The sequence below is a fragment of the Streptomyces griseicoloratus genome (assembly GCF_014534645.1).
GTDB lineage: Bacteria > Actinomycetota > Actinomycetes > Streptomycetales > Streptomycetaceae > Streptomyces > Streptomyces griseicoloratus.
Map to the genome: position 1 here is coordinate 1 of NZ_JACVQF010000224.1, position 115343 is coordinate 115343.

General features: G+C 72.1%; 89 protein-coding genes and 3 pseudogenes. 53 read left to right on the forward strand and 39 right to left on the reverse strand.

Going from position 1 to position 115343, the window contains the following annotated elements; genetic code table 11:
- The first annotated feature begins 304 nt into the window (after positions 1-304).
- The 6 genes from H0H10_RS31840 (at position 305) to H0H10_RS31865 (ending at position 7694) form a co-directional block, all read left to right on the forward strand.
- Positions 305-1498: an AAA family ATPase gene (locus tag H0H10_RS31840; protein WP_188184631.1), complete on the forward strand. Its 1194-nt coding sequence runs from the start codon at positions 305-307 to the stop codon at positions 1496-1498.
- Positions 1495-1851, forward strand: a complete 357-nt coding sequence (locus H0H10_RS31845) for a nucleotide pyrophosphohydrolase (protein WP_188184632.1) — start codon at positions 1495-1497, stop codon at positions 1849-1851. Before H0H10_RS31840 ends, H0H10_RS31845 begins: the two co-directional genes overlap by 4 nt.
- 204 nt (positions 1852-2055) lie before the next feature.
- On the forward strand, positions 2056-2562 hold the full coding sequence (locus H0H10_RS31850) for a DUF6099 family protein (protein ID WP_188184633.1): 507 nt from the start codon (positions 2056-2058) through the stop codon (positions 2560-2562).
- A gap of 35 nt (positions 2563-2597) precedes the next feature.
- Positions 2598-3521 (forward strand): LLM class F420-dependent oxidoreductase, encoded by a 924-nt coding sequence (locus H0H10_RS31855; protein ID WP_188184634.1) that lies wholly within the window; start codon positions 2598-2600, stop codon positions 3519-3521.
- 151 nt (positions 3522-3672) lie between these two features.
- A complete protein-coding gene (locus H0H10_RS31860; RefSeq protein WP_188184635.1) occupies positions 3673-5148 on the forward strand; it encodes a 3' terminal RNA ribose 2'-O-methyltransferase Hen1 in 1476 nt (491 codons plus the stop codon).
- Entirely contained in the window at positions 5145-7694 is a 2550-nt protein-coding gene (locus H0H10_RS31865) for a polynucleotide kinase-phosphatase (protein ID WP_188184636.1), read from the forward strand. The genes H0H10_RS31860 and H0H10_RS31865 overlap by 4 nt, the downstream gene beginning before the upstream one ends.
- Before the next feature lie 247 nt (positions 7695-7941).
- On the opposite strand, the gene H0H10_RS31870 is transcribed toward H0H10_RS31865, so the two are convergent.
- Entirely contained in the window at positions 7942-9279 is a 1338-nt protein-coding gene (locus tag H0H10_RS31870; protein ID WP_188184637.1) for a cation:proton antiporter, read from the reverse strand.
- Positions 9280-9531: 252 nt separating this feature from the next.
- Positions 9532-9696, reverse strand: coding sequence for a hypothetical protein (locus H0H10_RS31875; RefSeq protein WP_188184638.1), 165 nt, complete (start codon positions 9694-9696; stop codon positions 9532-9534).
- Here H0H10_RS31875 and H0H10_RS31880 point away from each other — a divergent pair.
- The 3 genes from H0H10_RS31880 (at position 9685) to H0H10_RS31890 (ending at position 13530) form a co-directional block, all read left to right on the forward strand.
- Positions 9685-10908, forward strand: coding sequence for an arginine deiminase (locus tag H0H10_RS31880; protein WP_188184639.1), 1224 nt, complete (start codon positions 9685-9687; stop codon positions 10906-10908). The genes H0H10_RS31875 and H0H10_RS31880 overlap by 12 nt on opposite strands.
- A gap of 68 nt (positions 10909-10976) precedes the next feature.
- A complete protein-coding gene (gene argF, locus H0H10_RS31885) occupies positions 10977-11984 on the forward strand; it encodes an ornithine carbamoyltransferase (protein WP_188184640.1) in 1008 nt (335 codons plus the stop codon).
- A gap of 106 nt (positions 11985-12090) precedes the next feature.
- On the forward strand, positions 12091-13530 hold the full coding sequence (locus tag H0H10_RS31890; RefSeq protein ID WP_188184641.1) for an amino acid permease: 1440 nt from the start codon (positions 12091-12093) through the stop codon (positions 13528-13530).
- On the opposite strand, the gene H0H10_RS31895 is transcribed toward H0H10_RS31890, so the two are convergent.
- Positions 13490-13927 (reverse strand): ATP-binding protein, encoded by a 438-nt coding sequence (locus H0H10_RS31895; protein WP_309141938.1) that lies wholly within the window; start codon positions 13925-13927, stop codon positions 13490-13492. The genes H0H10_RS31890 and H0H10_RS31895 overlap by 41 nt on opposite strands.
- A gap of 323 nt (positions 13928-14250) precedes the next feature.
- Between H0H10_RS31895 and H0H10_RS31900 the strand changes: the two genes are divergently transcribed.
- A complete protein-coding gene (locus H0H10_RS31900; protein ID WP_188184643.1) occupies positions 14251-15078 on the forward strand; it encodes an enoyl-CoA hydratase family protein in 828 nt (275 codons plus the stop codon).
- Positions 15063-17450 carry a bifunctional salicylyl-CoA 5-hydroxylase/oxidoreductase gene (locus tag H0H10_RS31905; protein WP_188184644.1) on the forward strand — a complete coding sequence of 796 codons (2388 nt, stop codon included), beginning with the start codon at positions 15063-15065 and terminating at the stop codon, positions 17448-17450. Before H0H10_RS31900 ends, H0H10_RS31905 begins: the two co-directional genes overlap by 16 nt.
- A 7-nt stretch (positions 17451-17457) precedes the next feature.
- On the opposite strand, the gene H0H10_RS31910 is transcribed toward H0H10_RS31905, so the two are convergent.
- The 3 genes from H0H10_RS31910 to H0H10_RS31920 all read right to left on the reverse strand — a co-directional run bounded on the left by H0H10_RS31910 (position 17458) and on the right by H0H10_RS31920 (position 20907).
- Positions 17458-18351, reverse strand: coding sequence for a sulfotransferase family protein (locus tag H0H10_RS31910; protein ID WP_188184645.1), 894 nt, complete (start codon positions 18349-18351; stop codon positions 17458-17460).
- A 96-nt stretch (positions 18352-18447) separates the two neighbouring features.
- Positions 18448-19278 carry a PaaX family transcriptional regulator gene (locus tag H0H10_RS31915; RefSeq protein ID WP_188184646.1) on the reverse strand — a complete coding sequence of 277 codons (831 nt, stop codon included), beginning with the start codon at positions 19276-19278 and terminating at the stop codon, positions 18448-18450.
- 15 nt (positions 19279-19293) lie between these two features.
- Positions 19294-20907 carry an AMP-binding protein gene (locus H0H10_RS31920; protein ID WP_373566937.1) on the reverse strand — a complete coding sequence of 538 codons (1614 nt, stop codon included), beginning with the start codon at positions 20905-20907 and terminating at the stop codon, positions 19294-19296.
- A 117-nt stretch (positions 20908-21024) separates the two neighbouring features.
- Here H0H10_RS31920 and H0H10_RS41525 point away from each other — a divergent pair.
- The 5 genes and pseudogenes from H0H10_RS41525 to H0H10_RS31940 all read left to right on the forward strand — a co-directional run.
- Positions 21025-21438, forward strand: a pseudogene (locus H0H10_RS41525) (acyl-CoA dehydrogenase family protein); the annotation flags it as partial.
- Positions 21439-21840: 402 nt separating this feature from the next.
- Positions 21841-22614: pseudogene (locus H0H10_RS41330) on the forward strand (acyl-CoA dehydrogenase family protein); the annotation flags it as partial.
- Entirely contained in the window at positions 22611-23009 is a 399-nt protein-coding gene (locus H0H10_RS31930) for a RidA family protein (RefSeq protein WP_188184648.1), read from the forward strand. The pseudogene H0H10_RS41330 and the gene H0H10_RS31930, both read left to right, overlap by 4 nt.
- A 152-nt stretch (positions 23010-23161) precedes the next feature.
- Positions 23162-23602, forward strand: a complete 441-nt coding sequence (locus tag H0H10_RS31935) for a DUF6299 family protein (RefSeq protein WP_188184649.1) — start codon at positions 23162-23164, stop codon at positions 23600-23602.
- A 259-nt stretch (positions 23603-23861) separates the two neighbouring features.
- Complete coding sequence (locus H0H10_RS31940; protein WP_188184650.1) at positions 23862-25487, forward strand: cellulase family glycosylhydrolase; 1626 nt, start codon at positions 23862-23864, stop codon at positions 25485-25487.
- A 46-nt stretch (positions 25488-25533) separates the two neighbouring features.
- On the opposite strand, the gene H0H10_RS31945 is transcribed toward H0H10_RS31940, so the two are convergent.
- Positions 25534-26442, reverse strand: coding sequence for a DUF2637 domain-containing protein (locus H0H10_RS31945; protein ID WP_188184651.1), 909 nt, complete (start codon positions 26440-26442; stop codon positions 25534-25536).
- A 12-nt stretch (positions 26443-26454) separates the two neighbouring features.
- Positions 26455-26634: a hypothetical protein gene (locus H0H10_RS31950; protein WP_188184740.1), complete on the reverse strand. Its 180-nt coding sequence runs from the start codon at positions 26632-26634 to the stop codon at positions 26455-26457.
- A gap of 237 nt (positions 26635-26871) precedes the next feature.
- Between H0H10_RS31950 and H0H10_RS31955 the strand changes: the two genes are divergently transcribed.
- Complete coding sequence (locus H0H10_RS31955; RefSeq protein WP_188184652.1) at positions 26872-27669, forward strand: VOC family protein; 798 nt, start codon at positions 26872-26874, stop codon at positions 27667-27669.
- 70 nt (positions 27670-27739) lie between these two features.
- Here H0H10_RS31955 and H0H10_RS31960 read toward each other — a convergent pair whose 3' ends face one another.
- From H0H10_RS31960 to H0H10_RS31970, 3 genes are all read right to left on the reverse strand, one after another.
- Complete coding sequence (locus H0H10_RS31960) at positions 27740-29269, reverse strand: helix-turn-helix domain-containing protein (protein WP_188184653.1); 1530 nt, start codon at positions 29267-29269, stop codon at positions 27740-27742.
- A 221-nt stretch (positions 29270-29490) separates the two neighbouring features.
- A complete protein-coding gene (locus tag H0H10_RS31965) occupies positions 29491-30729 on the reverse strand; it encodes an MFS transporter (protein WP_188184654.1) in 1239 nt (412 codons plus the stop codon).
- Positions 30730-30845: 116 nt separating this feature from the next.
- The gene (locus H0H10_RS31970) at positions 30846-31442 is read right to left on the reverse strand and encodes a TetR/AcrR family transcriptional regulator (protein ID WP_188184655.1); all 597 of its coding nucleotides are present in this window, start codon (positions 31440-31442) and stop codon (positions 30846-30848) included.
- A gap of 266 nt (positions 31443-31708) precedes the next feature.
- Between H0H10_RS31970 and acnA the strand changes: the two genes are divergently transcribed.
- Positions 31709-34426: an aconitate hydratase AcnA gene (gene acnA, locus H0H10_RS31975; protein ID WP_309141939.1), complete on the forward strand. Its 2718-nt coding sequence runs from the start codon at positions 31709-31711 to the stop codon at positions 34424-34426.
- Positions 34427-34494: 68 nt separating this feature from the next.
- On the opposite strand, the gene H0H10_RS31980 is transcribed toward acnA, so the two are convergent.
- Positions 34495-35475: an acetylxylan esterase gene (locus H0H10_RS31980; protein ID WP_188184657.1), complete on the reverse strand. Its 981-nt coding sequence runs from the start codon at positions 35473-35475 to the stop codon at positions 34495-34497.
- Between the two features lie 249 nt (positions 35476-35724).
- Between H0H10_RS31980 and H0H10_RS31985 the strand changes: the two genes are divergently transcribed.
- The 6 genes and pseudogenes from H0H10_RS31985 to H0H10_RS32010 form a co-directional block, all read left to right on the forward strand.
- Positions 35725-36717 carry an ABC transporter permease gene (locus H0H10_RS31985; protein ID WP_188184658.1) on the forward strand — a complete coding sequence of 331 codons (993 nt, stop codon included), beginning with the start codon at positions 35725-35727 and terminating at the stop codon, positions 36715-36717.
- Complete coding sequence (locus tag H0H10_RS31990) at positions 36711-37592, forward strand: carbohydrate ABC transporter permease (RefSeq protein WP_188184659.1); 882 nt, start codon at positions 36711-36713, stop codon at positions 37590-37592. Before H0H10_RS31985 ends, H0H10_RS31990 begins: the two co-directional genes overlap by 7 nt.
- 53 nt (positions 37593-37645) lie before the next feature.
- Complete coding sequence (locus tag H0H10_RS31995) at positions 37646-39295, forward strand: ABC transporter substrate-binding protein (RefSeq protein ID WP_188184660.1); 1650 nt, start codon at positions 37646-37648, stop codon at positions 39293-39295.
- Entirely contained in the window at positions 39292-40806 is a 1515-nt protein-coding gene (locus tag H0H10_RS32000) for a GH39 family glycosyl hydrolase (RefSeq protein ID WP_188184661.1), read from the forward strand. Before H0H10_RS31995 ends, H0H10_RS32000 begins: the two co-directional genes overlap by 4 nt.
- Complete coding sequence (locus H0H10_RS32005) at positions 40803-41486, forward strand: hypothetical protein (protein WP_188184662.1); 684 nt, start codon at positions 40803-40805, stop codon at positions 41484-41486. The genes H0H10_RS32000 and H0H10_RS32005 overlap by 4 nt, the downstream gene beginning before the upstream one ends.
- Positions 41483-42870 (forward strand): annotated as a pseudogene (locus tag H0H10_RS32010) (beta-galactosidase); the annotation flags it as partial. The gene H0H10_RS32005 and the pseudogene H0H10_RS32010, both read left to right, overlap by 4 nt.
- 59 nt (positions 42871-42929) lie before the next feature.
- Here the strand turns inward: H0H10_RS32010 and H0H10_RS32015 are convergent.
- From H0H10_RS32015 to H0H10_RS32025, 3 genes are all read right to left on the reverse strand, one after another.
- Positions 42930-44882, reverse strand: a complete 1953-nt coding sequence (locus H0H10_RS32015; RefSeq protein WP_188184663.1) for an alpha-glucuronidase — start codon at positions 44880-44882, stop codon at positions 42930-42932.
- A gap of 4 nt (positions 44883-44886) precedes the next feature.
- On the reverse strand, positions 44887-45417 hold the full coding sequence (locus H0H10_RS32020) for a hypothetical protein (RefSeq protein WP_188184664.1): 531 nt from the start codon (positions 45415-45417) through the stop codon (positions 44887-44889).
- A gap of 147 nt (positions 45418-45564) precedes the next feature.
- Entirely contained in the window at positions 45565-49368 is a 3804-nt protein-coding gene (locus tag H0H10_RS32025) for a GH92 family glycosyl hydrolase (protein ID WP_188184665.1), read from the reverse strand.
- 400 nt (positions 49369-49768) lie between these two features.
- On the opposite strand from H0H10_RS32025, the gene ngcE reads away from it, so the two are divergent.
- From ngcE to H0H10_RS32075, 10 genes are all read left to right on the forward strand, one after another.
- Positions 49769-51217 carry an N-acetylglucosamine/diacetylchitobiose ABC transporter substrate-binding protein gene (ngcE, locus tag H0H10_RS32030; protein ID WP_188184666.1) on the forward strand — a complete coding sequence of 483 codons (1449 nt, stop codon included), beginning with the start codon at positions 49769-49771 and terminating at the stop codon, positions 51215-51217.
- 85 nt (positions 51218-51302) lie between these two features.
- Complete coding sequence (locus H0H10_RS32035; RefSeq protein WP_188184667.1) at positions 51303-52229, forward strand: carbohydrate ABC transporter permease; 927 nt, start codon at positions 51303-51305, stop codon at positions 52227-52229.
- Between the two features lie 4 nt (positions 52230-52233).
- The gene (locus H0H10_RS32040; protein WP_188184668.1) at positions 52234-53157 is read left to right on the forward strand and encodes a carbohydrate ABC transporter permease; all 924 of its coding nucleotides are present in this window, start codon (positions 52234-52236) and stop codon (positions 53155-53157) included.
- Between the two features lie 196 nt (positions 53158-53353).
- Entirely contained in the window at positions 53354-54565 is a 1212-nt protein-coding gene (locus H0H10_RS32045) for an ROK family transcriptional regulator (RefSeq protein WP_188184669.1), read from the forward strand.
- A gap of 133 nt (positions 54566-54698) precedes the next feature.
- The gene (locus H0H10_RS32050; protein ID WP_188184738.1) at positions 54699-55802 is read left to right on the forward strand and encodes a substrate-binding domain-containing protein; all 1104 of its coding nucleotides are present in this window, start codon (positions 54699-54701) and stop codon (positions 55800-55802) included.
- Between the two features lie 166 nt (positions 55803-55968).
- Positions 55969-56760, forward strand: a complete 792-nt coding sequence (locus tag H0H10_RS32055) for an ATP-binding cassette domain-containing protein (RefSeq protein WP_188184670.1) — start codon at positions 55969-55971, stop codon at positions 56758-56760.
- Positions 56757-58052, forward strand: coding sequence for a sugar ABC transporter permease (locus H0H10_RS32060; protein ID WP_188184671.1), 1296 nt, complete (start codon positions 56757-56759; stop codon positions 58050-58052). The genes H0H10_RS32055 and H0H10_RS32060 overlap by 4 nt, the downstream gene beginning before the upstream one ends.
- A 200-nt stretch (positions 58053-58252) precedes the next feature.
- Positions 58253-60184, forward strand: a complete 1932-nt coding sequence (gene dxs, locus H0H10_RS32065) for a 1-deoxy-D-xylulose-5-phosphate synthase (RefSeq protein ID WP_188184672.1) — start codon at positions 58253-58255, stop codon at positions 60182-60184.
- A gap of 135 nt (positions 60185-60319) precedes the next feature.
- Complete coding sequence (locus H0H10_RS32070; protein ID WP_188184673.1) at positions 60320-61843, forward strand: amino acid permease; 1524 nt, start codon at positions 60320-60322, stop codon at positions 61841-61843.
- 80 nt (positions 61844-61923) lie between these two features.
- Positions 61924-63393 (forward strand): glycosyltransferase family 39 protein, encoded by a 1470-nt coding sequence (locus H0H10_RS32075; protein ID WP_188184674.1) that lies wholly within the window; start codon positions 61924-61926, stop codon positions 63391-63393.
- 477 nt (positions 63394-63870) lie between these two features.
- Here H0H10_RS32075 and H0H10_RS32080 read toward each other — a convergent pair whose 3' ends face one another.
- Positions 63871-64245 carry a PIN domain-containing protein gene (locus tag H0H10_RS32080; RefSeq protein WP_188184675.1) on the reverse strand — a complete coding sequence of 125 codons (375 nt, stop codon included), beginning with the start codon at positions 64243-64245 and terminating at the stop codon, positions 63871-63873.
- 81 nt (positions 64246-64326) lie between these two features.
- On the opposite strand from H0H10_RS32080, the gene H0H10_RS32085 reads away from it, so the two are divergent.
- Together H0H10_RS32085 and H0H10_RS32090 are read left to right on the forward strand one after the other, a co-directional pair.
- On the forward strand, positions 64327-65346 hold the full coding sequence (locus H0H10_RS32085) for a PLL family lectin (RefSeq protein WP_188184676.1): 1020 nt from the start codon (positions 64327-64329) through the stop codon (positions 65344-65346).
- A gap of 132 nt (positions 65347-65478) precedes the next feature.
- Positions 65479-66597 (forward strand): PLL family lectin, encoded by a 1119-nt coding sequence (locus H0H10_RS32090; protein ID WP_188184677.1) that lies wholly within the window; start codon positions 65479-65481, stop codon positions 66595-66597.
- Positions 66598-66631: 34 nt separating this feature from the next.
- On the opposite strand, the gene H0H10_RS32095 is transcribed toward H0H10_RS32090, so the two are convergent.
- Positions 66632-67720: an LCP family protein gene (locus H0H10_RS32095; RefSeq protein WP_188184678.1), complete on the reverse strand. Its 1089-nt coding sequence runs from the start codon at positions 67718-67720 to the stop codon at positions 66632-66634.
- Between the two features lie 372 nt (positions 67721-68092).
- On the opposite strand from H0H10_RS32095, the gene H0H10_RS32100 reads away from it, so the two are divergent.
- Positions 68093-72055 carry a bifunctional glycosyltransferase/CDP-glycerol:glycerophosphate glycerophosphotransferase gene (locus tag H0H10_RS32100; protein ID WP_309141940.1) on the forward strand — a complete coding sequence of 1321 codons (3963 nt, stop codon included), beginning with the start codon at positions 68093-68095 and terminating at the stop codon, positions 72053-72055.
- Positions 72056-72206: 151 nt separating this feature from the next.
- Here the strand turns inward: H0H10_RS32100 and H0H10_RS32105 are convergent, their stop codons facing one another.
- Positions 72207-73118, reverse strand: a complete 912-nt coding sequence (locus tag H0H10_RS32105) for an endonuclease/exonuclease/phosphatase family protein (RefSeq protein ID WP_188184679.1) — start codon at positions 73116-73118, stop codon at positions 72207-72209.
- Between the two features lie 71 nt (positions 73119-73189).
- Between H0H10_RS32105 and H0H10_RS32110 the strand changes: the two genes are divergently transcribed.
- From H0H10_RS32110 to H0H10_RS32120, 3 genes are read left to right on the forward strand one after another with little or no spacing between them, the layout of a single operon-like run.
- Positions 73190-74686, forward strand: a complete 1497-nt coding sequence (locus tag H0H10_RS32110) for a hypothetical protein (RefSeq protein ID WP_188184680.1) — start codon at positions 73190-73192, stop codon at positions 74684-74686.
- A gap of 47 nt (positions 74687-74733) precedes the next feature.
- Positions 74734-76320, forward strand: a complete 1587-nt coding sequence (locus H0H10_RS32115) for a hypothetical protein (RefSeq protein ID WP_188184681.1) — start codon at positions 74734-74736, stop codon at positions 76318-76320.
- A 46-nt stretch (positions 76321-76366) separates the two neighbouring features.
- Positions 76367-77878: a hypothetical protein gene (locus H0H10_RS32120; protein ID WP_188184682.1), complete on the forward strand. Its 1512-nt coding sequence runs from the start codon at positions 76367-76369 to the stop codon at positions 77876-77878.
- A 64-nt stretch (positions 77879-77942) separates the two neighbouring features.
- On the opposite strand, the gene H0H10_RS32125 is transcribed toward H0H10_RS32120, so the two are convergent.
- The 5 genes from H0H10_RS32125 to H0H10_RS32145 all read right to left on the reverse strand — a co-directional run bounded on the left by H0H10_RS32125 (position 77943) and on the right by H0H10_RS32145 (position 84712).
- Entirely contained in the window at positions 77943-80072 is a 2130-nt protein-coding gene (locus tag H0H10_RS32125; protein WP_188184683.1) for a 3-hydroxyacyl-CoA dehydrogenase NAD-binding domain-containing protein, read from the reverse strand.
- Complete coding sequence (locus H0H10_RS32130; protein WP_188184684.1) at positions 80069-81286, reverse strand: thiolase family protein; 1218 nt, start codon at positions 81284-81286, stop codon at positions 80069-80071. The genes H0H10_RS32125 and H0H10_RS32130 overlap by 4 nt, the downstream gene beginning before the upstream one ends.
- 183 nt (positions 81287-81469) lie before the next feature.
- Positions 81470-82756 (reverse strand): HRDC domain-containing protein, encoded by a 1287-nt coding sequence (locus H0H10_RS32135; protein WP_188184685.1) that lies wholly within the window; start codon positions 82754-82756, stop codon positions 81470-81472.
- A 210-nt stretch (positions 82757-82966) separates the two neighbouring features.
- Positions 82967-83629: a response regulator transcription factor gene (locus H0H10_RS32140; RefSeq protein ID WP_003972894.1), complete on the reverse strand. Its 663-nt coding sequence runs from the start codon at positions 83627-83629 to the stop codon at positions 82967-82969.
- A 405-nt stretch (positions 83630-84034) separates the two neighbouring features.
- A complete protein-coding gene (locus tag H0H10_RS32145) occupies positions 84035-84712 on the reverse strand; it encodes a DUF3000 domain-containing protein (RefSeq protein ID WP_188184686.1) in 678 nt (225 codons plus the stop codon).
- 163 nt (positions 84713-84875) lie between these two features.
- Here H0H10_RS32145 and hemE point away from each other — a divergent pair, with 163 nt between their 5' ends.
- The 6 genes from hemE to H0H10_RS32175 all read left to right on the forward strand — a co-directional run bounded on the left by hemE (position 84876) and on the right by H0H10_RS32175 (position 92195).
- Positions 84876-85943, forward strand: coding sequence for a uroporphyrinogen decarboxylase (hemE, locus tag H0H10_RS32150; protein WP_188184687.1), 1068 nt, complete (start codon positions 84876-84878; stop codon positions 85941-85943).
- Positions 85944-86101: 158 nt separating this feature from the next.
- Positions 86102-87505 (forward strand): cellulase family glycosylhydrolase, encoded by a 1404-nt coding sequence (locus H0H10_RS32155; protein WP_188184688.1) that lies wholly within the window; start codon positions 86102-86104, stop codon positions 87503-87505.
- A 94-nt stretch (positions 87506-87599) separates the two neighbouring features.
- Positions 87600-89126: a ricin-type beta-trefoil lectin domain protein gene (locus H0H10_RS32160; protein WP_188184689.1), complete on the forward strand. Its 1527-nt coding sequence runs from the start codon at positions 87600-87602 to the stop codon at positions 89124-89126.
- Positions 89127-89269: 143 nt separating this feature from the next.
- On the forward strand, positions 89270-89875 hold the full coding sequence (locus H0H10_RS32165) for a GOLPH3/VPS74 family protein (protein WP_188184690.1): 606 nt from the start codon (positions 89270-89272) through the stop codon (positions 89873-89875).
- Positions 89876-89997: 122 nt separating this feature from the next.
- Positions 89998-91206 (forward strand): NAD(P)/FAD-dependent oxidoreductase, encoded by a 1209-nt coding sequence (locus H0H10_RS32170; protein ID WP_188184691.1) that lies wholly within the window; start codon positions 89998-90000, stop codon positions 91204-91206.
- Between the two features lie 92 nt (positions 91207-91298).
- Positions 91299-92195, forward strand: coding sequence for an RNA polymerase sigma-70 factor (locus H0H10_RS32175; RefSeq protein WP_188184692.1), 897 nt, complete (start codon positions 91299-91301; stop codon positions 92193-92195).
- Between the two features lie 120 nt (positions 92196-92315).
- Here H0H10_RS32175 and H0H10_RS32180 read toward each other — a convergent pair whose 3' ends face one another.
- Positions 92316-92987, reverse strand: a complete 672-nt coding sequence (locus H0H10_RS32180; RefSeq protein ID WP_188184693.1) for a hypothetical protein — start codon at positions 92985-92987, stop codon at positions 92316-92318.
- A gap of 239 nt (positions 92988-93226) precedes the next feature.
- On the opposite strand from H0H10_RS32180, the gene H0H10_RS32185 reads away from it, so the two are divergent.
- Entirely contained in the window at positions 93227-93610 is a 384-nt protein-coding gene (locus H0H10_RS32185) for a hypothetical protein (RefSeq protein WP_188184694.1), read from the forward strand.
- A gap of 94 nt (positions 93611-93704) precedes the next feature.
- On the opposite strand, the gene H0H10_RS32190 is transcribed toward H0H10_RS32185, so the two are convergent.
- From H0H10_RS32190 to H0H10_RS32200, 3 genes are all read right to left on the reverse strand, one after another.
- On the reverse strand, positions 93705-94523 hold the full coding sequence (locus H0H10_RS32190) for a rhomboid family intramembrane serine protease (RefSeq protein ID WP_188184695.1): 819 nt from the start codon (positions 94521-94523) through the stop codon (positions 93705-93707).
- A 110-nt stretch (positions 94524-94633) separates the two neighbouring features.
- Entirely contained in the window at positions 94634-96031 is a 1398-nt protein-coding gene (locus H0H10_RS32195; RefSeq protein WP_188184696.1) for an FAD-dependent oxidoreductase, read from the reverse strand.
- A gap of 27 nt (positions 96032-96058) precedes the next feature.
- A complete protein-coding gene (locus H0H10_RS32200) occupies positions 96059-97078 on the reverse strand; it encodes a DUF4349 domain-containing protein (protein WP_188184697.1) in 1020 nt (339 codons plus the stop codon).
- Between the two features lie 161 nt (positions 97079-97239).
- On the opposite strand from H0H10_RS32200, the gene hemG reads away from it, so the two are divergent.
- Positions 97240-98703, forward strand: a complete 1464-nt coding sequence (hemG, locus tag H0H10_RS32205; protein ID WP_188184698.1) for a protoporphyrinogen oxidase — start codon at positions 97240-97242, stop codon at positions 98701-98703.
- 4 nt (positions 98704-98707) lie between these two features.
- Positions 98708-99439 carry a hydrogen peroxide-dependent heme synthase gene (gene hemQ, locus H0H10_RS32210; RefSeq protein ID WP_188184699.1) on the forward strand — a complete coding sequence of 244 codons (732 nt, stop codon included), beginning with the start codon at positions 98708-98710 and terminating at the stop codon, positions 99437-99439.
- 106 nt (positions 99440-99545) lie between these two features.
- Here the strand turns inward: hemQ and H0H10_RS32215 are convergent, their stop codons facing one another.
- The 3 genes from H0H10_RS32215 to H0H10_RS32225 all read right to left on the reverse strand — a co-directional run bounded on the left by H0H10_RS32215 (position 99546) and on the right by H0H10_RS32225 (position 102599).
- The gene (locus tag H0H10_RS32215) at positions 99546-100334 is read right to left on the reverse strand and encodes a TIGR04222 domain-containing membrane protein (protein WP_188184700.1); all 789 of its coding nucleotides are present in this window, start codon (positions 100332-100334) and stop codon (positions 99546-99548) included.
- A 108-nt stretch (positions 100335-100442) separates the two neighbouring features.
- Positions 100443-101753 carry an MbnB/TglH/ChrH family RiPP precursor modification enzyme gene (locus H0H10_RS32220; protein ID WP_188184701.1) on the reverse strand — a complete coding sequence of 437 codons (1311 nt, stop codon included), beginning with the start codon at positions 101751-101753 and terminating at the stop codon, positions 100443-100445.
- A 129-nt stretch (positions 101754-101882) separates the two neighbouring features.
- Positions 101883-102599, reverse strand: a complete 717-nt coding sequence (locus H0H10_RS32225) for an aminoacyl-tRNA hydrolase (RefSeq protein ID WP_309141941.1) — start codon at positions 102597-102599, stop codon at positions 101883-101885.
- A gap of 91 nt (positions 102600-102690) precedes the next feature.
- On the opposite strand from H0H10_RS32225, the gene H0H10_RS32230 reads away from it, so the two are divergent.
- Both H0H10_RS32230 and H0H10_RS32235 read left to right on the forward strand, forming a co-directional pair.
- Positions 102691-103560, forward strand: coding sequence for an ABC transporter ATP-binding protein (locus tag H0H10_RS32230; RefSeq protein ID WP_188184703.1), 870 nt, complete (start codon positions 102691-102693; stop codon positions 103558-103560).
- Positions 103557-104228, forward strand: a complete 672-nt coding sequence (locus H0H10_RS32235) for an ABC transporter (protein WP_188184704.1) — start codon at positions 103557-103559, stop codon at positions 104226-104228. Before H0H10_RS32230 ends, H0H10_RS32235 begins: the two co-directional genes overlap by 4 nt.
- Here H0H10_RS32235 and H0H10_RS32240 read toward each other — a convergent pair.
- From H0H10_RS32240 to zapE, 9 genes are all read right to left on the reverse strand, one after another.
- Complete coding sequence (locus H0H10_RS32240) at positions 104220-104414, reverse strand: hypothetical protein (protein ID WP_188184705.1); 195 nt, start codon at positions 104412-104414, stop codon at positions 104220-104222. The two genes, H0H10_RS32235 and H0H10_RS32240, sit on opposite strands and share 9 nt — an antisense overlap.
- Before the next feature lie 30 nt (positions 104415-104444).
- Positions 104445-105299, reverse strand: a complete 855-nt coding sequence (locus H0H10_RS32245) for a polysaccharide deacetylase family protein (protein WP_188184706.1) — start codon at positions 105297-105299, stop codon at positions 104445-104447.
- A 76-nt stretch (positions 105300-105375) separates the two neighbouring features.
- Positions 105376-106902, reverse strand: coding sequence for an FAD-dependent oxidoreductase (locus H0H10_RS32250; protein ID WP_188184707.1), 1527 nt, complete (start codon positions 106900-106902; stop codon positions 105376-105378).
- A gap of 55 nt (positions 106903-106957) precedes the next feature.
- Positions 106958-108373 (reverse strand): PhoX family protein, encoded by a 1416-nt coding sequence (locus tag H0H10_RS32255; RefSeq protein ID WP_188184708.1) that lies wholly within the window; start codon positions 108371-108373, stop codon positions 106958-106960.
- 90 nt (positions 108374-108463) lie between these two features.
- Positions 108464-109264, reverse strand: a complete 801-nt coding sequence (locus H0H10_RS32260; RefSeq protein ID WP_188184709.1) for a slipin family protein — start codon at positions 109262-109264, stop codon at positions 108464-108466.
- A 137-nt stretch (positions 109265-109401) separates the two neighbouring features.
- On the reverse strand, positions 109402-110892 hold the full coding sequence (locus H0H10_RS32265; protein WP_188184710.1) for a SulP family inorganic anion transporter: 1491 nt from the start codon (positions 110890-110892) through the stop codon (positions 109402-109404).
- An 8-nt stretch (positions 110893-110900) separates the two neighbouring features.
- Entirely contained in the window at positions 110901-111482 is a 582-nt protein-coding gene (locus H0H10_RS32270) for a carbonic anhydrase (protein ID WP_188184711.1), read from the reverse strand.
- A gap of 76 nt (positions 111483-111558) precedes the next feature.
- Complete coding sequence (locus H0H10_RS32275) at positions 111559-111963, reverse strand: hypothetical protein (protein ID WP_188184712.1); 405 nt, start codon at positions 111961-111963, stop codon at positions 111559-111561.
- A gap of 177 nt (positions 111964-112140) precedes the next feature.
- A complete protein-coding gene (gene zapE, locus H0H10_RS32280) occupies positions 112141-113259 on the reverse strand; it encodes a cell division protein ZapE (protein WP_188184713.1) in 1119 nt (372 codons plus the stop codon).
- Between the two features lie 476 nt (positions 113260-113735).
- On the opposite strand from zapE, the gene H0H10_RS32285 reads away from it, so the two are divergent.
- On the forward strand, positions 113736-114530 hold the full coding sequence (locus tag H0H10_RS32285; RefSeq protein WP_188184714.1) for a pyrimidine reductase family protein: 795 nt from the start codon (positions 113736-113738) through the stop codon (positions 114528-114530).
- Positions 114531-114734: 204 nt separating this feature from the next.
- Positions 114735-115208 carry an indole-3-glycerol phosphate synthase gene (locus H0H10_RS32290; protein WP_188184715.1) on the forward strand — a complete coding sequence of 158 codons (474 nt, stop codon included), beginning with the start codon at positions 114735-114737 and terminating at the stop codon, positions 115206-115208.
- Positions 115209-115343: the final 135 nt, after the last annotated feature.

Below are 115343 nucleotides of genomic sequence, written 5' to 3' on the forward strand. Positions count from 1 at the left end.
CCCCGGCCCACCACGTTCGCGGGACGACGGCCGCCGGGCCCCTTCGTCCGCGAGCGGCCCCGGGTGCGGTGAGCGGGGGACCGTGGCCCCGCCTGACGGACCGCGCCCGCGAGCGGGTCGCCGTCGTCCCGGTGCGGTGCGCCGGTGTGAGGCGGCCGTGCCCTGCGCCTGCGGCCCCGCGAGGGGGAGCGTGGTCCCCGTGCGGCGGGGCCGGTCGCCCGAGCGTCCCCGATCGTCCCCCGATCGTAGGAACATCACTCGGGCGGAACGGTTCGGCGCGGGATCGGAGCCATACGGTCCGCATATGGCCGTGTCCATCCCGTCAACGGCGCCCACCCCTCCCGCCCGCCCGGCGTCGCCGCCGCCCCGGCACGACGGGGGACACCCGGACCGGCCGTGCGTCACCGAGCTGCGGTTGTCCGCGTTCGCCGCGCACCGCGGCGTCGCCGTCCGCCTCGGCCCGCTCACCCTCCTCACCGGTCCCAGCGGCTGCGGCAAGACCAGCGCGCTCCAGGCGTACGAGGCTCTCGCCCGGCTCGGCGGCGGCGCGGCACTCGGCACGGTGTTCCCGGACCCGGTCGCCTGCGTGCCCGAGCGGGCCCGGCCCGACGCCCAGCGCCGCCGCGGCTTCCGCATCGGCTGCACGGCCGACGGACCCGAGGGCCCGGTGCGGCTCGACATCGCCGTGCAGGCCGAGCCCGAGCTGCGCATCGTGGGGGAGCGGCTGACGGCGGACGGCGTCGTCCTGCTGGAGACCGCCCTGCGCGACCCCGGGCGCCGCGCCGTGCAGGCCGCCTGGCACACGGCCGGCTCGGCGCCCGTCACCCGTGCCCCGCTGCCGGACGACCGGCTCGGCACCGCGCTGCTGCCGCTGCGCGTCGCCGGAAAGACGGACGGACAGCGCCGCGTCCTCGCCGCCGCCGAGCAGATGGTGGTCGCCCTGCGCTCCGTCTACGCCTGCGATCCGCGGCCCGACCGGATGCGGGACCCCGTGCCGACCGGCTCGGGCCGGCTGCTCGGCGGCTGCGACAACCTCGCGGACGTGCTGTGGCGCACCCGCACCGAGTGCCGGCGCCGGCACGCGCAGTTCGTCGCCGCGGTGCGCGCCGGGTGCGCGGGGCCGGTCGCGGACGTGCTCGCCGAGCCGGCCGCGGGCGGAGTGGTCCGCGCGCTGCTGGACCGGGGCGACGGGATCCGTACCGCCCTGGCCCGGCTCGGCCACGGGGAACTCCGCTACCTCGCGCTTGCCCTGGTGCTGTTCACCGGTCCCGGGGTGCTGGAGGTCGACCCGGCCGGCGAGGTGCCCGCGGCGCTGCAGACCCTCACCGTCCTGGCGGACGGCTTCGACCGGGGTCTGGACCCTCGTCAGCGGGAGGAACTGCTCCGGCTGGCGGTCAGGATGTGCGAGCGGGGGCACATCCGCCTCGTCGGAGCGGTGAGCGAGGCATCGTGGGTGCCGGGGACGGAGGGCGCCACGGTGGTACACCTGGAGCCGTGACCGATCATCCTCCGGACCTCGCGGCCCTGCAGCGCAGACTGGCCGAGTTCGCCGCCGCGCGGAACTGGCAGCCGTACCACACCCCGAAGAACCTCGTCGCCGCGCTCAGCGTGGAGGCCTCCGAACTCGTCGAGATCTTCCAGTGGTTGACGCCCGAGCAGTCCGAGCGCGTCATGGCCGACCCCGGCACCGCACACCGCGTCCGGGACGAGGTCGCCGACGTCCTGGCGTACCTGCTCCAGCTGTGCGAAGTGCTCGGCGTCGACCCGCTGGCCGCGCTGGCGGCGAAGATCGAGCGGAACGAGCTGAGGTTCCCGGCACCGGGAGGGCGGGGCGACGCAACGCCGGGGTGACGCCGAGGGGGACGTACGTCGAACTGCGAGGAGTCACCTGCTCCGTTATTACTCTCCGCAGTCGAAATCCCGCCAGTAATCGATTTGTTGTCCCCAGATTTCCGCCTTCCTCTAGCTTTTCGCCCCAAGCGCCTTCACTCTGGGTAGTGGACAGTGTCGAGCGGGCGGACGTGCCGAGGGTGCGTCGGACGGACGGGGACAGCCATGGACGCGGTGCGGCTGATCGTGAGAAGCGGGCGTGCCCTCGCCGCCGCCGGCGAGGCGCCGCAGATCCTCACCGAGGTGTGGCAGGCGCAGGCCCTGGCACAGGCCATAGGCAGCCGTCTGGCGGTCTCCGGGCCGCCCGAACTGCGCGGCGAGGCCATCGGGTTGACCGAGCTGGCGGGCCGCGGCTGCGGGGTGCTGCACACACCCGATCTGGCCCCCGGTGAGCTGCGCGCCGCCCAGCTCACCGAACTGGGCGACGCCCGCCAGGCCCTGATGAGCCTCGGCACGCTGCTCGGCGAGATCGGCATCGCCCTCGTCGGCGTCGCCTGCGCCGCGGACGACGAGGGCACGTACTGGCAGTGCATGGAGGGCATCGACGCCGCCGACGAGTCCCGGGACCGTGTCCGGGAGCTGCTGCGCAAACTGGCCGACCGGGACGCGGCGTCACCGCAGCGGGAGGCCGGCCAGACCGTGGGACCCGCGGGTTCCGCCGGTTCCCGGTGACCAGCGCGCCCCGCCGGAGCGTGCAGGATGGAGGTATGGATCTCCGTATCTTCACCGAGCCCCAGCAGGGGGCCACCTACGACACCTTGCTCAGCGTGGCGAAGGCCACCGAGGATCTCGGCTTCGACGCGTTCTTCCGTTCCGACCACTATCTCCGCATGGGTTCCGTGGACGGTCTCCCCGGCCCCACCGACGCCTGGATCACCCTGGCCGGTCTCGCCCGCGAGACCAGGCGCATCCGGCTCGGCACCCTGATGACCGCCGGCACCTTCCGCCTCCCCGGCGTGCTCGCCATCCAGGTCGCGCAGGTCGACCAGATGTCCGGCGGCCGGGTCGAGCTGGGCCTCGGCGCCGGCTGGTTCGAGGAGGAGCACAAGGCGTACGGCATCCCGTTCCCGAAGGAGAAGTTCGGCCGCCTGGAGGAACAGCTCGCGATCGTCACCGGCCTGTGGGCGACGGAGGCCGGCAAGACCTTCGACTTCCACGGGAAGTACTACGACCTGACCGACTCGCCCGCGCTGCCCAAGCCCGCGCAGCGGAAGGTCCCCGTGCTCATCGGCGGCCACGGCGCCACCCGCACCCCGCGCCTCGCCGCGCAGTACGCCGACGAGTTCAACATCCCCTTCGCCTCGATCGAGGACACCGAGCGCCAGTTCGGCCGGGTCCGGGCCGCGGCCGAGCAGGCCGGCCGCCCGGCCGGTGCCCTGACCTACTCCAACGCCCTCGTCGTCTGCGTCGGCCGGGACGACGCCGAGGTCGCCCGCCGGGCCGCCGTGATCGGACGCGAGGTGGACGAGCTGAAGACCAACGGCCTGGCGGGCTCCCCGGCCGAGGTCGTCGACAAGATCGGCCGCTACGCCGAGGCCGGTTCGCAGCGGATCTACCTCCAGGTCCTCGACCTGCACGACCTGGACCACCTGGAACTGATCTCCTCCCAGGTCCAGTCGCAGCTCACCTGAGGCCGCACCCGGAATAAGCGAAGGCGCCGGTCACCCGCCCTGTGCGATGGTGTGGACGCCGGCCGAAGCCCCGCGGAGCCCCCGGCGCAGACCGGGGGCTCTCGCGCGCACGGCACCCTCCCACCGTCCACCAGCCGGAGAGGCCCTCCGCATGTTCCTGACCATCACCACCACCGGCACCCCCGAGCGCCCCGCGACCGACCTCGGCTTCCTGCTGCACAAGCATCCCGACCGGGCGCAGGCGTTCTCCACCTCCTTCGGCACGGCCCACGTGCTCTACCCCGAGGCGGAGGAGCAGCGCTGCACCGCGGCGCTGCTGCTGGAGGTCGACGCGGTGGCCCTGGTCCGGCGCGGCAAGGGCAAGGGCCGGGGCGGCGCGCCCGACGCGGCCCTCGCGAGTTACGTCAACGACCGCCCCTACGCCGCCTCCTCCCTGCTGGCCGTCGCGCTCGGCAACGTCTTCTCCAGCGCGATGCGCGGCGTGTGCAAGGCCAGGCCCGAGCGGGCCGCCGAACCGCTGCCGCTGCGCGTCGAGGTGCCCGCACTGCCCGCCCGCGGCGGCCCGGACCTCGTGCGCCGGCTCTTCGAACCGCTCGGCTGGACCGTCACCGCGGGCGCCGTCCCGCTGGACACCGAGTTCCCCGAGTGGGGCGAGTCCCGGTACGTGCGGCTGATACTGGAAGCGGACACCCTCACCCTGTCCGACGCGCTGCGCCACCTGTACGTGCTGCTGCCCGTGCTGGACGACGCCAAGCACTACTGGGTCTCCGCCGACGAGGTCGAGAAGCTGATGCGGGCCGGCGGGGCCTGGCTCCACCACCACCCCGAGGCCAAGTTGATCACAAACCGCTATCTGTCCCGCCGCTGGTCGCTGACGCGCCAGGCGATGGAGCGGCTGGAACTGGTGCGCCTCGCCGAGAGCGACGACAGCGAGGTCGAGGAGATCGACAACGCCGTCGCGGCGGAGACCGCGCCCGAGACCGAGGAGAGGCCGGCCCCGCTCGCCGTGCAGCGGCGCGAGGCGATCCTCGCCGCGCTCCGGGAGTCCGCCGCCGCCCGCGTCCTCGACCTCGGCTGCGGTGAGGGACACCTGGTGCGCGAGATGCTCAAGGAGCCGCGGTTCACCGAGATCGCCGGCGTGGACGTGTCGGTGCGCGCGCTCACCATCGCCGCCCGGCGGCTGAGGCTGGACCGCATGGCCGAGCGGCAGGCCGCTCGCGTCAGCCTCTTCCAGGGCTCCCTCGCCTACACCGACAACCGCCTCAAGGGCTACGACGCGGCGGTGCTCAGCGAGGTGATCGAGCACATCGACCTGCCCCGGCTGCCCGCCCTCGAGTACGCGGTGTTCGGCGCCGCCCGCCCCCGCACCGTCGTCGTGACCACGCCCAACGTGGAGTACAACGTGCGCTGGGAGAGCCTCCCGGCCGGCCACGTCCGCCACCGCGACCACCGCTTCGAGTGGACCCGCGAGGAGTTCCGCACCTGGGCGGAGGCGGCCGCCGGACGGCACGGCTACGGCGTCGAGTTCCGCCCCGTCGGCCCCGACGACCCCCAGGTGGGGCCGCCCACCCAGATGGCCGTGTTCACCCTGAAGACCGCCGGCGAGAAGGAGGCGAAGGCCGCATGACCACCACCGGCACCGGTGTCGGGGCCCGCGCCCTGCCCGTCACCGACCTCTCCCTCGTCGTGCTGATCGGCGCCTCCGGCTCCGGCAAGTCCACCTTCGCCCGGCGGCACTTCAAGCCCACCGAGGTCATCTCCTCCGACTTCTGCCGGGGACTGGTCGCCGACGACGAGAACGACCAGAGCGCGAGCCGGGACGCCTTCGACGTCCTGCACTACATAGCGGGCAAGCGGCTCGCCGCCGGCCGGCGCACCGTCGTGGACGCCACCAGCGTGCAGCCCGAGGCGCGCCGGCAGCTGATCGAACTGGCCAGGAAGCACGACGTCCTGCCGATCGCCATCGTCCTCGACGTCCCCGAGGAGGTGTGCGCCGAGCGCAACGCCGCCCGCACCGACCGGGCCGACATGCCACGCCGGGTCATCCAGCGCCACATCCGCGAACTGCGGCGCTCCCTGCGCCACCTGGAGCGCGAGGGCTTCCGCAAGGTGCACGTCCTGCGCGGAGCGGAGGAGGTCGAACACGCCACCGTCGTCACGGAGAAGCGGTTCAACGACCTGACGCACCTCACCGGCCCCTTCGACATCATCGGCGACGTCCATGGCTGCGCGTCCGAACTGGAGGCTCTGCTCGGCAAGCTGGGCTACGCCGACGGCGTGCACCCCGAGGGCCGCACCGCCGTGTTCGTCGGCGACCTGGTCGACCGCGGCCCGGACAGCCCCGGCGTGCTGCGCCGCGTGATGGCGATGGTCAAGTCGGGCAACGCGCTGTGCGTGCCCGGCAACCACGAGAACAAGTACGGCCGCCACCTGCGCGGCCGCAAGGTCCAGCACACCCACGGCCTCGCCGAGACCATCGAGCAGATGGAGGGCGAGAGCGAGGAGTTCCGGGCCGAGGTACGGGAGTTCATCGACTCACTCGTCAGCCACTACGTCCTCGACGGCGGCCGGCTCGTGGTCTGCCACGCCGGTCTGCCGGAGCGGTACCACGGCCGCACCTCCGGCCGGATCCGCAGCCACGCCCTGTACGGCGACACCACCGGCGAGACGGACGAGTTCGGGCTGCCGGTGCGCTACCCGTGGGCCGAGGACTACCGGGGCCGCGCGGCCGTCGTCTACGGACACACCCCCGTCCCGGAGGCGACCTGGCTCAACAACACCATCTGCCTGGACACCGGCGCCGTCTTCGGCGGCAAGCTCACCGCGCTGCGCTGGCCGGAGCGCGAGCTGGTGGACGTACCCGCCGAACGGGTCTGGTACGAGCCGGCGAAGCCGCTGCGCACCGAGGCGCCGGGCGGGCACGACGGCCGCCCGCTGGACCTGGCGGACGTGCACGGCCGCCGGGTGGTGGAGACCCGGCACGCCGGCCGGATCACCGTCCGGGAGGAGAACGCGGCGGCCGCGCTGGAGGTCATGAGCCGCTTCGCGACCGACCCCCGGCTGCTGCCGTACCTCCCGCCGACCATGGCGCCGACCGCCACCTCCGGCGTGGACGGCTACCTGGAGCACCCGAAGGAGGCGTTCGCCCAGTACGCGGCGGACGGCGTCGCCCGGGTCGTGTGCGAGGAGAAGCACATGGGCTCGCGGGCGGTGGCCCTGGTGTGCCGCGACACCGGGGCGGCCCGTGCCCGCTTCGGGGTGGACGGCCCCACCGGCTCCCTGTACACCCGTACCGGCCGCCCGTTCCTGGACGACGAGTCGGTCACCGAGGAGATCCTCGGCCGGCTGCGCACCGCGATCGGCGAGGCGGGCCTGTGGGACGAGCTGTCCACCGACTGGATGCTGCTCGACGCCGAGCTGATGCCGTGGTCGCTGAAGGCCGGCGGGCTGCTGCGCTCGCAGTACGCCGCCGTGGGCGCCGCCTCCGGCGCGGTGTTCCCCGGTGCGCTGGCCGCACTGGAGGGTGCCGCGGCCCGGGGCGTCGACGTCACCGAGCTGCTGGCCCGGCAGCGCGGACGGGCCGCCGACGCCGCCGCGTTCACGGACGCCTACCGGCGCTACTGCTGGACGACCGAGGGCCTGGACGGCGTCCGCCTGGCGCCCTTCCAGATCCTGGCCGTCCAGGGCCGCAGTCTCGCTGCCCTGCCGCACGACGAGCAGCTCGCCCTGATCGACCGGCTCGTCGAGCACGACGCCGGCGGCCTGCTGCAGACCACCCGGCGGCTGTACGTCGACACCGGCGACCCCGAGTCGGTCCGCGCCGGGATCGACTGGTGGCTGGAGATGACCGGCCGCGGCGGCGAGGGCATGGTCGTCAAGCCGGCCGGCGCGCTGGTGCGCGATGCCAAGGGCCGCCTGGTGCAGCCCGGCATCAAGTGCCGGGGCCGCGAGTACCTGCGGATCATCTACGGCCCCGAGTACACCCGCCCCGACAACCTCGCCCGGCTGCGGCAGCGGTTCCTGAACCACAAGCGGTCCCTGGCGATCCGCGAGTACGCCCTCGGCCTGGAGGCCCTGGACCGGCTGGCGGACGGCGAGCCGCTGTGGCGGGTGCACGAGGCGGTCTTCGGAGTACTGGCCCTGGAGTCGGAGCCGGTGGACCCCCGACTCTGACCACCCGCAGCCGCCCCACCCCCCGGCCCCCGACGCTGGTCACCGCCGGGGGCGGCGGGCCTCCGGCACCACGCCGGCGTGCCGGTCGTGGCACGCCACGTGAGCGCCCGCCTTCGGTGGCCGGCTCGGGCTGCCGGTCGCTTCGGGCGGCGGAGCGGTCTCGGTGGCGGTGGCCGGCGGACCGCCGTCGCTGTCCGGGGCCGGCGGGTTTCCCAGCCCGCCGGGCTTCCGGCAGCGCGGCGGTGTGTCAGCGGCCGGTCGGGTCGGGCGCGTCCCCCACCGGGGCCCTCGTCGTGCCGTCCTGGGGACGGGGCAGGGCGGCACCGTCGTGGGCCGGTGTCGTGGGGCGGTCGCGTGCGGCCAGGTGGCGGGTCAGGAGCAGGAGGGGCTGGGTGAGGAGCGTGGTGGCCAGGGCCATGAAGACCAGGACCGTGTAGAGGGGAGCGCTCAGCAGGCCCGCCTGGAGCCCCGCGTTGAGGGCGATGAGCTCGGTCAGGCCGCGGGCGCTGAGCAGGACGCCGACGATCCGCGCGTCGTGCCGGTCCAGTCCGCCCAGCCGGGCGGCGAGCGTCCCGCTGCCGGTCTTCGTGATGACCGCCAGCACCGTCACCACCAGCAGCACGGCCCAGCCCGTGCCGTCCATGCTGTGCAGGGCCACGGACTGCCCCGAGACCACGAAGAAGAACGGCAGCAGCAGCGAACTGACCTCGTGCAGCGGCCGCAGCAGATCCGGGTCGAGCGTGCCGCCCTCCTCACGCGGCACCACCACCCCGGCGAGCAGCGCCCCGAAGATCACATGCAGTCCGAGGGAGTGGGTGACCCAGGCCGACCCCAGGGCGAAGCCGATGAGGAGCGCCAGCCGCAGCGAGGGATCCAGCCGCGTCCGCCAGAGCAGCCGGCGCAGCACCGGCCGGGCCGCGAGCACCATCGCCGTGACGAAGCCGACGGCGATGGCCACCCGCCACGGCCAGCCGAGCGCCGCCTCGGCCGTACCGTTCTCCATCAGCGCCGCGGCCAGCACCGTCCAGCAGACCGCGTCCAGCACCCCGGCCGCGGAGACCGCCACCACACCCGGCACCGTGCGGGACAGTCCGTTCTCCCGCACGATGGCCGTCAGCACGGGCACCGCCGTTATCGTCAGGGCGATGCCGGCGAACACCACCATCGCGGGCGAGAGGTCCCGCGGCATGCCCAGCTCGTGCAGCTGGTCCCGGAACAGCAGCGCACCGCCGGAGCCCACGGCCATCGGCACCACGAACGACGCCAGCGCCACCGTCAGCGAGGTGCGCGCCCGGTCGCCCAGGACCTTCAGATCCAGCTCGTAGCCGACCGCGAACAGGAACACCACCAGCGCGAACTGCGCGAACCCGGTCAGGGCCGGACCGATCTGCGCCGGGAACAGCGCCGCGTACGCATCCGGGGCCGTACTGCCGAGCAGGGACGGGCCGAGGGCGATGCCCGCCGACAGCTGGCCCACGATGTACGGCTGTTTCAGCCGCCGGGCCAGCCACCCGCCCGCGTGGGCGGCCACCAGGATCAGCGCGGAGGCACCCACGAAGTGCGTGATCATCGCGTCAGCGCTCAAGGCCGTCTCCCCGCAGTTGGCTCGCCGTCGTCCGCCGATCGGTGCCGACCTGCCCAGGATGAGAGCCGTTCACCGCCGCGTCGGAGGTCGCAGGCGAGCCTTCGCCGGAGCACGGGGAGCACACGGGGCCGGCCGTCCGCGTCGGCTGCCGCGACTGTGCGCACACGGGCCCCTCTGCGCCCGAGGGGCGCTGCGCGGCCGGTCCACCCGTCCCGTGCGACCGCGTGTGCCGAACCCGCAGTGCCGGCGCGCTCAGTCCGCCGCGGTGCCGAAGATCATGGCGCTGCGGTAGTTCACCCGGTGCTCGAAGACCGGGCGGGGCCCGCCCTGCCAGGTGCCGCCCCGGCGCACACGCGTCCGCGCAAACAGGGGGTGAACAGCCCCCCGGATGGTCAGGATGGAGGCATGGGATTCCACGTCGACTCCGAGGCCGGGACGCTCACCCGCGTGATCCTGCACCGGCCGGATCTCGAGCTCAAAAGGCTCACCCCCAGCAACAAGGACGCCCTTCTCTTCGACGACGTGCTGTGGGTGCGCCGGGCGCGCGCCGAGCACGACGGGTTCGCCGACGTGCTGCGCGACCGCGGGGTCGCCGTGCACCTCTTCGGCGACCTGCTCACCGAGACCCTGGACCTCCCGGAGGCCAGACGGCTCGTCCTGGACCGGGTCTTCGACGAGAAGGAGTACGGAGTGCTGGCCACGGACCACCTCCGGGCCGCCTTCGAGACCCTGCCCGCCCGCGACCTCGCCGAGGCCCTGGTCGGCGGCATGACCAAGCGGGAGTTCCTGGAAGCGCACCCCGAGCCCATCTCCGTGCGGTTCCACGCCATGGAGCTGGACGACTTCCTGCTCGGCCCGCTGCCCAACCACCTCTTCACCCGGGACACCTCCGCCTGGATCTACGACGGCGTGTCCATCAACGCCATGAGGTGGCCCGCCCGGCAGCGCGAGACCGTCCACTTCGAGGCGATCTACCAGCACCATCCGCTGTTCCGCGACGAGACGTTCCACCTCTGGTCCGAGGGCCAGGCCGACTACCCCTCCACCATCGAGGGCGGGGACGTGCTCGTCATCGGCAACGGCGCGGTCCTCATCGGCATGAGCGAGCGGACCACCCCCCAGGCCGTGGAGATGCTCGCGCACAAGCTGTTCGCCGCCGGCTCCGCCCGCACGATCGTGGCCCTCGACATGCCCAAGCGGCGGGCCTTCATGCACCTCGACACCGTGATGACGATGGTCGACGGCGACACCTTCACCCAGTACGCCGGACTCGGCATGCTCCGCTCGTACACCATCGAGCCGGGCGTGGCCGACAAGGAGCTGAAGGTCACCGACCACCCGCCGGAGCACATGCACCGCGCGATCGCCGCCGCGCTCGGCCTCAGCGAGATCCGCGTCCTGACCGCGACCCAGGACGTCCACGCGGCCGAGCGCGAGCAGTGGGACGACGGCTGCAACGTGCTGGCCGTGGAGCCGGGCGTCGTCGTCGCCTACGAACGCAACTCCACCACCAACACCCACCTGCGCAAACAGGGCATCGAGGTGATCGAGATCCCGGGCAGCGAGCTGGGCCGGGGCAGGGGCGGGCCGCGCTGCATGAGCTGTCCGGTGGAACGCCAGGCCGTATAAGAATTCATCTTTCCGTATACTGTTCCAGAGTTCATGTGTCCCGTACCCGCAGATCCCTGGAGCGCCCCATGGCGACAGTCCCGACCGCCCTCGCCGGCCGCCACTTCCTCAAGGAGCTCGACTTCACCGCGGAGGAGTTCCGCGGGCTGGTCGAGCTGGCCGCGGAGCTGAAGGCCGCCAAGAAGGCCGGGACGGAGACGCGGTACCTGCGGGGGAAGAACATCGCGCTGATCTTCGAGAAGACATCGACGCGCACCCGCTGCGCGTTCGAGGTCGCCGCCGCCGACCAGGGCGCCTCGACGACCTACCTCGACCCGGCCGGCTCGCAGATCGGCCACAAGGAGTCCGTGAAGGACACCGCGCGCGTGCTCGGGCGCATGTTCGACGGGATCGAGTACCGCGGCGACAGCCAGCAGAAGGTCGAGGAGCTGGCGGCCTTCGCCGGCGTGCCCGTCTACAACGGCCTGACCGACGACTGGCACCCCACCCAGATGCTCGCCGACGTGCTCACGATGACCGAGCACAGCACCAAGCCCCTGCACGAGATCACCTTCGCCTACCTCGGCGACGCCCGCTTCAACATGGGCAACTCCTACCTGGTCACCGGCGCCCTGCTCGGCATGGACGTGCGCATCGTCGCCCCGAAGTCCTACTGGCCGGCCCAGGAGATCATCGACCGGGCCCGGGAGCTCGCGCGGGGGAGCGGGGCGCGCATCACGCTCACCGAGACCCTGGAGGAGGGCGTGCGCGGCGCCGACTTCGTCGTCACCGACGTCTGGGTCTCCATGGGCGAGCCCAAGGAGGTCTGGGACGAGCGGATCACCGCCCTCGCCCCGTACGCGGTGACCATGGACGTCCTGCGGGCCACCGGCAACCCCGACGTCAAGTTCATGCACTGCCTGCCCGCCTTCCACGACCTGGGCACCGGGGTCGGCCGGCAGATCTTCGACAGTCACGGCCTCACCTCCCTGGAGGTCACGGACGAGGTCTTCGAGTCCGGGCACTCCGTGGTCTTCGACGAGGCGGAGAACCGTCTGCACACCATCAAGGCCGTGCTCGTCGCCACACTGGCCTGACCAGGACCGTTATCCTGACCGGCGGCACCGGAGCCACCCCTTCCGGTGCCGTCGGCCGCGACCACCGTCGCGCCCCCCGCACCACCAGAAACGAGCACCACCCGCAATGCCCGCTTCCCGCATCAAGTCCCCCCACCTCCTCGTCGCCGAATCCGGCGCGGACCGCGAAGGCCACGGCCTGAAGCGCACCATGGGGCTGTTCCAGCTCGTCTGCTTCGGCGTCGGCGCGATCGTCGGCACCGGCATCTTCGTCGGTCTGTCCGACTCGGTCGCCGAGGCCGGCCCGGCCGTCGTCGTCTCCTTCGTCCTGGCCGCCATCACCTGCGTCTTCACCGCGTTCGCCTTCGCCGAGCTGGGCGGGGCCATCCCGGTCTCCGGATCGTCGTACTCCTTCGCCTACGCCGGACTCGGCGAGACCACCGCCTTCCTGGTCGGCTGGTGCCTGCTGCTGGAGTACGGCGTGTCGGTCTCCGCGGTCGCCGTCGGCTGGAGCCAGTACGTCAACGAGCTCCTGGACGGCGTGTTCGGCCTCCAGCTGCCGCACGCGCTCTCCGCCGGACCCGGCGACGGGGGAGTGGTCAACCTGCCCGCGGTGATCGTCATCGCCCTGGCCTGCGTCCTGCTGGTGCGCGGGGTGCGGGAGAGCGCCCGGGCCACCGCCGCGATGGCCGTCCTCAAGCTGGCCGTCCTCGTCGCCTTCTGCGCCATCGGCTTCACCGCCTTCAAGGACGGGAACCTGAGCCCGTTCTCCCCGGCGGGCCTCGGTGGCATCGGCGCCGGCACCACGGCCGCCTTCTTCTCGTACATCGGCTTCGACGCGATCACCACGGCCGGCGAGGAGGCCAAGAACCCGCGCCGCGACATCCCGGTCGCCATCCTGGTCTGCATCGGCCTGGTCACCCTGCTGTACTGCGCGGTCGCCCTGGCCGCGATCGGCGCGCTCGGCGGCGACGAGGTCGGCGAGCGGCCCGCCGCGCTGTCGTACGTGGTCAACGAGGTGACCGGCTCCACGGTCGGCGGCGCCGTCGTCGCCTTCGGCGCGGTCGTCGCGATCGCCTCGGTGGTCCTCGCCGTGATGTACGGCCAGACCCGGATCCTGCTGTCCATGTCCCGCGACGGCCTCGTCCCACGCGTGTTCGAGAAGGTCTCGCCGCGGACGGCCACGCCCGTCGCCGGCACGCTGATCGTGGGCGTCGTCTTCGCGCTCCCGGCGGCCTTCGCGTCGCTGGACGCCGTGGTCAACCTGTGCACCATCGGCACGCTGGCCACCATGGCCGCCGTCAACATCGCGGTGATCGCGCTGCGCCGCCGCGAGCCGGGCCTCGCCCGCACCTTCCGGGTGCCCCTGTACCCGGTGACCCCCCTGCTGGGCGTCGGCTTCTGCCTCTACCTGATGTACGAGACCGGCCGGGCGACCTGGATCCAGTTCGCGGTGTTCCTGGCGGTGGGGCTGCTGGTGTACCTGGCCTACGGGCGCCGGAACTCCCGGCTGGCCCGGACCGGCGTCACGCCGGACGCCGCTGAGCGGGTACCGCAGGCAGTCTGAACCAGACCGCCTTGCCGGAGCCGGTGGGGCGGTGACCGCAGGACGAGCTCAGGGCGCGGATCAGCAGCAGGCCGCGCCCTCCCTCCTGCCAGAGGTCGGGCTCGGTGCGCGTCGGACGGGTCAGATCCCCGGGCGGCGCCGGGTCCGGATCGTGCACCTCGACCTGGCAGCCGGTCGGCCGCACCTCCACCACCAGCTCTATCGGGGCGTCGCCGGAGGTGTGCTCGACGGCGTTGGCGACCAGTTCCGCCGTCAGGAGCTCCGCGGTGTCGCAGTCGGCCGCGTGCTCCAGCTCGGCCAGCGCCGTACGGACCAGGGCACGGGCCACCGGCACGGCCGCGGCGGTGTGCGGCAGTGCGATGCGCCAGGAAGCGGGGGCTTGTGAGCGATCGTGCACGGCTTGTCCGTTCGTGGAGCAGGGCTGTCCTGTCCTGCTTTCAACTTTATGAATGGTACGGCGCCGCCCGGCAGAGCCCTTCGACGGGCACCGCGCGGGACCTTCGGCCCCGCCACTCAGGTGGCCTACCCGGGTGAACGGCTGCCCTTGCATCCTTTCTCCCGCCGTTACGGCCTCATCGGGATCCGGTGACGGATGTCACGGAAGCCGATCGTCCGGTACTTCCCGCGGCACGGCCCGCTATCGCGTACTCGTGACGACAGTCACAGACTGGTGATACCTTCGAGAGGCAGCGCTCAGTGAGCCCCGGGAGGCCGCCCGTCATGAGTCCCTTCACCGGCTCCGCCGCCCGCACCCCCGACTGGCGGCACCTGCGCGTCGACCTCGCCGACGGCGTCGCCACCGTCACCCTCGCCCGCCCCGACAGGCTCAACGCGCTGACCTTCGGCGCCTACGCCGACCTGCGCGACCTGCTCGCCGAGCTGTCCCGGGAACGGTCCGTACGGGCCCTGGTGCTGGCCGGCGAGGGGCGCGGCTTCTGCTCCGGCGGCGACGTCGAGGAGATCATCGGCGCGACCCTGTCCATGGACACCGCCCAGCTGCTGGACTTCAACCGGATGACCGGACAGGTCGTGCGGGCCGTGCGGGAGTGCCCCTTCCCGGTGATCGCCGCGATCCACGGCGTCGCGGCGGGCGCCGGGGCGGTCCTCGCGCTGGCCGCCGACTTCCGGGTCGCCGACCCCTCCGCCCGCTTCGCCTTCCTGTTCACCCGGGTCGGCCTGTCCGGCGGCGACATGGGCGCCGCCTACCTGCTGCCCCGGGTCGTCGGCCTCGGCCACGCCACCCGGCTGCTGATGCTCGGCGAGCCGGTGCGGGCGCCCGAGGCCGAGCGGATCGGCCTGATCAGCGAGCTGACCGACGAGGGCCGCGCCGACGAGGCCGCCCGGGCACTCGCCCGCCGCCTGGCCGACGGCCCGGCACTGGCACACGCCCAGACCAAGGCCCTCCTGACGGCGGAGCTGGACATGCCGCTGGCCGCCGCCGTGGAGCTGGACGCCTCGACCCAGGCCCTGCTCATGAATAGCGAGGACTACGCCGAGTTCCACGCTGCCTTCACGGAGAAGCGCCCTCCGAAATGGCAGGGACGGTGAGCATGCCGACCGAAGGGGCGCGGGGCCGTGTCGATGTGCGGCTCCGCCGCGGGGCGCGAGCGACCACGACGCGCCCGCAGCCGCAGGACAGAACCGGCCACCCCCTACGCGCAGCGATCGTCGGCGGAGGCCCCGGCGGCCTCTACACCGCCGCCCTCCTCAAACGCCTCGACCCAGCCCGAGAGATCACCGTCTGGGAACGCAACGCCCCCGACGACACCTTCGGCTTCGGCGTCGTCCTCTCCGACGAAACCCTCGGCGGCATCGAACACGCCGACCCGGTCGTCTACGAAGCCCTCCGGCAGCACTTCGTCCGCTGGGACGACATCGACATCGTCCACCGAGGGACCCGCCACACCTCCGGAGGGCACGGCTTCGCCGCCCTCGGCCGCCGCCGGCTCCTGCAGATCCTGCACGAGCGCTGCCGCTCCCTCGGTGTCCGCCTGCGCTTTCGCACCGAGGCCCCGGACCCCGCCCGGCTCGCGGAGACCCACGATCTCGTCGTCGCCGCCGACGGCGTGCACAGCACCACCCGCGACGCCTACGCCGACGTGTTCCGGCCCCGGATCACCGGCCACCGCTGCCGGTACATCTGGCTGGCCGCCGACTTCGCCTTCGACGCCTTCCGCTTCGAGATCGCCGAGACCGAGCACGGCGTGATGCAACTGCACGGCTACCCCTACGCGGCCGACGCGTCCACCGTCATCGTCGAGATGCGCGAGGAGGTCTGGCGGGCGGCCGGATTCGACGGGGCGGACGAGCAGGAGTCGGTCGAGCGCTGCGCCAAGATCTTCGCCGACGCCCTCGGCGGCCGGCCGCTGCGCTCCAACAGGTCCGCGTGGACCACCTTCCGCACGGTGGTCAACGAACGCTGGTCGCACGGCAACGTCGTCCTCCTCGGCGACGCCGCCCACACCGCGCACTTCTCCATCGGCTCCGGCACCAAGCTCGCCGTCGAGGACGCGGTCGCGCTCGCCGCCTGCCTGGAGGAGCGCCCCTCGGTCGAGGAGGCCCTGACCGCCTACGAGGAGGAGCGGCGCCCCGTCGTCGCCTCCACCCAGCGCGCGGCCCGCGCCAGCCTGGAGTGGTTCGAGGACCTGCCCCGGTACCTCGGCCGGCCGCCCCGCCAGTTCGCCTTCGACCTCCTCACCCGCAGCCGCCGCGTCACCCACGGCAACCTGCGGCTGCGCGACGCCCGCTTCACCGAGTCCGTCGAACGCGAGTTCGGCTGCCCGCCCGGCACGCCCCCGATGTTCACCCCGTTCCGGCTGCGCGGCCTGACCCTGCGCAACCGGGTCGTCGTCTCCCCGATGGACATGTACTCCGCCACCGACGGCGTCCCCGGCGACTTCCACCTGGTCCACCTCGGGGCCAGGGCCCTCGGCGGCGCCGGGCTGGTGATGACCGAGATGGTGTGCGTCAGCGAGCAGGGCCGCATCACCCCCGGCTGCGCCGGGCTGTACACCGGCCGGCAGGCGGACGCCTGGCGCCGGATCACCGGCTTCGTGCACGAGCACTCACCCGGCACCGCGATCGGCGTGCAACTCGGCCACAGCGGGCGCAAGGGCTCCACCAGGCTGATGTGGGAGGGCATGGACGAGCCCCTGCCGGACGGCAACTGGCCGCTGGTGGCCGCCTCCCCGCTGCCGTACAAGCCGCACGGCCAGATCCCGCGGGAGCTCTCGCGCGCCGAGCTCACCGACATCCGCGAGCAGTTCGCGTCCGCCGCCCGGCGGGCCGCCCGGGCCGGTTTCGACCTGCTGGAACTGCACTGTGCCCACGGGTACCTGCTCTCCGGCTTCCTGTCCCCGCTCACCAACCACCGCACCGACGCCTACGGCGGCTCCCTGGAGAAGCGGCTCCGCTTCCCGCTGGAGGTCTTCGACGCCGTGCGGGACGTGTGGCCCGAGGAGCGGCCGATGACGGTGCGCATCTCCGCCACCGACTGGGCCGAGGGCGGGACGAGCGCCGAGGACGCGGTGGAGATCGCCCGCGCCTTCGCCGCGCACGGCGCCGACGCGATCGACGTCTCCACGGGGCAGGTCGTCGACGGCGAGCGGCCGGAGTTCGGGCGGTCGTACCAGACGCCGTTCGCGGACCGGATCCGGCACGAGGCGCAGGTCCCGGTGATCGCCGTCGGCGCGATCTCCTCCTGGGAGGACGTCAACTCACTGATCCTGGCCGGACGCGCCGACCTGTGCGCCCTGGCCCGCCCCCACCTGTACGACCCGCACTGGACGCTGCACGCGGCGGCCGAGCAGGGCTACGACGGTCCGGGCACCGCCTGGCCGGCCCCCTACCGGGCGGGCAGCCGGCCGCCGCGCACCGGACGCACCGACGCGCCCAAGCCCCGGCTCTCGCCGAGCGGCTGACGGCCCCTCAGATGCCGGTGTAGCCCCACGCCTCGCACATCGGACGCAGCGGCTCGGCGATCTCGTCGTCCGCCGGCAGCGCGCGCCCGGGCTGCACCGTGCCGGTGCGGATGTTGTCCCGCCAGTCGCCGAGCCCTCTGACCAGGTCGGCCCCGCTCTTCTTGCCGTAGTCGAGCATGGCCGGCTCGTACTCGACGCCGAGGTACGCACACAGCCGGCGCATCTCCCGCCCCGGGTCGGCGGTGATGTCCTCGTAGCGCACGGTGCACGCCCCGGTCGCGGCCGTGCGGACCTTCTCGACGGCCGTCATGTACCGCAGCACGTCGGTGACGGCCTTGTCGTACGGCCGCTTGACGGGGTCGCTCTCGTGCCAGGAGCGGGCGATCGACTCCGGGTGGCGCAGCAGCAGCACGAACCGCGCGTCGGGCCAGCAGTCCCTGATCCGCTGGTACATGAAGGCGTTGGCCGGCGTCTTCTCGACGATGAAGTCCTTGCCGGACTTCACCAGTTCCCGGTGCATGACACGGTCCCACAGCAGGTGCTCCAGGTCGCCGCGCTTCAGCCCGAGCGCGCCCATGGCCCGCTCGGAGTGCCAGTTGTTGCAGGTGACGTCCATCCGGCCGAGGTGCAGCTCGTGCAGGGTGTGCAGCCGCGAGTGGGCGCCCAGCATCATGCGCAGCAGTGTCGAACCGGACCTGATCGAGGAGATGATGAAGACCGGCTGCCGCAGCAACCGGTCGGTCGGCAGCTCCTCGGCCGACGGACACCGGTACAGGGCCGCGGCCCGCTCCGCGGGTTCCGGGGCGGCCGCGGCCTTCGGCTTCGCCGCCCGGGGAGCCCGCCGCACCTGGAGGCCGGTGGTGACGGTGAGGGCCCGGTTCAAGCTACGCATGAGACTCATGCGTCAGGACGCTAGGCACGGAACCTGAGAAGACGGTCTGAAGAGGCTGAGGGTTCCCTTATCGCACGCACATGTGATGCGGGACACGTCCGTACCTCACTGCTCGCCCACCCCCGCGAAGACCGCCCCCGCGTCCCTGAGCCGTTCGTGCAGGGCCCGGAAGACCGCCGCCGACCGCACGCCCGGCCAGTTTCCGGGCAGCAGCCGGGCGGGCAGCCCGGGGTCGGTGTAGGGCAGGTGGCGCCAGGAGTCCAGGGCGAGGAGGTAGTCGTGGTACGCGTCCTCCGGCGGGGTGTCCTCCCGGCCCTCCCAGTCGCGCAGGACGCGCGCGTGGCGGTCGAGGAACGCCTCGTGCTCCTTGGCGATGGCGGCCAGGTCCCACCAGCGCGCCGCGGCCTCGGCGGTCGGCGTGAAGCCCAGGTGCTCACCGCGGAAGAAGTCCACGTACGCCTCCAGGCCCAGCCGGGCCAGCGTGTGCCGGGTCTCCTCGTACAGCCGGGCCGGGGCGATCCACACGCCGGGGGCGGCGGTGCCGAAGCCGAGCCCGGCCAGGCGGGAGCGCAGCACGTGCCGCTTCTGCCGCTCCGACTCGGGCACGGAGAACACGGCGAGCACCCAGCCCTCGTCCTCGTAGGGCGCCCGCGCGTAGATGCGCCGGTCCCCGTCGTCGAGCAACTGCCGGGCCTCGGCGGACAGTTCGTAGCCGGCGGCGCCCTGGGCCGTGCGGGCGGGCACCAGCAGTCCGCGTCGCTTCAGCCGGGACACCGACGAACGCACGGACGGCGCGTCCACCCCGACGGCCGCCAGCAGCCGGATCAGCTCGGCGACGGGCAGCGGGCCCGGCACGTAGCGGCCGTACGCGCCGTAGAGGGTGACGATCAGGGACCTCGGGGCGTGCTGCGCATGCTGGTCGGACACGTTGATCATCTTAGGTCGTCGGTATCACGCCCGGTCGCCTCGGGTGTCGCCGGCGCCCAGCAGCCGGAACCGCTGGAGCTTGCCGGTCGCCGTGCGCGGCAGCGCGTCCCGGAAGAAGATCTCGCGCGGGCACTTGTACGGTGCCAGCTCGGACACCAGGAACGCGCGCAGCGCCTCGGCGTCCCGCTCGGCGCCCTCCTTGAGCACGGCGTAGGCCACCACGACCTGTCCGCGCGACGCGTCCGGCCGGCCGACCACCGCCGCCTCGACGACGTCCGGATGCCGCAGCAGCGCCTCCTCGACCTCCGGCCCGGCGATGTTGTAGCCGGCGGAGATGATCATGTCGTCGGCGCGGGCCACGTACCGGAAGTAGCCGTCGGGCTCGCGGACGTAGGTGTCCCCGGTGATGTTCCAGCCGCCGCGCACGTACTCCCGCTGCCGCGGGTCGGCGAGATACCGGCAGCCGACCGGACCGCGCACCGCCAGCAGCCCGGGCTGCCCGTCGGGCACGGGCTCACCGCTCTCGTCCTGCACGCGCGCGTGCCACCCCGGCACGGGGACGCCCGTCGTGCCCGGCCTGATGTCCCCGTCGGCGGCGGAGACGAAGATGTGCAGCAGCTCCGTCGCCCCGATCCCGTTGATGATCCGCAGACCCGTGCGCTCGTGCCAGGCCCGCCAGGTGGACGCGGGCAGGTTCTCGCCCGCCGAGACGCAGCGCCGCAGGCAGGTGAGGTCGTACCCGTCCAGCTCGTCGAGCATCGCCCGGTAGGCCGTCGGCGCCGTGAACAGCACCGACACCCGGTGCTCGGCGACCGCGGGCAACAGCTGCCGGGGACCGGCCTGTTCGAGCAGCAGGGCGCTCGCCCCGGCCCGCATCGGGAAGACGACCAGCCCGCCGAGCCCGAAGGTGAAGCCGAGCGGCGGACTGCCCGCGAACACGTCGTCCGCGCGGGGCCGCAGCACGTGCCGGGAGAAGGTGTCGGCGATCGCCAGCACATCGCGGTGGAAGTGCATGCACCCCTTGGGGCGTCCGGTGGTGCCCGAGGTGAAGGCGATCAGCGCCACGTCGTCGGCCGCGGTCTCCACGGCCGGATACGGCGCGGAGGGCGCGGTGCGACGCAGCAGGTCGTCGGGCGCGTCGCCGCCGTAGGTCGTGATCCGCAGGCCCGGGATCTCCGCCTTGGCGAGGTCGTCGACGGCGCGGACGTCGCACAGGGCGTGCCGCACCCGCGCGATCTCGCACATCGTGCTCAGCTCGTGCGGCCGCTGCTGGGCCAGCACGGTCACCGCCACCGCGCCCGCCTTCAGCACCGCCAGCCAGCAGGCCGCCAGCCACGGGGTGGTGGGGCCGCGCAGCAGCACCCGGTTGCCGGGGACGACACCGAGGTCGCCGGTGAGGAGGTGGGCGATCCGGTCGACGCGGGCGCGCAGCTCCCCGTACGTCCAGGTGCCGCCGGAAGGGGTGCGGAAGACCGGGCGGTCGTCGGGCGGGCCGGTGAGCAGTTCGGCCGCGCAGTTCAGCCGCGCGGGGTAGCGCAGCTCCGGCAGGTCGAAGCGGAGCTCGGGCCACTGGTCGGCGGGCGGCAGGTGGTCGCGCGCGAAGGTGTCGACGTGGGCCGAGCGGTGCGGATCTGCCACGGCGGTTCGCCCCCTTTGTCGTGGTGGGCTCGCGCAACGAGCGTATCGTGTTGGTGACGACAGTCAACGGTTCGCGATAGCCTCGTCGTGGGTCAACGGGCAGTGAAGGGACCGGCGATGACCGCATTCTCGCTCGAACCGGCACAACTGACCTGGTGCGAGGAGCTGCGCACCCTGGCGGCCGAACGGCTGCGCCCCTTGGCCGAGAAGGGTGAACCCGGCCGCGTCAACCGCCCCTTGGTCGCCGAACTCGGCAGCCTCGGCCTGCTGTCCCGGCTCTTCACCTCCGGCGCGCTCGACCTGTGCCTGATGCGCGAGTCCCTCGCCTACGCCTGCACGGAGGCCGAGACCGCCCTCGCCCTCCAGGGCCTGGGCGCCCATCCGGTGCACGCCCACGGCACCGCGGCCCAGCGGGCCCGCTGGCTGCCGCGCGTGCGCGACGGCAGCGCGGTGGCCGCCTTCGCCCTGAGCGAGCCCGCCGCCGGCTCGGACGCGGCAGCGCTGACACTGCGCGCGGAACCGGCGGACCGGCCGGACGCACCGATACGGCCGCAACGGCACGGCCCACCGGACGCCGACACCGGCCCGGCGCACCGACCGGGCGAAGGGCCGGCCACCGGGGAACGCGGCGGGCGTTCCGCTTCCCCAGGCGATCCACCGGTCACCGGGGGGCGGGCCGGACGTGCCGGGTCTCCGGGCGAAGGGCCGGTCAGCGGGGAGCGCGGTCCGCGTGCCGGCGCGGCGGGTGACCCCCCGGCCGCGGGGGCGTCGGGCGGGTACGTCGGTCCGGCGGCCGGCGGTCCGGGTGCGGGGGAGCGTGGCGGGTACGCAGGCTCGCGCTCGACGGGTGACAGCCCGGACGCGGGGGCTCCGGGCGCGTTCGGCGGTTCCGGTGTGGGGGAGCGCGGTGGCTCCGACGGGGTGTCGGATGCCGCGTCGGCGGACGCGTCGGTTCTTGCCGCGCGTCGCGACGGCAGGGCCGGCTGGCGGCTCACCGGGGAGAAGTGCTGGATCTCCAACGCCCCGGAGGCCGACTTCTACACCGTCTTCGCCCGCACCACCCCGGACGCCGGAGCCCGTGGTGTCACGGCCTTCCTGGTGCCCGCCGACCGCCCCGGCCTCACCGGCACGTCCCTCGACATGCTCTCGCCGCACCCGATCGGCGCCCTGACGTTCGACGCCGTGCCCGTCACGGCCGACGACGTGCTCGGCGAGCCGGACCGCGGCTTCCGGGTCGCCATGGGCACCCTCAACCTGTTCCGCCCCAGCGTCGGCGCGTTCGCGGTCGGCATGGCGCGGGCGGCCCTGGACGCGACCCTGGCGCACACCGGCGCCCGTGACGCCTTCGGCGGCAAGCTCCGCGACCTGCAGACCGTGGCCCACCAGGTCGCCGAGATGGCCCTGCGCACCGAGGCGGCCCGCCTGATGGTGTACGCGGCGGCGACGGCGTACGACGAGGGCGCGCCGGACGTCCCGCAGCGCGCCGCCATGGCGAAACTGCTCGCCACCGAGACCGCCCAGTACGTCGTCGACCGGGCCGTCCAGCTGCACGGCGCCCGCGCCCTGCGCCGCGGCCACCTCCTCGAACACCTCTACCGCGAGGTGCGCGCCCCCCGCGTCTACGAGGGAGCGAGCGAGGTGCAGCGCGGCATCATCGCCAAGGAGCTGTACCGGAAGCACGACGCGGACGAGGAGGCCGGGGCATGACCGCCGAACGGGTGAACCCGCCCGAACTCTCCCCGCCCACCGGCTTTTCCCACGCCGTCGTCGCCACCGGCACCCGCGTCGTCTTCCTGGCCGGTCAGACCGCCCTCGACGCCGACGGCAAGATCACCGGCGACACCCTCCCCGAGCAGTTCGCACAGGCCCTCACCAACCTGCTGACCGCCCTGCGCACGGCCGGCGGCACTCCGGCCGACCTCGCCCGCGTCACCGTCTACGCCACGGACGTCGCCGCCTACCGCGCCCACGCCGCCGAACTGGGCCGCCTGTGGCGCCAACTGGCCGGCCGCGACTACCCGGCCATGGCCGTCGTGGAGGTCGTACGCCTGTGGGACGAGCGGGCCCTGGTGGAGCTGGACGGATTCGCCGTACTGCCGTGACCGCGGGCCCTTCGGCCAGGCGCCGGCCCTGCTCGGCGGTGAGGCCGTCGGGCGGAGCGGACTCGCCACCGAAGGGTGACGATGACGGCCGCCGGCCCGTCCGCCCGGTACCAGTGGAATCCCCTCCACTCGAACAACCGGGAGACCCCACCATGCGTGTACGACCCGCCGCCTGCGCAGCGGCCGCCGGCGCCGCCCTGTTCCTCCTCGCGGCCCCGGCCGCGACCGCGGCCCCCGACGACGGAACGGAGACGGTGACCGTCGACCGGACCGGCAGCATCGCCACGGACGGCACCATCACCCTCTCCGGCACCTACCGCTGCCTGTCCGGCACCAATCCGGTCTTCGTCAGCTCCTCCCTGTCCCAGGGTTCGGGCCTCACCTCGTACGGCATCGGCGGCACCCGCGCCGTGTGCGACGGACAGGAGCACCGCTGGGTGAACACCGGCCGGGTCCTGTCGTCCCCCGCCGCCCTGAAGGCCGGCCCGGCCCATGTCGAGGCGACCCTGATGGAACTGCGCCAGGTGGGGCTCATGCAGCTGCCGGCCTTCCACGCCATCCAGCGCCAGGACATCACCCTCGTCGAGGCCTGATCGCGTCCCGTGCAGATCGGCTCGACCGTCACCACCCCCGCGCCACCGGACCAGCGCGGGGTCGGGTGTACCGGTTAAGCAGGCTGGCTCAAAGCATTCGTAATGCGCTGAACAACTAAACTTAACCGGTTCTGTATGAAGTGTTGTGTCGCCCATGGGGGCCGCTTAATCTCGGGGCCGTGCCCCGCACCACCCCGTGTCCAGCGTTGTCATGCACAGGACTGATTCGACGTGCCCTCCATCGAGCCGGGAGCCCCCCATGAGAAAGAAACTGGCCGCCGCGACGAGCACCCTCCTCGCCGTGTGCGCCTCCCTCCTCACCGTCGCCCAGCCGGCCCACGCCGCGGACGCGGCCGGATTCCACGTGAGCGACGGCCGCCTGCTCGACGCGAACGGCGAGGACTTCGTCCTGCGCGGTGTCAACCACGCGCACACCTGGTACCCCGACCGCACCGACCAGGCCCTGAAGGACATCAAGGCCCTGGGCGCCAACTCCGTACGGGTGGTCCTCAGCACCGGCGACCAGTGGACCAGGAACGACACCGCCGACGTCGCGCACGTCGTCGCCGAGTGCAAGGAGAACCGCCTGGTGTGCGTCCTGGAGGCGCACGACACCACCGGCTACGGAGAGGCGGGCGCCGCGGCCCCGCTGTCCCGGGCCGTGGACTACTGGCTCGGCGTCAAGGACGCCCTCGTGGGCCAGGAGAAGTACGTCCTCGTCAACATAGGCAACGAGCCGTACGGCAACACCGGCTACCAGGCGTGGACCGCCGACACCAAGACCGCGATCGGACGGCTGCGCACGGCCGGACTCGACCACACCCTCATGGTCGACGCACCCAACTGGGGCCAGGACTGGTCGTTCACCATGCGCGACAACGCCGCGGACGTCTTCGCCGCCGACCCGGACCGCAACACCGTCTTCGACATCCACATGTACGGCGTGTACGACACCGCCGCCGAGGTGCGCGACTACCTCGGCCGGTTCGTGCAGGCCCGACTACCGGTCGTGGTAGGGGAGTTCGGGGACATGCACTCCGACGGCAACCCGGACGAGGACGCCATCATGGCCACCGCCCAGTCCCTCGGCATCGGCTACCTGGGCTGGTCCTGGAGCGGCAACGGCGGCGGCGTCGAGTACCTGGACCTGGCCCAGAACTTCGACCCCGGCCGGCTGAGCGCCTGGGGCCGGCGGCTGTTCGACGGAGCCGACGGCATCAAGGCGACCGCCCGGGAGGCGAGCGTCTTCGCCGGCTCCGGCGGCGACACCACCGCCCCCACGGCCCCCGGCACCCCCACCGCCTCCGGCATCACCGCGCGCAGCCTCCGGCTCGCCTGGCCGGCCGCCACCGACGACACCGCGGTGACCGGGTACGACGTCGTCCGTGTCGACGGCTCCACCGAGACCGTGGTCGCCACCTCCGCCACTCCCGGCGCCGACATCACCGGCCTGGCCCCGAAGACCGCGTACACCTTCGCCGTCTACGCCCGGGACGCGGCCGGCAACCGTTCGTCCCGCTCCGCCTCCGTCACCGCCACCACCGCGGCCGACCAGGGCGGCGAGACCGGGTCCTGCGCGATCGCCTACCGGCTCAGCGACTGGGGCAGCTCCTTCAACGCCGAGGTGACGATCCGCAACACCGGCACCGCCCCGGTCGACGGCTGGCGGCTGGACTTCGCCTTCCCGGGCGGGCAGCGGATCAACTCCGTGTGGAACGCCAGGGCGACCCAGGACGGCGACCGGGTCATCGTCACCCACGAGTCCTGGACCAGGACCATCCCCGCCGGCGGATCGGTGAGCTTCGGCCTCAACGGAACGTCCACCGGCGGCAACGGCGTCCCCGCGTCCTTCACCCTGAACGGCGCGGCCTGCACCACGGGCTGACCGCGACCTGAAAAGAAAAAAGGGGGCGCCCCGTCGGGGCGCCCCCTCACCGTCCGGACGTGGGCCGCTGCCCCGTCGGCCGGCCGGGCGGGCCGGGCACGCGGCGCGCCGGGCGGTCCCGGGCGCCGGACCGCGTGGGATCGGCGGGATGCCGCTGGTGCGGGAACGGCAGGTCCCGGGCCGGCTCACCGGAGTGCGCCGGTGCGGCGCGCTGCCGGTGCCGCGGCACGCTTCTGCGGGGCGGACGGGTGAGCGTGATCTGCCGGACGACCTGCTGGAAGCAGATCAGCGAGGCCAGCCCGGGCAGGGCGGCCGCCGCGGTGTCGGTGGGCGTTCTGGGCGCCTGGGCGACGCACAACAGCATCGCGATGCACGAGAAGAGCAGGACCACGGCCCAGGAGTGGACCGCGCGGCGCCGGTGCAGCGCGGCCCGCAGGACGGACAGCGAGGCCACCAGCCAGGGCCCGTAGACCAGCAGTGGCCACCACGAGACGACCCCGTCCTGCGCGCGGGACACCGCGGTCAGGCGCAGCGGCTCGTAGGCCACCATCCCGCCGAACAGACTCACGGAGGCCGCGATGACCGCGGCCAGCGCCGCGAGGAAGAGGCTCGCGGCGCGCAGGCGGCTCACCTTTCTGCCTCTGCGGACCCTGCGGTGGCTCGTGGGGGAATCTCTCAGCGGGGGCAGTTCGGCGGTGATCTCCTGCAGATTGCCCAGCGGCGATCCCGGCGCCGGGTCGATGGCCGAGGCGTCCGTCTCCTGCGCGGCGTGCGCCTGCTGCTCCATCGCGTCCTGGAGCAGGAAGGCCAGTTCCTCGGCCGGGTCCCACCCCGGGTCCGGAGGCACCAGGGCTTCCGGGTGCGCTTCGGCGGGAGCCCGGTGCCGGCCGGTGCCCGCAGCGGGGAACGGCCCCTCGGCGTAGGACGTGCGGCGATCGATTCGTTCGTGATGCATGAGGGGGCCGGATCACTCCGCCCGCGTGTACGTCAGGGTGCCCTGTGACCGGCTCCGCTGCTCGGCGAGCCCCGCCTCCAGCTCGGTCAGGACGTCCAGGAGCCGTTGGAGGACGGGTTCGGTCACGCGGTGGGACGAACACCCCCCTTCGGTGACGTCGCCGTGCTCCCGTGCCAGCAAGTAGGAGACCATTTCCCCGTTTTCCTCGGTCATATCCGAAGTAACGTCTGCATACTCCGTCGGATGCGCGGCAGTCGAGTGAACGATTTCTAGGATGCTTACGCAATAGAGAATTCACACAGGCCCGAAAGTATCCCTGTAGGAAAAGCGGGAAATGACGCGAGAGCGTCCGGACGGCCGGGCCGGCGCGCGAGTGCCGGTGCCCGGTGTCACGCTGGGATCACACCGGACCTGCGAAAGGGAATCGCCGTGATCACCACCGATTTCGTCCCCGGCTCCCCCTGCTGGCTCGACCTCGGCGCCCCCGACGTCAGGGCCGCCGCGTCCTTCTACGGTGCCGTGCTCGGCTGGGAGTTCGAGTCCATGGGGGAGGGTGAGGACACGGAGGGCGGGACGTTCCGGAAGGACGGCAAAATCGTCGCCGGGCTCGGCAGGCTCACCGAGGAGGGAGCGCGCTCCGCCTGGATGATCTACTACCGCGTCGTCGACGCCGACGCCACGGCCGAGGCCGTTCAGCGCGCCGGCGGCACGGTGCGGGTGGCCCCGACGGACCTGGACGACTGGGGCCGGATGGCGCAGTTCAGCGACCCGCTGGGAGGCCAGTTCGCCGTCTGGCAGCCGGGGAGGGAGAAGGGCGTCGAGCTGGTGGACCTGCCGGGCTCGCTGTCCTGGACCGAGCTGTACACGAGCGACGCCGCGGCGGCGAAGGAGTTCTACGGCGGTGTCCTCGGCTGGCGGTTCAGCGACATGGAACTGCCGGGCGGCGGGGGCACGTACTCCCTCATCACTCCCGCCGGTCTCCCCGAGGACCGTATGCAGGGCGGCGTCATGCAGCTCCGCGAGGGGGACCTCGCCCTGGCGGACGGGCGGCCGTACTGGCACCCGGTCTTCGCCGTCGCCGACTGCGACGCCGCGGTCGCCGCGGTCACCGGCAACGGCGGCAGCGTGCAGATGGGGCCTAAGGACGCGGAGGGCGTGGGCCGGCTGGCCGTCTGCCTGGACCCGTCGAACGCGGACTTCGTACTCCTCACCCCGTCCGGCCCCTGAAGCCCTGCGCACCGGTCCCCGCGGCCCGCGTGCGCGCGGGCCGCGGGGACCGTGTGACGGCGTCCGCCGGTCAGATGTCCCGGAACGTCTCGATCTGCGCCCCCACCGAGTTCAGGCGCTCGGCCAGGTCCTCGTAGCCGCGGTTGATGACGTACACGTTGCGCAGCACGGACGTGCCCTCGGCCGCCATCATCGCCAGCAGGACGACGACGGCGGGGCGCAGGGCGGGCGGGCACATCATCTCGGCGGCGCGCCAGCGGGTGGGGCCCTCGACCAGTACCCGGTGGGGGTCGAGGAGTTGCAGGCGTCCGCCGAGGCGGTTGAGGTCGGTCAGGTAGATGGCGCGGTTGTCGTAGACCCAGTCGTGGATGAGGGTCTGGCCCTGCGCGGAGGCCGCGATCGCCGCGAAGAACGGGACGTTGTCGATGTTCAGCCCCGGGAACGGCATCGGGTGGATCTTGTCGATCGGCGCCTCCAGCTTGGAGGGCCGGACGGTGAGGTCCACCAGGCGGGTGCGGCCGTTGTCGGCGACGTACTCGGGCGTGCGGTCGTGGTCGAGGCCCATCTCCTCCAGGACCGCCAGCTCGATCTCCAGGAACTCGATCGGGACCCGGCGCACCGTCAGCTCCGACTCCGTCACCACCGCGGCGGCCAGCAGGCTCATCGCCTCCACCGGGTCCTCGGAGGGGGAGTAGTCCACGTCGACGTCGATGACCGGCACGCCGTGCACGGTGAGCGTGGTGGTGCCGATGCCCTCCACCTTGACGCCCAGCGCCTCCAGGAAGAAGCACAGGTCCTGGACCATGTAGTTGGAGGAGGCGTTGCGGATGACGGTGACGCCGTCGTGGCGGGCGGCGGCCAGCAGCGCGTTCTCGGTGACCGTGTCCCCGCGCTCGGTCAGCACGATCGGGCGGGCGGGGCGGACGGACCGGTCGACCACGGCGTGGTACTGACCCTCCGTCGCCGCCACGTCCAGGCCGAAGCGGCGCAGCGCGATCATGTGCGGCTCGATGGTCCGCGTCCCCAGGTCGCAGCCGCCCGCGTAGGGCAGCTTGAAGCGGTCCATGTGGTGCAGCAGCGGGCCGAGGAACATGATGATGGACCGGGTGCGCACCGCGGCCTCGGCGTCGATGGCCGCCATGTCGAACTCGGCCGGCGGCACGATCTCCAGGTCGACGCCGTCGTTGATCCAGCGGGTGCGTACGCCGATGGAGCCGAGCACCTCCAGGAGGCGGTAGACCTCCTCGATGCGGGCGACCCTGCGCAGCACGGTGCGCCCCTTGTTGAGCAGCGAGGCGCACAGCAGGGCGACGCAGGCGTTCTTGCTGGTCTTGACGTCGATGGCACCGGAGAGGCGACGGCCGCCGACCACTCGCAGGTGCATCGGACCCGCGTAGCCCAGGGAGACGATTTCGCTGTCCAGCGCTTCGCCGATCCGGGCGATCATCTCAAGGCTGATGTTCTGGTTCCCGCGCTCGATGCGGTTGACGGCGCTCTGACTGGTGTTGAGCGCCTCCGCAAGCTGCGACTGCGTCCAGCCGCGGTGCTGCCGGGCGTCACGGATGAGCTTGCCGATGCGTACGAGGTAGTCGTCTGCCATGGGGTTGAGGTTATCTCAGATATGAGATGGCGCCTCTCGGGGGGTCCGTTCGGGTGACACGGCGCCAGAAGTCCCTGGACGGAGGGGTATGAGGTCGCCCGAAAGAATCGGGAAAATCCGGCGATGTCGTACTCGGTGGCCCGAGCGGGTGGGGGGCTGCGGTCTGTTCCCCACCCGCCGGAACCGAGTTCCCCACCCGCCGCCGGAGCCGCCCGGTCCGGTCAGGTCCTCGCCCGCGCCGTGGAGTTCGCCGCCGCGGGCGTGCCGGTGCCCGTTTCGAGGGGGTCCGGCGCTTCGGTTGCCGCCGGTGCCGGGCCGGTGCGCCCGCGTCCTCCGAGCTCCGGCAGCAGGCTCAGCAGGCCGAGGAGGGCCAGCGCGGCGCCGAGCCACAGCGGGGAGCGCAGTCCGAAGGCGTCCACGAAGACGCCGCCGGCCGACGAGCCGATGACGACGCCGAGGGTGATGAAGGACGAGTGGACCGTGTTGACGAGCGGACCGTGGTTCCCGGCCCGCTGGACGCGGGTCACCATGGCCGGGTTCATGGTCACACCGACCAGGCCGATGCCCATCATGAGGACGGCCGCGGCGGCGCTCACGTGGGCGAAGAGCGCGAAGCCGGTCAGGAACAGGGCGTTGAGGGCGAGGCCGGCCACCTGTACGCCGATGGTCCGCCGGTCGGCGAGGCGCGCGACGACGGTGTTGCCGGCGACCGTGGCGGCGCCGTAGGCGATGAGCAGGACGGGGACCGTCGACTCGCCGAAGCCGCTGACCTCCGTGAGGATGGGATTGAAGTAGCTGAAGGCGGAGAAGGTGGCGCCGATGATGAGCGTGCTCGTGCACAGCGCCGGCCACAGCCGTGGCTTCCGGAAGACCCGGACCTCCTCGCGCAGCGTGCCCGCGGAGCCGCCGGGACGGTCGAGCCGGGGAACCCCGAGGAGCGTGGCCACGGCGGCGACGACGGTGAGTGCCGAGATGGCCCAGAAGGCGGCCCGCCAGCCCAGGTTGCCGCCGATGAAGGTGGCCATGGGCAGTCCGAGCAGGGTGCCGAGCATGAGGCCGTTCATGGCCACGCCGATGGCGCGCCCGCGGACCTCTTCACGGGTGATCGAGGAGCACACCGAGATGGCGACCCCGAAGAACGCCTGCGAAGCCGTCCCGGTGATGACGCGGGCGGCCAGCATGACGCCGTAGCTTCCGGCGGTCGCGGCCAGGACGTTGCCGGCGAGGAAGACGGCGAAGAGGACGAGCAGCGCCGGCTTGGGGCGCAGCCTCATCAGCGCGACGGTCAGGAAGGGGCCGCCGACCGCCATGGCGACGGCGAACGCGGTGATGAGGTAGCCGATCTGAGGGACGGTCGCATCCAGCCCCTCCGCCATCTGCGGCATGAGGCCGGCGACGACGAACTCGCTGGTCACCATGGCGAAGATGCCTAGGGCCAGCACATGGACAGCGCGTGGCATGAGCAGGTCACATCCTTGGTCGGATTCGGATTGCGTGTCGTTCCGTCGAGAGTTTTGTATTGATCAGTTCAAAATCGGGGCATGCCTGGACGGCAGGCCGTCCGGTGTGCGGTGGGTCAGGGGGCGAGGGCGTCCAGTGCGGCGTCCGCGATGCTCTCCAGCGCGCTGCGGTCGAGGCCGTTCTGGGCGGAGACGCGCATGCCCGCGACGGTCGCGTTGAGGAACAGGGCGAACTCGCGCGCGCTGCGGGTCCCGGAGATCTCTCCGGCGTGCTGACCGGATGCGATGAGGTCCTGCAGGGTCCCGAGGCGCCGCTCCAGGTCGCGCTGCAGCAGCCGGGCGGCCTCCGGGTCGCGCCGTGAGAGCTCCACGCTGCTGTTGACTCCCAGGCAGCCGATGCCGAGCCGCTCGCGGCGGTTGGCCTCTTCGGTGTCGATGACCGAGGTGAACATGTTCCGCAGGCGAGTGAGGGGCGGCTGGGCGGGATCGCCCAGGATGGCGGCCTGGTTGTCCGCCATGGTGTCGAGGTAGTTCGCCAGCGCGCGGATGAACAGGGCGTGCTTGCTGGAGAAGGTGTTGTAGATGCTGCTGCGCCCCAGGCCGGTCGCCTCGCACAGGGCCTGGGTCGACGCGGCCTCGTACCCCGTCTCCCAGAACAGGCGCATGGCACCGTCCAGGGCGCGCTCTTCGTCGAAAGTCCTCGGTCGCGCCATGCCGGCAGGCTAACAGTATTGGACTGGGCAGTTCAATACGCGTCCCGGCGGCCGTCCGGCCTTCCGTCGCGACGGCTCGCCGGGGCCGGACATGACCAGCACGCCCCCATGTACTAGAGTTATCTCGACATCGAGATATCTGCCGAGGCGCACCGCAGCCGCCACCCTGGTAAGGGTTACCTAACTTAGCCTTACCTTAGCGGATCGGCCAGGGCGGCGTGGCGGCAGGATGCGGTGGTACGCGCACATAAATGAAGGAGACTGTCGTGTCGGCGAACAGCTTCGACGCCCGCAGCACGCTGCAGGTGGGCGACGAGTCGTACGAGATCTTCCGGCTGGACAAGGTCGAGGGCAGCGCGCGCCTTCCCTACAGCCTGAAGGTGCTGCTGGAGAACCTGCTCCGCACCGAGGACGGCGCGAACATCACCGCCGACCACATCCGTGCCCTCGGCAACTGGGACTCGCAGGCCCAGCCGTCGCAGGAGATCCAGTTCACGCCGGCCCGCGTGATCATGCAGGACTTCACCGGCGTGCCCTGTGTCGTGGACCTCGCCACCATGCGCGAGGCCGTCAAGGAGCTCGGCGGCGACCCGGCGAAGATCAACCCGCTGGCCCCGGCCGAGCTGGTCATCGACCACTCCGTCATCGCCGACAAGTTCGGCACCAACGACGCCTTCAAGGTGAACGTCGACCTGGAGTACGGCCGCAACAAGGAGCGCTACCAGTTCCTGCGCTGGGGCCAGACCGCCTTCGACGAGTTCAAGGTCGTCCCGCCCGGCACCGGCATCGTCCACCAGGTGAACATCGAGCACCTGGCCCGTGTCGTCATGGTCCGCGACGGCAAGGCGTACCCCGACACCCTGGTCGGCACCGACTCGCACACCACCATGGTCAACGGCCTCGGCGTCCTCGGCTGGGGCGTCGGCGGCATCGAGGCCGAGGCCGCCATGCTCGGCCAGCCGGTCTCCATGCTGATCCCGCGCGTCGTCGGCTTCAAGCTCACCGGTGAGCTGCAGCCCGGCACCACCGCCACCGACCTGGTGCTGACCATCACCGAGATGCTGCGCAAGCACGGTGTCGTCGGCAAGTTCGTCGAGTTCTACGGCGAGGGCGTCGCCGCCACCTCCCTGGCCAACCGCGCCACCATCGGCAACATGTCGCCCGAGTTCGGCTCCACCGCCGCGATCTTCCCGATCGACGACGAGACGCTGAGCTACATGCGCCTGACCGGCCGCTCCGAGCAGCAGGTCAAGCTGGTCGAGACGTACGCCAAGGAGCAGGGCCTCTGGCTGGACCCGGCCGCCGAGCCGGACTTCTCCGAGAAGCTGGAGCTGGACCTGTCGACGGTCGTCCCGTCGATCGCCGGCCCGAAGCGCCCGCAGGACCGCATCGTCCTGGCGAACGCCGCCGAGCAGTTCAAGCAGGACGTGCGCAACTACGTCGACACCGTCGACGAGGCCGGCCAGGAGTCCTTCCCGGCCTCCGACGCCCCGGCCGTCGCCCCCAACGGCGCCCCGAGCAACCCGGTCCCGGTCACCGCCCCCGACGGCACCACCTACGAGCTGGACCACGGTGCGGTGACGGTCGCGGCCATCACCTCCTGCACCAACACCTCCAACCCGTACGTCATGGTCGCCGCCGCCCTGGTGGCCAAGAAGGCGGTCGAGAAGGGCCTGACCCGCAAGCCGTGGGTCAAGACCACCCTCGCCCCGGGCTCCAAGGTCGTCACCGACTACTTCGAGAAGGCGGGCCTGACCCCCTACCTCGACAAGGTCGGCTTCAACCTCGTCGGCTACGGCTGCACCACCTGCATCGGCAACTCCGGCCCGCTGCCGGAGGAGGTCTCCAAGGCCGTCAACGACCACGACCTCGCCGTCACCTCGGTCCTGTCCGGCAACCGGAACTTCGAGGGCCGCATCAACCCCGACGTCAAGATGAACTACCTGGCGTCCCCGCCGCTGGTCGTGGCCTACGCCATCGCGGGCTCCATGAAGGTGGACATCACCAAGGACGCCCTGGGCACCGACACCGACGGCAAGCCGGTCTACCTGAAGGACATCTGGCCGACCGAGGCCGAGGTCAACGACGTCGTCGCCAACGCCATCGGCGAGGACATGTTCGCCAAGTCCTACAGCGACGTCTTCGCGGGCGACGCCCAGTGGCAGGCGCTGCCGATCCCCACCGGCAACACCTTCGAGTGGGACGCGGAGTCGACCTACGTCCGCAAGCCCCCGTACTTCGAGGGCATGCAGATGGAGCCGGCCCCGGTCGAGGACATCTCCGGCGCCCGCGTGCTCGCCAAGCTCGGCGACTCGGTCACCACCGACCACATCTCCCCGGCCGGCGCCATCAAGGCCGACACCCCGGCGGGCAAGTACCTCACCGAGCACGGTGTGGAGCGTCGTGACTTCAACTCCTACGGCTCCCGCCGAGGCAACCACGAGGTCATGATCCGCGGTACGTTCGCCAACATCCGCCTGCGCAACCAGATCGCGCCGGGCACCGAGGGCGGCTACACCCGCGACTTCACGCAGGACGGCGGGCCGGTCTCCTTCATCTACGACGCCTCGCAGAACTACCAGGCCGCCGGCATCCCGCTGGTCGTCCTGGCCGGCAAGGAGTACGGCTCCGGCTCGTCCCGCGACTGGGCCGCCAAGGGCACCGCGCTCCTCGGCGTCAAGGCCGTCATCGCCGAGTCCTACGAGCGCATCCACCGCTCCAACCTCATCGGCATGGGCGTCCTGCCGCTGCAGTTCCCGGAGGGCGCCACCGCCGAGTCCCTCGGCCTGACCGGCGAGGAGACCTTCTCCATCTCCGGCGTGACCGAGCTGAACGACGGCACCACGCCGCGCACGGTGAAGGTCACCACCGACACCGGCGTCGAGTTCGACGCGGTCGTCCGCATCGACACCCCCGGTGAGGCGGACTACTACCGCAACGGCGGCATCATGCAGTACGTGCTGCGCAGCCTGATCCGCAAGTAGGCGGCACGGCACAGCGGTCGAGGGCCGCATCCCCGGCACGGGGGTGCGGCCCTCGCCGTGCGCGGCCCTCACACCGCCTCCCGCAGCCACGCCAGTTGCCGGCGCACGTGCACCGCGTCTCCCCCCTCGTGGCCGTTGAACGGGTAGGCGTGGATCTCCTTGCCGGGCTCCGTGCCGGTCAGTTCGGCGTAGCGGTTGAAGGCGGCGTACGCCCCGCTCGGCGGGCACACCGTGTCGCGCAGGCCCACGCCGAAGTGGGCCCGCGCCGTCGCGCGGCGGGCGAAGGAGACGCCCTCCAGATACGACAGGGTCCGGTACGCGGCCTCCTCGGCGCCGCGGTGCACGGACAGGTAGGCCGCGATCTCGCCGTAGGGCCCCGCGTCGGTGAGGTCCAGCGCGCGCCGGATGCCGCACAGCAGCGGGGCGGTGACGAGGACCGCCGTCAGATCCGGCACCAGGCCCGCGACCGCGAGTGCCAGCCCTCCGCCCTGGCTGTTGCCGACGGCCGCCGTACGGGCACCGTCCACGCCCGGCAGCGCCCGGAGCGCGGCGACCGCGCGCACCGCGTCGGTGATCAGCCGGCGGTAGTGGTGGTCCTCCGGAGCGAGCAGGCCGCGCACGGCCGCGCCGGGGCCGCCCGGCGCACCGGCGTGCGGGTCCGGGGTGTCGCCGCCGCAGCCGTACTGGTCGCCCTGGCCGCGGTTGTCCATCAGCAGATGCGCGTACCCGGCGTTCACCCAGGTCAGCCGCTCGTGGGGCAGGCCGCGTCCGCGGCCGTACCCCGTGTACTCGACGACCCCCGGCAGCGGCCGGTCCGCCCCGGCCGGCCTGCTGAACCAGGCGCGCACCGGATCGCCGCCGAAGCCCCGGAACGTCACGTCCCAGGTGCGGGTGAGCCGCAGGCCGTTGTCCACCGGGCGCACCGACACCAGCGGGTCGCCGGCCGCCCCGGCAAGGGTGCGGCGCCAGAAGTCGTCGAAGTCGGGGGGCTCGTCGAGGGGCGGGCGGTGGCGCTCCAGCTCCGTCGGCGGCAGGTCGAACGCGGGCACGGCGGCACCTCGCAGCGGGCTCGGGGACCGATTGTTGCGCTCAATTCCCAGAAAGTTCCGGACGACCGTAGCAGCCCGGCTTTCGCTGCCACAGACGCAGGTCATTGCCTTCCCGTCCCGCACACCTCTCAATCCTCGCCGTGCAGCAGCCATTGACAGCGCTTTCCAGGTGCCCCTAAGTTTCCGCGGAGTTACCGGTAAGAGCTCGAAAGTTTCGGTTCCGCGTCCCACGCACGGGGAGGCCCGAGCATGAGCACCTCCACCACGCCGGCTCCACCGCCCGGTACCCAGGACCCGCCGCCCGCCCGGGCCGCGCCCGGCCCCGCCCGGCGCCCCGCCGCCACGGGATGGCGGCGCGCGCTGCGCCGCGACTGGCAGCTGTACTCGCTCGCCGTCCTGCCGCTGCTGTTCTTCCTGGTCTTCCGCTATCTGCCGATGATCGGCAACGTGATCGCGTTCCGCCGCTTCGAACCGGGCGGCTCGGTCCTGGGCGAGCAGTGGGTGGGCCTGCGCTATGTGCGCATGTTCCTCACCGACCCCACGTTCTGGCAGGTGTTCCGCAACACCCTCTGGCTCGGCGGCCTCACCCTCGTCTTCTGCTTCCCGATCCCGATCGTGCTCGCGCTGCTCCTCAACGAGGTGCGCAGACGCGCCCTGAAACGGTTCGTGCAGTCGGTGTCGTACCTGCCGCACTTCCTGTCGGTCGTGATCGTCGCCGGCATCACCCTGCAGATGCTCGCCACGGACGGCCCGGTCAACCACGTCCTGGGCTGGTTCGGGCACGAGCCGGTCCGGTTCATCCAGGAACCCGAGTGGTTCCGCACCATCTACGTCGGCTCGGAGATCTGGCAGACCGCCGGCTGGGGCACGATCCTCTACCTCGCCGCGCTCACCACCATCGACGAGGACCTGTACGAGGCCGCCCGCATCGACGGCGCGAACCGCTGGCGGCAGATCTGGCACGTCACCCTGCCCGGCATCCGCCCCACCATGATCACGCTGCTGATCCTCAACATCGGCACCTTCATGGCGGTCGGCTTCGAGAAGGTCCTGCTGCTGTACAACCCGCTGACGTACCAGACCGGTGACGTGATCTCCACGTACCTCTACCGGACCGGTGTCGAGTCCAACAGCTTCAGCTACGCGGCCGCCATCGGCCTGTTCGAGGCGATCATCGGCCTGGTCCTGATCACCTCGGCCAACCAGCTCTCCCGCCGCACGGTGGGGACGAGCCTGTGGTGAGCACCGACCGGCCCACCCGCGGCTACCGCGTCTTCCAGGGCGTCAACGGCCTGGTCCTCACCGGCGTCGTGGTGGTGACGCTCTACCCCTTCGTCCACATCGTCGCCCGCTCCTTCAGCGGCGAACGCCAGATCCGCGCGGGCGAGGTGACGCTGTGGCCCAAGGGCTTCAACCTCACCACCTACAAGATCGTCTTCCAGGACGGCATGTTCTGGCGCAACTACGGCAACACCGTGTTCTACACGGTCGTGGCCACCGCCGTCGCGATGCTCCTGACGACCTGTTACGCCTACGTCCTGTCCAAGAAGCACCTCAGGGGCCGGGGCGTCCTCGTCGGCGTCGCCGTGTTCACCATGTTCTTCTCCGGCGGCCTGATCCCCACCTACGTGCTGGTCACCAGCCTCGGACTGAAGAACACGGTGTGGGCGCTCGCCCTCCCGAACGCGATCAGCGTGTTCAACCTGTTGGTGATGAAGGCCTTCTTCGAGAGCCTCCCGGACGAGCTGGAGGAGGCCGCCCAGATCGACGGCCTGAGCACCTACGGCATCCTGCTGCGGATCGTGCTGCCGCTGTCGAAGGCGGTCGTCGCGACCATGGTGCTGTTCTACTCGGTCTCCTTCTGGAACTCCTGGTTCGGCGCCTTCCTCTACATGGACCGGGCCGAGCTGATGCCGGTCACCGTCTACCTGCGCAACCTCATCGCGGGCGCCACCGGCGGAACCGGGGCCGGCGCGGGAACCGAGCAGCTCACCCAGGCCATGGCCAACATCCAGGCCGTCACCATCGTGCTCACCGCGCTGCCGATCCTGTGCGTGTACCCGTTCGTCCAGCGCTACTTCGTGTCGGGCGTGATGCTCGGCGCGGTCAAGGGCTGAAGCCGCGCCCGTCCCACCCGTCCCACCCGACCCCGGGAACGAGGGAGTCATCCGTGAAGAACACAGGACAGCTGTCGCGGCGCCAGATCCTGGCCGCCGCCGGATTCATCGGTCTCGCCGGCCTCACCGGCTGCGGCAGCGGTGACGACGGCGCGGACGCCAAGGACCTGTCGAAGAAGCGCGAAGGCGCGATGCAGGAGTACCGGGCCGGCCAGCCGTTCAAGGCGACCGAGCCCCTGACCTTCTCGCTGCTGAACCTGAGCAACCCCGTCTACCCGCCCAAGGCCGGCTGGCTGTTCTGGAAGGAGCTCACCCGGCGCACCGGCGTCACCCTCAAGACCACCGACGTCCCCTACAGCGACTACGAGAAGAAGCGCAGCCTGCTCATCGGGGCGGGCGACGCCCCCTTGCTGATCCCCAAGACCTACCCCGGGCAGGAGACCCCGTTCGTGTCCTCCGGGTCGATCCTCCCGGTCGGCGACCACATCGAGCTCATGCCCAACTTCCGCGACAAGCTGCGCAGATGGAAGCTGGAGCCCGAGGTGGACTCGCTGCGCCAGTCCGACGGCAAGTACTACCTGCTGCCCGGACTGCACGAGCGCGTCAAGTCCGGCTACTCCCTCGCCCTGCGCACGGACGTCCTCGGCCGGCTGGGCCTGGAGCCGCCGTCCACCTGGGACGAGGTGTACGAGGTCTTCAAGGCGATCAAGGCGGAGTACCCCGACCGCTACCCCTTCTCCGACCGCTGGAACCAGCCCGAGCCGGCCGGCGCCCTGCTGCAGAGCGTGGGCCAGGCGTACGGCGTCCGGGCCGGCTGGTCGTACCTGAACGCCAGCTGGGACGCCCAGGGCGAGAAGTTCGTCTTCACCGGGGCCACCGAGAAGTACCGCCAGGTGATCGAGTACCTGCGGAAACTGGTCGACGAGAAACTCATGGACCCGGAGGGCTTCACCCAGAGCGACGACGACGCGGTCAAGAAACTGCTCTCCGAGAGATCCTTCGCGATCAGCGCCAACCCGCAGGAGCTGGTCCAGAACTACCGCTACAACCTCCAGCGGCAGGTCAAGGGCGCAACGATCGAGATGATCCCGGTACCGCTCGGACCGGCGGGCCCCGTGGTGCTCGGCGGCTCCCGCCTGGAGAACGGCATGATGATCTCCAGCGACGCCCTGAAGCGCGACGACTTCGTCGCGCTCATGCAGTTCGTGGACTGGCTCTGGTACTCCGACGAGGGCCAGAAGTTCACCAAGTGGGGCGTCGAGGGCGTCACCTACACCGAGTCCGGCGGCGGCTACCGGGTCGCCGAGGGCATCACCCTGATGGGATCCGACCCGGACGCACCCAAGGACCTCCAGAAGGACTACGGCTTCTACAACGGCGTCTTCTCCTACGGCGGCAGCTGGGAGCTGGTCTCCTCCTCCTTCGGCCCGGACGAGAAGAAGTTCCAGGACGCCATGTCCCAGCGGGAGGAACTGCCCGTGGACCCGGCCCACCCCCTGCAGTCCGTCGAGCAGGAACAGGCCACCCTCTGGGACACCCCGCTCAAGGACCACGTCCGGCAGAACACGCTCCGCTTCGTCCTCGGCAAGCGCCCGCTGTCCGAGTGGGACGCCTACGTGAGCGAGCTGAAGGCGAAGAACATGGACCAGCTCATCGACCTGCACAACAAGGCGTACGAGCGGTTCAGGAAGGAGCACGGATGATCCGCGTCCCCGCCGAGCCGGCCGGCACCTTCCCCGACGCCTGGCGCCACTGCGTCGGCACCGGCCGCCTCGACCTCGCCCTGCGCCGCGACTACCAGGACTCCCTCGCCCTGCTCCAGCGCGAGATCGGCTTCCGGCACATCCGCGGGCACGGCCTGTTCAGCGACGGCATGGGCATCCACCGCCCCTACGACCACGCGGGCACCCGGCACGTCCACCACTCCTTCACCCACCTCGACCAGGTCGTCGACGCCTACCTGTCCGCCGGCATCCGGCCCTTCCTCGAACTCGGGTTCATGCCCGGCGGCCTGGCGAGCGGGGACCGGACGGTGTTCTGGTGGCGCGGCAACGTCACCCCGCCCCGGGACCTCGCCGAGTGGGCCGCGCTGGTCCGGGCGACCCTGGCCCACCTCGTCGACCGGTACGGCATCGACGAGGTCCGCACCTGGCCCGTCGAGGTGTGGAACGAACCCGACCTGCCCGACTTCTGGCAGGACGCGGACGAGCAGGCGTACCACCGGCTGTACGAGGCGACCGCGCACGCCGTGAAGGAGGTGGACGCGGACCTCCGGGTCGGCGGCCCGGCGCTGTCCCCGGGCGCGGGGGAGGGATGGCTGCTGCGGTTCGCGGAGTTCGCCGAGCGGCGCGCGGTGCCCGTCGACTTCGTCTCCCGGCACGCCTACAGCTCCGGCCCCGCCCAGCACGTGCCGTTCGGCGTGCACCAGACGCTCGCCCCCGCCGGCCGCCTGCTCGACCAGTTCGCCGCGCCGCGCCGGGAGCTGAAGGGCACCCGGCTGGCGGACGTGCCGGTGCACATCACGGAGTTCAACTCCTCCTACCGGCCCGACAACCCCGTCCACGACACCGCCTTCCACGCCGCCTACCTCGCCCCGGTCGTGGTGGCCGGCGGCGACCTCGCCGACTCCTTCTCGTACTGGACGTTCAGCGACGTCTTCGAGGAGGCCGGCATTCCCACGGCGCTGTTCCACGGCGGCTTCGGGCTGCTCACCCACCGGCAGGTCAGGAAGCCGGCGTACCACCTGTACGCGTTCCTCGCCCGCATGGGCCGGGACCTGCTGACGCGCGGTGACGACCACCTCGTCACCCGGCACCCGGACGGCCGGGTCACCGTCCTCGCCTGGGCCCCCGTCGACCCGTCCGGCGCCACCCCCGGGCCGGACGGACACACGCTGCGGCTCTCCGTCCCCGTCGGCGGCCGCGGCGAGGCGTTCCTGTGGCGCCTGACCGTCGACGAGGAGCACGGCAACGCGTACACCGCCTGGCGGCGCATGGGCAGCCCGCGCTCCCCCCGGCCTCACCAGATCGACGTCCTGCACGAAGCCTCCGAACCCGCCCGCAGCCACCGGCGGCTGCCCATCGAGGACGGACGCGTGGACCTGCCCCTCACCCTCGCCCGCCACGAGGTCGCCTTCGTGGAGCTGAGCCGCGTCGAGGACGAGACCCCGCCCTGGTGGGACGAGCGGCGCCTGCTCGGCCGGGAGCCGGCGTGAGCACCGCGCGGACGGCCGGCTTCGGCACCGGCGCCCTCTCCCGGGCCGCCGCCCTCGTCCACACCCTGCTCACCGTCGAGGCCCTGCTGCTCCTGGCCGCCGCCCCGGGCCTCGCCGGGCTGTTCCTGCTCGCCCCCGACCCCGCCAACCTGCCCCTCGCCGCCTGCTGCCTGCTGCCGCTCGGCCCGGCGCTGTCCGCCGCCGTCCACGCCCTGCACCACCGCAGCCACGACCTCACCGACCTGCACCCGGCCCGCGCCTACGCGCGCGGCTGGCGGCTCAACGCCCTGCCCGCGCTGAAGCTGTGGGCACCCCTGCTGGCCTGGCTCACCCTCATCGCCTTCACCCTCACCCACTTCTCCGTCACCGGTCTGCCCGCCTGGTGGGCGGTGCTGCTCGCGCTGGTCGGCGCGGGCTCCCTCCTGTGGGGCGCGCACGCCCTCCTGCTCACCTCCCTGTTCACCTTCCGCGCCCGCGACACCGCCCGCCTCGCGGCGTACTTCCTGTTCCGGCACGGCCGCGCCACCCTCGGCGCCGGCTCGCTCCTGCTGCTGACCGCCGCCCTGACCGCCCTGCTGACCGAGGCCCTGCCCGCCCTGCTGGCCGCCCCGCTGCTGCTCTCCCTGCTGCACAGCGGCCGCCCGGTGATCGCGGAGACCCAGGAGGACTTCACGGCATGACCGCGCCCCGCACCCCGAAGATCCCGTACGGCGGCGACCACAACCCCGAGCAGTGGCCCGAGGAGGTCTGGGACGAGGACCACCGGCTGTTCACCCGGGCCGGCATCGACACCCTCACCGTCGGCGTCTTCTCCTGGTCGCTCACCCAGCCCGCCGAGGCCACCTACGACTTCACCGTCCTGGACCGGGTCCTGGACCGCGCCGCGGCCGAGGGCCGCCGCGTCTGCCTGGCCACCGGCACCGCCGCCCTCCCGCCCTGGCTCGCCCAACGGCACCCCGAGGTCAACCGCACCGACTTCGAGGGCCGCCGGCACCGCTACGGCCAACGCCACAACTTCTGCCCCAGCTCACCGCGGTACCGGAGCGCGGCCACCGCGCTGGCGGCCCGCCTCGCCGAAGGGTACGGCGACCACCCCGCCCTGCTCGCCTGGCACGTCAACAACGAGTACGGCGGCGCCTGCTACTGCGACCTGTGCGCCGACGCCTTCCGCGCCTGGCTCCGCGAACGCCACGGCACCCTGGACGCCCTCAACGACGCCTGGTGGACCACCTTCTGGTCGCACCGCTACACCGACTGGGACCAGATCGAGCCGCCCAGCGCCCTCACCGAGCACTGGCGCGGCCCCGGCCACACCGCCTTCCAGGGCATCACGCTGGACTACCACCGCTTCACCACCGACGCCCTGCTCGGCTGCTTCCGCGCCGAGAAGGACGCCATCCGCGCCCACGACCCGGACACGCCCGTCACCACCAACTTCATGGGCGTGTACCGCCCCCTCGACTACCACCGCTGGGCGCCCCACCTCGACTTCGCGTCCTGGGACAGCTACCCGCCCCTCGACGCCCCGCCCACGACCTGATGCGCGGCCTGAAGGACGGCGCCCCCTTCTGGCTGATGGAGCAGACCCCGTCCACCACCGCCTGCCGTGACGTCAACCCGCTGCGCCGCCCCGGCGAACTGCGCCTGGCCACCTGGCAGGCGATCGCGTACGGCGCGGACGCGTCCCTCTACTTCCAGATGCGCGCCTCACGCGGCGCCTGCGAGAAGTACCACGGAGCGGTCATCGGCCACGCGGGCCGTGCCGACACCCGCGTCTTCCAGGAGGTCGCCGCACTGGGGGAGGAGCTGAACGCCCTGGGCGCCGCGACCCTGGGCGCCCGCACCCCCGCCCGCACCGCCCTCCTCTTCGACTGGGACAGCCGGTGGGCGCTGGAGATCTCCGACGGCCCGTCCCGGCTCGTCCGCTACCAGGAACAGGTCCACGCCTACTACCGGGCCTCCCGCGAGGCCGGCGCCGATGTGGACGTCGTCCCGGTCACCGCCGACCTCACGCCGGCCCGCCTGATCGCCCACGCCACCGCCACCGACCTGCTCGCCGGCGAGCGCACCGACGCGGGCGCACCGCTCACCCTGGAGCCGCTGGGAGTCGCGGTCCTGCGGCTTCAGTAGATCGTCCGGCCCCGCTCGTCCGGCACCCCGGACTTGCGCAGGAAGTAGCTGTTGACCTGGTCGCGCCACTCGCGGGCGCTGCGCAGCTGCTCCTCGAACCGCTCGGCCACGCGGGCGTGCCGGGCCGGCTCCACCAGGTCCGCGAGGCCCGCCCACACCCGGCGGGCCTCCTCGGCCTCCTCGACGCCCTCGAAGTGCGTGTCGTAGATGTGCTGGATCATCGTCTTGCCGCTGTGCAGCACATGGCCGTAGGGCACGTGGTGGAAGAACAGCAGCAGTTCGTCGGGGCAGGTGTCCGGCGACTCGTACACCTTGGCCCACGGCCCGGCGTACTGTGCCGCGTAGCCGGTGCCGGTCGCCGCGCTGCGGTCCACGCCGACGCCGTCGCGGTCGGCGAAGTGGTAGGTGCCCCACGGGCTGTACTCGTAGCCGTCCACGCCCGGCCCGTAGTGGTGCCCCGGCTGCACCATGAAGCCCACCCCGAGCGGAGCGGTGTACTTCTCGTACGTCGACCAGGAACCGTCCAGCACCGCGTGCAGCCCGGCGGCCAGCCGTTCCGGAGCCCCGGGGTGGGTCAGCGCGATCCACTCGTCGAGGACCGCGAGCGGGTCCGCCGCCGGGTCCCAGGCCAGGCGCCCGAAGGTGTAGAGGTTGGCCTGGGCGAGGGGGTGGCCGGTCCAGAACGGGTCGTCGCCGGCGTTCGACACGGCCACGAGCCCGTCCGCCAGCCGCCCGGCGGGCACCTCGCCGTCCGGCCGGAACCGCAGCACCTCGCTCCACATCGGGCCCAGCCAGCACACGTGCCGCTGCTGCCCGGTGTACTCCTGGGTGGCCTGCACCTCCACCGCGAGCCGGGTGCGCGGCATGGCGCCGATCAGCGGCGAGACCGGCTCGCGGACCTGGAAGTCCATCGGCCCGTGCTTGACCTGGAGGACCGCGTTCGGGGCGAACTCCCCGTCCAGCGGCACGAAGTGGTCGTAGGCGGCCCGCGCCCGGTCCGTCGTCCGGTCCCGCCAGTCCTGGCGGTGGTCGTAGACGAACGCCCGCCAGTGCACGGTGCCGCCGTGCGGTGCGAGGGCGGCGGCCAGCAGGTTCGCACCGTCCGCGTGGGTGCGCCCGTACGCGAACGGGCCCGGCTGTCCCTCGGAGTCCGCTTTCACCACGTACCCGCCGAAGTCGGGTATCGCCTCGTACACCCGGGCCGTGGCCGCGGCCCACCAGGCCCGGACCCGCTCGTCCAGCGGGTCGGCGGTGGGCAGTCCGCCGAGGACCACCGGCGCGGCGAAGCTGACCGACAGGTGCGTCCGCACGCCGTAGGGCCGCAACGCGTCCGCGATCCCGGCGACCTCACCGATCCGGTCGGTCAGCAGGTGCGCCTCGGTCGCGTGCACGTTGACGTTGTTCACGGCGACCGCGTTGATCCCGCACGCCGCGAGCAGCCTGCCGTACGCCCGCACCCGCTCCAGATCCCCGCGCGCCCGTCCGTCGGCCCAGAACAGCGAGCCGCCCGCGTAACCGCGCTCGACCTGGCCCATCACCGGGTGCACGGCCACGTTGTCCCAGTGGTCCAGCATCCGCAGCGCCACCGTCGGCCGGTGCTCCTCGCGCTCCCACTCGCCGCGGAACGCGTCCTCGCCGAGCCGGACGACGTGGAACAGGCCGTACAGCAGCCCGCGTCCGCCGTGCGCGGTGACGGTCGTCGTCCCGCCCTCGCGGACGCACGCGAACGCCTCCTCGTCGCCGGCACCGCCGGCACCGCCGGTCAGCTCCAGCACCAGGCCGGCCGGGGTGCCTTTGGGCACGACGCGGCCGCCGAACCGCTCGCACGCCCGCGCCACTTCGGCGCGCACCGTGTCCACGAGCGGCCCCGCCCCGCGGACGAGGGTGCGCCGGGCGCCGACGGCGCGGAAGGCGGCGGCGGGCAGCCAGGCCGGGTCGACGTCCATGGCGTCAGGCGACCGCCCCGCCGGTGCCGCGCGCGGCGGCGATGAGGTCGGCACGGCCCTCACCGTCGTAGACCGTGATGTCCACGTAGGCGCCGTCGGGGATGTCGAAGTCCTTGACCGTGAGGTCCACCGTCTCGGAGGTGCCCGGGGCGGAGAAGGTGCCGAGGTCGTGGTACGAACCACCGGAGGAGTAGCCGACGGCCACGTAGAAGGTGTCGCCGTCGTTCTTGGTGTCGTAGACCCAGAGCTTCTCGTCGTTGGGGTGGAACTCGACCTTGCCGATGAACCAGCCCGCGTCGTTCAGCTCCATCTTGACGGCGGTGCCGCCCGCGTCGTGCGCGAAGTAGGTGCCGTCGAACGGGTCGGTGAGCGTGCCGCCGCTGCACGGGCAGGTGTCGGTGTCGCGGTAGTACGTGGAGACGCTGGGATCCGGGTCGTAGGCCTGGGCCGGCGCGGCCGTCGCGAACAGGGTCCCCGCGGCCAGGAGCGCACCCGTGAGCAGCCCCGTGAGCCTTCTGCCGATGGTCGTCCGCATCTGTTCCCCCTCCGGTGACGCGCCGGCCGGCGTCCGCCGCGGGCGCCCGCTCATTCTGGTGCATGCGTCACGTGCGGGGAACGGGGCGACACGCGGGAGTGGCGGGTTCAGGCCAGAGCCCGGACCCGCCACCCGTGTCTCATCCGCTCACGCCAGCAGTTCCACCTCCGCCAGCGTGTGCTCGCCGTCCAGGACCAGGCGGTACTTCGTGTACGTGCCCGGCGACTTCACCGAGAACGCCCGGGTCTGCCGGTCCCACGCGAAGGACTCACCGGAGCGCTCGTCCAGGGTCCGCCACGTCGTCCCGTCGGACGAGCCCTGGAGCTTCCAGCCGGTCGGGGCCTTCGCCCGGTCCGCGGAGGACGTCAGGGTGTACTGGACCGCCTTGATGCCCTTCGACGGCACCGGCAGGTCCACCGACGTCACCGTCGCGTCCGTCGCCGAGGTGTTGTCGAACAGCGCGCCGTCACCCACGATCGCGTCCGCGCGCGGCGTCGGCACCTCGTCGTCCTGGGTGATCGACACCGGCGCCGCGTCCTTGCCGGTGCCCCACGCAGAGGGGCGCGGGCCCATGTCGAACTCCAGGACGCCGCCCTTGGCGATCAGCGAGTGGGGGAGCGCGGTGGAGTTCCAGCGCTTGCCGTTGACCTTCAGCCCCTGCACGTAGATGTTCTTCGCGCTGTTCTTCGGCGCCTTCACGACCAGCTCGCGGCCGTTCTCCAGGTGGACGGTCGCCTTGGTGAACAGCGGTGAGCCGATGGCGTACTCGCCGCTGCCCATCACCAGCGGGTAGAAGCCGAGGGAGGAGAAGAGGAACCAGGCCGACTGCTCGCCGTTGTCCTCGTCGCCGTGGTAGCCCTGGCCGATCTCGCTGCCGGTGTAGAGGCGGGAGAGCACCTCGCGGACGTTCTTCTGCGTCTTGTACGGCTGCCCGGCCGCGTCGTACATGTACAGGGCGTGGTGGGCGACCTGGTTGGAGTGGCCGTACATGCCCATCCGCACGTCGCGCGCCTCGGTCATCTCGTGGATGACGCCGCCGTAGGAGCCGACGAACTCCGGGGAGGCCGTCTCGGGCGTGGCAAGGTACTCGTCGAGCTTGTCGCCGAGGCCGCCCCGTCCGCCGTACAGGTTGGCCAGACCGCGGCTGTCCTGGGGGGCGGTGAAGGCGTAGCCCCAGCCGTTGGTCTCCGTGTAGTCGTGGCCCCACACACGGGGGTCGTACTTCTCGGAGTCCACGCGCCACTTGCCCGCCAGGTCCTTGCCCTGGAAGAAGCCGGCCTTCGCGTCGAACATGTTGACGTAGTCCCGGGCGCGGTCGAGGAAGTACGCCGACTCCTCCTTGTAGCGCTTCTCGCCGGTCTCCTTGTAGAGCTTCTCGCCCATCTTCGCGATGCCGTAGTCGTTGAGGTAGCCCTCCAGCGCCCACGACAGGCCCTCGTGCGTCTCGGTGCTGGTGTAGCCGAGGAACGGCGAGGTGGCCATGCCCTTGCGGCCCACGCCCGACGACGGGGGCACGACGGTGGCGTTCTTCACGGCCGCGTCGTACGCCGCCTTCGCGTCGAAGCCGACGCCCTTGACGTAGGCGTCCGCGAAGGCGACGTCCGAGGAGGTGCCGGTCATCAGGTCCGCGTAGCCGGGGGAGGACCAGCGCGAGGTCCAGCCGCCGTCCTTGTAGTGCTGCACGAACCCGTCGACCAGCTCACCGGCCTTGGACGGGGTCAGGAAGGAGTACGCCGGCCAGGTCGTGCGGTAGGTGTCCCAGAAGCCGTTGTTGACGTACACCTTGCCGTCCACGATCTTGGCGCCGGTGTGCGTCGGGGTGTCCGGCTGCGGCATCTTCGAGAACGGCGAGGCGTACTTGTACTTCCCGTCCACCTTCTCGTGGCCCGCGTTCGGGTACAGGTACAGCCGGTAGAGGCTGGAGTACAGCGTGGTCAGCTGGTCCTGCGTGGCGCCCTCCACCTCGACCTTGCCGAGGACGCGGTCCCACTGCTTCTGGGCGTCCCGCTTGACCTTCTCGAAGGACGTGCCCTCCGGGACCTCCTGGCGCAGGTTGTCCTTGGCCTGGTCGACGCTGATGAGCGAGGTCGCCAGGCGCAGGCCCACCGTGCGGTCCTCGCCCGCGTCGAAGCGCAGCCAGCCCTTGACGCCGCTCGCGTCGCCGGCCGTCACCTTCCGGTCGAACTCGCCGTAGACGAAGAGCCGGGTCGCGCCCGTGGACAGCCCGGACTTCACGTCCGAGTAGCCGCTGAAGGTGCCCGTCTCCTCGTCCAGGGTCAGGCCCGCCTGGTCGTTGACGTTGTCGAAGATCACGCTCGCGTCGTCACCGGGGTAGGTGAAGCGCATCACCGCCGCGTGGTCCGTCGGCGCCATCTCGGCCTTCAGGCCGTTCTCGAACCGCACCCCGTAGTAGTACGGCCGCGCCGTCTCGTTCTCGTGCCGGAACGCCAGCTCCCGGGCCTCACGGCCGGTGTCCGGGGTGCCGGAGGCGGCGGACGGCATCACCTGGAAGGTCTGCCGGTCGCCCATCCACGGGCTCGGCTCGTGGCTCGCGCTGAACGCCTGGAGCGTCGGCAGGTTGTCCGCGTTGTTGCCGCGCGCGTAGTCGTACAGCCAGCTGAGCGAACCGGCGTTGGTGACCGGCGTCCAGAAGTTGAAGCCGTGCGGCACGGCCGTCGCGGGGAAGTTGTTGCCGCGCGAGAAGGCGCCGCTGGAGTTGGTGCCCCGGGTGGTCAGCGCGTAGTCGGACAGATGGGCCTTCGGCCGCTCCGGCTCGGCGGTCCTGATCGCCACGTCGTCCAGCCAGCCGCGGAACTTGGCCGGGCCCTTGGGGGAGTCGTACGCCACCAGGATCCGGTCGACGGTCTTGCCGGCCGCGACCGAGCCGATGGCCGACTCGACGTTGTTCCACTGGTTGACGTACAGCACCTTCGCGTCGCCCTGCCCCCGCGGCGTCAGCGCGAACCCGTGCTGGTCCGTGGCGCGCAGGTCGCTGAGGTAGGTGCCGTCGGTGAAGGCGAGGTCGACGGAGACGTTCGTGGCGTCGTAGTCGAGGTCGCCGTCCGCCATCGACGGGAAGATCCGGTACGCCAGCTCGGTGCGGCGGCCGACCTTCACGTCGACGTCGAAGACCTTGTTGTACGAGTACGCCCGTCCGTCCGCCGTGTGCCGGCCCGCGTACCGCAGCGCGCGCTTGCCGGTGAAGCCGGCGCCCGCCTTCGCCGTCGGCGAGCCGCTCGGGCCGCGGTCGACGAGGGTGAGCATGTCCTCGGGGGCGGGGCCGCCGCTCTCGCCGGTGGAGAGCTGCACGTCGGCGATCTGCAGGATGTCGCCGCCGTTGTTCTTCGTGACCTCCAGCCGGAAGTGCCGGAACTCGGCCGCCCCGGCGAGGTCGTAGGTCTTCGTCTGGAACCGCTCGGAGAAGGACTGCCCCGTGCGGGTGTCCAGCGTCTGCCAGCTCGTGCCGTCCGCCGAGCCCTTGAGGGTCCAGTCCACCGGGTCGCGTTCGGCGTGGTCGTTGGCCGATGTCAGCGCGTACCGGGCCACCTTGACGGGCGCGTCCAGGTCGAACTCGACCCAGCCGGTCCGCTCGAAGGCCAGCCACTTGGTGCCCGGCTCGCCGTCGACGAGGTTCTCCTTGACCTCGCCGCCGGCGGTGTTCTCCGCGCTCGCCCGGACGTCGGTGACGTGGTCGGTGACGTTGCCCGGTATGCCGGAGCTGTACCCGCCGTCCACGCCCGCGGCCCGTTTGCTGCCGTCCGCGGCGGTGTCGACGGTACTGAGCCAGTCCGGGGCCGGATCGTCCGCCTCGAACGAGGACGCGAACTCCCGGTCGGCGGCCTCGGGCGCGGCGGGCAGGGCGACCGCGGCGCCCTGTGAACCCGCCGCCAAAGCGAAGGCGGTCGTCACCACGACCGCCGGACCCCATCTGTGCCGAACTCTGTGCCGCATGCGCCAGCACCCCTCCCTGCGCTCGCTCGGAGAATGGACAACGTTGTCAAATTCGAAGCGCAAGGACTAGTAGTGCGTGAAGGTGCCAATGGTGTCAAGGGTGTTGGCTGTGGCGTACCGGTCGGGAGCCGGGGATTTTTCCTCCCGGGGGCACACAGGCCGCTCATATTTCCGCGAGGTCTCAACTCGGAAAAGACGTATGGTCAACCTTGCATTCGATCTTGCTCCGCCGACCGGAAGTGGACTATACCTGTCGGCCACCGGGGGATCCGTGGGGGGAACCTCCAAGGCGCCCGAACTGCACCACCCGTACTTCCTGCACGACCCAGCTAGACCCGACCGCGGTGCCGGGAAGGATCCGGTTCACCGCCTGAGTCCTGGAGAAGGCGAGGACTTGAGCATGGGATCCACTTCCGCCGAGAACAACGGCACCGGCGTCGGACGCCGCGATCTGATCAAGCGGTCAGCCGCGTTCGGTTTGATCTCCGTACCGACGATGAGCTTCCTGTCCGCCTGCGCCAGCGGCGGCGGCGACGACCAGGAGAAGGCGAAGTCGGGCGAGAAGACCGCCAAGAACCCGCTCGGCGTCAATGACAGCGCCGGGATGGAATTCGTCCTCTTCGACGGCGGCTTCGGCAAGGAGTACGCCGAGGACGCCGTGAAGATCTACGAGAAGAACTTCCCCAAGGCGAAGGTGAAGTTCTCGGCGACGCAGAAGATCCAGTCGACCCTGCAGCCGCGCTTCAACCAGGGCACCCCGCCCGACCTCATCGACAACTCCGGTGCCGAGCAGATGGACATGGGCGTCCTCGTCGGCAAGAACCAGCTCGCCGACCTCACCGAGCTGCTGGACGCCCCGTCCTACGACGACCCGAACAAGAAGGTCCGCGACACGCTGCGCCCCGGCATCGTGGAGATGGGCCAGTTCGACGGCGACAAGGTCTGGATCCTGTACTACGCCTACACGGTGTACGGCAACTGGTACTCGAAGAAGGCGCTCGACTCGCTGGACGCCGAGTACCCGAAGACCTGGGACGAGATGCTCGCGGTCTGCGAGAAGGCCAAGAAGAAGGGCATGGCCGGCTGGACCTACGCGGGCAAGTACCCGTACTACATCCCCTTCTCGATGTACCCGATGATCGCCAAGGTCGGCGGCGCCGAGGTGCTCGACTCCATCGACAACCTGGAGCCGAACGCCTGGAAGCACCCGGCGGTCAAGACGGTCTTCGAGGCCTGGTACGAGCTCTACAAGAAGGGCTACATCCTCAAGGGCACCCCGGGCCTGGACCACATCCAGTCGCAGACCGCCTGGGCCAAGGGCGACGCGCTGTTCCACCCGAACGGCTCGTGGGTGGAGAACGAGTCCGCCAAGGTCATCCCCGCCGACTTCCAGGTCACCGTCTCCGCCCCGCCCGGCATCGACGACTCCGACAAGATGCCCTTCGGCACCATCTGGGCCTCCGGCGGCGAGCCCTTCATCGTCCCGGCCAAGGCGAAGAACGGCGCGGGCGGCATGGAGCAGCTGCGCATCATGCTCAGCGAGGCGTCCTCGAAGAACTTCACCAGCAAGGTGAAGTCGCTGACCGCCTTCAACGGCGGCACCGACGGCATCGAGCTCACCCCCGGCCTCGAAGCCGGTGTCGCGGCGCTGGAACTGGCCGGGGACAACGTGGTGAACCCCCGTCTGCAGGACTGGTACGTGCAGCTCCAGAAGGAGAAGATCGGCGTCGCCGGCCTCGGCGAGATGATGGCCGGCCGGCTCACCCCGGCCGAGGCCATCAAGAAGATCCAGGGCTTCGCCGACGAGGCCGCCAAGGATTCGTCGATCAAGCACTACAAGCACCAGTGAGGATCCGTCACCGGGACCTGTCCGACGCGCGGTCGTCGGACGGGTCCCGGCGGCGGTACCCGCGCGCAGATCGGGGTCGTTAGCCATGCAGCACGGCAAGTACCGGTTCATCGTGGGGTTCCTGGCGGTTCCCCTGGGGCTGTACGCGCTCTTCGTCGTCTGGCCGTTCATCCAGTCCATCTACTACTCGTTCACGGACTGGACGGGACTGAGTCCCGACTTCAAGATGGTCGGTTTCGACAACTACTCGCGGATGCTCGACGACGACATCTTCTGGAAGTCGTTGCAGCACAGCGTGATGTTCGCCCTCCTGGTGCCGTTCGTGACCCTCGGTCTGGCACTGTTCTTCGCCTTCATGATCAACGTGGGCGGGCGGCGCCGCCGGGGCGGGCCGGCGATCACCGGCGTCCGCGGCTCCGCCTTCTACAAGATCGTCTACTTCTTCCCGCAGGTGCTCTCCATCGCGATCGTCGCCCTGCTGTTCGCGTTCGCGTACAACCCGGACAGCGGCGCGATCAACTCGCTGCTGCGCGGGATCGGCCTCGACTCCATCCAGCCGCTGTGGCTGGGCGATCCGAACCTGGCCCTGTGGTGCGTGATGGCGGTGCTGGTCTGGTCCACGGTCGGCTTCTTCGTGGTCCTGTTCTCCGCGGGCATGGCCTCCATCCCGGCGGAGCTCTACGAGGCCGCGCTGCTGGACGGGGCCAGCCGCTTCACCACCTTCTTCAAGGTCACCCTGCCGCTGCTGTGGGACACCGTGCAGTCCGGCTGGGTGTACATGGGCATCCTCGCGCTCGGCGCCGAGTCGTTCGCGGTCGTACAGATCATGACGACCGGGCCCGGCGGACCCGACTACTCGACCACCGTCATGGTCCTGTACGTGTACCAGAAGGCGTTCCGTGACGGTCAGGCCGCCTACGCGACCACCATCGGCGTCGCCCTGCTCATCGTCACGCTGGCCTTCGCCGCCGTCGTGATGCGGCTGGGCCGGCGCGAGCGGCTGGAGTACTGATCAGATGAAGACGACCGAGACCCCCGCCCCCGTACCGGCCGAGTCCGGCGCCACGGTCCGCAAGACCGACGGCCCGGCCGGCGGCGCCCGGAAGACGAAGAAGGAGGGCACCACCCTCAACGTCTTCTCCCACGGCATCCTCGTCATCTGGGCGATCATGGTCGCCATGCCGCTGGTGTGGGCGGTGATGACGTCCTTCAAGGACGACGCCTCCATCTTCGGCTCACCCTGGTCGCTCCCCGACAAGCTGCACTTCGACAACTGGTCGCGGGCCTGGTCCCAGGCCCACATGAGCGACTACTTCCTCAACACCGTCCTGGTGGTGGGCGGCTCCCTCGTGGGCACCCTGGTGCTGGGCTCGATGGCGGCCTACGTGCTGGCCCGGTTCGACTTCCCGGGCAACCGGTTCATCTACTACCTGTTCATCGGCGGCATGAGCTTCCCGATCATGCTCGCGCTGGTGCCCCTGTTCTACGTCGTCGACAACATGGGGCTGCTGAACACCATCCACGGGCTGATCCTGGTCTACATCGCCTACTCGCTGCCCTTCACGGTGTTCTTCCTGACCGCGTTCTTCCGCACCCTGCCGACGTCGGTGGCGGAGGCGGCGTTCGTCGACGGGGCCTCGCACACCCGGACGTTCTTCCAGGTCATGCTGCCGATGGCCAAGCCCGGCCTGATCAGCGTGGGGATTTTCAACTTCCTGGGGCAGTGGAACCAGTACATGCTGCCGACCGTGCTGAACACCGACCCGGACAAGCACGTCCTCACCCAGGGCCTGGTGCAGCTGGCGGTCAGCCAGGGGTACAAGGGCGACTGGTCGGGACTGTTCGCCGGCCTGGTGATGGCGATGCTGCCGGTGCTGGCCGCGTACATCGTCTTCCAGCGCCAGGTGGTCCAGGGGCTCACGGCGGGCGCCCTGAAGTAGCCCTCCCGCACACCCCGCCCATGCCGCTCCCGCACCGCCGGGGGCGGCATGCGCGTGCGTGTGCGGTTGTGTGTGCGGGGCACCCGGATGCGGTTCAACCTCTTGACGGGAGGCGACCCGAACGGCTCAGCTTAGAGTTCACTAGTTGGACATGGACGGGGCCTCATCGAAGCGGCCCCGCGCGCAGGAGGTCGTCGTGGAGACTCCGGGGTCGCAGTCGTCGCTGCACCGAGCCAACCTGGAGCGGGTCGTACGGGCCGTACGGCTCGCCGGGTCGCTCACTCAGGCGGAGATCGCGAGGACGACGGGCCTGTCCGCTGCCACCGTCTCCAACATCGTCCGGGAGCTGAAGGACGGCGGAACGGTCGAGGTCACCCCCACCTCGGCGGGCGGCCGGCGGGCGCGCAGCGTCTCCCTGAGCGGGGACGCGGGCATCGTCATCGGCGTGGACTTCGGCCATACGCATCTGCGCGTCGCGGTCGGCAACCTCGCCCACCAGGTGCTGGCCGAGGAGTCCGAGCCGCTGGACGTCGACGCCTCGGCGGCACAGGGCTTCGACCGGGCGGAACAGCTGGTCAAGCGGCTGATCGAGGCGACCGGCGTCGACCGGTCCAAGGTCGCCGGGGTGGGCCTCGGCGTGCCCGGCCCGATCGACGTGGAGTCCGGGACGCTGGGCTCGACCGCCATCCTGCCCGGCTGGGGCGGCACCCGGCCCGCCGAGGAGCTGCGGGGGCGGCTCGGCGTGCCGGTGCACGTGGACAACGACGCCAACCTCGGCGCCCTCGGCGAGCTGGTCTGGGGCAGCGGCCGGGGGGTGCGGGACCTCGCGTACATCAAGGTCGCCAGCGGTGTCGGCGCCGGTCTGGTGATCAGCGGCAAGATCTATCGAGGGCCGGGCGGCACAGCGGGCGAAATCGGGCATATTACTCTGGATGAAGCCGGCCCCGTCTGCCGCTGCGGAAACCGGGGCTGCCTGGAGACCTTCGCGTCCGCGCGCTATGTGCTGCCGCTCCTCCAGCCGAGCCATGGCAGCGACCTGACGATGGAGGGCGTCGTGCGGCTGGCGCGGGACGGTGACCCGGGCTGCCGTCGGGTGATCGCCGACGTCGGCCGTCACATCGGCAGCGGAGTCGCCAACCTCTGCAACCTGCTCAACCCGAGCCGTGTGGTGCTCGGCGGTGATCTCGCCGAGGCCGGTGAGCTGGTGCTCGGGCCGATAAGGGAGTCCGTCGGCCGCTACGCCATCCCCAGTGCGGCGCGCCAACTGTCCGTGCTTCCCGGGGCACTTGGGGGCCGTGCGGAGGTGCTCGGGGCGCTCGCCCTCGCACTCAGCGAGATGGGCGATTCAACCCTTTTGGATGGAACCGCCACCGGCTCCCTGTCTGCCGCCACCCCTGCCTTCACTTAGAGCACGGATGGCACCGTTGTCATCTCGTTAAGGATTTACTTCTTGACGTCGCACGTGTGGCCGAGTTGACTTCCAGCCACCTCGGCCGCAACGACGCGGCCTCGTCAGGGAGGTTTCTGAAGTGAACACGCGTATGCGTCGTGCCGCCGTCGCCGTTGCCGCCACCGCGATGGCCGTCTCGCTGGCCGCCTGTGGCAGCGCCAAGGAGTCGGGCGACAAGAGCGACTCGACCGGCTCGTCGGCCGCCGCGAAGGGCGACGACATCAAGGTCGGCCTGCTCCTGCCGGAGAACAAGACCGCTCGTTACGAGAAGTTCGACAAGCCCCTGATCGAGAAGAAGATCAAGGAGCTGACGAACAACAAGGCGGAGATCCAGTACAACAACGCCCGCCAGGACGCGAGCCTCCAGGCGCAGCAGGTCGACACGATGATCACCAACAAGGTGGACGTGCTGATCCTCGACGCCGTGGACGCCAAGGCGATCAAGAACTCCGTGCAGAAGGCCGTGGACGCGGGCATCAAGGTCGTCGCCTACGACCGCCTCGCCGAGGGCCCGATCAGCGCGTACACGTCGTTCGACAACACCGCCGTCGGCAAGACCCAGGGCGAGGCCCTGCTCAAGGCCCTGGGCGACAAGGCCAAGAGCGGCCAGATCGTCATGATGAACGGCTCGGTCACCGACCCGAACGCCAAGCAGTTCAAGGACGGCGCCCACTCCGTCCTCGACGGCAAGGTGAAGGTCGGCAAGGAGTACGACACCAAGGAGTGGTCGCCGGACAACGCCAACGCCAACATGGAGGCGGCGATCTCGGCGCTGGGCAAGGACAAGATCGTCGGCGTCTACTCCGCCAACGACGGCATGGCGGGCGGCATCATCACCGCCCTGAACGCCGCCGGCATCAAGGTTCCGGTCACCGGCCAGGACGCCGAACTCGCGGGCGTGCAGCGCATCGTCAGCGGTGAGCAGTACATGAGCGTCTACAAGTCGTACCCGGAGGAGGCGAACATCGCCGCCGAGATGGCCGTGGCGCTCGCCAAGGGCGAGGACCTGAGCACGATCGCCAAGGACAAGGTCTCCAGCGGCAGCGCCAAGGACGTTCCGTCCGTGCTGGTCCCGGTGGTCTCGCTGACCCAGGACAACATCCAGGACACCGTCATCAAGGACGGCATCTACACGGTCAACGAGATCTGCACGGCCAAGTACAAGGCCGCCTGCGACAAGCTCGGCCTCAAGTAGGCGGTCGCGCGTCCCGTACCGCACGACGCGCGTACGGGACCGGCCGCACGCGGCTTCCGCCGGCGCCCCGCACACACCAGCCCCGCAAGCTAGGCGGGGCGCCGGACGGAACACCCACCCCCCAAACTCTCTGCACAACCTCCCGCCGGGTCAGGCGGCGAAGGAGATGGTTCACGTGTCCGCTACGCCCGTGCTGGCGTTGCGCGGGGTCTCCAAGCGGTTCGGTGCCGTCCAGGCGCTCACCGACGTAGAGCTTGAGGTCCACGCCGGTGAGGTGGTCGCCCTGGTGGGCGACAACGGCGCCGGAAAGTCCACGCTGGTCAAGACGATCGCCGGCGTGCACCCCATCGATGAAGGCGCCATCGAATGGGAAGGCAAGACCGTATCGATCGGCAAGCCGCACGACGCCCAGAACCTGGGCATCGCGACCGTCTACCAGGACCTCGCGCTGTGCGACAACATCGACGTCGTCGGCAACCTCTTCCTCGGCCGTGAGCTGAAGAAGTTCGGCGTCCTGGACGAGGTCGAGATGGAGCGCCGCAGCCGCGAGCTGCTGACCACGCTCTCCATCCGGATCCCCAGCGTCCGCATCCCGATCGCCTCCCTCTCCGGCGGTCAGCGCCAGGTCGTGGCGATCGCCCGCTCGATGCTCGGCGAGCCCAAGCTCGTCATCCTCGACGAGCCCACCGCCGCCCTCGGTGTGGAGCAGACCGCCCAGGTGCTCGACCTCGTCGAGCGGCTGCGCGAGCGCGGCCTCGCGGTCATCCTCATCAGCCACAACATGGCCGACGTGAAGGCCGTCGCCGACAAGGTGGCGGTCCTGCGGCTCGGCCGCAACAACGGCGTCTTCGAGGTCAAGACGACCTCGCAGGAGGAGATCATCTCCGCCATCACCGGCGCCACCGACAACGCCGTGACCCGCCGTGCGGCGCGCACGAACGGGGAGGTTTCGAAGTGAGCACCGACAAGACCTCCACGGCCGAGCAGGACGCGCACGCCGTCGAGAACCCCGAGGCCGCGGCCGCCGCGGTGACCGCGGTCGACCCGCGCCTGCTCGTCCGCGAGCAGGGACTGGCCGGCTACGTCGGCGAGTTCAAGCGCAAGATCAAGGCGGGCGAACTGGGCTCCATCCCGGTCGTCATCGGCCTGATCGTCATCTGCGTCGTCTTCCAGAGCCTGAACTCCGCTTTCCTGTCCGCGCAGAACATCAACGACATCACCGTCACGATGGTCGGCACGGGCATGATCTCGGTCGGCATCGTCTTCGTGCTGCTGCTCGGCGAGATCGACCTGTCGGTCGGCTCGGTCAGCGGCGCGGCCAGCGCCATAGCCGCCGTCCTCGCGGTGAACCAGGGCTGGCCCGAGTGGCTGGCGGTCCTCGCCGCGGTCGCCGCGGGCGCCGCGATCGGTGCCGCCCACGGCTTCTTCTTCGCCGTCCTCGGCGCCCCGGCCTTCGCGGTCACGCTGGCGGGCCTGCTGTTCTGGCTGGGCTTCATGCTCCAGACGCTGGGCGAGAACGGCACCATCAACCTGGACAGCGACGGCTTCATCGGCCAGCTGACCACGTACTTCTTCTCCGACGTGGCCGCCGCCTACGGGCTCGCCCTCGTGGTGACCGCCGTCTTCTTCATCACGTCCTTCCTCGGCAACCGCCGCCGGGAGGCCGTCGGCATCCCCTCGCGGCCGCTCAGCGACACCGTCCTGCGCACGGTGCTGCTGGCCGTGATCTCCTTCGCCGCGGCCTTCATGTACAACCAGTACAAGGGCCTGCCGCTGGCCACGGTGATCTTCCTGGTCTTCCTGGTCGCGACGGACTTCCTGCTGCGCCGCACCTCCTACGGGCGCAAGGTCTTCGCCCTCGGCGGCAGCGTCGAGGCGTCCCGCCGCGCGGGCATCAACGTCACCGCCATCCGGATCTCGGTCTTCGCCATCTCCGGCGGGTTCGCGGCCATCGGCGGCCTCTTCCTGGCCTCCAAGATCGCCTCCGCCAACCAGAGCGCCGGCGCCGGTGACCTGCTGATGAACGCGATCGCCGCGGCCGTCATCGGCGGCACCAGCCTCTTCGGCGGCCGGGGCCGCACCTGGAACGCCCTGCTCGGTGTCCTGGTGATCGTCTCGATCCAGTACGGCCTCCAGCTGGAGTCCATCGCCGAGCCGGTGAAGTACATGATCACGGCGGGCGTCCTGCTCACCACCGTGGTCATCGACTCGATCACCCGCAAGACCCAGAAGACGGCCGGCCGCGCCTAGCCGGACCGGTTCTTCCGACGGGACCCGCGCCCGGCACCGAGGGCGGTGCCGGGCGCAGCCGTGTCATAGGACGGTCACTTGATGGGTACGGCCGAATGCGTGACGTACGAAGCACCGCCCGGAGATGTTCCGCCGAGGCGGAACATTAGACTCGTCTGGCCCGGCAACAGCTCGATCAGCTCTACTGCAAGGAGGCACGGGTGCCGCTGCTGACCCGCATCACGGGACCGCGCGATCTGGACCGGCTCAGCCTGGAGGAGCTGGACCAGCTGGCGGGGGAGATCCGTGGCTTCCTCGTCGAGGCCGTGTCCAAGACCGGCGGCCACCTCGGTCCGAACCTCGGTGTGGTGGAGCTCACCATCGCCCTGCACCGCGTGTTCGACTCGCCCAGGGACAAGGTGCTCTGGGACACCGGCCACCAGTCCTACGTGCACAAGCTGCTCACCGGCCGCCAGGACTTCTCGAAGCTGAAGATGAAGGGCGGCCTGTCCGGCTACCCCTCGCAGGCCGAGTCCGAGCACGACGTGATCGAGAACAGCCACGCCTCCACCGTCCTCGGCTGGGCCGACGGCATCGCCAAGGCCAACGAGATCCTGCACCGGGACCGCCACGTCGTCGCGGTCATCGGCGACGGCGCCCTCACCGGCGGCATGGCCTGGGAGGCGCTGAACAACATCGCCGCCGCCAAGGACCGCCCGCTCGTCATCGTCGTCAACGACAACGAGCGCTCCTACGCCCCCACCATCGGCGGCCTCGCCAACCACCTGGCGACCCTGCGCACCACCGACGGCTACGAGCGTTTCCTGGCCCGCACCAAGGAGGTCCTGGAGCGCACCCCGGTCGTCGGCCGCCCGCTGTACGACACGCTGCACGGCGCCAAGAAGGGCCTGAAGGACTTCATCGCCCCGCAGGGCATGTTCGAGGACCTGGGCCTCAAGTACGTCGGCCCGATCGACGGCCACGACATCGAGGCCCTGGAGTCCGCCCTCGCCCGCGCCAAGCGCTTCGGCGGCCCGGTCATCGTGCACTGCCTCACCGAGAAGGGCCGCGGCTACCAGCCCGCCCTCCAGGACGAGGCCGACCGCTTCCACGCCGTCGGCAAGATCCACCCCGACACCGGTCTGCCGATCTCCACCTCCGGCGCCGACTGGACGTCCGTCTTCGGCGACGAGATGGTCAGGCTCGGCGAGGAGCGCGAGGACATCGTCGCCATCACCGCCGCCATGCTCCAGCCGGTCGGCCTCGACAAGTTCGCCAAGAGGTTCCCCGAGCGGGTCTACGACGTCGGCATCGCCGAGCAGCACGGCGCCGTCTCCGCGGCGGGCCTCGCCCACGGCGGACTGCACCCGGTCTTCGCCGTCTACGCCACCTTCCTCAACCGCGCCTTCGACCAGGTGCTGATGGACGTGGCCCTGCACAAGTGCGGCGTGACGTTCGTGCTGGACCGGGCCGGCATCACCGGCACCGACGGCGCCTCCCACAACGGCATGTGGGACATGTCGATCCTCCAGGTCGTCCCCGGCCTGAGGCTCGCCGCCCCGCGCGACGCCGACCAGGTGCGCGCCCAGCTCCGCGAGGCCGTGGCGGTGGACGACGCGCCGACCGTGGTGCGCTTCTCCAAGGGCGCGGTCGGCCCCGCCGTCCCCGCCGTCGGCCGTGTCGGCGGCATGGACGTGCTGCGCGCGCCCGGCACCGAGAAGCCGGACGTCCTGCTGGTCTCCGTCGGCGCGCTCGCCCCGATGTGCCTGGAGATCGCCGGCCTGCTGGACAAGCAGGGCATCTCCACCACCGTCGTCGACCCCCGCTGGGTCAAGCCCGTCGACGAGGCCATGGCCCCGCTCGCCGAGCGGCACCGTGTGGTCGTCACCGTCGAGGACAACTCCCGCGTCGGCGGCGTCGGCTCCGCCGTCGCCCAGGCCCTGCGGGACGCGGGCGTCGACGTACCGCTGCGCGACTTCGGCATCCCGCCGCGCTTCCTCGACCACGCCTCCCGCGCCGAGGTGCTGGCCGAGATCGGGCTCACCGCTCCCGACATCGCCCGTCAGGTCACCGGCCTGGTCGCGCGGCTCGACGGCGCCCGCTACGAGCGCCCGGGCGCCGACGTGGACTCGGTGGAGGCCGCGCGCGACTGACGTACCGCCGATGGGCCGGTCTCTCCACTCGTCCCAGTGGGGAAACCGGCCCATCCGCGTGATTCCACCCACGCCGGGGCATACGCACTAGGCCCCCTCTCGATCATGTCGAGGACGACAAGCGTGGGAGGACCCGTGAGCAGCACCCTCTTCAGGACCAAGAAGGTCGAGCAGTCCATCCGGGACACCGAGGAACCGGAGCACGCGCTCAAGAAATCCCTGTCCGCGCTGGACCTGACCGTCTTCGGCGTCGGCGTCATCATCGGCACGGGCATCTTCGTACTGACGGGCACCGTCGCGAAGAACAACGCCGGCCCCGCCGTCGCCCTCTCCTTCGTCGTCGCCGGCGTCGTCTGCGCCCTGGCCGCGCTGTGCTACGCGGAGTTCGCCTCGACGGTCCCGGTGGCCGGCTCCGCCTACACCTTCTCCTACGCCTCGCTCGGTGAGCTGCCCGCCTGGATCATCGGCTGGGACCTGGTCCTGGAGTTCGCGCTCGGCACCGCGGTGGTCGCGGTCGGCTGGTCGGGCTACATCCGTTCGCTGATGAGCAACGCCGGCTGGCAGATGCCCGAGGCGCTCGGCGGCAGGGAGGGCGCCGACAGCTTCGGCTTCGACATCCTCGCCGCCGTCCTGGTGCTGCTCCTCACCGCCATCCTTGTCCTCGGCATGAAGCTGTCGGCGCGCATCACCTCTGTCGTGGTCGCCGTGAAGGTGGCGGTCGTCCTCATCGTCATCGTCGCGGGAGCGTTCTTCGTCGACGGCGCCAACTACGACCCCTTCATCCCGGAGTCCAAGCCGGTGGAGGCGGGCGGTGGTCTGCACGCGCCGCTGATCCAGCTGATGTTCGGGTGGGCGCCGGCCAACTTCGGCGTGATGGGCATCTTCACCGCCGCGTCCGTCGTCTTCTTCGCCTTCATCGGCTTCGACATCGTCGCCACGGCCGCCGAGGAGACCAAGAACCCGCAGCGCGACATGCCCCGGGGCATCCTCGGCTCGCTGTTCATCTGCACCGCTCTGTACGTCGCCGTGTCGATCGTCGTCACCGGCATGCAGCACTACAGCCAACTGTCCGTCGACGCCCCGCTCGCCGACGCGTTCAAGGCCACCGGGCACCCCTTCTACGCCGGTGTGATCAGCTTCGGCGCCGCCGTCGGCCTGACCACGGTGTGCATGATCCTGCTGCTCGGCCAGACCCGGGTGTTCTTCGCGATGAGCCGCGACGGACTGCTGCCCCGCTTCTTCTCCGTCGTCCACCCGAAGTTCAAGACCCCGTACCGGCCGACCATCCTGCTCGGCGTGATCATCGCGATCGTCGCGGGCTTCACCAGTCTGAGTGAACTCGCCGAGCTGGTGAACATCGGCACGCTGTTCGCCTTCGTCATCGTCGCGATCAGCGTGATCATCCTCCGCCGTACCCGCCCCGACCTGCCCCGCGCCTTCCGCACCCCCTTGGTGCCGCTGCTCCCGATCGTGTCGGTGGCGGCCTCGCTGTGGCTGATGCTGAACCTGCCCGCCGAGACCTGGGTGCGGTTCGCGGTGTGGATGGCGATCGGCATCGTCGTCTACTTCCTCTACGGCCGTACCCACAGCCGTCTGGCGCGCGGTGAGGAAGAGGCCGGGGCGACCCTGGCCCATCCGGCGGACGGCGACTCCCAGTAGCCGTCACCGCTCACCGATAGCAGCCGTCCGCCCTTTATGCCCCTTTGGACGGCAAGTGCGGAGCCGGATAACGTCTGCGCATGCTCGCCGGGACCGTCGTACCGTCACGCACCGTATCCGGGCCCGGTGCCGGTGCCGGTGCCGGTGCGGGCGCCGGTGCGGGCTACTGGACGCGCCTGCTGCCGCTGCTCGCGGCCCTGGCCTGCGTCACCCGCGCCCCCTCCTTCGCACGTCCGCTGTGGAACCCCGACGAGGGCTATCTCGCCGTACAGGCCGGCATGCTGGCCCACGGCGGCGAGCTGTACGAGACGGTCGTCGACCGCAAGCCGCCGCTGGTGCCGTGGCTGTACCAGGCCGTGTTCGCGGTGGCCGGCCCCGACTCCCTGACGTATGTGCGGATCCTCGCGGTCCTCGCCCAGCTCGCCACCGCCGCGCTGCTCGCCTCCCTCGCCCGGCGCCGCTGGGGCGACCGCGCGGGGCGCACGGCCGGGGTGCTGTACCTGCTGATCTCCGTCGGACTCAACCCCGAGGACGCGCAGGCGGCCACGTTCGAGGTGTTCATACTGCCAGGCACGGCGGCCGCCATGTGGTGCGCCGACCGCCGCCGCTGGGGCGCGGCCGGTCTCGCCGCCGGCTGCGCCTTCCTGGCCAAACAGACCGGCGGCGCGGTCCTGCTGCCGGTGCTGTGGCTGTGCGGCGCCCGGCGGGGCGGACTGCTGCGGCTGGGCGCGGGGGCGGCGGCGCCGGTCCTGGGCGCGGCCCTCGCCACCGACCCGGCGGGTTTCCTCTTCTGGACGGTCACGGGATCGGGCACCTACGCCTCTTTCAGCGGCTCCGTGCTCCATGTCGCGGGCCGGGCCCTGGCCAACGCGACGATCCTCGCCGTCGCCTGCGCGGGCCTCGTCCCCGCCGTCCTGCACAACCGGCGCGCCGCCCGCACCGGCACGGCCGACCTGTGGCTGTGGCTCGCCGCCTCGGCCGGGGCGGTCACGGTGGGCCTGCACTTCTTCGGCCACTACTACCTGCAACTCCTGCCGCCCCTGGCCCTGCTGGCCACGGCCGCGCTGCGCGCGCTGCCCCCGGGCCGCCTGGCCGGCCCGCTCCTCGCCACGGCCTGCTGCTGCGCACTGTTCCTGACCTGGGGCCTGCTCGCGCCGCGCGCCGAACTCGACCACGCCCGCCGCGTCGCGGACGCCGCCGCCCGCCGCACCGGCCCGGGCGACCGGGTCCTGTTCTGGGGCATGCACCCCGAGGCGTACTGGTTCGCCGGCCGCGCCCCGGCCAGCCGCTACCTCACCGCGGGCCTCCTCACCAACTACAGCGGGGGCCGCGACGGCACCAGGACCGGGGAGCCGTACGCCGTCGAGGGCGGCTGGAGAACCTTCCGCGAGGAACTGGCCACGCACCCGCCGGCCCTGATCGTCGACGACTCCCGCGGCAAACCGTACGCCCCGGAACGGCTACCGAGCCTGCACCGCCTGCTGGCGGCGGGCTACGAGGAGGCGGGCACGGTGGACGGGGCGGTGCTGTATGCGCGGGAGGGGAGGTAGGGCGCGGCAGGGACCGGGGTGGACCGTGCCGGGCGGGGGCTGGGGCCTGCCTTGCGGGGCCGGCTTGGGGCAGTCGGGGCCGGGGGCCTGCCGTGCGGGGTTGCTTGGGGCAGGTGGGGCTGGGGCGCCGGATCGTTCGGGGGTTGGTCCGGGGTGGGTTGGGGTGCCTGCCCTCGCGGTGGTCTGGGGCAGGTGGCTCGGGGCGGATCGCTCGCGGCTGGTCCGCGGCGGGTTTGGGGTGCCTTGCCGTGCGGGGGTGGCTTGGGGCGGTGGGGCTCGGGGTGCCGGATCGTCTGGGGCCGGTTCGGGGTGGGGCTTGGTGCCGGATCGTTCTGGGCTGGTCCGGGCGGGCTCGGGGTGCCGAACCGCTCGGGGCCGGCCCGGGGTTGCGGCTGCGGTTGTGGGCGTCTGCCGGCCGGGGCCGGTCCGGACGCGGCGTCGGTCGCTGAGGCCGGACGCCGGGGCGCGCGCCCGAGGTCAGGCCGGGCGGACCGTTCGCGGTCCCGTCACCTGCGCGCCCAGCTCCGTCACCCGGCGCCGCAGCTCCCGGTCGGCCGTCACCACCAGGACGGGGCGGTCGCCGGCCCCGGCGACCAGACCGACCATGTGGTCGTCGCCGCTGCCGGGCGCGGCCTCCACCCGTACGCCCGGCACGGAGTCCACGCCACGGGCGGCGCCCTCGACGACGAGGACGATCTCCACCAGGCCCGACTGCCCCGGAACCCCGTCCTCCGCCAGCCGGTCCCGCAGCCGCTCCGCCGCCCCGCGCCGGTCCCGCCACCATCCGTCGGGCACCGACCCGACGACGTTCGCGGCGTCCACGATCACGAGCAGGGCAGCGTTGTCGTCCATGCCGCACAGGGTCGCACGGGGCTCCTCCGGCAGGTCGTACCCGGTCGGCGAGGCCCGACCGGTCCCGCTTAGAGTGATCCGGTGAACGGCGACTGGCTTCTCCTCGGCCGCGACGGCCGCCTCAGTGTCTACCTCCCCTCGGACGACGCCGCCCTGTGGCGTGCCGAACGCGTACCCGGCGGTGCCTGGGAGGAGCCGCGCAGGATCGGCGGCGACCAGCGACTGCACCCCGGCTTCGCGGTCGGCCGGGGCACCGACGGCTACACCCATCTGGCCGCATGGCGCCCCACGGGGACCGGCACCGCCACCCTCGTGCACTCCACGCACTTCCGGCCGCTGCTCGCGCCCCTGGACTGGCAGCCGGCCGGCCACCCGAACAAGCAGGGCGACCGCACCGGGACGCCGGCCGTCGCCGTCGACGCCCAGGGCCGCGCCCACCTGTTCGTGCGCAACGGTGGCGGCGGCATGAGCATGCTGGCCCAGAAGGAGAAGGGCGGCTGGGACCCCTGGCGGGACCTGAAGGGACGCAACGTCCAGGAGGCGCCCGTGGCCGTGACGGGCCGCTCCGGCCTGGTCGATCTGTACGCGGCCGTCCCCGGCGGGATCATGCACTGGCGGCAGGAGAAGCCGGGCGCGCGTCCGGTGCCGGCGGAGGGGACCGACGCGCCGGTCCGCCCGGGCACCCTCCGCGCCCTCGCCACTTCGGACGAGAACACGACCCTCTTCTTCACCGACGACGAGACCGGCGAGCTGTGCGCCTGGCGCCCGGGGGAGAAGGCGGTGCCCCTGGTGGCCGCTGCCGGCCCCGGCCCGGTCTCCGCCGTCCGCTGCGAGATCGACGGCCACGACTGCACGCTGCTGGCCCAGCGTTCGGCCGCCGGCCGCGTCGTCTTCGCCGCGTACCCCACGGAGCAGGAGGCGGTCGGCGCGGCGTGGACGGAGTCGGGCCCGGCGCTGCCGGCGGACGCGATGGTGTCGCTGGCCCTGGACGCCGACGGCCGGCTGGTGGCGGCCTCGCTCTCGCCGTCCACCGGACAGCTCCTGCTCACCCGCCGCAAGGACGAGCCGGGCCTGGCGCTCGGCGCCTGGCGAGCGGTCTGACGGCGGTTCAACGCCCGGGCGACCGAGCCATGGGGAACTGGTGAACGAACGGCATATGATGTTCCGCGTTCGAGCGTCGCTGTCCGTGACACCGACCGTGACACGGCGGGCTTGAGGAAGGTGCACCAGGCCATGCGGAGAAGGTCGGCAGGCCCCGTCGGCGCCCCCCGCCAGGTCGGGCCCGGCGCCGTGGAGCGGGGGCGGGAGACGCCGGGGTCGGCCCACGGCGACTGGCTCACCCTCGGACGGGACGGCCGGCTCAGCCTCTACGTGCCCACCGACGGCGGCCTGGTCCGCTGGACGGAGACCGCCGTGGGCGGCCCGGAGTGGAGCGGACCGCACTTCGTGGCCGTGGCGGGGCTGACGCACCTGACGGTGACGCAGGGTGCGGACACCTACGTCCACTTCCTCGGCCGCAGGGAGCGCGAGCGCGCCGACGGCGCCCTGGGCGTGGACATCGTGCACGCCATCCAGTACCAGACGGGACTGGCCTTCACGGAATGGCGCTCGCTCGGCAATCCGCACCGGGACCGCGAACAGGGCCGGGAGCTGGGCCGGCCTGTCGGGGCGGTCGCGGCCGACGGCACCGTGCATGTCTTCGTACCGAACGCGCACGGCGGTCTGTCGCTGCGCCGCGAGTCCCCGACCGGCAAATGGCGGGCCTGGGAGGACCTTCGGGGCAGCGGCATCGACGAGCCGCCCGCGACGGTCGCCCTCGCCGCGGGGCGGCTGGAGGTCTGCGCCGCCGCCGCGTCGGGCATCTTCGTCTGGCGGCAGACGGCGCCCGGCGGCGACTTCGACGGTCCCCAGGGCTTCGCGCTGCGCCCGACTCCCGGCACGGTCACCGCGCTGGAGACCGGGCCGGACCGGGCCACGTTCTTCTGGACCGACGCCGACGGCGGCGCGGCCGCATGGCGGGCGGGTGACTGGCCCGCCGCGCTCGGCGGATCGCCGGCGCGGCAGCCGTACGCGTCCCTGCGCACGGCGGTGGACGGCTACGACTGCGTCGTCCTCGCCCACCGGGACCGGGACGGCTCCGTCGTGCTCGGCATGGGCGGCACCGAGAACGAGGGCGGCGGATTCTGGTGGTACGGGCTGGGCGAGCCCTGCCAGGGCGTTCCCGCCCTCGCCCGGGACGGCCGCGGGCGGGTGGTGATGGCGCTGGTCGGACCCGACGGCGCACCGAAGGTGGCCCGTCAGGAGGACGGCGCCGGGCTCACCCTCGCCCGGTGGCAGACCCTCGGGCACTGAGCGGCCGGCGCCGTACGCCGCCTCGAACGGGAGGTCAGTCGCCCACCGCGGGCGACTTCTTCGCGGACTCCGGAATCTCGGAGTCCGAGCGGATGGCCTTCCACAGCTGGGTCGCCTGGGGCTCCGCGGCCACGACCCGGTTCGGATCGGTCTTGTCGTAGGCCACGGGCAGCATGATCGTCTCCATGGACGCGGGGTCGACCCCGTTCATGCTGCGGGCGAAGTCCGCGAGGCTGGTCAGCGAGGCCAGTTCGGAGTCGGTGGTGAGGGCCGAGGTCAGCGTGTCGGCGATCTTGTACGTCTTGGTGGGGCTGCCCAGCAGGTCCTGCCGCTTGACCTCGCTCAGCAGCGCGATCAGGAACTGCTGCTGCAGTCCTATGCGGCCGAGGTCACTGCCGTCGCCGACCCCGTGCCGGGTCCGCACGAACGCCAGGGACTGGGTGCCGTCCAGGGTGTGGGTGCCCGCGCTCAGGTCCAGGCCGCTGGAACTGTCCTTGATGGGCTCGTCGATGGTGACGGTCACACCGCCGATGGCGTCGACCAGTCCCTTGAACCCGGCGAAGTCGATCTCCATGTAGTGGTCCATGCGGACACCGGACATCTTCTCCACGGTCTTGACCACGCAGGCCGGTCCCGCCTGCGAGTACACGGAGTTGAACATCACGCGCTTCGCCTCGGGGAGGCTGGAGCCGTCGGACTTGGTGCACTCCGGGCGGGTGACGAGGGTGTCGCGCGGGATGCTCACGGCGACGGCCTGCTTGCGGCCCTCGGGGATGTGCACGACCAGGGCGGTGTCCGAACGGGCGCCGGAGACCTTGCCGGTGCCGAGCGAGGCGTTGTCACCGGCGCGGGAGTCCGAGCCGAGGACCAGCAGGTTCTGACCCGACGTCGGAAGCTTCTCCGGACGGTCGTCACCGAGGGCCTTGTCCAGGTCCACACCGTCGATGTTCCCGTTGAGGCCGCTGTAGAGCCAGTAGCCGGTACCGCCGACGGCGAGCAGCAGGACCACGAACGCCAGCAGGACGATGCGGCCCCAGCGCCTCCGGCCGCGTTGCGCGCGGCGCCCGCCGCCGGGCGCGGCCCTGCGGGCACGCCTGGGCCCCGTGGTGGTGCTGTGTGACATGGTGTTCGGTTCCTCTCCTCACGGGCTCCGCGCAGCGGAGTCGCAGGGCCCGGGTGGGGGGAAACCGGCCCACTATGCGGTCGTGTCAGTGGCAGAACTATATGCGCGCCGACCCATAGCGACTTTACGAGCCGGGAACCATAGCGCGTTACAGCGATGGATGCCACATTAACTGACCTTGACCATCCTTAAGGGTGACATAAGATATGGCGAACCTGTGACCGTGGTGAAGGGGGGCTTTCTCGGCGGTCAGAGGGATCGGTGAGGCCAGAGCGGCAAGGGGAAGCTGCGGGTTCACCGTAGGGGTGGGGCGTCCAGTCCGGACTGATGAATGGCCCGCTGGGCGAAATGTCTTGGTAGGAGTACGAGTTGGTGGATCGTCCGCGTCTGAGCATCGTCGTGCCCTTCCAGGACGTCGAGACCTATCTCGCAGAGTGTCTGGAATCGATCGCTCGCCAGTCGTTCCGCGACTTCGAGGTGATCCTCGTCGACGACGGCTCCACCGACGGCTCCTCGCGGATCGCCGCCGACTTCTGCGCGGCCGACCCCCGCTTCCGGATGATCCGCCAGGAGGCGCACGGTCCGGGCCACGCACGCAACACCGGGCTGCGGGCCATGCACCCGCAGGGCGAGTTCCTGGCCTTCGTCGACGGGGACGACGTCATCCCCGAATACGCCTACAGCTTGCTGATCCGCACGCTCGAGGAGTCCGACTCGGACTTCGTCTCGGGCAACGTGCAGATGATGAACTCCACCAAGAAGTGGCAGTCACCGCTGCACAAGGGACCGATGCAGAAGAACCGGCGCGGCACGCACATCACCCGGTTCGAGGCGCTCATCTACGACCGCACCGTCTGGAACAAGATGTTCCGGCGGTCCTTCTGGGACTACCACTTCATAGAGTTCCCCGAGGGCGTCATGTACGAGGACTCCTGGGTCAACATGTACGCCCACTTCCGCGCCGCCAAGGTCGACGTCATCACCGACATCGTCTACTTCTGGCGCCGGCGCGAGGGCGGGGCCGCGCCGTCCATCACCCAGCGCCACAGCGAGCTGTCCAACCTGCGCGACCGGGTCGCGGCAGTGCAGTCGGTCAGCCGCTTCCTGGCGGAGCGCCGCTCGCGCCAGTACGAGGAGAGCAAGCGCAAGTACGACCTCGCCTGCCTGAAGTCCGACCTCATGCTGCACCTCAAGGTGCTGCCGGACGCGGACGAAGAGTACCGGCAGGCGTTCATGCAGTGGGCCAACGAGTTCCTGGACGAGGCCGACCTCACCATCATCGACGAGCTGCCCGCGGACGCCCGCGTGAAGTGGCTGCTGGTGCGTGAGTGGCGGCTGGCCGAACTGCTCGACGTCATCGAGTTCGAGCGCCGCGGTGGCCCGATGCCCGTCCAGCGCCGTTGGCACCGCTACCTGAAGTACCCCTACCTCGGGGACCGGGAGGTCGGCCTCGACAAGAAGGCGTTCCGGCTCGACAAGGAACTCTCCCTGCACGGCTCCCTCAGCGGCGCCCGCTGGAGCACCAACGGCGACCTGCTGACCCTCACCGGGACCGCGTACGTGCGCTTCATCAACGTGCACAAGAAGCACATGTCGGTCAAAGCGATCGCCCTGCGGAACAAGAAGCAGGGGCGGATGGTCATCACCACCGCGAAGACCACCTACGCCCCGCAGGCCACCGAGCACTCCAACCAGAATCGTTACTGCTACGACTGGGCCGGCTTCGAGGCCCGGATCGACACCACCCGCCTCAAGCGCAAGGGCCAGTGGGTCGAGGGCACCTGGGACGTGGCCGCCGGCGTCCTCAGCCGCGGGCTGTTCCGCTACCGCGGCATCGACCGGGGCGGTGCCGGCAGCGCCGCCAACCCCCCGTACAAGTACGTCGACAAGAACACCCGCATCCTTCCGGTCTTCCTCCAGGGCAAGCTCAAGCTCCGCGTGGAGGTCGTGCGGTGCCGCATCACGGGCCACCGCCTGGTCGGCGACCAGCTGGAACTGCGGGGGGTCTACCTCGGCCCGAAGGTCCCGGAGTGGGGCAAGCTCCGCGTCACCAGTCTGAGCGGCGCCGGCCGGCACGACGGCAAGGTGTACTTCACCCCCGGCGGAGAGGGCTGGTGCACCTTCGCGGCCCGGCTCCCGCTGCGCTCCCTCGTCCCCGGCTTCCGCGCCGACGCCCAGGCGGACACGGACATCCCGCAGTCCTGGAGCATGGGCAGCAACGGCTGGAAGACGACCCTCCACGTGGAGGGCCGCAAGATGACCATCTACCCCGTCATGGCGGAGGAGACGACGGACGGGCACTACCGCATGCCCGCCTCGCTGCAGACCCGGGAGGGCGACCGGGAGGTCGTCGTCCACCGCAACGGCTCCGGCTACCTGGTGCTGTTCGAGCGCGCCACCCTGCCCACGGTGACGGATTTCGCCTGGCACGAGGACGGCTCGCTGGTGATCCACGGCCGGTACCTGGCCGCGGACCGGCTGTCGCCCCGGGAGTACCAGGACGCGCACATCGTGGTGCGCTCCCGCGCGCACGGCGCCGAGCGCGACGTCCCGCTGGAGTGGAACGGCAACGAGTTCCGGTGCGTCGTCACCCCCGCCGCCATGCGGACGCTGGCCGGTGACATCCCGCTCGCGGCCGGCCGCTGGGACTTCTTCCTGCGCCGCCAGGACCTGTCGTCGGTGGCCCGCGAGGACCGTCTCGAAGACCTGATGGTCAAGATCGAACAAGACCTGATCCGCTCGTTCCCCGAGGAGTACGAGGAGGACGAGCGGCGCTACGAACTCCAGGCCGAGGCCTACGACCGGCTGTCCCTGCTCGTCCATTCGGCCATGCCCGACAACGCGCGGGGCCCGTACCGCCAGAAGCTGCTGCGCACCAAGGCATATCCGGCGGCCAGGCGGCAGAAGGTGCGCCCCGCCGTCCTCTTCGACGCCTTCAAGGGCACCCAGTACTCGGACAGCCCCCGGGCCCTGCACGAGGAACTGCTCCGGCGCGGTACCGACCTCGAACACCTGTGGGTGGTGCGCGACGACCAGGTGCAGGTGCCGCCCACGGCGATCCCGATCCGCATGTGGTCGCCCGAGTGGTACGAGGCCCTCGCCACCAGCCGGTACGTCGTCGCCAACAACCACCTCCCGGACTGGTTCCAGAGGCGGGACGGCCAGATCGTCGTCCAGACCTGGCACGGCACCCCGCTGAAGAAGATCGGCCACGACATCGAGTCCATCCACTTCGCCGACCGGCGCTACCTGGAACGGGTCGAGAAGGAGGTGCAGAACTGGGACATGCTGGTCTCGCCCAACAGCTTCTCCACCCCGATCCTGCAGCGCGCCTTCGGCTTCCCCGGCGAGATGGTGGAGTCCGGCTACCCGCGCAACGACGTCCTGCGGCTGCCCGGCATGGAGCAGCGGGAGCAGGAGATCCGGCGGCGCATCGGGCTGCCCGAGGGCAAGCGGGTCGTGATGTACGCGCCCACCTGGCGCGACGACCAGTACTACGCGCCCGGCAAGTACAAGCTCGACTTCCGCATCGACCTGGCCGACGCCCGCAACCGGCTGGGCGCCGAGCACGTCCTGCTGGTCCGCCGCCACCCCAACGTCGTGGACCCGGTGCCGGGCGCCGGTGACGGATTCGTCTACGACGTCTCCGACTACCCGGACATGGCCGACCTCTCCCTGATCACCGACGTGATGATCACGGACTACTCCTCCCTGATGTTCGACTACGTCAACACCGGGCGGCCGATCCTCTTCTTCACCTACGACCTCGACCACTACCGCGACACCCTGCGCGGTTTCTACTTCGACTTCGAGAGCAGCGCCCCCGGCCCCCTCCTCTACACCTCCGAGGACCTGGTGTCGGCCATCGAGCAGATCGACCGGATCCAGGAGGTCTACGCCGAGCGCTATCGCTGGTTCCAGAACGAGTTCTGCGACCTGGACGACGGGTACGCCGCCGCGCGTCTCGCCGACCGGATGCTGGTGGCGGGCGGTGACCTCGCGCCCGGACAGGCGATGGCACCCGCCGTCGGCACCGTCGACACCCGGCACACGGGCCGGCCGATGACACCGGTCCAGGGTCCCGCCGGGAGCTGGTTCACCGCCCCTCGCCGGCCGGCCCGCCCCGAGCCCGGCCCGGCGCCGCTCAACGGCACGTTGCCCGCCCAGCCCGTCCCGGCACACGCCATCGCGCCGCAGCCGCAGCAGCCGTACCCGCACCAGCAGCCGAACCCGCAGGTGCCGGAGCTCATGCCGGCGAGGTTCCAGCAGCCGGGCGAACCGGTCGGGCAGCCACCGCTCAACGGAGACCGGACCTACGAAGGCGCGATCGTATGACGTCGGCGGCTCAGCCGGACGGCGGACCGCGGGCGTGCCCGGCCGAGCCGGACGGCTCCGACGTTCCATGACCGCCCCGTCGTCCCCGTTCCCGGTGCCCGGTCCGCTCCCCGTTCACGACGGGGGAGCCGGGTGCCGCTTCGGTGTGGCCTCAGCCGGTGTCCACACCGATCAGCAGCGCCCGGTGGTCGGAGACGCCGGTTTCGCGCACCGCGCAGCCGGACCGGGGCAGTCCGGTGAACAGGTAGTCGAGTTTGTGGCCGGACACATGCGTCGGGCGCCCCGACCGGTCGGTTGCGGATGCCTGGTCGCACTCCCGGTAGGCGCGGTAGGCGGCGGACGGCCACACCCAGCTCGACGGGTTGCGCCGGCCGGGCGGGTTCACGTTGAAGTCGCCGCCGAACACGGTGCGCCGCTGAGGCACGGCCGCGATCAGCGCTTCGAGCTGGTCGTCGCGGTACTCCCGACCGGGGTGCGCCCGGTCGCCGCCCGGCACACTCAGATGGGCGTTGCACACCCGGACGCCGACCGCCGCGACCGTCGCGCACAGAATGCCGCGGCGCAGTCCGACCTCGGGCTGGAGCGAGGGCACCGACCGCACCGAGGACAGCGGCCGGGCCGAGAGCAGGGCGAGGCCGGCGATGCCCTGTCCGCGTCCCTCGCAGCGGACCGTGCCGGTGCGCCCGGCGCTGTCGCGCCAGGTGTAGGGCCGGAAGGACAGCCGCCAGGACCCGCCGAGCGCCCTGCGCACGGACTCGGCGTGCGTGGCGCAGGCCTCCTGGAGCAGTACGACGTCGGCACCGTCGTCGACGAGCCGTTCCACCGCCCGCCGTTTGGCGGCGGCACTGCCGGTGTCCGCGCAACCCCACTGCCGGACGCCGCACATGTTCCAGGTCGCCACCGTCAGCGTGCGGTCCGCCGCGCGCAGCCGCGCATCGCCCATGGCGGTCCGCACCAGCGGCAACGCGGCGAGGACGGCCGACAGAGCGAGCACCGAGGCCACGGCGAGGACGCCGCGGCGTCGGCGAAGGCGGGGCGGGAGCGGGAAGGCCACCAGAGGCATCCCGACATCATGGCCGATCAGCCGATTCGACGCCAATACGACGATCTGCCCCTGAGACTGGAGTTCCGTACATGTCCAAAAAGCCCTCAAGCGGGCGGAAGCTGTTCAACGGGATCGAGGCGTCGGGGGCGTTTCCCGTCGAGTACCGGTTCTCCCACGCCAAGAGCGGCAACCGCCACCTCGTCGTCGTGTTCGCCAACTTCTCGGCGCCCGAGGACTACGGGTGGTCCAACGGTGTCTTCGACAACGTGCGCGCCAACATCCTGTGGATCCGCGACCGCTTCGATGGGATGAACGCCTACTACCTGTGCCGCAACATGGACTTCGGCCTGGCGGACTCGGTACAGACCCTCATCTCCAACGTGATGAGGTCGCTGCGGCTCACCCCGGACCAGGTCACCCTGTGGGGCGGGTCGAAGGGCGGCAGCGCCGCGCTGTACTTCGGACTGCGCTACGGCTACCGGAACATCGTGGCCATCGTCCCGCAGTTCCTCATCGGCGACGCCCTGGAGAAGCGGCACCCCAAGGTGTCCGCCTACATGCTCGGCGAGGGGGCGCCCGCGCACAACGCACGGGTCCTGGACGCGCTCCTGCCCGACCTGGTACGGGCGCAGGCGAACCCGGGGGCCAACATCTACGTGCTCTCCTCCCCGCAGGACGAGCACTACAGCGTGCAGGTGGAGCCGTTCCTCGGCATGTTCCAGGGGTACGAGAACTTCAACTTCATGTACAGCGAATCGCCGACGATCACCGGTCACGCCACGGTGACGCGACGGAACGTGCCGGCACTGGTCGGTCTGCTGAACCTGCTGGCCGACGGCTACGCCCCGCGCCTGGGCTTCGTGCGGCACGCCGCCGAGGAGTTCGACCGCGACCAGTCGGACATCGACGCCTACCTCTCCGCCACCTCCAAGGTGCAGAACGCCGACGCCTTCGCGCCCCCCGTGGTCACGGCGCCCGGATACAACAGCGAGGTGCCCGTCACCGGCCCCCGCTTCGCCGGCACGGCCCCGGGGGCGGTGCGGGTGAGCATGTGGGAGAACGGCAAGTTCGTGGCGTCGCCGGAGGTCGCCGCAGACGGCACCTGGTTCTGGGAGCCGGTCAAGCCGTGGGCCACGGGCAAGCACCTGGTCAAGATCTTCGCGGTGGACCCGGCGGGCTTCCACTCGGCCCGCGTCGAGGTCCCCTTCACGGTGGTGGAGGGCGCTCCGGGTCCGGTCGCCCACACCCCCGTCGCCCCGGCGGCGGCCGCCGGCACACTCCTCCATCCGCCGGTGGTCTCGGTGCCCGGACCGCAGCAGCAGGTGGGGACGTCGGTCGGGTTCCACGGCACCGCGCCGGGCGCCGTGGAGGTCCGGTTCCGGGAGAACGGCGTGCTCCTGGGCGCGGCGGCCGTCGCGCCGGACGGGATCTGGGGCTGGGACGCGGGCTGGCCGTGGCCGGAGGGGCCGCACCTGGTCGAGGTCGTCGCCGTGGACCCGGGCGGCATGGAGTCCCCGCCCGCCCCGGCCGGCTTCACCGTCCTCAACGCCCCCGCGCCCGCCGGGTACTACACGCCGCGGTACTGACCCACCGACGCCCGCCGATCCGCACAACTCACGACTGGAAGCCGCACATGCCCAAAGCAGCGTCGAAGGGGCGCCAGATCATCACCGGGATCGACACGTCCGGTGCGCACCCCGTCGAGTACCGGTTCGCCCACGCCAAGAAGGGCAACCGCCACCTGACGGTGGTGTTCGCCAACCTCGCGGCCCCGGACGACTACGGCTGGTCCACCGGTGTCCTCGACGACCTGCGGTCGAACATCCTGTGGATCCGTGACCGCTTCGACGGCGGACTCACCTACTACCTGTGCAGGGAGATGGACTTCTCCGTCGAGAGATCCGTCATCGACCTCATCGCGAAGGTGGTGAAGGCCCTCGGCCTGACCCCGGACGACGTGACGCTCTGGGGCAGTTCGAAGGGCGCCAGCGCCGCCCTCTACTTCGGGCTGCGGTACGGGTTCCGGAACATCGTCGCGTGCGTGCCGCAGTTCCTCATCGGCACCTTCGTACGGGAGACGTATCCGAAGGTCGGCCGGTCCATGCTCGGCGAAGGGCTCCCGGAGGAGAACGCGAGGGTCCTCGACGCCATCCTCCCCGACCTGCTGCGGGCGGGCGCCAGCCCCGAGGCGAACATCTACCTGGTGTCGTCGCCGCAGGACGAGCAGTACAAGGAGCAGGTCGAGCCCTTCCTGGAACTGCTGCGGCGCTACCCGAACTTCAACTACATCCACAGCGAGTCCCCGTTCGTCAAGGAGCACAACCAGGTCACCGTGCGGAACGTGCCGCCGCTCCTGGGCATCGCCTACCTGCTGGTCGAGGGCATCACCCCGCGGCTCGGCCTGACCCGGCACGGCTACGAGGAGCCCGACCGGGACACGTCGGCCATCGACGACTTCCTCGGCGCGACCGCCAAGGTCAAGAAGGCCGGAGCCTTCCAGCCTCCCGTGGTCACCGTGCCGGCGGCGGGCGGGCAGCTGCCTGCGACGGGCGCGCGCTTCACCGGGCTCGCCCCGGGGGCGGTGCGGGTGAGCATGTGGGAGAAGGGCAAGTTCCTGGCCTCGCCCCCGGTCGCCGCCGACGGGACCTGGTCCTGGGAGCCGTCCAAGCCCTGGGCCAAGGGGGAGCACCGCGTCAAGATCTTCGCGGTGGATCCGGCGGGCTTCCATTCGGCGACGACGGAGGTGCCCTTCACGGTGACGGACGGGGCCGCCGCCGCACCCGCCGGCGCCGTGCCGGCCGGCGCGGCGCCCGCCGCGGGCCACGGCATGCCGACGGGCGTGGGCGGCCCGATCCCGCCCGGCCCGGGCGCCGGGCCCGGCGTGCAGGGTGCGCGGCCCGCGTTCCCGCGCGTGCAGCCTCCCGTCGTCTCCCTGCCCGCGGCGCACCAGCAGGTGGCGGGCACGGCGGTCGGCTTCCGCGGCATCGCCCCTGGCACGGTGCAGGTCCGTTTCCGGGAGAACGGCGCGCTGCTGGGCGCGAACGGGGTCCGGCCGGACGGGACCTGGGCCTGGGAACCGGGCTGGCCGTGGTCGGAGGGCGCGCACCTGGTCGAGGTCGTCGCGGTGGACGCCGGCGGCATGGAGTCCGAGCCCGCCCGGATCCCCTTCACCGTCACCCCCGCGTCCGCCCCGGCCGGATATTTCACGCCGCGGTACTGACCACCGCCGCGACCGACGTCGAACAACTCATGAGTGGAAGCCACACATGCCCAAAGCACCGCAAGCACGCGAGCTGATCAGTGGGATCGACACCTCCGGTGCGTATCCCGTCGAGTACCGGTTCACGCACGCCAAGGGCGGCAACCGCCACCTCGTCGTCGTCTTCGCCAACTTCGGTGTCACCGACGACTACGGCTGGTCGAACGGCGTCCTCAACCCGGTGCGGGCCAACATCCTGTGGATCCGCGACCGGTTCCGCGGCATGAGGAGCTACTACCTGTGCGAGGGGATGGACTTCTCCCTGGAGCAGTCCGTGATCGGGGTCATCTCCAAGGTGATGAACGCCCTCGACCTGACCCCGGACCGCGTCACGATGTGGGGCGGCTCCAAGGGCGGCAGCGCGGCCCTCTACTTCGGCATGCGCTACGGGTTCGGCAACATCGTCTCCATCGTGCCGCAGTTCCTCATCGGCACCTATGTGCAGACCACCCACCCCAAGACCGCCCGGTTCATGCTGGGCGAGGGAGTGCCGCAGGAGAACGTCCGGATGGTCGACGCGCTCATCCCGGACCTGGTGCGCTCGGGCGCCGGCCGGCACGCCAACATCTACCTGCTGTCCTCGCCGCAGGACGAGCAGTACAAGGAGCAGGTCGAGCCGTTCCTCGGACTCTTCCAGGGGTACGACAACTTCAACTTCATCTACAGCGAGTCCCCCTACATCACCCGCCACTCAGAGGTCACCAGGCGCAACGTCCCCTTCCTCATGGGCCTCATCAACATGCTCGCCGACGGGCTTCCCCCGCGACTCGGCATGGTGCGCAACGGGTACGAGGAGCCCGACCGCGACAAGTCGGCCATCGAGGCCTATCTGTCGGACACCTCGCAGGACAAGCCCAGCGACCTCGCCCTGCCGGTGGTCACCCATCCGGCGCCCAACTCCGAACTGCCCACGGACGGCGTGTACTTCACCGGAGTCGCCACGGGCGCCGTACGCGTGAGCCTGTGGGAGCACGGCAAGTTCCTGGGCTCACCGTCCGTGGCCGCGGACGGCACCTGGTCCTGGAAGCTGAGCAAGCCCTGGAGCAAGGGCAAGCACCTGGTGAAGGCCGTCGCCTGGGACGCGGCCGGCGGTCACACCAAGGGTGTCGCCGTCGCGTTCACCACGGTGGACGGTGCGTCGGCCGCCGCCATGACCGGAACGCCGGCGCAGGGCGGCACGCCGGGCGGAGCGCCCCGCATGGACGGGCAGGGGCTGCCGCAGTCGCCGACGGTCCAGTCCCCGCAGGCGTACGAGCAGATCGCGGGGCCGTCGGTGCGCTTCACCGGCCTCGCCCGGGGGGCCGCCCAGGTGGGGTTCCGGGCCGGCGGCACGCTCCTGGGCGCGAGCCCGGTCGCGGTCGACGGACGGTGGGCCTGGGACTCCGGATGGCCCTGGCAGGAAGGCAGGCACACCGTTGAGGTGTTCGCCGTGGACGCCGCGGGGACCGAGTCCCCGGCGACCCTGGTGCCGTTCGCCGTCGCGCACGCCACGGCGGGTGCGCCGCACTTCGGCTACTGACCGCTCCCAGAGCGCGAGAAGGGGCCCCGCCTTCCGGCGGGGCCCCTTCTGCGGCGTACGGGGACTACGCGGGAACGCTCGCCACCCCCGGCTCCAGGAACCGCTTGCCGTTCACCCGCTCGGCGACACCCTCACGGTCCAGGTACGGCGTGATGCCGCCCAGGTGGAAGGGCCAGCCGGCGCCGGTGATGAGGCAGAGGTCGATGTCCTGGGCCTCGGCGACGACGCCCTCGTCCAGCATCAGGCCGATCTCCTGGGCCACCGCGTCCAGGACGCGGGCGCGGACCTGCTCCTCCGTCAGGACCGTGTCGCCCTGCTTGAGCAGCGCGGCGACCTCCGGGTCCAGCTCGGGCTTGCCGCTGTCGTAGACGTAGAAGCCGCGCTTGCCCGCCTCGACGACCGCCTTGAGGTTCGGGGAGACGGTGAAGCGGTCCGGGAACGCCTTGTGGAGGGTCTCGGAGACGTGCAGGCCGATCGCCGGACCGACCAGCTCCAGCAGCACCAGCGGCGACATCGGCAGGCCCAGCGGCTCGACCGCCTTCTCCGCCACGTCGACCGGCGTGCCCTCGTCGATGACGTTCTGGATCTCGCCCATGAAGCGGGTCAGGATGCGGTTCACGACGAACGCCGGGGCGTCCTTGACCAGCACCGCGGTCTTCTTCAGCTTCTTGGCCACCGCGAACGCGGTCGCGAGCGAGGCGTCGTCGGTCTTCTCGCCGCGGACGATCTCCAGCAGCGGCAGGATCGCGACCGGGTTGAAGAAGTGGAAGCCGACGACCCGCTCGGGGTGCCGCAGCTTCGACGCCATCTCCGACACCGACAGCGAGGAGGTGTTCGTCGCCAGGATCGCGTGCGCCGGGGCGACCGCCTCGACCTCCGCGAACACCTGCTGCTTGACGCCCATCTCCTCGAACACGGCCTCGATGACGAAGTCCGCGTCCGCGAAGCCCTCGGCCTTGTCCAGGACACCGGTCACCAGGGCCTTGAGGCGGTTGGCCTTGTCCTGGTTGATCCGGCCCTTGCCGAGCAGCTTGTCGATCTCGGCGTGGACGTAGCCCACGCCCTTGTCGACGCGCTCCTGGTCGATGTCGGTGAGGACGACCGGGACCTCCAGGCGGCGCAGGAAGAGCAGCGCCAGCTGGGAGGCCATCAGGCCGGCGCCGACCACGCCCACCTTGGTGACCGGACGGGCCAGGTTCTTGTCCGGGGCGCCCGCCGGGCGCTTGCCGCGCTTCTGCACCAGGTTGAAGGCGTAGATGCCGGCGCGCAGCTCGCCACCCATGATCAGGTCGGCGAGGGCCCGGTCCTCGGCTTCGTAGCCCTGCTGGAGGTCGCCGTTCTTGGCGGCGGCGATGATGTCCAGGGCGCGGTAGGCGGCCGGGGCGGCGCCGTGCACCTTGGAGTCGGCGATGAAGCGGCCGCGCTCGACGGCCTGGTCCCAGGCCTCGCCGCGGTCGATCACCGGGCGCTCGACCGCGATCTCGCCCTTGAGGACGGACGCGGTCCAGATCAGCGACTGCTCCAGGAAGTCGGCGCCCTCGAAGATCGCGTCCGCGATGCCGAGCTCGTGGACCTGCTTGCCCTTGAGCTGCTTGTTCTGGTTGAGGCTGTTCTCGATGATGACCGAGACGGCCTTGTCGGCGCCGATCAGGTTCGGCAGCAGCGTGCAGCCGCCCCAGCCGGGGACCAGGCCGAGGAAGACCTCGGGGAGCGAGAACGCCGGGAGGGCGGCCGACACCGTGCGGTAGGTGCAGTGCAGGCCGATCTCGACGCCGCCGCCCATGGCCGCGCCGTTGTAGTACGCGAAGGTGGGCACGGCCAGCCTGGACAGCCGCTTGAAGACGTCGTGGCCGCCCTTGCCGATGGCCAGCGCGTCCTCGTGCCGCTTCAGCAGCTCGACGCCCTTGAGGTCGGCGCCGACCGCGAAGATGAACGGCTTGCCGGTGACGCCGACGCCGACGATGTCGCCGTCCGCGGCCTCCTTCTCGACCTGGTCGATCGCGGCGTCGATGTTCGCCAGCGACTGCGGGCCGAGCGTGGTCGGCTTGGTGTGGTCGTGGCCGTTGTCCAGGGTGATCAGGGCGAAGCGCCCGGCGCCCAGGGGCAGGTCGAAGTGGCGCACGTGGGCGCTGGTGACGACCTCGCCGGGGAACAGCTCGGCCGCACCCTTCAGCAGCTCTGCGGTGGTGCTCACTTGTCCCCCTCGAAGTGCGGGTTCTCCCAGATGACCGTCGCGCCCATGCCGAAGCCGACGCACATGGTGGTCAGGCCGTAGCGGACGTGCGGCTGCTCCTCGAACTGGCGGGCCAGCTGCGTCATCAGCCGGACGCCGGAGGAGGCCAGCGGGTGGCCGAAGGCGATGGCGCCGCCGTACTGGTTGACGCGCTCGTCGTCGTCGGCGATGCCGTAGTGGTCCAGGAAGGCCAGGACCTGGACGGCGAAGGCCTCGTTGATCTCGAACAGGCCGATGTCGGAGATGGACAGGCCCGCCTGGGCCAGGGCCTTCTCCGTGGCCGGGATCGGGCCGTAGCCCATGACCTCGGGCTCGACGCCGGCGAAGGCGTAGGAGACGAGGCGCATCTTGACCGGCAGGTTGTTCTCGCGGGCGAAGTCCTCGGACGCGATGATCGAGGCGGTGGCGCCGTCGTTCAGACCGGCCGCGTTGCCCGCGGTGACCCGGCCGTGGACGCGGAACGGCGTCTTCAGGCCGGCCAGGTTCTCCAGGGTGGTGCCCGGGCGCATCGGCTCGTCGGCGGTGACCAGGCCCCAGCCGGTCTCGCCGCCCTCGGGGTTGGTGCGGCGCACCGAGATCGGGACCAGGTCGGCCTGGATCTTGCCGTTGGCGTACGCCTTGGCGGCCTTCTCCTGCGAGCGCACCGCGTACTCGTCGGCGCGCAGCTTGGTGATCTGCGGGTAGCGGTCGTGCAGGTTCTCCGCGGTCATGCCCATGAACAGGGCGGACTCGTCGACCAGCTTCTCGGAGACGAACCGCGGGTTCGGGTCGACGCCCTCGCCCATCGGGTGGCGGCCCATGTGCTCGACACCGCCCGCGATGGCGACGTCGTACGCGCCGAAGGCGACCGAGCCGGCCACCGTGGTGACGGCGGTCAGGGCGCCCGCGCACATGCGGTCGATGGAGTAGCCGGGGACCGAGGTGGGCAGGCCCGCGAGGATGCCGGCGGTGCGGCCGATGGTCAGGCCCTGGTCGCCGATCTGGGTGGTCGCGGCGACGGCGACCTCGTCGATCTTCTTCGGGTCGAGACCGGGGTTGCGGCGCAGCAGCTCCCGGATCGCCTTCACGACGAGGTCGTCGGCGCGGGTCTCGTGGTAGATGCCCTTCGGGCCCGCCTTGCCGAACGGGGTGCGGACGCCGTCGACGAAGACGACGTCCCTGACGGTACGAGGCACGATGGCTCTCCTCCAGGGTGCGGGATGGCACTGCTGCGGCACGCATGCACTGAGCGCGCGCTCAGGCCCATGCTACTTGTGGGTAACGTAGCTGCCCAGTCCCCCCGGCTGGAGCGGTGAAGGTCACACCACCGGGCGGTCGCCCCGCACCTGGATCCTGGCGGGTAGCTGCCGCCTCCGCTCCTACGACACGCCCTGTGCCAGTGCCGCCACCAGTACCGGGGTCACCTGCTCCACCTGCCAGGGCCGGGCGCCGTGGCCGGCGAGTGCCGCGCCCACCGACTCCGCGTCGACCGGCTTCGGCGGCTCCCAGCAGACCCGGCGCACCGTGTCCGGCGCGATCAGGTTCTCCTGCGGCATGGCCAGCCGCTCCGCCAGCGCCGACACCCCCGCCCGCGCGGCGGACAGCCGGGCCGCGGCGGCCGGGTCCTTGTCGGCCCAGGCGCGCGGCGGCGGGGGACCGGCGACCGGCTGCCCGGGCTGCGGCAGCTGGGACTCCGGCAGGCCCTTCGCCCGGTCGACCGCCGCCTGCCACTGCTCCAGCTGCCGGCGGTTGACCCGCCCGAACCCGTTCAGCGCGGCGAGCGCGTAGGCGTTGGCCGGCATCGCGAGCGCCGCCTCGACGATCGCCGCGTCCCCGAGGACCTTGCCCGGCGAGACGTCGCGGCGCTGCGCGATGCGGTCCCGGGTCTGCCACAGCTCCCGGACGACGGCGAGCTGCCGCCGCCGGCGCACCTTGTGCATCCCGGACGTACGGCGCCACGGGTCCTTGCGGGGCTCGGGCGGCGGTGCGGAGGCGATGGCGTCGAACTCCTGCCGGGCCCACTCCAGCTTGCCCTGCCGGTCCAGCTCCTTCTCCAGCGCGTCGCGCAGGTCGACGAGGAGTTCGACGTCGAGCGCGGCGTAGCGCAGCCACGGCTCGGGCAGCGGGCGCGTCGACCAGTCGACGGCCGAGTGACCCTTCTCCAGCACGAACCCCAGGACGTTCTCCACCATCGCGCCGAGACCGACCCGTGGGAACCCGGCGAGCCGTCCGGCGAGCTCGGTGTCGAACAGGAGGGTGGGCACCATCCCTATCTCGCGCAGGCAGGGCAGGTCCTGCGTGGCGGCGTGCAGCACCCACTCCGCGCCGGAGAGCGCCTCTCCCAGCCCCGACAGGTCGGGACAGGCCACGGGATCGATCAGTGCCGTCCCGGCGCCCTCGCGGCGCAGCTGCACCAGGTAGGCGCGCTGTCCGTAGCGGTAACCGGAGGCGCGCTCGGCGTCGACGGCGACCGGGCCGCTGCCGGCGGCGAACGCGGCGGTCACCTCGGCGAGGGCGGCCTCGTCCGTGATCACCGAGGGAATGCCCTCGCGCGGTTCGAGCAAAGGTATCGGCGCCTCCGTAGCAGAAGATCCGGCGTCGTCCGGAGGGGCGCCTCCGGTGGTTCGCAGTGAACGGTCTGCTGCGGTTTCGTGGGCGTCGGTCACCTGTCAAGAGTATCCGTGTATCGCCGGCGCCCGCCGACGGAACGTTCCGTCGGCGGGCGCCGGGGGGTCGTAAACCAGTCAGCTCGGTGAAAGACCGGCTCACGGCCGGCGGCGGCGGGCGGGCGGGACCGGCGGGCGGTCCCGTTCACGCGGGTGAACGGTGGGGGCGGTGGGGGCGGAGGGGGGCGGACGGAAGGGGCTCGGTGGGGTTCAGTGGATGATGCCGGTCCGCAGCGCGACCGCGACCATCCCGGCGCGGTCGCCCGTGCCGAGCTTGCGGGCGATGCGGGCGAGGTGGCTCTTGACGGTCAGTGCGGACAGGCCCATCGAGACGCCGATCGCCTTGTTCGACTGGCCCTCCGCGACCAGTCGCAGCACCTCCACCTCGCGGCCGGACAGCTCGCGGTAGCCGCCCGGGTGGCTCGGGGCACCCGGGGGGCGGCGGTGGAGACGGGCGGCGGCGGCGCCGATGGGGGCGGCGCCCGGTCGGGTGGGGAGCCCGACGTTGGTACGGGTGCCGGTGACGACGTAGCCCTTGACGCCGCCGGCGAGGGCGTTGCGTACGGCGCCGATGTCGTCGGCGGCGGACAGGGCGAGCCCGTTGGGCCAGCCGGCGGCGCGGGTCTCGGACAGCAGGGTGAGGCCGGAGCCGTCGGGGAGGTGGACGTCGGCGACGCAGATGTCGCGGGGGTTGCCGATGCGGGGGCGGGCCTCCGCGACGGACGAGGCTTCGATGACATCGCGCACACCGAGCGCCCAGAGATGGCGGGTGACGGTGGAACGGACACGTGGGTCGGCCACGACGACCATGGCGGTCGGCTTGTTGGGGCGGTAGGCGACCAGGCTTGCAGGCTGCTCGAGGAGAACGGACACCAGGCCTCCTGGGTGCGGGACGGGGTCGGCTCGTGGGGAAAAGCCGGGACGAACCGTGCTTTCAAGGTCACAGTCGTCTTCGGCACCGAACCGGTCCGCCTTTAGGGAATGATCACGATCCAGTGAGTAACAATCTGCGCAATTCGGACACGCGATCGATCATTCGAAGATCGGACGGTGTCGCTCTGAGTCGATACGCGCTCGAAAGTGGTCGTATCGACAAAGTGACGGACGGCCCTCCGGCTGGCCGGAGGGCCGGAGAGTCGGAGAGGCCCGGGGGCGGGCGGGTGAGCCGGTGGGCTGGAGGGCCGGTGGGCCGTGGGCTGGAGGGTCGGCGGGCCGGGGGCCGGGGGCCGGAGGAGCCCCGCGGAGCGGCCCGGTGGGCCTACCGTGGCTGCGGTTCGCTCAGCGTGACTGTGGTCCGCGGCGCTGGGGCAGTGTCACGACCGACGCGTCCCCCGGGCCGGCCGGTGGCAGGCCCGCGACCTGGGCCAGCAGGTCGCACCAGGAGGCCAGGTGGGCGGCGGTGTCCGGGATGCCGCCCAGGCCCTCCCGGGGCGTCCAGGACGCGCGGATCTCGATCTGCGAGACGGCCGGGCGGTCCGCGAGGCCCCCGAAGTAGTGGGAGCCGGCGCGCGTGACGGTGCCGCTCGGTTCGCCGAAGGCCAGACCGCGTGCCTGGAGGGCGCCGGTGAGCCAGGCCCAGCACACGTCGGGCAGCAGCGGGTCGGCGGCCATCTCCGGCTCCAGCTCCGCGCGCACCAGCGTCACCAGCCGGAAGGTGCCCTGCCAGGCGTCGTGCCCGGCCGGGTCGTGCAGCAGCACCAGGCGCCCGTCGGCCAGGTCCTGGTCGCCGTCGACGACCGTCGCCTCCAGCGCGTACGCGTGCGGGGCGAGCCGCTGCGGCGGCCGGGTCGCCTCCACCTCGATCTGCGGCCGCAGCCGCGCGGACCTCAGGGCCTCGACGGCGGCGGCGAACGGCGGCGGAGCCGCACCGCCCCCGTGCCGGACGCCCCCCTCGGTGTCCTTCGGTTCTTCCATTCCGCCAGCGCCGTCCGACAGTCGTCCCTGAGCCGCAGCCATGCGGGGAAGATTAAGCGGAACGCGGCCGTGGCGCAGGGAGGGACACCCGCGTGCGGGCGCGATGTCCGGATCACGCGGCTCCCCGGGGGCGCGCCCGGGACGCCGGGCCGGGTGTGCGCCCCGCGGTCCGGCGCTGTCGGCCGGACGTGCGAGACTTGCCGACGTGAGTGCCAACCAGAGCCCCGCGGGCAAGCCGCCGACAGCCACGTACGAGTCCGCTTTCCTCAAGGCGTGCAGGCGCGAGGCCGTGCCGCACACGCCGGTGTGGTTCATGCGCCAGGCCGGGCGCTCGCTGCCGGAGTACCGCAAGGTGCGCGAGGGCATCCCGATGCTCGAGTCCTGCATGCGGCCGGAGCTGGTCACCGAGATCACCCTCCAGCCGGTGCGCAGGCACGGCGTGGATGCGGCGATCTTCTTCAGCGACATCGTCGTCCCGCTCAAGGCCATCGGCATCGACCTCGACATCAAGCCGGGCATCGGCCCGGTCGTGGAGAACCCGATCCGCTCCCGCGCGGACCTGGCGCGGCTGCGCGACCTGACCCCCGAGGACGTCACCTACGTCACCGAGGCGATCGGCCTGCTCACCCGCGAGCTGGGCGGCACCCCGCTCATCGGCTTCGCGGGCGCGCCCTTCACGCTCGCCAGCTACCTCGTCGAGGGCGGCCCGTCCCGCAACCACGAGCACACCAAGGCGCTCATGTACGGCGACCCGCAGATGTGGGCCGACCTGCTCGACCGGCTCGCCGGCATCACCGCCGCCTTCCTGAAGGTGCAGATCGAGGCCGGAGCGAGCGCGGTCCAGCTCTTCGACTCCTGGGTCGGGGCCCTCGCCCCCGCCGACTACCGCCGCTCGGTGCTGCCCGCCTCGCGCAAGGTCTTCGAGGCCGTCGCCGGGTACGGCGTGCCGCGCATCCACTTCGGCGTCGGCACCGGTGAGCTCCTCGGGCTGATGGGCGAGGCCGGCGCGGACGTCGTCGGCGTCGACTGGCGCGTCCCGCTGGACGAGGCGGCCCGCCGTGTCGGCCCCGGCAAGGCGCTCCAGGGGAACCTCGACCCGGCCGTCCTCTTCTCCTCCCGTGAGGCGGTCGAGACCAAGACCCGCGAGATCCTGGACGCGGCGGCCGGCCTGGAGGGCCACGTCTTCAACCTCGGCCACGGCGTCCTGCCGTCCACCGACCCGGACGCCCTGACCCGGCTCGTGGAGTACGTGCACACGCAGACCGCCCGCTGATCCGGCGGCCGCAGCGGCGGCGCACGCCAGGACCCGTCCGCGTACCGGTCCCCGAGACCGGTACGGGGACGGGCGGGCTTCGTGCGCGCACTCTTGAACAATTGTCAGCTTCCCTGATGTGATCTGCGGCACTGCCGACCGACCGTGCCGGAGGTCCCGTGTACCGCCGTCTGCTCGCCGCGCTCGTCTGCACCCTCCTGCTGTCCACCACAGCCGCCCACGCGAAGACCGCCGTCGAGGACCGGGACCCGCCCCTCGGCATACCCCGGCTCACGGACGACCGGGGCCGCGAGCTGACCCTGCGCGGCTGGAACGTCGAGGACAAGACCCACCGTGGCGAGGCCGCCCTGTCCGCGATCACCGAGCGGCACTTCCGAGACCTGCGGGCCCACGGCTTCAACTTCGCGCGCCTGCTGGTCTTCTGGGACGACCTCGAACCCGAGCGGGGCCGCTACAGCGAGCGGTACCTCCGCAAGATCGAACGCGTTCTCGGCTGGGCGCACAAGTACCGCGTCCAGGTGCTGGTCGACGCGCACCAGGACGTCTTCGGGCCCGCCTTCGGGCACCGCGGCATCCCCGAGTGGGCGACGAGGACCGATGGACTGCCCTTCGCCCCGCACCCCGACGACTGGTTCGCCGAGTACTTCGAACCGGCCGTGCAGCGGGCGTTCACCCACCTCTACGAGGACCCGGACCTGCGGCGCGCCCAGGCGGACATGTGGCGGGTGCTGGCCGGGCGCCTCGGAGACCACCCGGCCGTCCTCGGCTACGACCTGATCAACGAGCCCATGGGGGAGCTCGCGCAGGGCGAGGACCTGCCGACGGCCGCCCGGCGCATCGAGCGCGACCAGCTCACCCCGCTGTACAACCGCCTCGCCGACGCCGTCCGCTCCGTCGACGACGACTCCTGGATCTTCTTCGAGCCGACCCCCATCGTGGGGGAGGGCGTCCCCACCGGCCTCGGCCGGATCGACGACCCGAAGGCCGTCTACGCGCCCCACTTCTACAACACGGCGATGGAGGCGGGCGCCGACTACGACCCGTCGGCCGGCTGGATCGAGGCGTACGAGTCCGCGGTGACCGTCTACCCGCGCACGTACCGCGTCCCCGTCGTGGTGGGGGAGTGGGGGCCGCTGAACAACTCCCTGCCGAACATGGGGCGTTTCTACCGCGACGCCCTGTCGTCCCTGAACCGCTACGGCTCCGGCTGGGCGGGCTACGTCTGGTGCTACGGCGGCGGGTACTGCGCCGTCGACGCCGAGGGGCGCTTCCGTGCCAACAAGGAGCAGACCGCGGCCCCGTACGCGCAGGCGGTCGCGGGCCGGACCGGCACCGCGTCGTACGAGCCGGACAGCCAGACCTTCACGTTGGCGTACCGGGCCGGGGGCGGGGTCACCGAGATCTCCGTGCCGCCCCGGGCCGGCGGCTGGCGCATCGAGCTGACCGGGCCCGCCCGGACCGCCACGCCCGTCCTGCCCGGGGACCGCGCGGCGACCGCCCGGGTGCAGGCGCGGCCCGGCGCCCAGGTCACCGTCGTCGTCACCCCGCGCCGGGCACGATGAACCCGCAAAAGTTGAGCACTTGTCTTGTTTCGAGTGTTCCCAGCGCGTCTACCGGCCAGTACAACCTCCTGGTATCCCACATCCAGGAGGTGCAGTGAAGGGCAAAAGGTACAGACGCCACTGGCTGACCCTGGCCGCCGCGGCAGCGGTGGCCTGCGCGACGGCGACCATCGCCGCCCCCGCCCAGGCCGCCCCGCAGGCCGGCCCCCGGACCGTCTCCTCCGTACCCCTGCCGCCCGAACTGGAGGCCATCCGCGCGGCCGAGGCCACCAAGCTCTACGGAAGCCCCGCCGAACGCCCCCTCGACGACCGCAGGACCAGCCTGATCTCACTCGGCGACAGCGAGATCTCCGGCGAGGGGACCGGCACCTACGAGCCCGGCACCAACGGCCCCGACAACTGGTGCCACCGCTCGCCGGACGCCGCCATCCACCGCACCGGTATCCCGGCCGACCTCACGTTCAACGTCTCCTGCTCCGGCGCCTCCACCGCCAACATCCGCATCGGCGGCTCCCGGCAGTACGCCGACGAACTCGTGCAGAGCGACAGCCTCGCCATCAAGGCGCGCAACACCCGCATCAAGATGGTGCTGCTGGTCGCCGGCGCCAACGACGACCTCCAGTTCGGCCCCGTCATGACCGACTGCGTCACGCGCTACCTGCTCAGCCAGGGCCCCTGCGAACCGAAGTACGCCCCCGGCTGGCAGGCCCGCGTCGACGGCCTGGTGCCCAAGGTCGAGCAGACCGTGCGCGACCTGAAGAGCGTGATGAGGGACGCGGGTTACGCCGACGGCGACTACAAGCTCGTCCTCATGGGCTACCCCAGCCCCATCGGCCCCGACTTCCGCGACAACCCGGACTTCTCCGGCAAGCTCGCCTGCGGCGGCCTCGGCTACGACTCCGACACCGTCTGGGGCCGCAACAGCGCCGTCCCCGCCTTCGAACGCGGAATGCGCAAGGCGGCGGCCGACACGGGTGCGACCTACCTCGACAACTCCCGGCTCTTCCACGGTCACGAGGTCTGCATGGAGGACACCTGGGCCCGGGGCGCCTACATCGACCTCTCCAAGCCCGGTCTCCCGGACGCCAACTCCCTCCGCCAGTCCTTCCACCCCAACCAGCGCGGCCACGCCGCCTTCGCCTCCTGCCTGACGCAGCTGTACGAATCCGGCGCCGACGAGGCGAGTTGCGCCGACGTCGACTCCTCCGGGAAGCCGGTCCTCGTCCCGTACGCCTGGGACACGGCCTACCAGCCGCTGAGGAACCGGGCGACGGGCACCTGCGTGGACGCCGACGCCGCCAAGAGCGCCAACGGCACCCGGGTGCTCGGCTGGGAGTGCCACGGCGGACGCAACCAGGGATGGTGGTACGACCCGGCACGCGGAACCATCCACACCGAGCTGACCCAGGACCGCTGCCTGGACGTCCCCGACGCCACGTACCCGGCCGGCACGGGCCTGGTCCTGTGGAACTGCCACGGCGGGACGCACCAGAAGTTCGTCCGCGACGGAGCCACGATCCGGCCGGCGGCCGCGCGCGGGCTCTGCCTCACCCTGGCGGGCGCGACCGAGCCGCTGAGGATCCGCGACTGCGACGGCTCGGCGAACCAGCAGTTCGCCTAGGCGCTGCCACCGCCCCCACCCGCGGCTCGGTGGGGGCGACGGCCTCCCGGCCGGTCTCCGCCGACGCGCTCGTGCTGCGCATTCGCTTCCCGCACCACATGGTGGTGGGACACGCCGCCGGTGCCTCTGACATGGAGTCCGACATGACCACACCCAGGGATCTGCTGATCGCCACCTTGGACGTCGCCTCCGACCGTCCCGTCGCACAGGGCGACCTCTCACTGGCCCTCGCGGGGGCGGAACTCATCGACCTCATCGACGCCGGAGCCGTCACCCTGGACGGTGACCGCATCGTGCCCGGCCCGCAGCGGGCCATGGGCGACCGCCTGCTGGACGGGGCCGTGTCGTCGCTCGACCGGGAGGTGCCGTACGAGTCCGTCGAGGACTGGCTGTGGCGCCGGGGCCGGGGCCTGGCCGAGGCCTACGGTGCCGCACTGGAGGCGGAAGGCCGGCTCACCCGGCAACGGCACCACTGGCTTCCCCGCAGGCCGGAGCGGACGGCGTTGGGCGACTCACCGGCCCGTCGCCACGCCGCCGAGCGCTGGACGTCGGGCGAGCCCGTCCTCGCCGGCCTCGCGGCCGCCATGGGGATCCGCGACGAGCCGGCCGACGACTTCGAGGGCCCCGGCGCCGAAGCGCTCGTCACCGTACTGGCCGCCGTCGGCGACGCGCTGTCGGAACTCGCGGCCGTACGGCAACAGCGGCAGATCGAAGAGGCGGCCTTCGACAACATCTGGCGAGAGCCGTGACCGGGGCCGGCATCGCGTAGACCGTCCGTGCGTCGCCCGTTGAGTGACCTGCCTCACAGCCTGTCACAGCTGCCGATGGCGCGGTGACTTATGGCCGAACACCTGGAAACGGAGGAGGCAGCATGACTGGGAACACGCACGTGGTCGTGATCGGTGGCGGATACGCGGGCGTGATGGCCGCGAACCGGCTGACGCGGCGCGACGACGTGTCCGTGACGCTGATCAACCCGCGCCCGGACCTTGTCCACCGGGTCCGCCTGCACCAACTGGTGGGCGGGTCCGACGACGCGGTCGTCGCCTACCGGGACGTCCTGGCCGACCGCGTCCGGCTGGTGGTCGACACCGTGACCCGGATCGACGTGGCCGCGCGCAGCGTGACGTCGGCGGCCGGTGCCACGCTCGACTACGACTACCTGATCTACGCCGTGGGCAGCGGCAGCGCCGAACCGAGCGTGCCCGGGGCCGCTGAGTCCGCCCACCCGCTCGCCACCCTGGAGGAGGCACAGCGGCTGCGTGCGGTCCTCGACGCCACACCCAAGACGGCCGCCGTGACGGTGGTCGGCGCCGGTCCGACCGGCATCGAGACCGCCGCCGAGCTGGCGGAGCAGGACCGCCGGGTGACCCTGGTCTGCGGCGGCGTTCTCGGCCCGTACCTGCACACCCGGGGCCGGCGGTCGGTCGCGAAGCGGCTGGCCAAGCTCGGCGTGACGGTCATCGACGGCCCGGACGCGAAGGTGACGGCGGTGGCCCGCGACGCCGTGCGGCTCGCCGACGGCCGTGAGCTGCCGAGCGAGGTCACCGTCTGGACCGTCGGCTTCGGCGTTCCCGACCTGGCCGCGCGCAGCGGGCTGAGCACCGACGCCGTGGGCCGCCTGCTCACGGACGAGACGCTGACGAGCGTGGACGACGAGCGTGTCCTCGCGGCCGGGGACTCGGCGGCACCGTCCGGCGTGCCGCTGCGGATGAGCTGCCTGAACGCGACGCCGTTGGGTGCGCGGGCCGCCGACACGGTCCTCAGCCGGCTCGCGGGCGAGCAGCCGGAGAACCTCCACCAGTCGATGTACGCCCAGTGCATCAGCCTGGGCCGAAGCGCGGGCATCTACCAGTTCGCCAACAGGTCCGACGTCGCGGTGTGGCTGCACATCGGCGATGGACTGGGCGCCAGGATCAAGGAACTGGTCTGCAAGGGCATCCCCAAGCACCTGGCCGACGAGGCGCGCAAGCCCGGTTCGTTCGGCCTGCACCGCATGCCGGGAGGTGTCGCCAAGCGCCGGGAGCTGCTGCGCGCCCACCGCGTCGAGGCACCGGCCGCCGCCGACCGGGCGGCCTGAGCGGCGCGTGCCGCGAGGACCGTGCCGTGGACGCACGCGAACGCGGTCGGCCGCCGGGGCCGGCCGCGACGGACGAGGGGGAAGGACGAGAGGTGAGCGACGACGCCACCGACCCGGTGACCGAGGCGTTCCTCGCCCACCGCAACCTGCTCTTCACGGTCGCCTACGAGGTACTCGGATCGGCGGCCGACGCCGAAGACGTCCTCCAGGAGACCTGGCTGCAATGGGTCAGGGCCGGCCAGGGGCAGGTGCGCGACCGGCGCGCCTTCCTGGTCCGTATCACCACCCGCCAGGCGCTCAACCGGCTGCGCACCATCAAGCGCCACCGGGAGGCGTACGTCGGGCCCTGGCTGCCCGAGCCGCTGCTCACCGCGCCGGACGTGGCCGAGGACGTCGAGCTCGCCGAGAGCGTGTCGATGGCGCTGATGCTCGTTCTCGAGACGCTGTCACCGACCGAGCGGGCCGTCTTCGTGCTGCGCGAGGTCTTCGACGTCGGCTACGACGAGATCGCGGCCGCCGTCGACAAGAGCCCGGCCGCCGTCCGCCAGATCGCCCACCGCGCCCGCCGGCACGTCGACGCCCGGCGCCCCCGCCGGGTGGTCTCCTCGTACGAGGGCCGAGCGGTCCTGGAGTCGTTCCGGCGCGCCGTCGAAACCGGGGACCCGCAGGCCCTCCTCGAGGTGCTCGCCCCCGAGGTAGTCCTGGTCAGCGACGGCGGCGGCATCAAGCACGCCGCGCTGCGGCCGGTCACCGGCGCCGAGCGGGTGGCCCGTATGTTCGCCGGTGGCATGGGCAGGTTCGAAGGCACGTTCACCACCGAACCGACCGTGGTCAACGGCAACCCGGCACTCCTCGTCCGCCTGGACGGCGAGATCGACGGGGTCATGGCGATCAGTGTCGAGGACGCCCGCATCACGGGCCTCTACTACGTCCGCAACCCCGAGAAACTCTCCCACGTCACATCCACGACCCCGCTCACCCTGCACTGAACACCGCCAGCCCTCGACGCGCGGCCCCTCCGGCCTTTGACGCGCGAGGGCCGGCGCATCAGCCGGGCGACTGTCCGGGCGACTCGCGATGCGCAGGATCGTCCGGCGGTGCTGCGAGCGTCATGCGCCCGAGCCGGCCAGCTCCTGTAGCTCCCCGTAGCCCTCCTTGTCGTGGCGGACCCGGACCAGCGCGTCGACGAGCCGGACGAACTCCCCGTCGTCCTGGACGAGTCCTTGCAGGGACTTCGCGTCGTGGCCCAGGGCGAGCCGATCGGCCGCGTCCAGTGCCTTCTTGTCCGCGAACGGGAGCAGTTCCTGCCAGAGCAACTGGGCCTCCCGGTAGAAGGCGTCGACGACGTCGTCGTCCACGTTGGCGAAATGCCGGAGGAGCTCGCGCTCCCGGTCCGGGTCGCGCCCGGCGTCCTCCCGCAGCTCCGACAGGTCGCCGCCGTGGTCCTCCTGCAGGTGCAGCGCGGCATCCGTCATCGCGGTACTGATCCGCTTGCGGTCGCCCTCCGGATACCCGGCGTCGGCGAGGACCCGCTCGATCTGCTCGCGGCCCGCCCGCAGCACCTGCCCGGCCGTCGACCACCTGCGTCCGCGCAGGGCCGTGAACGTGTCGACGGCGACCCCGGGCTCGACTCGCGCGTTCGTCAGCGCCGCCAACTGGAAGAGCTGATACAGCGCGTGCGGGTGGTTCTTCATGTGGATCTCGGCCTGCTCGGCGAGGCTGCTGCGCCCGTACCGCTCCAGCAGCGCCTCGACCACCCTCTCCTTCTCCGCCCGGGCCATGGCCCTCACCTCCCGAGGCTGTCCCTGCCCTGCCGGGTTCCCCCTTCTCCGCCCGGCCAGGCACGGCCCCCGCCCGGGCAGCTGATGACGTCCCGCGCCTGCTCAGCCGGGCTCGTCCTGCCTTCCACGGCCATGAGGACACTTCGGACGATCTTAGGATGGCGGGCGATCGCTGATGCGACCGGTGGGGATCGGCTCGTGAGGCCGGCGCCCTCACCATGACACGGAGGGGTACCGCCATGCTGACGTCCGTGCCCGTCGGATGGCTGTGGCTGCTGGCCATGGCGTCCACCGCCCTGTCCAGCTGCACCCTGGGCAGTTGGATCCCCTTGCGGAAGTTCCGTATCGCCTACCCGGTGATCATGGTCGTCGGCGGCGGGGTCCTGCTCCTCGTCTGCCGGCTGAACGGCATCGACGTGACCGGGGCGCTCGTCATGTACTCGTGTGCCCACATCGGCCTGACCCTCGGCCTGCTCCCCCAGCGGCAGCTGTTCAAGGAAGTGCTCGAGCGGTGGCGCAGGGGTGAGCCCACGGACCACATCAAGGTCCCGCGCCGTCACCAGGTCTTCTTCGGCGTCTGCCTGATCGGCGTCCTGCTCGTCGGCTTCGCGCTGACCCGCTGAGCGGCGCACGGCACCCGGCGCCGCAAGGCGAGTGCCGGCGCAAGCTCTGCGTGCCGAACCGCCGGGCAGCGACTGCGGCGTGTGCGGCCGGCTCCTACGGTGCCCGTCGGGCCTGGCGTCCGAAGAGGGGGCCGCGTGGCTCCGGTGGCGGGGGCGTGCCGGGCTTGAGGGGCCAGGCGAGGAGCATGCCGGCCGCGAAGCCGACCACGTGGGCGACGTAGGCGACGGTGCCGGCCGCGGAGACGCCCTGGCCGGCGGAGTAGAACGCCTGGAGGACGAACCACAGGCCCAGGACGATCCAGGCCGGCAGGCGCAGCGGCAGGAAGATCAGGAAGGGGACGAGGACCCAGACGCGGGCCTTCGGGTACAGCAGCAGGTAGGCGCCGAGGACGCCGGCGATCGCTCCCGAGGCGCCGATCAGCGGAGTGGTGGAGGTGGAGTCCGTGAGGGCGAACCCGTACGCGGACGCGTAGCCGCAGATGCCGTAGAAGATCAGGTAGCGCAGGTGGCCCATCCGGTCCTCGACGTTGTTGCCGAAGATCCACAGGAAGAGCATGTTGCCCAGCAGGTGCAGCCAGCTGCCGTGCAGGAACATCGCCGTCAGGACGCTCAGCTCCGGCGACTTGTCGTAGTCCGGCGGGCCGATCACACACCCCGGTCCCTGCGGTCCCACCCCGACGTCGCCCGTCGGCACCAGCCGGGGCATCCGGTGGTGGAGCAGTTCCTGCGGCACCGCCGCGTACTGGTCCAGGAACGCCTCGAGACGGCACGCCTGCGCGAGGCTCGCGTCGCCCGCGACGGAGCCGGCGAGGCCGGGGGTGAGCACGAAGACCAGGAAGTTCGCGGCGATCAGCGCGTACGTCACCCAGGGGGTGCTGCGCGCCGGGTTCACGTCATGGACGGGGATGACCACGAGGGACTATTGCCCGCAGGGGGATCGGTGAATCGGCGGGCCCCCCGAACGCCGCCCCCCGAACGCCGCCCCCCGCACACCGCCGTCCGGCTCCGCGTCCGCCGGCGCACTCAGGGCTGTTGTCCCACCGCCTTCGCCGCCTTGCGGGCGGCCACCAGCACCGGGTCCCAGACGGGGGAGAACGGCGGCGCGTAGCCCAGGTCCAGCGCGGTCATCTGTTCCACGGTCAGGCCGGCCGTGAGGGCCACCGCGGCCACGTCGACCCGCTTGCCCGCGCCCTCGCGGCCGACGATCTGGACGCCGAGGAGACGGCCGGTGCGGCGCTCGGCGAGCATCTTCACCGTCATGGGCGAGGCACCCGGGTAGTAGCCCGCCCGGCTGGTGGACTCGATCGTGGCCGTCACGAACTGCAGCCCCGCCCGGCGCGCGTCCTTCTCGCGCAGCCCGGTCCGCGCGATCTCCAGGTCGCAGACCTTGCTGACCGCGGTGCCGACCACGCCCGGGAACGTGGCGTAGCCGCCGCCCGCGTTGGTGCCGATGACCTGGCCGTGCTTGTTGGCGTGCGTGCCGAGGGCGATGTGCCGCTCCCGGCCGGAGACCAGGTCCAGCACCTCGACGCAGTCGCCGCCCGCCCAGATGTTCTCGTGCCCGCGCACCCGCATGGCCAGGTCGGTCAGCAGCCCCCCGTGGGCACCGAGCGGAAGACCGGCGTCCGCGGCCAGCGCGGTCTCGGGGCGCACGCCGATGCCGAGCACCACGACGTCCGCCGGGAACTCGGCGTCCTCGGTGGCCACCGCCCGCACCCGCCCGTCGTCGCCGGTGAGCAGCTTGGTGACCTCGGCGTCGTTCACCATGGTGATGCCGAGGCCCTCCATGGCCTCGTGCACCAGGCGGCCCATGTCCGGATCGAGCGTGGACATCGGCTCCCGGCCGCGGTTGACGACCGTCACCTCGTAACCGCGGTTGATCAGCGCCTCGGCCATCTCCACGCCGATGTAGCCCGCGCCGACGACCACCGCGCGCCGGGCACGCGTGCGCGTCAGGCTGTCCAGCAGCGCCTGCCCGTCGTCCAGCGTCTGCACGCCGTGCACGCCGGGCGCGTCCATGCCCGGCAGCTCCGGGCGGACCGGGCGGGCACCGGTCGCGATCACGAGCTTGTCGTACGACGTCCAGGACTCCGCCCCGGAGTCGACGTCACGCGCGCCTACCCGCCCCGCGGCGACGTCGATCTCCGTGACCTCGGTGCGCATCCGCAGGTCGATGTCCCGCGCCCGGTGCTCCTCGGGCGTACGGGCGATCAGCTTGTCCCGTTCGGGGACGTCGCCGCCCACCCAGTACGGGATGCCGCACGCCGAGAACGAGGTGAAGTGGCCGCGCTCGAACGCCACGATCTCCAGCTCGTCGGGCCCCTTCATCCGGCGTGCCTGTGACGCCGCGGACATCCCCGCGGCGTCACCGCCGATCACGACCAGTCGCTCTCTCGTACCCCTCGCGGCGCTCATGCTCATGCGAACACGCTACGGGCACGGGGCGTTTCAGTCCCGCTCACCGGCCGGGTCCTCGCCGGGCGCGGGCTCCGGCGCCCGCCGGGCCGTCGGCAGCGGGCCCAGTGCCGTCGTCATGGGCTCGGCGGCCGGGCGGCGCGGCAGCCGGGGCCGTACCACCCGCAGCCACAGCAGCACCAGCAGCGCCGCCACCACGGCGAACGGCAGCACCGCGCCCAGTGCCACCGCCAGCCAGCGCAGCATCGTCACGAACGCGTCCCAGCCGCCCGCCAGCGCGTCCGTGAACCCGGGGTCGTCGTCCTTCTCCGCGGGCTCCAGCGGGGTCTCCGACAGCGACAGGGTGATCGTCGCGAGGCTCGTACGGTCCTTCAGCGACTCCTGCTGGGCGAGCAGCGCCTCCAGCTCGGCCTGGCGGGAGCTCAGCTCGCCCTCCAGCGTCACCACGTCGCTGAGCTTCGTCGCCCGGTCCATCAGCTCGCGGACGCGGGCCACGCTGGCGCGCTGCGACTTGATGCGGCTCTCCACGTCGACGACCTGGTCGGTGACGTCCTCGGCCTTGGCGTCGCGCTCCAGGAGCTTGCCGGCGCCCTCCAGGTCGTCGAGGACCTCGTCGTACTTCCCGACGGGCACTCGCAGCACGACCCGGGTGTGCTCGTGGCCCTCCTCGTCCCGGCTGGTGTTCTCGTCGCCGATGTAGCCGCCGGCGTTCTCGGTCGTGGTGCGGGCCGCGTCCAGGGCCTTCGGGACGTCCTCGACCTGCACGGACAGCGACGCGGTGCGGATGATGTGGCTCGGCGCCACCTTGGGCGGCGCGGTGGCCTTCGAGCCCTCGGCCGCCCCGCCGCCGGCCGCACCCGCCCGGTCGTCGGCCTGCGGCGCGGCGGCCTCCTTGGCGGCGCCGCCGCCGGAGTCGGAGCCGCTGTCCGCGCCGCTGCACCCGGCCAGGGCGAGGGACGCGGCCAGCAGGAGCCCGCTCAGGGCGGCCGGGACGTGCCGTGCGGAGCGTCGGCGGGACGGGCGTGGTGAACGTGGTGAACGTGGTACGCGCATGTGGGCTTGCCCCCCGGGGTCGGTGACGACTGATGCTCCTACGACGCCGGGGCGGGCCCGGACGTTTGCCGGGAACGGTCCCGAAGAGGTCACGGTCCGGACTCGCACGGGACACCGGGCCTGCGGGAAGCGCCGCCGGCGGGGTCTGAGAGGCTGGGGACATGTGCGCAAGCGAGACCCGTGCGGGCACGGGGCATGTCGTCGTCATCGGGGCCGGGATCGCCGGACTGGCCGCCGCCCACCGGCTGCTCGGGCGCGGCGCGCGGGTGACCGTGCTGGAGGCCTCCGACCGCGTCGGCGGCAAGCTGCTGCCCGGCGAGATCGCCGGCGTGCGCGTCGACCTGGGCGCCGAGTCGATGCTGGCCCGCCGCCCCGAGGCCGTGGGCCTCGCCCGCGAGGTGGGCCTCGACGGCCGTCTCCAGCCGCCGGCCACCGCGACGGCCTCCCTGTGGACCCGCGGCACCCTGCGCCCCATGCCCAAGGGCCACGTCATGGGTGTCCCCGGCACCGCGTCCGCCCTGACCGGCATCCTCTCCGAGGAGGGCCTCGCCCGCATCGGGCGCGACGCCGAGCTGCCGCGCACGGAGGTCGGCGACGACGTGGCCGTCGGTGAGTACGTGGCGGCGCGCGTGGGCCGCGAGGTCGTCGACCGCCTCGTCGAACCGCTGCTGGGCGGCGTGTACGCGGGCGACGCGTACCGCATCTCGATGCGGTCGGCCGTGCCCCAGCTCTTCGAGGCCGCCCGGACCCACACCTCCCTGACCGAGGCGGTGCGCGGCATCCAGGGCCGGACGGCCGCCGCCCCGCAGCAGGGGCCGGTGTTCATGGGCATCGAGGGCGGCATCGGCACCCTCCCCCTCGCGGTCGCGGAGTCGGTCCGCGCCCGGGGCGGCGAGATCGTCACCGGGGCGCCGGTGACGGAGCTGCGCCGCACGGCACCGGTGGGCTGGCGGGTCGTCGCCGGCGACCGGGTCCTGCACGCGGACGCGGTGGTCGTGGCCGTACCGGCGCCCGCGGCCGCCGGCCTGCTCCGGGCGGAGGCCCCCGCCGCCGCGGCCGAGCTGGCCGCCGTGGAGTACGCCTCCATGGCCCTGATCACCCTCGCCTACCGCCGCTCCGAGGCCGCCGCGCTCCCCGAGGGCAGCGGCTTCCTCGTGCCCCCGGTCGACGGGCGCACCATCAAGGCGTCCACGTTCGCCTCCCGCAAGTGGGGCTGGATCGCCGACGAGGACCCGGACCTGGTCGTCCTGCGCACCTCCGTCGGGCGGTACGGCGAGACGGAGATCCTCGGCCGCGACGACGCCGGCCTCGTGGCCGTCTCCCGGCACGACCTGAAGGAGGCCACGGGCCTGGACGCCGCACCGGTCGCCACCCGCGTCACCCGCTGGCAGGACGGCCTGCCCCAGTACCCCGTCGGCCACCACGCGCGCGTGGCCCGCATCCGTGCGCACGTCGCCGAGCTGCCGGGCCTGGCCGTGTGCGGGGCGGCGTACGACGGCGTCGGCATCCCGGCGAGCATCGCGAGCGCCTACGCGGCGGTGGACCAGATCCACGGCGACCTGCGGGGTGTGGAGGAGCTCACCGCCCACCCGGTGCAGAGCCTGCACGGCGGAGCGGGAGAATAGGGCCATGAGTGACGACGCCTCCACCCCCGCCGCCGAGCGGATCCCCAACAAGGGCAAGCTGGCCAAGGACCTCAACGAGGTCATCCGCTACACCCTCTGGTCCGTCTTCAAGCTCAAGGACGTGCTGCCCGAGGACCGGGCGGGCTACGCCGACGAGGTCCAGGAGCTGTTCGACCAGCTCGCCGCCAAGGACGTGAAGATCCGCGGCACCTACGACGTGTCCGGTCTGCGCGCGGACGCCGACCTCATGATCTGGTGGCACGCCGAGACCGCCGACCAGCTCCAGGAGGCGTACAACCTCTTCCGCCGCACGAAGCTCGGCCGCGCGCTGGAGCCCGTCTGGTCGAACATGGCGCTGCACCGCCCCGCCGAGTTCAACCGCTCGCACATCCCGGCCTTCCTGGCCGACGAGACGCCCCGGAACTACGTCAGCGTCTACCCCTTCGTGCGCTCCTACGACTGGTACCTGCTGCCCGACGAGGACCGCCGCCGCATGCTCGCCGACCACGGCAAGATGGCCCGCGGCTACCCGGACGTGCGCGCCAACACCGTCGCCTCGTTCTCGCTGGGCGACTACGAGTGGATCCTCGCCTTCGAGGCCGACGAGCTGTACCGCATCGTCGACCTCATGCGGCACCTGCGCGGCTCCGAGGCCCGCATGCACGTCCGCGAGGAGGTCCCGTTCTTCACGGGCCGTCGCAAGGACATCGCCGAGCTGGTGGCCGGACTGGCCTGACCGGCGGCCGGCCCGGGATCCCGCCGGGCCACGGCCTCGGGCGCGGGGCGCGGTACGCGTCCCGCGCCGTGAGGCGGGCCCCCGCGCAGGTGCGCCCCGCCTGCCCTCACCGCTCCCGGTACTCCTCCAGGTGCTCCTCGCGGTGGGCGAAGGCCGCGCGCAGGTCCGGTTCGCCGACCGCGTGGACGCCCAGGACGGCGACGGACGTCAGATACGTACGGTCGTCGACGGTGCCGCCGGACTGCCGGGCGAGGCCGGCGAGCAGCCGCTGCCCGGCCGGGGAGGCCCAGCGCGAGTACGGGTGCACCTCCATCCGCGCGATGGCGAGGCAGCTCAGGGTCAGCGCGAGGGGCAGCGCGAACCACAGGGCGACCAGGTGCCGCGGCACGTCCGTCGGAACGGGCAGCGCCAGGGCCACCGCGCCCAGCACGCACACGGCCACGGCGGCGAACCGCACCCGCCGGACCCCGGCCGCGACCGAGCGGGCACCGTCCGGTACGGCGAGACCCGCGCTGACGAGCCGGTCGGCCAGGCCCCGCACCGCGTCCGCGGCGGCAGCGGCGGCCCGTACGGGGGCTATCCGGGACTGTCCCTCCGGCCCGATGGCACCTATCACGGAGCGCTCCATGTCGTCCCGCCCGCGCGGGTCGACCACGGTCGCCCAGCCGGTGTGGGCGAGCAGCAGACGTCGCTGCCGGGCCATCGACACGAGCGTCAGGTCGGCGACCCGCCGCGGCCCGCCGGACAGGAACGCCGCCTCGTACAGCGTCAGATCGTGTCCGCGGCCGGCACCGCGACTGTCGACGGCCGCGTCACGCACGGCCGCCAGGCACAGCCGTGTGCAGGCGGTGGCGGCGACGATCCAGGCCGGCAGCAGGAGAAGGACCCAGAACATGCCGTTTTTCTATGCCAAGGGCTTTCGCCGGCGCCATGCCCTGTTCACATTCCGGGACGCAGTGTTGTGGGTATGTGACGTTCCGTTTGATATGGGCGGCCGGGCGGCTCACCGCCGCAGCAGCGCCCGCCTGGTCGCACGCGCCAGCCGCACCGCCGGCCGCTGCGAGCGCGGCACCGGTCCCGAGCGCTCCAGCCACCACTCCCGCAGCTCCCGCCGCGCCCGGGCGTCCTCCGGCCGCCCGGCCCGCCACAGCTGCTCGGCGAAGTCCAGCGCGTCCCGCCGGTAGCCGCCGGTCATCGGATGCCCCTGGGCGTAGGCGAGATAGGCGGGGCGGTAGGCCGCGCCGAGGATCTCCGGCAGCTCGGGTGCGACCTTGGCCACCACGTCCGCCCGCTTCCCGGCGAGCGCCCGCGCCTGCACCTTCAGCCGCATCCGGTCGAACCCTTCGGGCACGGGCGTACCGGCGACCAGCGCGGACAGCAGCGCGGTCTGCGCGAGGGCGAGCCCCCGGCGCGCCGGCTCGGTCCCGGCGGACGGCTCCGCGGCCCGCGGGGACGGCCGGGCGGAGCCGGCGGGCGCCCGGCCCGAGGCCCGCCCCTTCTCCACGGCGGTGCGGATCGCCTCCACCTCGCCCGTCAGCTCCGCCGGCCCGGGGAAGTTCTCGTCCCGCTCCAGGAGCACGCCCGGCGGCGCCACGCGCGAGGCGAGGTCGGTCAGGATGTCGAGGACCGGCTGCGGCACGGGGTGGGCGTGGCTGTCGTGCCAGACGCCGTCCCGCTCGAAGCCGCCCGCGACATGGACGTAGGCGATGGCCTCCAGGGGCAGTTCGGCGAGCGCCAGGCCCGGATCCTCACCGCGGTTGACGTGGTTGGTGTACAGGTTCGCCACGTCGATCAGCAGCCGGACCCCGGTGCGGTCGGCCAGCTCGTACAGGAACTGACCCTCCGTCATCTCCTCGCCGGGCCAGGAGAACAGCGCGGCGATGTTCTCGACGGCGAGCGGCACGGGCAGCGCGTCCTGCGCGATGCGGACGTTCTCGCACAGCACGTCGAGCGCGTCCCGGGTGCGCGGCACGGGCAGCAGGTGCCCCGCCTCCAGTCGCGGGGAGGCGGTCATGGGCCCGCCCGCCCGGACGAACGCGATGTGCTCGGTGACCAGCGGCGAACCCAGTACCTGAGCCCGCTCGGCGAGCGCCGCGAGCCGCGCCGGGTCGGGCCGCTCGGCACCACCGAGCCCCAGCGAGACGCCGTGCGGCACGACGGTCACGCCGCGGCCGCGCAGCCGCAGCAGCGAGTCGGGAAGATGCCCGGGGCAGACGTTCTCGGCCACGACCTCGACCCAGTCGATTCCCGGCATGCGCTCGACGACGCCGGCGATCTCCGGCCGCCACCCGATGCCCGTCCCCACCCGCTCCATGGTCCGTCCCCCTCTTCCGCGCCGGCTCCGCACGCTCGACGGGGGTATGGCCCGCACGGCGGGAGGCGAATCCCGGGGAGGGCATGTTCAGAGCAAGATCTGAGGTTGCCGCCGGACTTCGTCGTACGCCTACCGCAATGCCGGGTGGTCCGCCACCACCGTGCACGAGCCCGGGGCGATCTCGGTGAAGCCGGCGTCGCGGACCGTCGGCAGGCCGCTCGTGGTGAGGCGGGCCCAGTGGGCGGGGTCCGGGGTGCGTACCGCGAGGGGGAAGCCCGCATCGCGCCAGGCGGTCCGCTCCTCGTCGTCCAGTTCCCACCAGGCGAGCTGGGCTCCGTGGCCGGCCTGTGCCATGGCCTTGCCGGCCGACATGCCGAGGCCGGGGTTCATCCACAGCACCGGTGCGGCCGGGCCGGCGGCCACCGGGGGCTCGGGGTCGTCGAGTTCGGTGCCGGAGACCTGAAGGCGGGCCAGGTCCTTGGGCCAGCCGTCCAGCGGGACGGGCGGGAAGACCCGTACCTCCGCCGTCTTGCCGGTGACCGTGATGCCGGGCAGCGCCTCGGCCCGCCGCCATTCGGCGCCCCGCGCCCGGCGCACGACCTTGCGGATGCGGGCGTCCTGCCAGTCCCGCATGGCCTGCGCCCACTCGCCGTCGCCGGCCGAGCGGGCGTCGGCGAGCATTACCAGCACGGCACGGGCCGCGGTCTCCAGGGCGTCCGTACGGGCCGGCGGCGCGGCCCGCTCGATGCGTACGACCAGCGGCAGGACGAACTGCGGGGCGAGGTCGCGGTCGCCGGGCTCGGCGCGGAAGGGACTGTCGGTCACGGGTGTCGGATCCTGGCTCACGGCGTCCAGTGTGCCAGCCGGCCATGTCGCGACCGGACTCGCTCCGGAGTACCGGACCCGCTCCGGGGTGCGGGGAGGAGAGGATGGCCCCATGCAACGCGAGCTGCGTCTGGACAACGTGGGCCGCCGCCACAGCCTGCGCGGCCCCTGGGTGCTGCGCGGCGTCGACCTGGCCGTCGCGCCCGGCACCCTGGTCCGCGTCGAGGGAGCCAACGGCACCGGCAAGTCGACCCTGCTGCGCCTGATCGCCGGGATCGACGCGCCCACCGAGGGACGCGTCACCGGGCGGCCGCGCACCGCGTACGTGCCCGAGAGGTTTCCGTCCGCGCTGCCCTTCACCGCCCTCGCGTATCTCATCCGGCTCGGCACGGTGCACGGTCTGTCCCGCCGGCAGGCGGCCGGTGCGGCCGGGCAGTGGCTGGAGCGGCTGGGGGCCGCCGGGTACGCGCGGACGCCGATGGCCCGGCTGTCCAAGGGCAGCAGCCAGAAGGTGGCGGTGGCCCAGGCCCTGCTCGGCGAACCGGAGCTGCTGGTGCTCGACGAGGCATGGACCGGCCTGGACGCCGGTGCCCGGGCCGAACTGGAGCGGGCGGTGGCCGAGCGGACGGCGGCGGGCGGTGCCGTCGTCTTCGTCGACCACGACCCGGGCCGCCTGGCGGGCGCCCCCGACGCGACGTACACCGTGCGCGACGGCACCCTGCACCGGCGAGAGCGCCCGGCGACGGCACCGGCCGGACCGCGGGTGACCGTCCGGGTGCAGGGCCCGCCGGGCGGCCGGCTGCCCGCCGACGCGCACCGGATCGCCGCCCTGGCCGAGGAGACCGCGCCGGGCACCCACCTGCTCACCGTCCCCGCCTCCCACTCCGACGTCCTGCTGCGCACGCTGCTGACGGCCCGGCCGCCCTGGCACGTGGTGAGCGTGGCGACCGAGGAACCGCACGGCCCGGAGGACCGCCGGTGACCGCCCTGCTGCGTTACCAGACCGCCCTGCTGCTCCGCTCCCAGCGCTGGGTGCCGCCGCTCGTCGTGTACGCCGCCGCCCTGGCCGTCGGCGTACAGGGAGGGCAGCCGGTGCTCGACTCGCTGGGCTGGGCCGCCGCCGTGCTGCTGCCGGTCGCGGCCTGGCTGGTGCGGATCTGCGTCACGGGCGAGCCGCCCGCGGCCCGCGCCTGCGTGTCCGCGGCCGGCGGGCCCGCGCGGGCGCATCTGGCGTCCGTGCTGGTGGGGCTGGGGGCGGCGACCGCGCTGGGCGGGGCGGCGACCGTCGTCGTCACGCTGATCAGCGACCCGGTGAGTTCCGGGCACGGCACCCGGGTGCCCTCGCTCCAGGCGGGCGGCTCCGGGCTGCTCGCCGTGCTGGTGTGCGCCCTGCTGGGCACCGCCGTGGGCGCGCTCACCTCCTGGCCGGTGCTGCGCTCGCCCGGCCGTGCCGTCCCCGCGCTGCTGCTCGCCGCCCTGCTCGCCCTGGTGGCGACGGGGTCCCCGGCGCACGCGGCGGTCACCGCACTGGTCACCGGCTCACGGTCGGGCACCGTGCCGCTCCCCCTCCTGCCGCTGGCCGCCGCGGTCCTGGTCACCGCCGCCGTGACCGCAGTGACCTGTGCGCTCACCGCCCGCAGATCAGCCTGAGCACGACGTGCGCTGGGCCTCCTGCCACTCGCAGGGCGGGCAGAGGGTGATCCCCTTGTACGACTCCGGGTACTCGGTCGGCTCCCGGCACAGCACGCACTCCGCGTACGGCGGGCCGTCGGCCTTGGGCGGCCTGGCCGCGTCGATCAGGCAGTAGTCGTTCGGGCCCTGGTCGTCGTCGCTCATGTCTCCAGCCTAGGCCGGTCGCAGGCCCGTTCAGCGCTGCCCGTTCGCCGCGCCGATCAGCTCGGAGACCTTCACGAAGCGGAAGCCCTCGCGGCGCAGCCCGGGCACGATCGTCCGTACCGCCCGCTCGGTCACCGGGGCCGCGCTGCGGGTGCAGTGCAGGACGACGACCGATCCCGGCCGTACGCCCTCCAGCACCTGCCGGGCGACGGCGTCCGCGTCGGTCGCGAACGCGTCCCCGCTCACCACGTCCCACTGCACGGCGGTGACGCCGGCCGCGGCCAGCTCCCTGAGGGCGGCGCGGTCGTAACAGCCGCCGGGGAAGCGGAAGTACGGCTTCGGATCGGGGACCCCGGCCTTGCGGAACGCGGCGTACGCCCGCTCCACGTCCGACCGCATCCGTTCCCGCGGCACGGTCGGCAGGCCGTAGCAGTCGTCGGTGAACGCGTAGTGGCTGTAGGAGTGGTTCGCGACCTCGAAGCCGGGGTCGCGGCCGATGGAGCGGGCCTGGTCCGGGTACTCCTCGGCCCACCGGCCCGTCATGAACACCGTGGCCGGCACCCTCAGCCGCCGCAGCGTCGCGATGAGCGGCGGATTGTCGAACCGCTCGCCCGCCGCCGCCCGCGGCCCCTGGTCGGCGGTCATGTCGGCGTCGAAGGTGAGGGCGACGGTCTTGCCCCGGGTGCGCGGACCGTGGGCGAAGACGGGGGTGAGACCTCCCGGGCCGGGCGCGACCGTGGGCGCCCGGGGCGGGGCGGGGGAGGGGGCGGCGGAAGTGGCCGAGGGGGCCGGGCGCGGCGCCTGGGCCGTACGGGTGCTGCCGCAGGCGGCGAGGGCGGCGGTCAGGGCACACAGGGCGGTCACACGTCGGACATGAGGGATCACCGGACGAACGTATGAGCCGGTGGTTCGGTACGTATGACCATGTGTGGTGACGTGCCCGGGGAGTCACCCTCCCGGGTCAGATGTCGCGCTGCTCCAGCGGCTTCGTGGCCGGCCCCTGGACGACGTGCCCGTCCGTGCCGAACCGGGAGCCGTGGCACGGGCACTCCCAGGCGCGTTCGGCGGCGTTGAAGCCGACCAGGCAGCCCAGGTGGGTGCAGCGCGCCGAGACGGCGTGCAGGGCCCCGGCGTCGTCCCGGTAGACCGCGAGCCGCTCACCGCCGACCCGGACGACGGCGCCCTCGCCGGGCGGCAGGGCGTCCACGGGCGGCGTGGGCCTGAGCCGGTCGCCGACGAAGTGCCGGGCGACCTCCGCCTGCGTCTTCAGGAACGCCGGCGCCTCGCGCACCGCCGTCAGCAGCCGGCGCGGGTCGTACAGCCCGCTCCACGCGCACTCCTCGCCGGTGATCTGCGCGGCGAGCAGCCGGCCCGCCATCATGCCGCCGCTCATGCCCCAGCCGCCGAACCCGGAGGCGACGTAGGTGTGCCGCGCACCCGGGTGCATCGGGCCCACCATCGGCACGGTGTCGGTCGGGTCGATGTCCTGCGTGGCCCAGGCGTAGGTGAGGTCGACGCCGGGGAAGTGCTCGCCCGCCCAGGCGGACAGCCGGTCGAAGCGCTCCCGGGCGTCACCGGTGCCGGGGGTGAAGTGCTCCCCGGTGACGATGAGCAGCCGGTCGCCGGAGTCACCGTCCAGGGGTGCCGTACGGACCGAGCGGGTGCCCTCGTCCGGCGTGATGTACATGCCGTCCGGGTCGCGCTCGCCTTCGATGCGCCCGGCGACGACCAGTTCCCGGCGCGGGGAGAGCCGGGCGAACAGCAGGGCCCGGTCGAAGACCGGGTAGTGGGTGGCGACCACCACGTCCCGGGCGGTCACCGTCGCCCCCGTCCCGGCCGACACACGGCAGGGCGTGCCCTCGTGCAGTCCCTGGACGGTGGTGTGCTCGAAGATCCGCCCGCCGCGCGCCTCCAGGTCCTCGGCGAGGGCCAGCAGGTACTTGCGCGGATGGAACTGCGCCTGTCCCGTGACCCGGACCGCTCCCGCGACGGGGAACGGCAGCCCGGTCTCCGTGACGAACGACGCCGGCAGTCCCGCCTCCTTGGCCGCGGCCGCCTCCGCCCGCAGCTCGTCCGCGCGGCCCGGGTCCACGACGTAGGTGTAGGCGCTGCGGGTTTCCCAGTCGCAGTCGACGCCCAGCTCGGCCACGATCCCGGCGGCGTGCTCGATCGCCTCGCTCTGCGAACGGGCGTACAGCCGGGCGCCCTCGGCGCCCCGTGTCCGGCGCAGCTTGTCGTAGATCAGCGTGTGCAGGGCGGTCACCTTGGCGGTGGTGTGGCCGGTGACGCCGGCGGCGACCCGTCCGGCCTCCAGCACCGCCACGCTCCGCCCCGCCCGCGCCAGCTCCCAGGCCGTGCTCAGCCCGGCCACCCCGGCGCCGATCACGGCCACGTCGACAGCGAGGTCGTCCTCCAGCACCGGGCGGTCGGCGCCGCCCGGTGCCGTCTGGAGCCAGTACGAGCCGCTGACGTGCTGTTTCTCCGTCATGCGGCCCCGAGTACCCCGCCCGGACGGCTTCAGTGACCGGGCGGGGTGCGGCGCGCTACCGGCGCCAGGGGCCGGTCACCGCGAAGGTCGTCCCCGGCGTGTAGCAGTTGACGTACATGGTGTCGCCGTCGGGCGAGAAGGTGACCCCCGCGAACTCGCCCCACTCCGGTTCCTCGGCGGTGCCGATGTTCTGCCGGCCGCGGGCCATCGCGTAGACCTCGCCGCGCCGGGTCACGCCGTAGACGTGCTGGGCGCCGTCGCCGTCCTCGCAGACCATGAGGCCGCCGCTGGGCGCCAGACAGATGTTGTCCGGCGACTCGCCGGGGAGCCGGACGTCGGTGTCCGGGCCGAAGACGATCACCAGGGTCAGGCGGCGCCCGTCCGGGTCGTAGCGCCAGATCTGGCCGTAGTGGTCGCCCGCCGAGCCCTCCGCGCTGCGGGCGAAGGACGACACGAAGTACACGCTGCGGCCGCCCCAGTAGCAGCCCTCCAGCTTCTGCGCGTGCGTGATGCCCCCGCGCCCGAAGTCCTGGTGGCGGATGGGCGTACCGGCCGCCAGCGGGTCGGGTACGTCCACCCACTCGACGCCGCCGAAGGAGGCGCCGGTCTCCTGGATCGAGGACAGGTCGGGCACGCCGGGCACGCGCATCGCCTGCAGCCGCCCGCCCGCCCGCAGGGAGCCGGTGCCGCCGAGCGGCTTCTCGGGCAGGAACCGGTAGAAGAGGCCGAACGGCCGCTCGAACGCGTCCTCGGTCTCGTACACGACGCCCCGCCGCGGGTCCACGGCGATCGCCTCGTGCTGGAAGCGGCCCATCGCGGTCAGCGGCACCGCGCCGGTGCGGTGCGGGTCGGCCGGGTCGACCTCGAAGATGAAGCCGTGGTCCTTGGTGTAGCCGCTGGTGCCGGCCTTGTCCTCGGTCTCCTCGCAGGTCAGCCAGGTGTGCCAGGGGGTGGGGCCGCCCGCGCAGTTGACGGCCGTACCGGCGATCGCGACCCGCTCGTCCAGGACGCGGTTGCGCGAGTCCAGCGTCAGGGCCGTACAGCCGCCCTTGCCGGCCGGGTCGTAGGTCAGGCCCTCCACCGTGGGCACGGGGACTCTGCCGCTCGCGCGGTTCTCGTGGTTGCGGACGAGGTGGACCCGGCCGTGCCGGCCCGGGAAGGCCGACATGCCGTCGTGGTTGGACGGGACCGGGCCCTCGCCGGAGCGCAGCCGGTCGCCCTCGCGGGACAGGACCCGGTAGCGGAAGCCCGCGGGCAGGTCGAGCAGTCCGTCGGGGTCGGGGACCAGCGGACCGTAGCCGCTGTGGCCCAGGGGCTGCGCGGCGGCCGTGCCCGCGAAGAGTTCGGAGAGGCTTCCGGCGAAGGCGATCGAGACACCCAGGGCGCCGGTGCGGGCGAGCACCTGACGCCGTGTCGCACCGCCGTCGGCGGAGCTGCTGTCGGACAGGGTCCCGGGCGTGTTCTCGGGCATGGGGCGACCTTCCTGCTGGCGGACAGGGACGGTGACCCCGATGTGTTTATCACCTGGTACGGGCCTCGGGAACCACGCGTGCTACACGCGTCACATGCCGGCCGGCCGCTCGACGGCGTGCTCGGGCGCCGTCTGCTGCGCCTTTTCCAGGAACCGCAGCAGCTCCACCGGGAAGGGCAGCACCAGCGTGGAGTTCTTCTCGGCGGCGACCGCGACGACCGTCTGGAGAAGCCGCAGTTGCAGCGCGGCCGGCTGCTCGGACATCTGCCCGGCCGCCTCCGCGAGCTTCTTCGACGCCTGCAGCTCGGCATCGGCGTTGATGACCCGGGCCCGCCGCTCCCGGTCGGCCTCGGCCTGCCGGGCCATGGAGCGCTTCATCGTCTCCGGCAGGGACACGTCCTTGATCTCGACCCGGTCGACCTGCACGCCCCAGCCGACCGCCGGGCTGTCGATCATCAGCTCCAGGCCCTGGTTGAGCTTCTCCCGGTTCGACAGCAGGTCGTCCAGATCGCTCTTGCCGATGATCGAGCGCAGGGACGTCTGGGCCATCTGGGAGACGGCGAAGCGGTAGTCCTCGACCCGGATGAGCGCGTTGGCCGCGTCGACCACCTTGAAGTACACGACGGCGTCGACCCGCACGGTCACGTTGTCCCGCGTGATGCCCTCCTGTGCGGGCACCGGCAGCGTGACGATCTGGATGTTCACCTTGTGCAGCCGGTCCACGAACGGGATGATCATCGTGAAACCGGGCTGGCGCACCTCGCCCGCGAGCCGTCCGAGCCGGAGGACCACCCCGCGCTCGTACTGCTTCACGACCCGCGCCGCCGAGACGACGTAGAGCAAGCCCGCGCTTCCGGCGGCGGCGACCGCGGTCAGCAGCTCGTCGAGCATGACGACCTCCTCGCCCAGAGGTCCGTTTCGCGTCCTTGTATCACAATATGCCCGGCGCCCGGTCCGGGGCCATGCCGGAACCGGGCGCCGGGTACGGGCGGACCGTCCGCGCACGGCGGATCACCCGTTCGAGGGGGCTACACCGCCGTCCTCGCGGGCTCGGTCACCTTCACGGGGTCCGTGCCGCTCGCGCTGTGCCGCTCGGCCCAGTTCTCCAGCGCCGTACGGCAGGCGTGGTCCAGGTGGTGCAGCCCGGACAGGTCCAGCTCGACCGGGCGGTCCTGCGGAAGCGCCTCCAGGCTCTCCAGGATCCTCGGCAGCCGCAGGAAGGTGGCGTTGCCCGACAGGTACGCCTGGACGGGACCGGCGCCCTTGTCGACGACCTCCAGCCGGAGGTGCGACGCCTCCCAGGCGGTCTTGACGACGGACAGCGCCAGACCGATCAGCACGCCCTCGAACATGTTGACGGCGACGATCGACACGGCCGTGACCACCAGGATCACGGCCTCGCCCCGGTGCGCGCGCCACAGCGAGACGATGCCGCGGAACGGGATCAGCTTCCAGCCCGCGTGGAGCAGGATGCCGGCCAGCGCGGGCAGCGGGATCAGCGCCAGCGCGGACGGCAGCAGCGCGGCGAACAGCAGCAGCCACACGCCGTGCAGGACCCGGGACGCCTTGGTGCGCGCCCCGGCGCCGACATTGGCGGAGCTGCGCACGATGACCGCGGTCATCGGCAGGGCGCCGAGCAGACCGCACACCGTGTTGCCCGCGCCCTGTGCCATGAGCTCCTTGTCGTACTCGGTGCGCGGACCGTTGTGCAGCCGGTCCACGGCGGCGGCGCTGAACAGGCTCTCGGCCGAGGCGATCAGGGTGAAGGCGAGGATCGTGCCGAGCATGCCGACGTCCGCCAGCCCGCCGAAGGCCTCGGAGCCGGGCGGCTGGACCGAGTCCAGCAGGCCGTTGACCTCGACGGTCGCGACCGACAGGCCGAACGCCAGGGTGAACAGCGTGGCCAGGACGACCGCGGCGAGCGCCCCGGGCACGGCCTGCGCCCGCTTCGGCAGCCGCTTCCACAGCACCATCACCGCGATCGTGCCCGCGCCGACCGCCAGCGAGGTCAGGGCCTCGGTGCTGCCCAGCGCGTCGACGACGGCACCGGGCAGCCCGAGGATCTTGTCGAGGCCGGAGGAGGGTGCCTCCAGTCCGGCCGCCGCGTACAGCTGACCGGCGATGAGCACGAGGCCGATGCCGGCCAGCATGCCCTCGACGACCGACAGGGAGATCGCCCGGAACCAGCGCCCCAGCCGCAGGGCGCCCATGCCGAGCTGGAGCAGCCCGGCGGCCAGCACGATCACGCCGAGGGCGGGCAGCCCGTACTCCTCGACCGCGCCGAAGACCAGCACGGTCAGTCCGGCCGCGGGCCCGGACACCTGCAGGCTGCTGCCCGGCAGCATGCCGGTGACGAGGCCGCCCACGATGCCGGTGACCAGGCCCAGCTCCGCGGGGACACCGGAGGCGACGGCGACGCCCACGCACAGCGGGAGTGCGACCAGGAACACGACGAGCGAGGCGGTGAAGTCCTGCCTCAGATGAGGAAACTTCCGCGTTTGCTGCGATATGGAGGTCATGGCGCGGCTCACAGGGCCTCGAAGGCGTCGGTCTGCGCGCGGTACTGGCGCACGGCCCCTGTGTGGACCCCGTAGTACCAGCCGTGCAGCCGGATCCGGCCGTCGGCCAGCCGCCGCTCGACGCACGGGTAGGACCGCAGGCGCAGCAACTGGGCGAGGACGTGGTGCTGCACGGCCTCGGCGACCGTCGGGTCGGCGGGGTCGCACGGCTTCGGTTCGTCCGCGGCGTGCGCCAGCCACTCGCGCACGGCGGGTACGGCGGTCAGGTCGTCGCCGCGCACCAGCGCGCCGACGGCACCGCAGTGGGAGTGGCCGCAGACCACGATGTCCGAGACGCCGAGCACCTGCACGGCGTACTCGATGGTGGCCGCCTCGCCGGTGGGGCGCTCGGCGGCGTACGGCGGGACGATGTTGCCCGCGGTGCGCAGCTCGAAGAGCTCGCCGGGCCGGGCGCCCGTGATCAGGGCCGGGACGACCCGGGAGTCGGAGCAGGTGATGAACAGGACTTCGGGCGACTGGCCTTCGGCGAGCCCGGCGAACTCCTCAGGGCGCTGTCCGAACGTGCGGGCGTTGTCGATGAGGGGTTGCATGATGTGGTGATTCCTCCTGGCGCGCTGTGGGGGCGCGTCGGACGGGCAGGAACGGGTGGGGGGACTGCTGTGCGGATCAGCAGCGGAAGACCTGAAGTGCCGCCGGGGAGTGTGCCGTCGACGGTCTCGACGGGTGCCGGTGCGCGCCGCCGGGCAGGGCCCGTTCGGGCGGGGCCTCGGCGTGCCGGCGCGCGAGCGGGCGCTCGGGGGTGTCGGGCGCGGAGGGGGCGGCGGCGCGGTGCCGGTCGCGGGTACGCAGGGGGCCGTTCGGGTTCTTGGGGGCCCCGGCGTCGTGGCAGGTGACGGTTTCACCGCGGAGGGCCGGTCCGGAAGGGTCGGCTCCGGGCAGGACGGCCTTGGCCGTGGCATCACGGCTCGTGTGCGCGGATGCGAAAGATCCGGAAGAGGTGAGGAACTGGAGGGCGAGCAGAACGGCGGCGAATAACGAAACCAGGGTCCGGGTCGTCGTGCCTCCGAACATGCGCCCCCCTCCAGGTGCTTCACGCCTCTGGTGCATCTCTAGCGCGCACCAACGTTTGGTCAATGCTTGGTCAAGAAGCAAGGTAACCCGGCAGACCCGTTTGCAGGGTTAACCAGGCGTTACGAGTCGAAGAGAGCCTGAAAATGGAGGGTCGGTTGGCGCGATCGGGCCCGTTTGTCAGCGATTGTCGACGAGGCGCGCCGCGTCGCGGGCCAGCGCGGTGAGCCGGGAGATGGCCCGGAAGTACTTCTTGCGGTACCCGCCCTTCAGCATCTCCTCGCTGAACAGCCGGTCGAAGGGCAGTCCGGAGGCCAGGACGGGCACCTCGCGGTCGTAGAGCCGGTCCGCGAGGACGACGAGCCGGAGCGCCGTCGACTGGTCCGGCACCGGGCGGACGCCGGTGAGGCACACGGCCGCGATGCCGTCGGTCAGCGCGCCGTAACGGCTGGGGTGGACGCGGGCGAGGTGGTCGAGGAGCGCCGGGAAGTCGTCCAGGGAGGCGCCGTCGGTGGCGTGCGCGGCCCGCGTCACCTCGTCGTCCGAGTACGGTGCCGGCGCCTCGGGCAGGCCGCGGTGGCGGTAGTCCTCGCCGTCGATGCGCAGGGTGCGGAAGTGGGCGGACAGGCCCTGGATCTCGCGCAGGAAGTCGGCCGCCGCGAAGCGGCCCTCGCCGAGCTTGCCCGGCAGCGTGTTGGAGGTGGCGGCGAGGGCGACGCCCGCCTCCACGAGCTTGCCGAGCAGGGTGGAGACGAGGACGGTGTCGCCGGGGTCGTCCAGCTCGAACTCGTCGATGCACAGCAGCCGGTGCCCGGACAGGGTCTGGACGGTCTGCTGGAAACCGAGGGCGCCGACCAGGTTGGTCAGCTCCACGAAGGTGCCGAACGCCTTGCGGGACGGCTCGGCGGGGGTCGCGTGCCACAGGGAGGCCAGCAGGTGGGTCTTGCCGACGCCGTAGCCGCCGTCGAGGTAGACGCCGCGGGGGCCGGCGGGGGTCTTCGGGGCCTTGCTCCGCCCGAAGCCGAGGAAACCGCGCTTGCCGCCGGTGGCGGGGGCCCCGTCCAGTCCGGCCGCGAAGCCCTCCAGGACCCGCACGGCCTCGCTCTGGCTGGGCTGGTTCGGGTCCGGGATGTACGTGCCGAAGCGGACGGAGTCGAAGCGCGGCGGCGGCACCATCTCGGCGACCAGGCGGTCCGCGGGGACGTGCGGCTCGCGCGCGCACAGGGACAGCGGGGCCGTCCCGGCTATCGGGGCGGAGCCGGGGGCGGTGGAACCGGGGGCGGGGGAGGAGGACGACACGGTTGTCCATGGTAGGGCCTGCGGGACGGGTGCCCTTCCGCTGCGCGGCGGGGGGTGGGGGCGTGGTGGCGAGGTGTGTCCGGTGCCCGGCGCCGGTGCGGGCCGCCGTGACGGCGTGGGGTCCTGCGTTCGTCGGTTGCCCGGCGTCGTGGCTGAGGGCGGGTGGGTGGCGCGGCCCGGCGCCGACGGGGTGCCTCCCCCAGAGGGGGTACCCCCAGCGCCCACCCGTGCCGCCCCTGGGGGTACCTCCCAGGCCGTTCAGGCACTGGGGGAGGCACGACTGCCCGTGGTTGCGGCGGCGCGACTGCCCGCGGTTGCGGCGGCGGGGTTGCCCGTGGTTGCGGCAGCGTGACTGCCCCGTGGGTTCGGTGGTGTGACTGACCGTGGTTGCGGTGGGGCGATTGGGTGGCTCTTCCGTGGTCACGAGGGGGTGGGTGGCGGGGTTCGGGGGTGGGGGGCGTGGAACACTGCACGGCATGCGACGCCTGTTCCCTGTGACCGATCAGACAGCAGAGCGGGACTCCGGCGGGACCGACCGGGAGTGGAGCCTCGCCGAGCTGGCCGCCGCCTACGCCTACCCCGAGCCCGGCGAGCGGGACGGGCGGCCGGGGGTCTGGCTGCGGGCCAACATGGTCTCCACGCTCGACGGCGCCGCCCAGCACGACGGCCGTTCGCAGCCCATCTCCAGCGCGGCCGACATGCGGATCTTCGGCACGCTGCGGGCGCTGGCGGACGTGGTGATCGCCGGCGCCGAGACGGTGCGGCAGGAGGGGTACCGTCCGGCACGCGCGCGTGCCGAGTTCGCGGAGCTGCGGCAGGCGTCCGGGCAGGGCCCCGCGCCGGTGATCGCCGTGGTCAGCGCGAGCCTGGAGCTGGACTTCTCCCTGCCGCTGTTCACCTCGCCGCTGGTCCCGACCCTGATCCTGACCGGCGCCGCGGCGGCCCCGGACCGGATCGCGGCCGCCGAGCGGGCCGGCGCCCGGGTGGTGGTCGCCGGCGACGGCGTCGGCGTGGACCCCGCCCGGGCCGTCCGCGCGCTCGCCGAGCTGGGCCACACCCGGCTGCTGACCGAGGGCGGGCCGCGCCTGCTGGGGCAGTTCGTCGCGGCCGGCGTGCTCGACGAGCTCTGCCTGACCGTCTCCCCGATGCTCACCGCGGGCGACGCGCAGCGGATCGCCGGCGGTCCCTCGGTCGGGGTTCCGAGGCGTTTCGCGCTGGCGTCCCTGTTGGAGGAGGAAGGTTTCCTCTTCAGCCGGTACCGGCGTGACTGAACCGGGCCGGGGCACTGGACCGCACATCGGTTCGACGGTTACCGCACATCCGGGAATCGGCGGAATCCCTCGTTCCGTTTAGTCCGCGCCGGGCACACTGAAACCGGCAGTACCCGTGCGATCACGGGGCAGGATGGTTTCCGCAGGGCCCGGTGCGGCCCCGCGGAAGGTGGGCCCACGGGCCCTCGAAGGAAGGGGCGCCTGGTGTTCACAAGCGTTTTGATGATCGAGAAGGCCCTGACGTCCGCCGACGTGGAGTTCGTCACCACCTTGCACGGCGACGAGCCGGTCGCCTTCCACGTGCTGCTCCAGCCGCGCGGCGACCAGGCCGACCGGCTGCTGCGGGCCATCGACGACGTCGCCCTCGGCGAGCTCGACGAGGCCGTCCGCGAGGGCGAGACACCGGAGGGCGAGGAGGCGCTGACCGTCGGCCAGCGGGCCCTGGAGGTGTCCCTCACGGCCCTGCGCGCGGCCGGCGCCCGGGCCGAGGGGCGGCTGGTCGAGGAACACCCGCTGGACGAACTGAAATCCCTGGTCGTGGAGACCGGGGCCGACGAGGTGATCGTCCTGACCGACCCGCACTACGTGGAGGAGTTCTTCCACCGGGACTGGGCCTCACGGGCCCGGCACAAGGTCGGCGTACCGGTCCTGAAGCTGTTCTCCCACAGCAAGGCATAGGCTAGGGCCCGCCTGACACATACCCGTCTGCTTCGCGACGCCTGGCACGCACGCTCGCCGCGTTGCCGAAACGCCCACGTGGCTCCGCCACGAGGGCGTCCCCGGCGCCTTGCGATCGCACGCGCCAGACGCCGC

Bases quoted from the DNA above. Each gene is read 5' to 3' on its own strand.
- H0H10_RS31840 (WP_188184631.1), top strand. From the start codon at position 305: ATGGCCGTGTCCATCCCGTCAACGGCGCCCACCCCTCCCGCCCGCCCG.
- H0H10_RS31850 (WP_188184633.1), top strand. From the start codon at position 2,056: ATGGACGCGGTGCGGCTGATCGTGAGAAGCGGGCGTGCCCTCGCCGCC.
- H0H10_RS31855 (WP_188184634.1), top strand. From the start codon at position 2,598: ATGGATCTCCGTATCTTCACCGAGCCCCAGCAGGGGGCCACCTACGAC.
- H0H10_RS31860 (WP_188184635.1), top strand. From the start codon at position 3,673: ATGTTCCTGACCATCACCACCACCGGCACCCCCGAGCGCCCCGCGACC.
- H0H10_RS31865 (WP_188184636.1), top strand. From the start codon at position 5,145: ATGACCACCACCGGCACCGGTGTCGGGGCCCGCGCCCTGCCCGTCACC.
- H0H10_RS31880 (WP_188184639.1), top strand. From the start codon at position 9,685: ATGGGATTCCACGTCGACTCCGAGGCCGGGACGCTCACCCGCGTGATC.
- argF (WP_188184640.1), top strand. From the start codon at position 10,977: ATGGCGACAGTCCCGACCGCCCTCGCCGGCCGCCACTTCCTCAAGGAG.
- H0H10_RS31890 (WP_188184641.1), top strand. From the start codon at position 12,091: ATGCCCGCTTCCCGCATCAAGTCCCCCCACCTCCTCGTCGCCGAATCC.
- H0H10_RS31900 (WP_188184643.1), top strand. From the start codon at position 14,251: ATGAGTCCCTTCACCGGCTCCGCCGCCCGCACCCCCGACTGGCGGCAC.
- H0H10_RS31905 (WP_188184644.1), top strand. From the start codon at position 15,063: ATGGCAGGGACGGTGAGCATGCCGACCGAAGGGGCGCGGGGCCGTGTC.
- H0H10_RS31910 (WP_188184645.1), bottom strand. From the start codon at position 18,351: ATGAGTCTCATGCGTAGCTTGAACCGGGCCCTCACCGTCACCACCGGC.
- H0H10_RS31915 (WP_188184646.1), bottom strand. From the start codon at position 19,278: ATGATCAACGTGTCCGACCAGCATGCGCAGCACGCCCCGAGGTCCCTG.
- H0H10_RS31930 (WP_188184648.1), top strand. From the start codon at position 22,611: ATGACCGCCGAACGGGTGAACCCGCCCGAACTCTCCCCGCCCACCGGC.
- H0H10_RS31935 (WP_188184649.1), top strand. From the start codon at position 23,162: ATGCGTGTACGACCCGCCGCCTGCGCAGCGGCCGCCGGCGCCGCCCTG.
- H0H10_RS31940 (WP_188184650.1), top strand. From the start codon at position 23,862: ATGAGAAAGAAACTGGCCGCCGCGACGAGCACCCTCCTCGCCGTGTGC.
- H0H10_RS31945 (WP_188184651.1), bottom strand. From the start codon at position 26,442: ATGCATCACGAACGAATCGATCGCCGCACGTCCTACGCCGAGGGGCCG.
- H0H10_RS31950 (WP_188184740.1), bottom strand. From the start codon at position 26,634: ATGGTCTCCTACTTGCTGGCACGGGAGCACGGCGACGTCACCGAAGGG.
- H0H10_RS31960 (WP_188184653.1), bottom strand. From the start codon at position 29,269: ATGGCAGACGACTACCTCGTACGCATCGGCAAGCTCATCCGTGACGCC.
- H0H10_RS31965 (WP_188184654.1), bottom strand. From the start codon at position 30,729: ATGCCACGCGCTGTCCATGTGCTGGCCCTAGGCATCTTCGCCATGGTG.
- H0H10_RS31970 (WP_188184655.1), bottom strand. From the start codon at position 31,442: ATGGCGCGACCGAGGACTTTCGACGAAGAGCGCGCCCTGGACGGTGCC.
- H0H10_RS31985 (WP_188184658.1), top strand. From the start codon at position 35,725: ATGAGCACCTCCACCACGCCGGCTCCACCGCCCGGTACCCAGGACCCG.
- H0H10_RS32000 (WP_188184661.1), top strand. From the start codon at position 39,292: ATGATCCGCGTCCCCGCCGAGCCGGCCGGCACCTTCCCCGACGCCTGG.
- H0H10_RS32015 (WP_188184663.1), bottom strand. From the start codon at position 44,882: ATGGACGTCGACCCGGCCTGGCTGCCCGCCGCCGCCTTCCGCGCCGTC.
- H0H10_RS32020 (WP_188184664.1), bottom strand. From the start codon at position 45,417: ATGCGGACGACCATCGGCAGAAGGCTCACGGGGCTGCTCACGGGTGCG.
- H0H10_RS32025 (WP_188184665.1), bottom strand. From the start codon at position 49,368: ATGCGGCACAGAGTTCGGCACAGATGGGGTCCGGCGGTCGTGGTGACG.
- ngcE (WP_188184666.1), top strand. From the start codon at position 49,769: ATGGGATCCACTTCCGCCGAGAACAACGGCACCGGCGTCGGACGCCGC.
- H0H10_RS32035 (WP_188184667.1), top strand. From the start codon at position 51,303: ATGCAGCACGGCAAGTACCGGTTCATCGTGGGGTTCCTGGCGGTTCCC.
- H0H10_RS32040 (WP_188184668.1), top strand. From the start codon at position 52,234: ATGAAGACGACCGAGACCCCCGCCCCCGTACCGGCCGAGTCCGGCGCC.
- H0H10_RS32050 (WP_188184738.1), top strand. From the start codon at position 54,699: ATGCGTCGTGCCGCCGTCGCCGTTGCCGCCACCGCGATGGCCGTCTCG.
- H0H10_RS32055 (WP_188184670.1), top strand. From the start codon at position 55,969: ATGGTTCACGTGTCCGCTACGCCCGTGCTGGCGTTGCGCGGGGTCTCC.
- H0H10_RS32075 (WP_188184674.1), top strand. From the start codon at position 61,924: ATGCTCGCCGGGACCGTCGTACCGTCACGCACCGTATCCGGGCCCGGT.
- H0H10_RS32080 (WP_188184675.1), bottom strand. From the start codon at position 64,245: ATGGACGACAACGCTGCCCTGCTCGTGATCGTGGACGCCGCGAACGTC.
- H0H10_RS32090 (WP_188184677.1), top strand. From the start codon at position 65,479: ATGCGGAGAAGGTCGGCAGGCCCCGTCGGCGCCCCCCGCCAGGTCGGG.
- H0H10_RS32095 (WP_188184678.1), bottom strand. From the start codon at position 67,720: ATGTCACACAGCACCACCACGGGGCCCAGGCGTGCCCGCAGGGCCGCG.
- H0H10_RS32105 (WP_188184679.1), bottom strand. From the start codon at position 73,118: ATGCCTCTGGTGGCCTTCCCGCTCCCGCCCCGCCTTCGCCGACGCCGC.
- H0H10_RS32110 (WP_188184680.1), top strand. From the start codon at position 73,190: ATGTCCAAAAAGCCCTCAAGCGGGCGGAAGCTGTTCAACGGGATCGAG.
- H0H10_RS32115 (WP_188184681.1), top strand. From the start codon at position 74,734: ATGCCCAAAGCAGCGTCGAAGGGGCGCCAGATCATCACCGGGATCGAC.
- H0H10_RS32120 (WP_188184682.1), top strand. From the start codon at position 76,367: ATGCCCAAAGCACCGCAAGCACGCGAGCTGATCAGTGGGATCGACACC.
- H0H10_RS32145 (WP_188184686.1), bottom strand. From the start codon at position 84,712: ATGGCTGCGGCTCAGGGACGACTGTCGGACGGCGCTGGCGGAATGGAA.
- H0H10_RS32165 (WP_188184690.1), top strand. From the start codon at position 89,270: ATGACCACACCCAGGGATCTGCTGATCGCCACCTTGGACGTCGCCTCC.
- H0H10_RS32170 (WP_188184691.1), top strand. From the start codon at position 89,998: ATGACTGGGAACACGCACGTGGTCGTGATCGGTGGCGGATACGCGGGC.
- H0H10_RS32180 (WP_188184693.1), bottom strand. From the start codon at position 92,987: ATGGCCCGGGCGGAGAAGGAGAGGGTGGTCGAGGCGCTGCTGGAGCGG.
- H0H10_RS32185 (WP_188184694.1), top strand. From the start codon at position 93,227: ATGCTGACGTCCGTGCCCGTCGGATGGCTGTGGCTGCTGGCCATGGCG.
- H0H10_RS32195 (WP_188184696.1), bottom strand. From the start codon at position 96,031: ATGAGCATGAGCGCCGCGAGGGGTACGAGAGAGCGACTGGTCGTGATC.
- H0H10_RS32200 (WP_188184697.1), bottom strand. From the start codon at position 97,078: ATGCGCGTACCACGTTCACCACGTTCACCACGCCCGTCCCGCCGACGC.
- hemG (WP_188184698.1), top strand. From the start codon at position 97,240: ATGTGCGCAAGCGAGACCCGTGCGGGCACGGGGCATGTCGTCGTCATC.
- hemQ (WP_188184699.1), top strand. From the start codon at position 98,708: ATGAGTGACGACGCCTCCACCCCCGCCGCCGAGCGGATCCCCAACAAG.
- H0H10_RS32215 (WP_188184700.1), bottom strand. From the start codon at position 100,334: ATGTTCTGGGTCCTTCTCCTGCTGCCGGCCTGGATCGTCGCCGCCACC.
- H0H10_RS32220 (WP_188184701.1), bottom strand. From the start codon at position 101,753: ATGGAGCGGGTGGGGACGGGCATCGGGTGGCGGCCGGAGATCGCCGGC.
- H0H10_RS32230 (WP_188184703.1), top strand. From the start codon at position 102,691: ATGCAACGCGAGCTGCGTCTGGACAACGTGGGCCGCCGCCACAGCCTG.
- H0H10_RS32240 (WP_188184705.1), bottom strand. From the start codon at position 104,414: ATGAGCGACGACGACCAGGGCCCGAACGACTACTGCCTGATCGACGCG.
- H0H10_RS32250 (WP_188184707.1), bottom strand. From the start codon at position 106,902: ATGACGGAGAAACAGCACGTCAGCGGCTCGTACTGGCTCCAGACGGCA.
- H0H10_RS32255 (WP_188184708.1), bottom strand. From the start codon at position 108,373: ATGCCCGAGAACACGCCCGGGACCCTGTCCGACAGCAGCTCCGCCGAC.
- H0H10_RS32260 (WP_188184709.1), bottom strand. From the start codon at position 109,264: ATGCTCGACGAGCTGCTGACCGCGGTCGCCGCCGCCGGAAGCGCGGGC.
- H0H10_RS32265 (WP_188184710.1), bottom strand. From the start codon at position 110,892: ATGACCTCCATATCGCAGCAAACGCGGAAGTTTCCTCATCTGAGGCAG.
- H0H10_RS32270 (WP_188184711.1), bottom strand. From the start codon at position 111,482: ATGCAACCCCTCATCGACAACGCCCGCACGTTCGGACAGCGCCCTGAG.
- H0H10_RS32275 (WP_188184712.1), bottom strand. From the start codon at position 111,963: ATGTTCGGAGGCACGACGACCCGGACCCTGGTTTCGTTATTCGCCGCC.
- H0H10_RS32285 (WP_188184714.1), top strand. From the start codon at position 113,736: ATGCGACGCCTGTTCCCTGTGACCGATCAGACAGCAGAGCGGGACTCC.